Origin of the sequence: Azonexus hydrophilus (assembly GCF_001956855.1) — a bacterium.
In the GTDB taxonomy this organism is placed as follows: domain Bacteria; phylum Pseudomonadota; class Gammaproteobacteria; order Burkholderiales; family Rhodocyclaceae; genus Azonexus; species Azonexus hydrophilus_A.
In genome coordinates this window covers 622,125-734,789 of record NZ_MTHD01000002.1, presented here as the reverse complement: position 1 = coordinate 734,789, position 112,665 = coordinate 622,125, and the positions used below count along the sequence as shown (strand labels likewise).

The window sequence follows — 112,665 nt, the reverse complement described above, 5'->3', positions numbered from 1 at the left end:
CGATCCGACCTCCGTTTCCCTGCCCGGGCAACTGGTCGGCGTCGTCGGGCCGAACGGTTGCGGTAAGTCCAACATCATGGACGCCGTGCGCTGGGTGCTGGGCGAGTCGAAGGCGTCCGAATTGCGCGGCGAGTCGATGATGGACGTCATCTTCAATGGCTCGAGCAACCGCAAGCCGGTGTCGCGCGCCTCGGTCGAACTGATCTTCGAGAACCTGCTCGGCCGGGCGCTTGGTCAGTGGTCGCAGTACACCGAGCTATCGGTCAAGCGGACGCTGACGCGGCAGGGCCAGTCGGACTATTTCATCAACAACCTGAAGGTCCGGCGCAAGGACATCACCGACCTGTTCCTCGGCACCGGGCTGGGGCCGCGCGCTTATGCGATCATCGGCCAGGGCATGATCGCGCGCATCATCGAGGCGCGCCCGGACGACCTGCGCGTCTTCCTCGAAGAAGCAGCCGGCGTCACCCGTTACAAGGAACGGCGCAAGGAAACGCAGGGGCGGCTTGAAGACACCCGGGAAAACCTGCTGCGCGTCGAGGACATCCGCCAGGAACTCGGTCACCAGATGGAGCGGCTGGAGTCGCAGGCCGAGGTGGCGCGGCGCTATCACGCGCTGAACGAGCAACTGGTGCAGCGCCAGCAGTTGCTGTGGCTGTTGAAGAAGCGCGAAGCCGAGGCCGAGCGCCAGCGCCTGGCGCTGGAAGTCGAGCGGGCGACGACCGAACTGGAAGCGCAGAGCGCTGCGTTGCGCGAAACCGAGGCACGAGCCGAGGAAACGCGCGAGGCGCACTTTGCCGCCGGCGACGCGCTGCACAACGCGCAGAGCGAGATGTACGCGGCCAATGCCGAAGTCGCGCGGCTCGAAGCGGAAATCCGTCATCGGCGCGAATCGCGCAGCCAGCTGGAAGCGCGGCTGGTGCAGCTGGAGGACGAACTCGCCCACTGGACGCAAAATGCCGAAAAACTTGCGGTCGACCGCGAGAAATGGGAAGAAACCCAGGAAATCACCCGGCTGCGCGTCGATGAAGCCGAGGAGCGCCTGCACGCGCAGATGAACCTGGCGCCGCAGGTCGAGGAAGATCACGCGCAGGCGCAGGACGAACTGCAGCGCTTGAAGACGCGCACGACCAACGGCGAGCAGAAGCTGGAAGTCGAACTGACCAACAAGGCCCACGCCCAGCGCGCGCTGCAGGCGATCATCCAGCGGCGCGAACGGTTGCGCGACGAAACCTTTGGCGACGCGCCGGACGAGCTGGCGGTGGCCGAGAAGGAAGAAGAACTCGAACTGCTGCGTGAGGAACTGGCCGGCGACCAGGAACACCTGCAGCAATTGCAGGAAGAAATCCCGCAACTCGACAGCAAACGCAAGGCGGTGCAGGGCGAGCTGCAGCGGCTGGAGCGTGAACTGGCCGCCGGTCAGGCGCGCCGGGCTGCGCTCGAACAGATGCAGGCGAAGACGCAAGCGGCCGGCAAGCTGCCGGAATGGCTGCGCCGCCACGACCTGGAGAACGCGCCGCCGTTGTGGCAGCAGATCCATGTCGAAGCCGGCTGGGAAGAGGCGGTCGAAGCGGTGCTGCGCGAGCGCTTGTCGGCAATCGCCTGCGACGATCCGGCCAAGCTCGACGCCTGGCTGCACGACCGGCCGGAAGCGCGGCTGTCGGTGATGCTCGGCAATTCTGCGGTCGACGGGCGGGGGAGCACAAATTCGACTGCAGAAACGCTGCTTGATCGTGTGCGCAGCGATGATCAACGGGTACGCGCCGCGCTCGCCGACTGGCTGGGCAGCGTGCGTACCGCCGAGACGCTGGCGGCGGCGCTGGTGATGCGCGAGGCCTTGCCGCCCGGCGGCGTCATCGTCACCCGCGGCGGCGACCTGCTGACGCGCGGCAGCGTCACCTTCTTTGCTCCGGATCAGGGCGAACACGGCCTGCTCGAACGCCAGCGCGAGATCGAAGCGCTGGCCGAGGGTATCGCGCTGGCCGAGGAACGCAGCGAAAGCCTGCGCGAGCAGGCGGAAATGTTCGACGAGCAGTTCTCCGACAAGCAGGAAGAAATCGACGAAACCCGCCAGTACGTCACCGACCGCCAGCAGCGCGTGCATCACGTCCAGCTCGAAGTGCTGAAGCTGTCGCAGGCGCTGGCCCGCTACAACGAGCAGAAGGAGCGCATCGCCGAGCAGCTGGCCGAACTGGCCGAGGAAGAAGAGGGCGAGCGCGAACGCGAGATGGCGGCCGACGAGCGCATCGAGGAAATCCGCGACGGTCTGGGCCGTATCCGCGTGCTGGTTTCCGGTGCCCAGTCACGGCTCGACGAGTGCGAGCGTGCCGTGCGCGCCGAACGCGAGCGCAACGCCGATCTCGACCGGGCGCTGCGCGAGGCGCAGTTTTCGGCGCGCGAAGCCGAAGGCAAGCTGCAGGACATCTTCGCCCAGCAGGCGCTGGCGCAGCGTGAGCTGACGCGCATCGAACGCGACCGCGCCGCCTGCGCCGAGCAGGTCGAAGCGGCGCCGGCCGACATCATGGAAGAACAGTTGCAGCAGGCGCTGGAAGCCCGGCAGGCGGCGGAAAAGGCGCTGGCCGCCCGGCGCGACGCGCTGGAATCGGCGACCAATGCACTGCGCGGTTTCGAGGAACAGCGCCTGCGCATCGAACAGGGCCTGGAACCCTTGCGCGTGCGCATCGGCGACCTCAAGCTGAAGGAGCAGGCGGCGGCGCTGAGCACCGAGCAGTTTGCCCAGCAATTGCTCGAAGCCGGTGCCGACGAGGCCGCGCTGGCCCCGGAAATCGGCAATGCCAGGCCGGCCAGCCTGCAGGGCGAAATCACCCGGCTCGGCAATGCCATCGCCGAACTCGGTGCGGTCAACATGGCGGCGCTGCAGGAACTGGATACCGCGACCGAGCGCAAGGGCTACCTCGACATGCAGGCGGCCGACCTGAACGAGGCGATGGAAACGCTGGAAAATGCCATCCGCCGCATCGACCGCGAAACCCGCGATCTGCTGAAAAACACCTTTGATACGGTCAACGGCCATTTCGGGCAACTTTTCCCGGAACTGTTCGGTGGCGGTCGCGCCGAACTGGTGATGACCGGTGAGGAAATCCTCGATGCCGGCGTGCAGGTCATCGCCCAGCCGCCGGGCAAGAAGAATTCAACCATTCACCTGCTGTCCGGCGGCGAAAAGGCGCTGACGGCCATTGCGCTGGTATTCTCGATGTTCCAGTTGAATCCGGCGCCGTTCTGCCTGCTCGACGAGGTGGATGCGCCGCTGGACGACTCGAATACCGAGCGTTTTTGCAGTATGGTTAAAAAGATGTCCGGAAATACACAGTTCCTGTTTATTTCCCATAATAAAATCGCGATGGAAATGGCCGAACAACTGGTCGGCGTCACCATGCAGGAATCCGGGGTATCACGCGTGGTGGAAGTGGATATCGAAGAAGCCTTGAAGATGAGGGATGCGTGACTGAACTTCAATACGGACTGATCGGCCTGGGGGGGCTCGCGATTGCGGGCGTCGTGGCTTACAACAAGTGGCAGGAATACCGGCATCGCAAGGTGGCGGAATCCGTGCTGACGCCGCATCACGAGGATGTGCTGCTCAATGGCGTGCCGAGGCCGCCGGCGCCGGCCGCGCCGGAGCGCGAGGAGCGGCTGCAGGAACGGGTCGAACCGGTGTTCGCGTTTGACGAGCCGCCGGCTGCCGAAGTACAGGAATTCACGGCGACGCCTGTATTGGCCGAGGAGCTTGCCGTTGCCGATGTACCGGATGAAGCTGTCGCCTTCGCGCCGGCGCCGGCATTCGTAGCAGAACCCGAGCCGGAACCCGAACCCGAACCGGAGGCTGTTTTCGCCGCGCCAGTCGCGCCGGAAATCCTGCCTCCACCAGTGCCTGCGCCAGCCATGCCCCCCGCCGCCGCCGCAACGACGGTGCGCCAGGAGCCATTGGCCGAACTTCCACCGGATGAGGCGCCGATCGAGTTGCTCGATCCGCGCATCGAATTCATCGTTGCCATGGAACTGGTCGAGCCGGTTTCGTCGCGCCAGATACTGCAATCGCAGCGCGATGTCCTGCATCGTCTGGGCAAGCCGGTGCATTGGGTAGCTTTCAACGAGCGCAAGCGCGAGTGGGAGCGCCTGCGTTTCGACAGCGAGGTGCAGGTGCGCCGGTTGCGTGTCGGCCTGCAACTGGTCAACCGGCTGGGGCCGGTGTCCGACGGCGATCTGGCGATGTTCACCGGCGCCATGCACGCACTGGCCGACGAACTGATGGCGGTGGCCGACATGCCGCCGTCGCGGGTGCTTGACCGGGCGGCGGAAATCGACCGCTTCTGTGCTGCGGTCGACCTCGAAATCGGCCTGAATCTGGTCAGTCGCGGCGTTGCCTTTCCCGGTACCAAGATCCGCGCGCTGGCTGAAGCTGCCGGCATGGTGCTTGGGCTGGACGGCCTGTTCACCCGTTACGACGATGACGGCCGGCCGCAGTTCAGCCTGCAGAATTACGAAAGCACGGCTTTCTCCGCCGACAGCCTGCGTACATTGACGACCCATGGCCTGACCTTCCTGCTCGATGTGCCGCGCGTCGATCACGGCGAGCGGGTGTTCATGCAGATGACCGAACAGGCGAAGCGCTTTGCCGACACCCTGCAGGGCACGCTGGTCGACGACAACCGTCATCCGCTCGGCGAATCCCAGCTTGATCACATCCGTCGTGAATTCATCGGCAAGCCACAGGCGACGATGCAGACTTTCGGTCTGCCGGCCGGTTCGCCGCAAGCCCTGCGACTGTTCTCCTGATGGCAGTTGGCAACAGCGAACGCGCAGCCTGGCTGCGCGCCGAGATCGAACGCCATAACCAGGCGTATTACGTCGACGACGCACCGAGTATTCCGGACGCCGAATACGACGCCCTGTTCCGCGAACTGCAGGCGCTGGAAAATGCGCATCCCGAGCTGTTGACCGCAGATTCGCCGACGCAGCGCGTCGGCGGCAAGCCGCTGGCGCAGTTTGCACCGGTGGTGCACGACGTGGCGATGCTGTCGATCCAGACCGAGACCGATACCGGATCGAGCGGCGCATTGAACTTCGACGCGCGCGTTCGCCGCGAACTGGAGCTGGGCGAGGGCGCGCCACCAATCGAATACGCCGCCGAACTGAAGTTCGATGGCCTGGCGATCAGCCTGCGCTACGAGCACGGCGTGCTGGTGCGCGGTGCGACGCGTGGCGACGGTGCCACCGGCGAGGACGTCACGCAGAACCTGCGCACGCTGCGCCAGATTCCGCTGCGTCTGAGCGGCGCCATGGGTGAAATCCCAGCGCTGCTGGAAGTGCGCGGCGAGGTCTACATGCGCCGCGACGACCTGGAAAAATACAATGCTGCTGCCGCTGCACGCGGCGACAAGACGCTGGTCAATCCACGCAATGCTGCGGCTGGCAGCATCCGCCAGCTGGATTCGGCGATCGCCGCCAGCCGGCCGCTGAAATTCTTCGCCTACGGCATTGGTGCGGTCGACGGCTGGAATCAACCCAAAACCCACGCCGGCATGCTCGACGCGCTGGCCGCCTTCGGTCTGCCGGTCTGCGAGCATCGCGCGGTGGTGCTCGGCGGCGAGGCACTGGCCGGCTTCCACCAGCGCATCGCGGCGCTGCGTGACAGCCTGCCTTTCGACATCGACGGCGTGGTATACAAGGTCAATTCGCTGGATCTGCAGCGGCGCCTCGGCTTTCGCTCGCGCGAGCCGCGCTGGGCGGTGGCGCACAAATATCCGCCGCAGGAAGCGTTGACCGTGGTCGAAGCGATCGACATCCAGGTCGGCCGCACCGGCGCGCTGACGCCGGTGGCGCGGCTGAAGCCGGTATTCGTCGGCGGTGTCACGGTGACCAATGCCACCTTGCACAACGCCGACGAGGTCGCGCGCAAGGGCGGGCTGTGCATCGGCGATACGGTGATTGTCCGCCGCGCTGGTGATGTCATCCCCGAGGTGGTCGGTGTCGTCGCCGAACGCCGGCCGGTCGATGCGCGGCCCTTCGTCATGCCCGACGCCTGCCCGGTCTGCGGCGCGCACACGGTGCGCGAGGAGGGCGAGGCGGCAACCCGTTGCTCCGGCGGTTTCTCGTGCCGCGCCCAGCGCACCCAGGCGATCCTGCATTTCGCCGGGCGCCGGATGATGGATATCGATGGCCTGGGCGACCGCTACATCGAGCGTCTGGTCGAGTTCGAATACGTGCATGGTGTCGCCGACCTTTACCGGCTGACGCTGGACGACCTGCTCGAAATGAAACGACGCGCCGACGAACGCGACGGCACCGTGCCGGAGACCGTCAAGGCCGGGCAGGTGACAACGCGCTGGGCGGAGAACCTGCTCGCCGGCATCGCAGCGAGCAAGACACCGAAGCTAGCCCGTCTGCTGTTCGCACTGGGCATCCGCCATGTCGGCGAAACGACGGCAAAGACGCTGGCCGACTGGCTTGGCAGCATGGAGCGCGTCCGTTGTGCGCCAGAGCCGCTGCTGGCAGTGCTGCCGGATATCGGCGCAACGGTGGCGGCGGCGATTGCCGATTTCTTTGCCGAACAGCGCAATCTCGACGCCGTCGATGCGCTGTTCGCCGCCGGTGTTGCGCCGGTGGACGAACATCCACCGCACCCCGGGCTGGCCGAACGTCTGGCCTGGAGCGAGCTCTACGCGGCGCTCGGCGTCGCCCGCCTGACGCCGGTGCGCGCCCGCCAGCTGGCGGCCGTTGCCGACGGCGCCGCGCTGGCCAATGGCTCGGTCGATGCGGCGACGCTGTCGGGTGCCGGCATGCCCGGCGAGGTCATCGATGCACTGTTTGCCTGGTTGCAGTTGCCGGGCAAGCGTGGCCTGCTGGCAGCGGTGGCGAAGCGCCGTGGTGAATTGCTGGCGGCGTTGCCGCAAACGCCGGCAGGCACCCGGGTTTCGCCGCTGGCCGGCAAGACCTTCGTGCTGACCGGCACGCTGCCGACCCTGAAACGCGATGACGCCAAGGCAATGATCGAAGCGGCCGGCGGCAAGGTTTCAGGTTCGGTATCAAAGAAAACAGATCATGTCGTTGCCGGCGAGGAAGCCGGCTCCAAGCTGGACAAGGCGCGCGAATTGAACGTCAGCGTGCTTGATGAGGCCGGCTTGCTGGCATTGTTGAATCAGGGAGAAAATGAATGAGAAAAGTCAGGAAAGCCGTCTTTCCGGTCGCTGGCATGGGGACCCGTTTCCTGCCGGCAACCAAGGCCAGTCCGAAGGAAATGCTGCCGATCGTCGACAAGCCGTTGATCCAGTATGCCGTCGAGGAAGCGGTGGCGGCCGGGATTACCGACATGATCTTCGTCACCGGCCGTTCCAAACGGGCCATCGAGGACCATTTCGACAAGGCCTACGAACTGGAATCCGAGCTGGAGGCGCGTGGCAAGCACGAGATGCTTGAGTTCGTGCGCAACATGATTCCGCGCGACATCAACTGCATCTACATCCGCCAGCAGGAAGCGCTCGGGCTCGGACACGCGGTGCTGTGCGCCAAGCCGGTGATCGGCGACGAGCCGTTTGCGGTGTTGCTGGCGGACGACCTGCTCGACGGCAGTACGCCGGTGCTGAAGCAGATGACCGATGTCTATGATTACTACCGCTGCTCGGTACTCGGCGTGCAGGATGTGCCGCGTGCCGATACGCGCAGCTATGGCATTGTCGATGCCCGGCGCGTGGCCGACCGGCTGGAGCAGGTGAATGCGATCGTCGAGAAGCCGAAGCCGGAAGATGCGCCGTCCACGCTGGCCGTGGTTGGCCGCTACATCCTGACGCCGCGCATCTTTCATCATCTGGAGAGCGTCAGGCCCGGCTCCGGCGGCGAGATCCAGTTGACCGACGGCATCGCCTCGCTGCTCGATGAGGAACAGGTGCTGGCTTATCGTTACGATGGCGTGCGTTATGACTGCGGCTCGAAACTCGGCTATCTGAAGGCGACGATGGTTTTTGGTCAGCGTCATCCGGAAGTCGGCGCCGAATTCACGGCGTATCTCAATAACAGGGAGGCATGATGGATACACAACAAGCGCGGGCCATGCTGGCCGATGCCGATCTGATTCATTCCGAACAGGCTGTCCAGGCGGCGCTCGACAAGGTTGCCGACGAGATCAGGCAACGCCTGGCGGAAAGCTATCCGCTGGTATTGTGCGTGATGACCGGCGGCGTGGTCTTTTGCGGTCAACTGCTGGCCAAGCTCGATTTTCCGCTCGATTTCGATTACCTGCACGCGACGCGTTACGGGCCGGAAACCCAGGGCGGCAAGATTTCCTGGCGGACGGCGCCGTGGACGCCGGTCAAGGATCGCACGGTGCTGGTCGTCGACGACATTCTCGACGAGGGCGTGACGCTGGCGGCCGTCAAGGAAAGCCTGCTGCGCATGGGCGCCAGCGAGGTGCTGACGGCGGTTTTCGCCGACAAGCTGAATGGCAGGAACAAGCCGCTGGCAGCCGATTTCGTCGGCCTGGCGGTGCCGGATCGTTTCGTCTTCGGTTACGGCATGGATGCCGGCGGCGCCTGGCGCAATCTGCCGGCGATCTACGCGAAAAAGGAAGCTGCGTGAGCGAAGGCTCGGTTGCCGGGTTTCTCGGCTACTGGACGGCAGAGGGTGAAGCCTACGCCCGCGCCGGTGATTACGCGTGGATGGCATCACTGGTGCCGGGCACGCGGGTGCTGGAAATCGGCTGTGGTCCGGGTTTCGGCAGCGAAGCGCTGCTCGCGCGCGGGTTGTCGGTGCTGGTTCTCGATCATCTCGCCGAATGCCTTGAGCTGGCGCGTGGCCGTGCCGCCGCCGCCAGCTTCCTGCAGGCCGACGTCAGTGCGCTGACGGCCGGGCAACTGGCGCAGATCGAGGCATTCGCCCCGGAAACCGTCGTCTGCTGGCTGCTTGGCGCACCAGCCGAAATGACCGGGGCGACGCCGGTCGACGGCGGTCGGGCGGTGGTTGCCTACCGCGAACGCATTCACCGGGCGGTCGCCGAACTGGCGGCCAGCCTGCCGGGCGTGCGCGCCCTGCATCTCGTCGACCGCACGGCGATTCCCTGGCAGGCCAAGGATATTGGTCGCGATACCCTGGTCCGTTATCATCTCGAAAAAACCCTGTCCGGGCTGCCGTTTACCGCAACACGCGGCAACGCGCTGTACCGCAAGCTGGGCGACACCATCGCCAGCGCAGGACAGGTGCATCAATCCCGCCCCGCGCTCAGGCACGTGGTACCAACGCTGGCTTCACTGCTGGCCATCCGGAGTCAATAACATGCTGGCAATCATTGGCGGCAGCGGTCTGACGACCCTGTCCAATCTCGACGTTTCCCATCGCGAAGTTGTCCGTACCCCGTTCGGCGAGCCCTCGGGCGCGCTGGTCTTCGGCCAGATCTGCGGCAAACCGGCAGTCTTCCTGCCGCGCCATGGCTACGGCCACAGCATTCCGCCGCACATGGTCAATTACCGCGCCAACCTGTGGGCGCTGCACCACCACGAAGTCACCGGCATCATTTCCGTGGCTTCGGTCGGCGGCATCCGTGCCGACCTGCAGCCGGGCGACATCGTGCTGCCGGACCAGATCATCGATTACACCTGGGGTCGCAAGTCGACCTTCTTCGACGGCGTCGGCTCGCCGGTGACCCATGTTGATTTCACCGACCCCTACGATGCCGATTTGTCCCGGCGCATAGCCGAGGCGGCCAGCGGTTTGAGCATTCCGGTGAAGATCGGCAGCGTTTATGCCGCCACGCAGGGGCCGCGTCTCGAATCAGCGGCGGAGATCAACCGCCTGGAACGCGACGGCGCCGACATCGTCGGCATGACCGGCATGCCGGAAGCGGTACTGGCGCGCGAACTGGGCGTGCCGTATGCGGCCATCAGCGTCATCGCCAACCATGCGGCAGGGCGTGGCAGCAGCGCCAACGGCATTCATTTTGAAAGCCTGGAGCATGTGCTGCACGAAGCCATGGGCCGTGTCCGCGCCGTCATCGAGCGCGTCGTCGGCTGCCAGGACGCCTGCCTGCCGCTGGGGATGTCGGTCTGAGGCCGCTGGCCTCAGACTTTCATGCGTTCGATCAGGTCGGTTTCCAGGCGGATGCGCTGGTTGGTATCGCGCAGGTCGCCGCCGCTGATCAGGAAAACGTCTTCCGCCCGTTCGCCGAGCGTGGCGATCTTGGCGGTGTGCAGCTCGGCACCGTGTTCGGCCAGTGTCCGGGCGACGGTGTAGAGCAGGCCGGGGCGGTCGGCGGCGGTCAGCGACAGGACGAAGTGTGTGCCTTTCTCGTCGCCGCGGATGCTGACTTCCGGCTTGATCGGGAAGTGCTTGACCTGGCGTGACAAGCGGCCGGCCGACGGCACCTCCGGCGGTAGCTGGTGCTGCAGGCGTTCTTCCAGTTCGTGCTCGATGTAGGCAAGCATTTCGCGGTTGTGGTCGCGCTTTTCCACGTCGAGCAGGATGAAGCTGTCGAGCGCGTAACCGTGTGCGGTGGTGTGGATCTTGGCATCGACGATGCTGTAGCCGGCACGGGCGAAAAAGCCGACCAGCCGGGCAAACAGATCATGTTGGTCCTGCGTGTACACCATCACCTGCAGGCCGACGCCGTCCTGCCACATGCGGGCACGGACGACCGGCTGGTTGTTGTAGATGCGGTAGTGCAGCGAGCGCGTGTGCCAGGCGATTTCCTCGGCCGAGTGGCGCAGGAAATAGACGGTATCGAGCTGCTTCCACAGACGTTCGTGCACGGTGTCGGAAAGCGCGAAGAAGCGCAGCAGGCGCATTGCCTCGGCCTGGCGCTCGGCAATGATGCCATGTGCGACCGGGGCTTCGTCCTGCGCCAGGAAGTGCTGGGTCTGCAGATAAAGGTCGGCCAGCAGCTTGCCTTTCCACTGGTTCCAGACTTTCGGGCTGGTACCGCGGATGTCGGCATGGGTCAGCAGGTAGAGTGCCTGCAGGTGGCGGACGTCGCCGACCAGACCGGCAAATTTGTCGATGACTTCCGGATTGCTCAGGTCTTCCTTCTGGGCAATCTGCGACATGACCAGGTGCTGGCGGACCAGCCACACCACCAGTTCGGTGTCTTCTGCGGTCAACCCGTGGTTTTCGCAAAATTCGCGGGCGTCGGTCATGCCCTTCACCGAGTGGTCGCCACCGCGTCCCTTGGCGATGTCATGGAAGAGGGCGGCAATGTAGAGCAGCCAGGGGCGTTCGAATTCGTTGATGATGCGCGAGCACAGCGGGTACTCGTGAGCGAACTCGCTCATCGTGAACCGGCGCAGGTTGCGCAGCACCTGCAGGATGTGCTGATCGACGGTGTAGACGTGGAACAGGTCGTGCTGCATCTGGCCGACGATGCGGCCGAAGTTCGGCAGGTAGGCGCCGAGGATGTCGAGCTGGTTCATCCGCCGGAATTCATGGACGATGCCGCGCTCGCTCTGCAATAGCTTGAGGAACATTGCCCGGTTGGCCGGATCGGCCCGGAAGGCGTCGTCGATGCGCTCGCGGGCCAGCCACAGCGAACGCAGTGTCGGTGCCGTCATGCCCTGCAATTCGGAGTTTTCCTGCATGATCAGGAAGGCGTCGAGTACCAGTCCGGGTTCACGTTCGAACAGGCTTTCGTCACGCACATCGAGCAGGTTGCCGACGATCTGGAAGTGCTCGTCGAAATCCTGCGGGCGTTGCAGGTTTTCCGGCGCCAGCGCGGCGCCCATGTTCTGCAGGACGATGGTGTTGAGCAGCGTCAGGCCCTTGGCATTGCGGTAATAGGCCTGCATCAGCTGTTCCGAGGCGCGCTTGGACTCGTTGTCGGCATAGCCGTAACGACCGGCCAGGTTGGCCTGGTAGTCGAAGAGCAGGCGGTCTTCGCGGCGGCCGGCAAGGAAGTGCAGGCGGATGCGCAGGTGGCGCAGGAACTCCTCGAAGCGCTTGCCCAGCGAGACGCCTTCTTCCGACATCACGCCGTCAACGCCGAGTTCGTCCCAGGTGTCACCGTAACCGGCGGCCTTGGCGATCCAGAAGATGACCTGCAGGTCGCGCAGGCCGCCCGGCGATTCCTTGATGTTCGGTTCCAGGCTGTAGGGCGTTTCGTTGTAGCGCAGGTAGCGGTCCTGCTGCTCCAGTCGCTTGGCTTCGAAAAAGCCGAGCGGGTCGAGGTTGCCGAACAGCCGCTTGCGGAAGGTGGTGAACAGCTTCTCGCTGCCGGTCAGCAGGCGGGCTTCGAGCAGGGCGGTCTGGACGGTGATGTCGCCGGCAGCCTCGTTCAGGCATTCCGGAATGGTGCGCACGCTGTGGCCGATTTCCAGGCCGATATCCCAGAAGTGTCCGACCAGGCGTTCCAGCTTGGCTTCGGTGGCGGCACTGGCGGCTTGCGGCAGCAGGATCAGCAGATCGATGTCGGAGGATGGGTAGAGTTCGCCACGGCCGTAGCCGCCGACGGCGGCCAGGGCTGCCGAGGCGGGGAAATCGAAGGCATTCCACAGGCGGCAGAGGATGTCGTCGACGTCGGCGCTGCGCTGGCGGAGCAGGGCGTTGGCATCGTTGTCTTCGAGGTAGCGGGCCTGCAGAACGGCCTGGCGGGCCTTGATTTCTGCCCGCAGCGCGGCAACGTCGACGCTCATCAGGCGATCCAGTCCGGCTTCGGCCGGCTGCCCGCCGACAGGGTCATGATCTCGTAGCCGGTTTCGGTGACCAGCAGGGTATGTTCCCACTGTGCCGACAGGCTGCGGTCCTTGGTGACGATGGTCCAGCCGTCGGACATTTCGCGGATCGCCGCCTTGCCGGCGTTGATCATCGGTTCGATGGTGAACATCATGCCGGCTTCCAGCTTGATGCCGGTGCCGGCCTTGCCGTAATGCACGACCTGCGGGTCTTCGTGAAACTTGGCGCCGATGCCGTGGCCGCAGAATTCGCGGACCACCGAGTAACCGTTGTTCTCGGCATGTTTCTGGATGATCGCGCCGATATCGCCGAGATGCGCGCCGGGCTTGACCACCGAGATGCCCAGCCACATGCATTCAAAGGTGATCTGACACAGCCGTTTGGCCTGGATCGAACCTTCGCCGACGATGAACATGCGGCTGGTGTCGCCGTGGTAACCGTCCTTGATCGTCGTGATGTCGAGATTGACGATGTCGCCGTTCTTCAGGACGCGGTCGCTGGGGACGCCGTGGCAGACCTGCTGGTTGATCGAGGTGCAGATCGATTTCGGGTACGGATCGTAGCCGGATGGCGCGTAGTTGAGCGGAGCGGGAATGCAGTTCTGCACATCGACCATGTAGTCGTGGCAGAGCTTGTCGAGTTCCTCGGTGGTGACCCCTGGCTTGACGAAGGGTTCGATATAGTCGAGAACCTCGGCGGCGAGGCGCCCGGCGACGCGCATTTTCTCGATTTCTTCCGGCGTCTTGATCGTGATGCTCATGGCTGTTCTTGGTGCGTTGCGAAATGGGAAGGATAAATGATGCCCCCTGTTTCGCAAAGCCGCAGCGGTCGGTAATGGCATACTGCGCGGGTTTACGGCTGGGAGACTTGGGAATGACGATACTTTTGCTGGGCAAGGATGGGCAGGTCGGTTGGCAGTTGCAGCGCGCGCTGGCGCCGCTCGGTCCGGTGCGGGCCTGCGCTCGCGCCGATTGTGATCTGGCAGATCCGGCGCAGATTCGTTCCCTTGTCGAGACGCTGCGGCCATCGGTGATCGTCAATGCAACCGCCTATACAGCGGTCGACAAGGCGGAATCGGAGCCGGCACTGGCCGCCGCGATCAATACCGAAGCGCCGCGCTTGCTGGCGCTCGCGGCGAAGGATTGCGATGCGCTGCTGGTTCACTATTCGACCGATTACGTCTATGACGGAACCAAGGATGGCGTCTATGTCGAGAGCGATCCAACGGCACCGCAGAGCGTTTATGGCCGGACCAAGCTGGCCGGCGAAGAGGCCATCCGTGCGGTCGGCGGTAAATCGCTGATTTTCCGGACCAGTTGGGTGTTCGGCGAGCATGGCGGCAATTTCGTCAAGACCATCCTGCGCCTGGCGCGGGACAAGGAGGCGCTGAACGTTGTCGCTGATCAGACCGGATCGCCGACGCCGGCGGCATTGATCGCCGACGTGAGCGCCACCGTGCTGGCTTCGCTCGCTTGCGGTCGACGCCTTGGCGCGGGCGAAAACCGCCTGTACCACCTGGCGGCAGCCAATCCGGTCAGCTGGTACGATTTTGCCCGGCGTATCGTCGATCTGGCCCGGTCGCAGGGTGCGGCTTTGCGCCTTGACGCTGCGGCGATCAAGGCCATCACCACTGCCGAATATCCGACGCCGGCGCGGCGTCCGGCCAATTCGCGGCTGGACTGCAGTCGTCTGGAAGCGGATTTCGACCTGCTGATGCCGGACTGGCAACCTTATCTCGAGCGTATGCTGCAGGTCTGCCTGCCCCGCTAGCGGGCTTTCCCTGTCGTGTTTTCGGGCTTTTTACCCGGCGATTTTGCTGCTATAATCGTCGGGTTTTTCTCGGTCCAACAAGCCGTAAAAAACGGCGGTGTGCACAGTGCATGTCGTCAAATCCACACATCCGCCGATTAAGGGTGTTCGTCAAAATCAAATAACGACGGGCGTTTGCGGCGGGTGGAGGTTCAACCCTTAAGGAGTTTTATCATGTCCGTTACCATGCGCGAAATGCTGGAGGCTGGTGTCCACTTCGGTCACCAGACCCGTTTCTGGTCCCCCAAGATGGCCCCGTACATCTTCGGTGCCCGCAACAAGATTCACATCGTCAACCTCGAAAAGACCCTGGCCAAGTACAACGAAGCCATGGCTTTCGTGAAGAAGCTGTCGGCCAACCGCGGCAACATCCTGTTCGTCGGCACCAAGCGTCAGGCCCGCGAAATCATCGCCGAAGAAGCAGCACGTGCCGGCGCAGCCTGCGTCGACCAGCGCTGGCTGGGCGGCATGCTGACCAACTTCAAGACGGTCCGCACCTCGATCAAGCGCCTGAAGGACATGGAACTGGCTGTTGAAGCCGGCGATCTGGAGCGCATGTCCAAGAAGGAAGCGCTGACCTTCCGTCGCGAACTGGAAAAGCTGCAGAAGTCCATCGGCGGCATCAAGGATATGGCCGGCCTGCCGGACGCCATCTTCGTCGTTGACGTCGGTTACCACAAGATCGCCATCACCGAAGCCGAAAAGCTCGGTATTCCGGTCATCGGCGTGGTCGATACCAACCACTCGCCGGACGGCGTTGCTTACGTCATTCCGGGTAACGACGACTCTTCCCGCGCCATTCAGCTGTACGCCCGTGGCGTGGCCGATGCCATCCTCGAAGGCCGCAGCCAGGTCCTGCAGGAAATCGTTGCCGCCGGCGGTGATGATGAGTTCGTCGAAGTCGAAGAAGCAGCTGAATAAGTAATGCTGTAATGGCGGAGCCTCAGGCTCCGCCTGTCTTAAAGCTCAGGAGATAGAAACATGGCGGCAATTACCGCAGGTATGGTTGCAGAGCTGCGCGGCAAGACCGACGCACCGATGATGGAATGCAAGAAGGCCCTGACCGAAGCCGATGGCGACATGGCCAAGGCCGAGGAAATCCTTCGCGTCAAGCTGGGCAACAAGGCCTCCAAGGCAGCTGCCCGCATTGCAGCAGAAGGCATCGTTGCCGTCAGCATCACTGCTGATGGCAAGGTTGGTGCAATCATCGAAGTCAACAGCGAAACCGATTTCGTTGCCAAGAACGATGACTTCATCGCGCTGACCAATGGTTGCGCCGCACTGGTGGCTGCCAGCAATCCGGCCGACGTCGCTGCGCTGTCCGCGCTGCCGATGGGCGAAGGTACGGTGGAATCCACTCGTGCCGCGCTGGTGGGCAAGATCGGTGAAAACATGACGATCCGCCGCTTCGTCCGTTGCGAAGCCAAGGGCCGGATGGTTTCCTACATCCACGGCGGCGCCAAGGTTGGCGTGCTGCTTGATCTGGTTGGTGGCGACGAGCAACTGGGCAAGGATCTGGCGATGCACATCGCTGCTTCCAAGCCGAAGTCGCTGGATGCCTCTGGCGTTTCCGCCGAACTGCTCGACACCGAGCGTCGTGTCGCCATCGAAAAGGCCCGCGAAGCTGGCAAGCCGGAAGCGATGCTGGAAAAGATCGCCGAAGGTACCGTGCAGAAGTATCTGAAGGACGTGACCCTGATGGGCCAGGTCTTCGTCAAGGCCGAAGACGGCAAGCAGACGATCGAACAGCTGCTGAAGGCCAAGGGCGCTTCGGTGGCCAGCTTCACGCTGTTCATGGTCGGTGAAGGCATCGAGAAGAAGGTTGACGATTTCGCTGCCGAAGTCGCTGCCCAGGCTGCTGCCGCTGCTGCCAAGAAGTAATTGAAAGGAACGCCGATGACCACCCCCAAGTACAAGCGCATCCTGCTGAAACTCTCCGGCGAGGCCCTGATGGGGTCCGATGCCTACGGCATCAACCCGCAGGTCATTGCGGGGATTTGCGGCGAGATCAAGGCGGTTGCCGACCTGGGTGTGGAAATCGGCGTCGTGATCGGCGGTGGCAACATCTTCCGTGGGATGGCCGGTACGGCTACCGGGATGGATCGCGCCACTGCAGATTACATGGGCATGCTGGCCACGGTGATGAACGCCATGGCGCTGTCCGACGCAATGCGTCAATGTGGTCTGAATGCCCGGGTGCAGTCGGCCCTGAATATCGAACAGGTGGTCGAGCCCTATATCCGCGGCAAGGCCATTCGTTACCTGGAAGAAGGCAAGGTGGTCATTTTCGGTGCTGGCACCGGCAACCCCTTCTTTACCACCGATACCGCTGCAGCCCTGCGCGGCTCGGAAATTGGCGCGGAAATCGTGCTGAAGGCGACCAAGGTCGACGGTATCTACACGGCCGATCCGAAAAAGGATCCGGCGGCGACCCGTTACGACCGGATCAGCTTCAACGATGCGATTTCGCAAAATCTCGCGGTCATGGATGCCACGGCATTCGCCTTGTGCCGCGACCAGAAACTGCCGATCAACGTGTTCTCCATCTTCAAGGCCGGTGCGCTGAAGCGCGTGGTCTGTGGCGAGGATGAGGGCACGCTGGTCTATTGCTGAGGGAGAGACGGATGATTGCCGAACTCAAGAAGACCGCTGAAGCGAAGATGGTGAAAACGCTGGAGTCGTTGAAGAACGACCTCCTGAAAATCCGTACCGGCCGCGCCCATGTCGGCCTGCTCGATCACGTGCAGGTGGATTACTACGGTTCGCCGGTGCCGGTGAACCAGGTCGCCAACATCACCCTGGTCGACGCCCGGACGCTGGGTGTCCAGCCGTGGGAAAAGAACATGGTGCAGAAGGTCGAGAAGGCCATCCGCGATTCCGATCTCGGTCTCAATCCGGCGACCCAGGGCGATCTGATCCGCGTGCCGATGCCGGCGCTGACGGAAGAACGCCGCAAGGAAATGAACAAGGTCGTCAAGAACGAAGGCGAGGGCGCCAAGGTGGCGATCCGCAACCTGCGTCGCGACGCCAACACCCATCTGAAGGATGCGCTGAAGAAGGGCGAAATCCCTGAAGACGACGAGCGTCGCGCCCAGGATGACGTGCAGAAGCTCACCGATAAATTCATCGCCGAAGTCGACAAGATGCTCGCCGCCAAAGAGGCCGAGCTGATGCAGATCTGAGCCGTTCCGGCTGCATGGCGATATTTTCCAGTTCGACGCGGGATGTTCCGCAGGTTGCAGCCGTTCCCCGGCACGTTGCGGTCATCATGGATGGCAACGGGCGCTGGGCGAAGAAGCGGTTCTTGCCGCGCGTGGCCGGCCACGTCAAGGGCGTCGAACTGGTTCGCGAAATGGTTCGCTCCTGCCTGGAGCGTGGCGTTCAGTATCTGACGCTGTTTGCATTTTCTTCGGAAAACTGGCGTCGACCGCAAGAAGAAGTGACCTTGCTGATGCAGCTCTTCGTCAAGGCACTTGAGCAGGAGGTCGAGAAGCTTGACCGCAATGGCGTCCGCCTGCGCATCATCGGCGATCTATCGCGTTTCGAGCCACGTCTTCAGGCGCTGATTCGCAAGGCCGAAGAGCGCACCGCCGGCAATACCCGCCTTGATCTCACCATCGCTGCCAATTACGGCGGTCGCTGGGACATCATGCAGGCGGTGAACCGGATGACCGAAGCCATGCCGGAAAAAGCCGGGCAATGGGAAGAGGCCGACATGGAACCGCATCTGTCCATGCATTTCGCACCGGAGCCGGATCTTTTCATCCGTACTGGCGGCGAGGAGCGGATCAGCAACTTCCTGCTCTGGCAGCTGGCCTATACTGAATTCTTTTTCACGCCCACGCTGTGGCCTGATTTCGATGCCGCCGAGTTCGACAAGGCGATTCTTTCCTACCAGCAACGCGAACGCCGTTTCGGGCGGACCAGCGAACAATTGACGGGTAAAGCCGATGCTTAAGACGCGCGTCATCACGGCGCTGGCCATGATGGCGGTCCTGCTGCCCAGCCTGTTCTGGTTGCCGCAGTCGGCGTGGGCCTTACTGATCGCTGCCTTCATCGGCGTCGGTGCCTGGGAGTGGGGCGCCTTGCTCGGCTGGAGCAATGGCCGGCGCGTGCTGCTGGGTATGGTCACCGCCGTTGCCTGTGCGCTGCTCTCGCTGCTCGATCCCGCCGCCATCGGCGCAGCAGGTTTTCAGCCGGCGCAAACCTGGGTTTTCGTGTTTTACGGCTTGTCGACCGCATTCTGGTTGCTGCTGATTCCGTTCTGGCTGAAGGCCAGGTGGGCGGTTCGCGGCTTGCCGGGGCTGTTGGTCGGCGCGGTCGTGCTGCTGCCGACCTGGCTGGCCATGGTCCAGTTGCGGGCGATTGGGCCAGGCGTGCTGTTGGCTGTCTTTGCCATCGTCTGGATGGCTGACATCGCCGCCTATTTCGCCGGCCGCCGTTTCGGCAAGCGCAAGCTGGCGCCCAGCATCAGCCCGGGCAAGACCTGGGAGGGGGCTTATGGTGCAACAGTCGGCGTGCTGGTTTATGGGTTGCTGATCGGTCACTACTTTCTTGCCGGTCAGGTCGCGCTGCCGCTGTGGATTGTCGCGCTGCTGATTGTCACGGCGGTGAGCATCATCGGTGACCTGTTCGAATCGCTGCTCAAGCGCAAGGCCGGCATCAAGGACAGCAGCAATGTGCTGCCTGGACACGGCGGCGTTCTCGATCGCATCGACAGCCTGACCTCGACCCTGCCGGTCGTTGCCATGGTCTGGCTGCTTTTCATCCAGCGCGCATGACGCAACAAAACATCACCGTTCTCGGTTCCACCGGTTCCATCGGCGTTAGCACGCTTGACGTCATCCGCCGTCATCCCGACCGTTACCAGGCCTTTGCGCTGTGCGCGCACAGTCAGGTGGACAAGCTGTTCGAGCAGTGCCTCGAGTTCCGGCCGCGCTTCGCCGTGCTGCGCGATGCGCCGCTGGCCGCCGAACTGGCCGCACGTTGCCGGCAGGCCGGACTGGCAACGGAAGTGCGCCATGGCGTCGAAGCGCTGGTCGAATTGTCGGCCTTGCCGGAAGTCGACGCCGTGATGGCGGCGATTGTCGGTGCCGCTGGCCTGGAGCCGACGCTGGCTGCGGCTCGCGCCGGCAAGCGGGTGATGCTGGCGAACAAGGAAGTGCTGGTGATGGCCGGCGAACTGTTCATGCACGCGGTGCGCGAACACGGCGCGACGCTGCTGCCGGTCGATAGCGAACACAACGCGATTTTCCAGGCGCTGCCGGCGGATTTCGCGCGCGGCCTGGCGGCCTGCGGTGTCGAGAAAATCCTGCTGACCGCTTCCGGCGGTCCGTTCCGCAATACCGCACTGGCCGACCTGCAGCAGGTCACGCCCGATCAGGCCTGCGCCCACCCCAACTGGGTCATGGGGCGCAAGATCTCGGTCGATTCGGCAACGATGATGAACAAGGGCCTCGAAGTCATCGAGGCGCGCTGGCTGTTCGATGCCGCGCCGGAGATGATCCAGGTTGTCGTCCATCCGCAGAGCGTGATCCATTCGGCCGTCCAGTACGCCGATGGTTCGGTGCTGGCGCAATTGGGCAACCCGGACATGCGTACGCCGATCGCCTATGCGATGGCCTGGCCCGAACGCATCGCCGCCGGTGTCGAACCGCTCGATCTGTTCCGTATTGGCCGCCTCGATTTCTTTCCCCCGGATTTTGTCCGTTTCCGCTGCCTGCAACTGGCCTACGATGTCTTGCGCGAAGGCGGTACGGCGCCGGCCATCCTCAATGCCGCCAATGAAATCGCAGTCGCCGCATTTCTGGAGGGGCGTTTGTCCTTCCTCGGTATTCCGCGGCTCAACGAAGCCGTGCTGGCCGCCTTGCCGGCTGCGCCCGAGGGCAGCCTGGCCGACGTGCTCGGCGCCGATGCCGAAGCCCGTCGTCTTGCCACAGCGATGATCGCCGACGGACGCATCGGATGACCGACCTGCCGTTCTACCTGGCCGCCTTTGCGCTGGTCCTCGGCGTCCTGATTGTCTTTCATGAACTTGGCCACTATCTGGCGGCGCGCTGGTGCGGTGTCAAGGTTCTGCGCTTCTCGGTCGGTTTCGGCAATGTCATCTGGCAGCGGCGTCTCGGTCGCGATCAAACCGAATGGGCGGTCAGCCTGTTTCCGCTCGGAGGCTATGTAAAGATGCTCGACGAGCGTGAAGGCGATGTGCCACCGGAGGATGCGCACCGGGCCTTCAACCGGCAGTCGGTCGGCAAGCGCAGCCTGATCGTTGCCGCCGGTCCGCTGGCCAATTTCCTGCTCGCCATCCTGCTTTACTGGGCCATCTTCATCTACGGCAGCCAGGAACTGCTGCCCATCGTCGGCCAGCCCCCCACCGGGTCGCCTGCTGCCATGGCCAGCCTGCAGTCAGGCGAACAGGTGCGCCGTATCGACGGGCAGCCGGTCGCTACCTGGAACGATCTGCGCTGGCAGGTTCTGCAGAAGGCAGCTGGTCAGGAAAGTACCGAACTGGAAGTAATCAATGCGCAAGGTGACATCGCCGTCCGGCGTCTGTACCTCGCCGCTGCTGGCGAGGAGGGTTGGGAAGGCGACGCGCTGGAACGTCTCGGCCTGCGTTTCTATCGTCCGGACCTGCCTGCCGTCATCGGCAAGCTGGTTGCCGGTGGGCCGGGCGAGCTGGCCGGTTTGCAGGCGGGCGATCATGTGCTGGCGATCGACGGCAAGAAGATCGACAGCTGGCATGAGCTGGTCGTGATCATACGCGAGGCCGGTGGTCGCAGCCTGCATTTCGATGTCGAGCGTGATGGCCGGAATTTTGCGGTCGACATCGTTCCCGACGAGATTTCCGAGCGCGGTCAGCGCATCGGGCGGATTGGCGTTGCCGTCGCTGAAACAGCGGAAACCCGACGCGAACTGCGGACCTTCGTCAGCTATGGTTTTTTCGAGGCCGGCGGCAAGGCGCTGGAGGAAACCTGGGACAAGTCGGTATTCAGCCTGGTCATGCTGGGCAAGATGCTGACCGGCGAAGTGTCCTGGAAAAATCTTTCCGGTCCGGTGACGATTGCCGACTACGCGGGGCAATCGGCGAAGCTCGGAATCGATTACTATGTCAAGTTCATGGCGCTGGTCAGTATCAGCCTCGGGGTGCTGAACCTCCTGCCCATCCCGGTGCTGGATGGTGGGCATTTGATGTATCATATGATTGAAGTCGTCAGGCGAAAGCCCCTCTCAGAGCGGGCCATGGCAATCGGGCAGCAGTTGGGTCTGGCCATTTTGTTCACCTTGATGGCTTTCGCATTTTTTAACGACTTGAATCGCCTGTTTGGCGGCTAACGATGAAAAAATCCCTGTTGCCAGCCCTGATTGCCGGTCTTTTCTCCTTGCCTGTGATGGCTTTCCAGCCATTCACCGTCAAGGACATCCGCGTCGAGGGCATACAGCGCACCGAAGCCGGTACCGTATTCAGTTATTTGCCTGTCAAGGTTGGCGACACCCTGAACGACGAAAAGGCGGCCCAGGCCATCAAGACGCTGTTCGCGACGGGGTTTTTCAAGGATGTGCGCATCGACGTCGAAGGGGACGTCATGGTTGTCATGCTGCAAGAGCGGCCGGCCATTTCTGCGCTCAATTTTGTCGGGCTCAAGGAGTTCGACAAGGATGTGATCATCAAGGCGCTGAAGGAAACCGGTATCGCTACCGGCCGCATCTTCGACCGCTCCCTGCTGGACAAGGCAGAGCAGGAACTCAAGCGTCAGTATCTGTCGCGCGGCAAGTATGCGGCGCAGATCACCACGACCGTGACGCCGCTCGAGCGCAATCGGGTGGGCATCAATTTCAATATTGTCGAAGGCGATGCCGCCAAGATCCGTCAGATCAACATCGTCGGTGCCAAAAGCTTCAAGGAGAAGGATCTCCAGGGGCTGTTCGAGTTGACGACGCCGGGTTGGCTGACCTGGTATACGAAGAATGACCAGTATTCACGGCAGAAGCTGTCGGCTGACCTGGAAAAACTGAAGTCCTATTATCTCGACAAAGGTTTCCTCGAGTTCAACGTCGAATCCACCCAGGTCTCGATTTCACCGGACAAGCAGGATGTGTTCATCACTGTCAACGTGACCGAAGGCGAGCGCTACAAGGTGGCTTCGGTCAAGCTGGCCGGCGATTTCACGATCCCGGAAGGTGAATTGAAAAAACTGGTGACGGTACGTCCCGGTGACGTGTTCTCCCGGGAACGTCTGAATGCATCGACCAAGGCGATCAGCGATCGTCTCGGAACGGAAGGCTATGCCTTCGCCAACGTCAATGCAGCACCGGAAATCAACCGGGAAAAGCGTCTGGTTGATTTCACCATCTTCATTGATCCGGGCAAGCGTGTTTACGTCCGTCGGGTCAATGTGACCGGCAATACCAAGACCCGCGACGAAGTCGTGCGTCGGGAAATTCGCCAGATGGAAAGTGGCTGGTACGACGCTGCCAAGGTGACTGCTTCGAAGGAGCGTGTCGACCGCCTCGGTTTCTTCTCCGAAGTGACGGTTGAAACGCCCCCGGTTGCTGGCACCTCGGATCAGCTTGATGTCAATGTCAACGTTACTGAAAAGCCGACCGGCAACCTGATGCTGGGTGTCGGTACCTCGAGTACGGACAAGTTGATTCTCTCCGGCTCGATTTCGCAGAACAATTTCATGGGTAGCGGCAACAACGTCTCGATCCAGGTCAATTCCGCGAAGTCCAACCGGACCTATGCTTTTTCCTACACCAATCCGTATTTCACGCCCGATGGCGTCAGCCAGGGTTTCGATGTGTATCACCGGACCACGGATACGGATTCGACCGATATCGGCGACTACAAGTCGGAATCAACCGGTGGCGGTATCCGCTTCGGTTTCCCGATCAGCGAGACCCAGTCCTATTCAGTCGGTCTGGCGGTGGATACCACCTCGATCACGACTTACGAAAACAGCCCGACGTATTACAAGCGCTACGTCAACGAGTTCGGTAAAACCAATGTTTCCCTGCCGGCATCGCTGACCTGGGTCAGTGACACCAAGAACAGCTACTACTTTCCGACCTCGGGTACCTACCAGCGTGCCGGCATTGAAGTCGGTCTGCCCGGTGTCGATCTGACCTATTACCGTGCCAACTATCAATTGCAGCACTTCCTGCCCATTTCCAAGCGCTTCACCCTGATGCTCAATGGTGAAATCGGTATTGCCAATGGACTGAGCGGCAAGAAACTGCCGTTTTTCAAGAATTATTATGCGGGTGGCGTGAATTCGGTCCGCGGCTACAAGTCGAACACTCTCGGAACACTGGGAACACTGGAAGGCGAAGATCGTCTTGGCGGCAATCGGAAGATTGTCGGCAACGCCGAACTGCTGTGGAGCTTGCCTGGTTTTGAAAGCTCTGCGCGCATGGGCCTGTTCTTCGATGCCGGTCAGGTCTATGCATCGGGAGACAGTCTGGATTTCGGTGAAATTCGTTATTCGACCGGTGTCACCGCTTCATGGCTGTCGCCGATCGGACCGCTCAAGTTCAGTGTCGGCATGCCATTAAACAAGAAGGACCAGGATGAATCGGAAGCCTTCCAGTTCCAGATGGGTACCACTTTTTGATCAGGAGTCTCATGTTGAAAGCTAAATCCCTTGTCCTCGCTTCGTGCTTGTCCGCCCTGTGCATCACCGGGCTCGGTGCGGCCGAACTGAAGGTTGGTTATGTCGATACGCAGCGTATCTTCCGTGATGCACCGGCTGCCCAGAAGGCTGCAAAAAAGCTGGAAAGCGAGTTTTCCCGGCGCGATCAGGAATTGCAGCGCATGGCCAAGCAACTGCAGGGACTGCAGGAAGCCCTGGAAAAGAATTCGGTGACCATGGCCGAGTCCGAGCGCCGCAATCGCGAAAAGGAATTCGGTGATCTGTCGCGTGAATTCCAGCGTCGCCAGCGCGAGTTCCGTGAAGACCTGAACCTGCGCCAGAATGAAGAGAACGCAGCGGTCATCGAGAAAGCCAACCGCGCCATCAAGCAGATCGCCGAGTCCGACAAGTACGACCTGATCCTGCAGGATGTCGTCTGGGTGAGTCCACGTCTGGACATCACCGAGCGCGTCATCAAGGCCTTGTCCGACGGCAAGTGATGGTGGCGTCGGAAGCGCTATCCTTCACGCTCTCCGAAATCGCCGCCCGTTTGGGCGGCGATGTACTTGGGGACGGGGAAATTCGCATTTCCCGGGTGTCGACCCTGGCTGCGGCTGGCGAAGGTGACATCACCTTCCTTGCCAACCGCAAGTATCGCGCCCAGTTGCAGACTACCCGGGCGGCGGCTGTCGTGCTGGCGCCGGACGCGGCGGATGCCTTCGCCGGTGCGCGTATCGTCACGGCCAATCCCTATGCCTACTATGCGCGTGTGGCGACCCTGCTGAATCCACTGAACGTCGGTTTTTCCGGGGTTCATGCCAGTGCGGTCGTCGATTCTCCGGTGCCGGACAGCGTTGCCATCGCTCCGCATGTCTGCATCGGGCGCAACGTCGTGCTGGGCGACGATGTCGTCATTCACGCCGGCTGCGTGATCGGTGACGGGGCGCAGATCGGTGCCGGCAGCATCCTCTATCCGAACGTCACCATCTACCATGGTTGCGTGCTGGGCGAGCGGGTGATCATTCATTCCGGCACGGTCATCGGTGCCGACGGCTTCGGTTTCGCACCGGAAGGCAAGGCCTGGATCAAGATTCCGCAGATCGGTGTCGTGCGCATTGGCGACGACGTCGAAATCGGGGCCAATACCACGGTCGACCGCGGTGCGCTGGAAGATACAGTGATTGGCGAAGGGTGCAAGATCGACAATCTGGTGCAGATCGCCCACAACTGCCGGATCGGCCCGTACAGCGTGCTCGCTGGCTGCACCGGCGTGGCTGGCAGCGTGACGATGGGCGAGCACTGCATCGTCGGCGGGGCAGGCATGATTACCGGTCACCTGTCGCTGGCCGCCGGCACGACGATTTCCGCGGGCTCGCTGGTGATGAAGAGCATCACCGAGGCCGGACGTTATACCGGGGTGTTCCCGCTCGACACGCACGAGGACTGGGTACGCAATGCAGCCCATATCCGTCGTCTGTCGAAGCTGGCAGATCGTGTTTCAGAGCTTGAGAAACAACTTAAAGAAAATAATACAAGGGATTGATAAAAATGGATATTCACGAGATTCTTGAACACTTGCCGCATCGCTATCCGTTCCTGCTGGTCGACCGTGTGGTCGAGATCATCCCGGGTACGTCCATCCATGCTTACAAGAACGTGACGATCAACGAGCCGTTCTTTGTCGGTCACTTCCCGCATCATCCGGTGATGCCCGGCGTCCTGATCATGGAAGCCCTGGCGCAGGCCGCAGGCATCCTGTCGTTCAAGACCATGGAAGAAAAGCCGTCGCCGGATACCGTCTTCTATTTTGCCGGGATCGACGAAGCGCGCTTCAAGCGGCCGGTGATGCCGGGTGACCAGCTGCATCTGCACGTCGAAATCGAACGCCAGATGCGTGGTATCTGGAAGTACAAGGCGGAAGCACGGGTCGACGGCCAACTGGCCGCCTCGGCGAAGCTGATGTGTGCCAAGCGGGACCTGTAAGATGATTCATCCGACAGCCATCGTCGATCCTGGCGCAAAGATCGGCGCCAACGTTGAGATCGGTGCCTATTCGATCATCGGTCCGCATGTCGAGATCGGCGACAACACTGTCGTCGGTCCGCATGTGGTGATTTCCGGCCATACGCGCATCGGTCGCGACAACCATATCTTCCAGTTCTGTTCGCTGGGCGAGGTACCGCAGGACAAGAAATACGCCGGCGAACCGACCCGCCTGGAGATCGGTGACCGCAACACGATCCGCGAGTTCTGCACCTTCAATCTCGGTACCGTCCAGGATGTCGGCGTGACCCGCATCGGTGACGACAACTGGATCATGGCCTACGTGCATATCGCGCACGACTGCCAGGTCGGCAACAAGTGCACCTTCGCCAACAATTCCCAGCTGGCCGGTCATGTGGTCGTCGAGGACTGGGCGATTCTCGGCGGTTTCACCGGCGTGCATCAGTTCTGCCGCATCGGTGCGCACGTGATGACCGCTGTCAGCACCGTCATCCTGCAGGACGTGCCGCCTTACCTGATGGCTGCCGGCAATACCGCCCAGCCTTACGGCATCAACGTCGAAGGCCTGAAGCGTCGCGGCTTCACTGCCGATTCGATCACCTCGCTGAAGCGCGCCTACCGGACCCTGTACAAGTCCGGCCTGCTGCTCGAGGAGGCCAAAGCCAAACTGGCCGACGACGCGAAGACCCAGCCGGACGTCCAGCGCTTTGTCGATTTCCTCGAAGTCTCCAAACGGGGCATCATTCGCTGACATGAGCACGGTCGTCCGTATTGCGATGGTGGCGGGCGAGGCCTCCGGCGATCTGCTGGGCGGTCACCTGATTGCCGCCCTGAAGAAGGAATTGCCGGATGCGGTCTTCTACGGCATTGGTGGTCCGCGCATGCAGGGGCAGGGGATGGATTGCTGGTGGCCGATGGGGAAACTCTCGGTCATGGGCTACTGGGATGCGCTCAAGCATTACCGCGAAATCTCCGGTATCCGCCGGCAACTGAAAAAACGCCTGCTTGATCTGCGCCCGGATATCTTCATCGGCATCGATGCGCCGGATTTCAACCTCGGTCTGGAAACCAGCCTGAAGGCTGCCGGCGTGCCGACGGTACATTACGTCAGCCCGTCGATCTGGGCCTGGCGGGGGGGCAGGATCAAGAAGATCGGCCGCGCCGTCAAGCGCGTGCTGGCGCTGTTCCCGATGGAGCCACCGCTCTACGAGAAAGAGCGCATTCCGGTGACCTATGTCGGGCATCCGCTGGCCGACATCATTCCGCTCGAAACGAATCGCCAGGAAGTGCGTGAAAAGCTCGCGCTGCCCCGCGACTATCCGATCTTCGCCATGCTGCCCGGCAGTCGTCGCGGCGAGCTGGAAAGCATGGCGGATACCTTCGTCCAGACGGCGAAGATCATCCGCGAGCGTTTCCTGCCCGATGCGGTGTTCGTCGTGCCGCTGGCGACGCGCGAAACCCGGCTGCAGTTCGAGGCGGCGATCTATCGCCAGCACGCGGCCGACATTCCCTTCCGTCTGCTCTTTGGTCATGCCCAGTCCGCCGTCGGTGCATCCGACGTGGCGCTGATCGCCAGCGGCACGGCGACGCTGGAAGCGGCCCTGATCAAGCGGCCGATGGTCATCACTTACAAGATCGCGAAATTCTCGTATCGACTGATGAAGCGCATGGCCTATCTGCCTTACGTCGGTTTGCCCAACGTCCTGTGTGGACGGTTCGTCGTGCCGGAAATCCTGCAGGACGATGCAACGCCGGAGAATCTGGCCGAGGCGCTGGTCAAGCTGTACGAAGACAAGGACAACGCGAAGGCGATCGAACAGGCGTTCACCGAGCTGCACCTGCAGTTGCGCCAGAATACGGCCGAGAAGGCCGCGCGGGCGGTCATCGAATGCCTGCGCTGATCGTCCCCGACGGCCTGGTCTGCGGTGTCGACGAAGCCGGGCGCGGGCCGCTGGCCGGTCCGGTGGTGGCGGCAGCGGTGATCCTCGATCCGGCACGGCCGATTGCCGGCCTCAACGACTCGAAGAAGCTGTCGGAGAAAAAGCGCGATGCGCTGGCCGTTGAAATCCGGGAAAAGGCCCTGGCCTGGTGTGTGGCCGAAGCCAGCGTCGAGGAGATCGACCGGCTGAACATCCTGCATGCGACGATGCTGGCCATGCAGCGCGCCGTTGCCGGGCTGGCGATCCGGCCGGAGCTGGCAATGATCGACGGCAACCGCTGTCCGCCGCTCGAAGTGCCGGCCGAGGCCGTGGTCCAGGGCGACGGCAAGATCGCTTCGATCGCCGCCGCGTCGATCCTGGCCAAGACAGTACGCGACGCCGGCATGCTGGTGCTGCACGAACTTTATCCGCACTATGGTTTCGACCGGCACATGGGCTACCCGACGGCAGCCCACTGCGCCGCGCTGGTCGAGCACGGCGCCTCGCCGGTGCATCGGCGCAGCTTCGGGCCGGTTGCCCGGCAATTGTCGCTGCTGTGAAGCTGATCCAGTCCCGCGACAACGCCTTTTTCAAGCAATTGAAGCGGCTGGCCGAATCCGGCCGCGAACGGCGCAAGAGCGGCCAGACGCTGCTTGATGGCCTGCATCTGGTCGAGGCCTGGGAGGCGCAGCGCGGGCCGGTGAGCAGCCTGATCGTCAGCGAATCGGCGCTGGCCGGCGGCGAAATCCAGGCCTGGCTTGGTGAGCGTGAGTGCACCGTCATCAGCGCGGCGCTGATGCGCGAACTCGGGCTGGTTGATACGCCCAGCGGCCTGCTGGCGGTGGTCGATACGCCGCAGGCAAATGTTGCGGTCGACCGGGAAAAAGATGCAGTTTTGCTCGACGGCGTGCAGGACCCGGGTAATCTCGGCAGCCTGCTGCGCAGCGCCGCCGCCGCCGGCGTCCGTCAGGTCCTGCTGTCGCCCGGCTGCGCTGCGGCGTGGTCGCCGAAGGTGTTGCGCGCCGGCCAGGGCGCCCATTTCGTCCTCGACATCCACGAAGAAGCCGACTTGGGCGCATTCATCGCAAGCTATGCCGGAACGACGGCAGTCACCTGTCTGGACGGTGCGACGTCACTCTATGCGGCCGGATGGCAGGGCCCGCTGGCCTGGGTTTTCGGCTCGGAAGGGCTGGGCGTGCGGCGAGAACTGATCGACGCGGCCCAACTGAAGATCCGCATTCCGATGCCGGGTGCGGTCGAGTCGCTGAATGTCGGTGCGGCAGCGGCGGTCTGCCTGTTCGAGATGGTCCGGCGCCGGCAAGCCTGAAGCGGCTTGCCCGCTCAGCGCAGATTCAGTTCCTGCAGGATGGTGGCCGAGATTTCCTCGATCGACTTGGTCGATGAGTCGAGCCAGCGGATGCCCTCGCGACGCATCATCTTTTCCGCCTCGGCGATTTCATAGCGGCAGTTGGCCAGCGATGCGTAGTTGCTGGCAGCGCGGCGTTCTTCACGGATCTGCGCCAGTCGTTCCGGCTGGATGGTCAGGCCGAACAGCTTGGGGCGATGTTTTTCCAGCGTTCCCGGCAGGCGACCGCGATCGAAATCTTCCGGGATCAGCGGGAAATTCGCCGCCTTCAGGCCGAACTGCATGGCCAGGTAAAGCGAGGTCGGCGTCTTGCCGCAGCGCGATACCGCCACCAGGATGACGTCGGCTTCCTCCAGCCCGCGATCGGTGATGCCGTCGTCGTGCGCCAGCGTGTAGTTGATCGCCTCGATCCGGTTCTTGTAGTCCGAACTGTCGGCGGTGCCGTGCGAGCGGCCGACGGTATGGCTCGATTTCAGGCCGAGTTCGTTTTCCAGCGGGGCGAGGAAAGTTTCGAAATACGACATGGAGAAGGCGTCAGCCTGATGCACGATCCCGGCCAGTTCGGCATCGATCAGCGTGGTGAACACGATGGGACGCATGCCGTCGGCTTCGCCCTGGGCGTTGATGCGGGCAACGGCATCCTGCGCCTTGTCGATGCTGTCGAGGAAGGGAATGCGTATCTGCCGGAACTCCACCTTCTCGAACTGGGTGAGCAGGCTGTGGCCGAGGGCCTCGACGGTCAGGCCGGTGCCATCGGAGATGAAGAAGACTGTGCGTTTGATCGGTGTAGGCATGGGGCGTGATTCTAACCGCTGTTGCGCAGTCCGGAAGCGATGCCGTTGATCGTCAGGTGGATGCCGCGGGCCACGCGCTCGTCGGTGTCACCGGCACGATGGCGTTTGAGCAGTTCGACCTGCAGGTGGTTGAGCGGGTCCATGTAGGGCGCGCGCAGTTGCAGCGAGCGCTTGAGCATCGGGTTGTCGCCGAGGAAATCATCCTGCTGCAGGATGGCCAGCAGGTGCTTGCGGGTCAGTTCCCATTCGCCGACGATGCGCGCGAAGATGCTTTCGCGCAGGTCGGCATCGACGACCAGTTCGGCATAGCGCGAGGCGATGGCGAGGTCGGTCTTGGCCAGCACCATGTCCATGTTCGACAGCAGGCTCTTGAAGAAAGGCCAGGACTTGAGCATCCGGCGCAGCATGTTCAGGCCTTCCGGTTGTTCGCCGAGATAGCTGTCGACGGCACTGCCGAAGCCATACCAGCCGGGCAGCATCAGGCGGCACTGGGCCCACGAGAAAACCCAGGGAATGGCCCGCAGGTCTTCGATGCGCTCGGAGGCCTTGCGCGAGGCCGGGCGGCTGCCGATGTTCAGCTGGGCGATTTCCGAGACGACGGTCGATTGCCGGAAATAGGTGGTGAATCCGGGCGTTTCATAGACCAGGCCGCGATAGGCGGTGAACGCGCGCTGCGATAGCTGGTCCATGACCGCGTGGAACTGGCCGGCCGGTTCGAGCTGGTTTTCGTGGTCGGTCAGGCTGGCTTCCAGCGTCGCGGCGAGCAGCACTTCGAGATTGCGCCGGCCGTTGTCCGGGTTGCCGTATTTGGTCGAGATGACTTCGCCCTGTTCGGTCAGCCGGATCTGGCCGGAAACGGCACCGGCCGGCTGGGCCAGGATGGCGTGATAGGACGGGCCGCCACCACGGCCGACCGAGCCGCCGCGACCGTGGAACAGGCGCAGGCGGACGCCGTGTTCGCGGAACACGCCGGTCAGCTCGATCTCGGCCTTGTACAGTTCCCAGCCCGAGGTCAGGAAACCGCCATCCTTGTTGGAATCGGAATAGCCGAGCATGACTTCGTGCTCGTTACCACGGCCGGCGACCAGCTGGCGATAGACCGGCAGCGCGAAGACGCCGGCCATCGTTGCCGCGCTCTTCTGCAAGTCCTCGATGGTTTCGAACAGCGGGATGATATTGACGTCGAGTTGCGGCGTAGCGCCCGGGCGCAGCAGACCGGATTCCTTGAGCAGCAGCGCCAGTTCGAGCAGGTCGGAAACACCGTCGGTTTTCGAGATGATGCAGTTGGGCAGCGCGGCGGTACCGTATTTTTCGCGCAATTCGCGGGCGGCGAAGAAGATCGCCAGCTCGCCCTGCGTTTCCTCTTCGTAGGTCAGCCACGGTGAATACAGCGGGCGCGGTGTGGACAATTCTTCGGTCAACAGCCGGATTCGGGCGTTTTCCGTCAGCGTTTCGTAGTCCGGGCAACGGCCGGCGGCAGCGAGCAGGGCGGCGACGCTGCGGGCATGGACTTCGGAATTCTGGCGCAGGTCGATCGGTGCCAGGTGGAAGCCGAAGACCTGGACGGCACGCAGCAGCCGGCGCAAGCGACCGCCGGCCAGACTGGCGCCGCCGTTGAGCTTCAGCGAGTTGGCCAGGATTTTCAGGTCGGCGCGCAGTTCGGCCGGCGTCGCGTAGGGTTCGGCATGGCCGATTTCGTGGCGGACAGGTTCGACGTGATCGAGTTGCCGGGCCGTTGCGGCGACACGCGCATAGATGCCGGACAGCGCGCGGCGATAGGGTTCGTCGATGCGCTGCGGCGACTGGTCGGGCGAGCGCTCGGCCATCGCCCGCAGTTCTGGTGTGACGTCGACGAGCAGTTCGGACAGCGGCAGTTCGGCGCCCAGTTCGTGGACTTCGTCGAGGTAGTGGTTGAGCGTCGCCGCCGATTGCAGGCGCAGCGCTTCGCGCAGGATTTCGGCGGTGACGAAGGGGTTGCCGTCGCGGTCGCCGCCGATCCAGCTGCCGACGCGGAAGAACGGCGGCAGCGCCCAGATCGTCTTCGGGTAGCGCTTCTGCAGTTGCTGGGTGGCCTGGATGTAGAGGCGCGGCAGTTCGGTGAAGAAGGTTTCGCGGAAATAGCTGATGCCGTTCTTGACCTCGTCGAGCACCTTCAGGCGCACCGGGCGCAGCATCCGTGACTGCCACAGCGTCAGGATGGCGTTGGCCAGCCCGAGATCGTTCTCGGCTTCTTCTTCCGGCGTCATCTGCAGGCGCTCGCGGCGGTCGAGCAGGGCGGCGATGTCGCGGTGATTGCGGATCAGGCTCTGGCGCTGGACTTCGGTCGGGTGCGCGGTGAGTACCGGGGCGACCAGCGCGTGGGCGAAGAAGTCGGCGATGGCTTCCGGCGAGACTTTTGCGGTCGACAGCGTATCGAGGGCAAAAACCAGGCTGCCTTCACGCGGCGGCGAACCGGCCAGATCATGGGCACGACGCCGGCGGATGTGATGCTCGTCCTCGGCGATGTTGGCCAGTTGCAGGAAATACGAGAAGGCGCGGACCACGGCTTGCGTCGTGTCGCGCGGCAGCGGATCGAGCAGCGCGGCGAGTTCGTCGCGGCTCGCCGGGTCGCCGTCGCGGGCGAAGCGGATGGCCGTCTGCCGCACGTTTTCGACGATGTCGAAGACGGCTTCGCCCTCCTGGTCGCGCACGGTGTCGCCGAGCAGGCGGCCGAGCAGGCGGATGTCGTTGCGCAGCGGTTCGTCCTTGCTGCTGTCGAGAGCGGAATCGGTCATGAGTTGTCCAGGCGGGAGAATTTCCGGAGATTGTAGCGAGTCGTGCGCTCGCCAGTCAGCAAGGGTTTTCCAGCGGTCGACTGCATTTTTCCAGCAAATAGGCGATCGACTGGTAGTTGATCCCGGTTTCGGCGCTGAGGCCGATCTCGCAGGTGCGGTTGGTCGACACGCCGCAGGCGCAAGCGGCCGGCAGTTCGTTGTGGATCTTGCGCAGCGCATGCTGGTTCAGCTCGGGCACGACAAAACCGCGGTCACCGGCAAAGCCGCAGCAGGTGACACTGGCCGGCTCGACGATTTCGTCGGCGCAGGCCCGGAGCAGCGTGCGCAGCTTGGCGTCGGCGCCGTTCTTGCGCACCGAGCAATTGACATGCAGCGCCACCGGGCCGGCTTGCTTGCGGATCATCAGCCGCGGCAGCAGTGCATCGACGGCGAACTCGTGAAAGTCGTAAAGCTTCAAGCGGCCGGCCAGGTGCTGCTGCATCCGGGCCGAGCAGGTGCTGGCGTCCATGATCACCGGGTAGCGGCCATTTTCCGAAGCCGCCATCAGCGCGGCTTCCAGCGTCCGCGACATGCCTTCGGCTTCCTCGGTCATGCCCTTGCTCGCCAGCATCTGGCCGCAGCACAGGCTGTCGAAACCGGCCGGCAGGATGGGCGCGTAACCGGCGCGGCGCAGCAGTTCTACGATGACATCGCCCAGTTGCGCGTCGCCGGCGTTTGATGGCCCGAAGATGCGGCCGCCGCAGGTCGGGAAATAGACCACCGGATCGCCGCTGCCGGTACGCGCTGCCGGCGCCTTGCCGGCGTGCGGCATCGGCGATTTCCAGGCGCCGCCGGAAAGGCGGCCGAGCAGGCGGTCGCCGACGACGGCGGCAACGGCGTGGCCGGCGCTCAGGCCCAGGCGCGAGACGGTGGCCAGCGTGCCGAAATTGCGGCCAGTCCAGGCGTTGACCGCACGCGCGCTGTCGCCGAGCCGACGGCCGCGCAGTCGCCGGGTCAGGTCGCCGGTGTCGATGCCGACCGGGCAAGCCGTCGAGCACAGGCCGCAACCGGCGCAGGTGTCGAGCCCCATGTAGGCGTAATCTTCGCCGATGCTGCCGGCCGGCTCGCCGGCGGCAGCTCGGCGCGACAATTCGCGGACGCTGACGATGCGCTGACGCGGCGACAGCGTCAGCCGGTGCGACGGGCACAGCGGTTCGCAGAAGCCGCATTCGATGCAGCGATCGACGATGTCCTCGGCGGCCGGCATCGGCTTCAGGTTTTCCAGGTGGGCGTGCGGATTGTCGTTGAGGATGACCCCCGGGTTGAGCAGGTTTTCCGGATCGAACAAAGCCTTGATCCGGCGCATCAGGTCGGTGGCATCCTTGCCCCATTCCATTTCGACGAATGGCGCCATGTTGCGCCCGGTGCCGTGCTCCGCCTTCAGCGAGCCGTCGTACTTGCCGACCACCAGCTGGCAGACGTCGTCCATGAAGCGGGCGTAGCGGTCGACCTCGGCCGGATCGCCGAAATCCTGGGTGAACACGAAGTGCAGGTTGCCCTCCAGCGCGTGACCGAAAATGATCGCCTCGTGATAGCCGTGATGGCGCAGCAGCGCCTGCAGGTCGAGCGTGGCGTCGGCCAGCGACTCGATCGGGAAGGCGACGTCCTCGATCAGCACCGTCGTGCCGGTGCGCCGCATTGCGCCAACCGACGGGAAGGTGCCCTTGCGTACCTTCCAGTACATGTCGCAGGTCGCCGGATCGGTCGAGAAGGCCATCGGCTCGACCGTGGCAATGCCGTCCATGGCGCCATGGACGGCGGCAATCTTTTCCTGCAGCAGGTCGGCGCTGGCAGCGCGGACCTCGATCAGCAGCGCCGCCGCGTCCTCGCCCAGCGCGCGCATGATTGCCGGCAGCACCGGCTTGTTCTCGACCGAGTGCAGGGCAGGGCGGTCGAGCAGCTCGACCGCTGCCACCGGTTGCGGCTTCAGCCGGATCACCGCTTCGCAGGCGGTACGGATGTCCGGGAAGAAAACCAGCGCCGACGCCTTGTACGGGTCTTCGACGACGGTCTGGTAAGTGATCCGGGAAATGAAACCGAGCGTGCCTTCGGAACCGATCATCAGGTGGGCGAGGATGTCGAACGGATCCTCGTAATCGACCAGCGCATTCAGGCTGTAGCCGGTGGTGTTCTTGATCTTGAACTTGTGCCGGATGCGTTCGGCCAGCCGCGTGTTGTCGCGGGTGTTGCGACCCAGCCGCTCCAGTTCGCCGAGCAGTACCGCATGCGACAGCGAGAAGGCGTCGCGGCTGCGCGCATCTTCAGTGTCGAGCACGGTACCGTCGGCCAGCATCACACGCATGCCGGCCAGCGTCCGGTAGCTGTTCTGCGCCGTCCCGCAGCACATGCCGGACGCGTTGTTGGCGGCAATGCCACCGATCCGAGCCGCGCCGATCGACGCCGGATCAGGACCGATCTTGCGCCCATGCGGCGCCAGCCGCCGATTCACCTCACCACCCACCATCCCCGGCCCAACGGTGACCTTGCCGGCATCGGCACTGATCTCGCAAGTGGCGAAACCTTCACCGATCAGCGCCAGCACACCATCACTGATCGCCTGCCCGGACAGGCTGGTGCCGGCAGCACGGAAGGTAACCGGACGCTGGTTCTGCCGTGCTGCGGTCAACACCGTTTTCAGGTCATTTTCCGTTTCGACGATGGTGATGACCTCCGGTATCAGGCGGTAGAAGCTGGCGTCGGTGCCGTAGGCGAGGAGGCGCAGTTCATCGGTGATGACCTGGTTTTCGGGGAGGTGTTGGCGGAGGTGGTGGATGAGTTGGCTCATGGTTTTGGCTTGGTGTCGTCTCGGATTTATGTGGTGGTTTTTTTATTGGCTTGGGGTTCCGCGCTTGAGGCGCGTCTCACTTTCTTTTGCTTCGCCAAAAGAAAGTAAGCAAAGAAAAGGCGACCCTGGGTCGGCGCCGGCTGCGCCGGCTGCGCCGGTTCCCTGCGCTACTCGAAACGCCGGGCGGCTGCGGAACTCGGGGCTGCGCCCCTCAAACAGTCCTCGCCGAAAGCCCCCGGCGTTCCTGCGTTGCTCGGCACCTCTCAAGGGGCCCGGAAAGGCGTCCAAGCTCAAACAGCGGGAGCGATTTTTGGCTGTTTTGCGCGGTCGACCGCAATATTCATGAAAAAAGACTGGCGCTAGTGCCCGGACGCATTTGGGGTCCCCATGTGAAGCGCCGAGCAACGGAGCTGCTGGCGGAAAAAGGGCGAGGACTGTCTGAGGCCCGCAGGGCCGAGTTCCGCAGCCCCCGCCAGCAGCGAGTAGCGCAGGGCAGTCGGCAACGCCGACCGCGTAACCTGGGGTCGCCTTTTCTTTGGCTACTTTCTTTTGGCGAAGCAAAAGAAAGTATGCCCGCGCCTCAAGCGCGGAACCCCCAGGTTCAGAAAGCGAACCAGGCATCACCCACGTTCCCGAAGCATATCCCTCAACCGCTTCCCCGCCGGCCGCAACGGCACCCGAACCGAAGTCCAAGCCCCTTGCCGCGCCGGCAGCAATCCACCAAACCGACTCCCCAGCCAGGTCGCCATCCGGTACAGCAATGGCGAGCGATAAACCATCGCCCAGCCCCGCCAAATCCCTGAAATCAACGGCGAATACCCCGCTCCCTGTCCCCGCATCACCGGATCAGCATGCGGTGCGGTAAACGCCTCTTCGCGCAGCCGCATCAGCAGTTCCGGAATCGGAATCTTCACCGGGCAGACCTCGCCGCAGGCGCCACAGAGCGACGACGCGGTGGCCATGGAAGAGGTCGCTTCGAGACCCAGCATGTGCGGCGAGACGATCTTGCCGATCGGGCCGGGGTAGGTGGTGCCGTAGGCGTGGCCGCCGATGCGGGTGTAGACCGGGCAGTGGTTCATGCAGGCGCCACAGCGGATGCATTGCAGGGTCTTGCGCAGCTGTTCGTCGGCGTAGGCCTGGCTGCGGCCGTTGTCGAGCAGGACCAGGTGGACTTCCTCGGGGCCGTCCTTCTCGCCGGGTTTTCTTGGCGAGGAGATCATGTTGAAGTAGGTCGAGATGTTCTGGCCGGTGGCCGAGCGGGTCAGCAGCGACAGCAGGGGCGGCACGTGTTCGAGCTTTTCGACGATCTTCTCGATGCCGGTGATGGCGATGTGGATCGGCGGCGCCGTCGTACACATGCGGCCGTTGCCTTCGTTTTCGACCAGGCACAGCGTACCGGTTTCGGCGACGGCGAAATTGACGCCGGACAGTCCGATGTCGGCCTCCAGGAATTTCTGCCGCAGCACGTTGCGGCCGATCTGGATCAGCGCGTCGACGTTGTCGGTGTAATCGACGCCTTCGACCTTGTCGGCGAACAGGCGGGCGATTTCCTCCTTGGTCTTGTGGATCGCCGGCATGATGATGTGCGACGGCTTTTCGTTGGCCAGCTGGACGATGTATTCGCCCATGTCGGACTCCAGCGCGCCGACGCCGGCGGCTTCGGCGGCGTGGTTGAGCTCGATTTCCTCGCTGACCATCGACTTGCCCTTGACCATCAGCTTCGCCGAATGGCGCTGGCAGATGCCGAGGATGATGGCGTTGGCTTCGTCCGGCGTTTCTGCCCAATGCACCTTGACGCCGTTGCGGGTGAGGTTGGCTTCAAGGCGTTCGAGCAGCTCGGGCAGTTTGGCCAGGTTGTACTGGCGGATGGCTTCGCCCAGCGAGCGCAGGCTTTGCAGTTCCTCGTCGTCGGGGAATTGCGCGGCGCGCTTGCTCATCAGGAAATCCATCGCGCCACGGAAGCTCTGGCGCAGGAAGGGATTGTCGACGACCGCCTTGGAGCGGGCGCGGAAGCCTTCGCTTGGCTTGAAATGGATGGGCTGGGCGTTCATTGTTCGCCCTCCAGCAACAGTACGATCAGTTCTTTCGGACCGTGCGCGCCGTAGGCCAGCGTCTGCTGGATGTCGGCGGTCTTCGACGGGCCGGAAATCAGCAGCGAGTTGGTCGGCAGGCCGTCCTGCCAGCCTTCGGCGGTCATCGCTTCGTAGAAGGTGTTGTAGATCTTCGTTGCGTCGAGCAGCACGACATGCACCGGCGGTACCAGCGACATCAGGCGGGGTTCCAGTGCATCCGGCCACAGGATCAGCGTGCCGGTTTCGGCAATGGCGGCGCGGGCGGCCGTCAGGCTGGCCGGCGTGGCGTTGAACATCTCGCTCTTCCAGGCTTCGATGGCCATGTCGTAGACGCTGCACTCGACGCCGCGCGGCGGCAGTTCGTCGAGTGCGACCTCGCCGTGCGGCGTGCCTTCGGCGACCAGCAACTTGCCGATGCCACGGGCCTTGAGTACCTGGTGCAGTGTCGCCGTCCAGTTGTCACGGGCGACCGAATACACCTCGGCATGGGCAAGTTCGATGAAATGACGGAAACGGGCGGCCTTTTCGGTGCCGGATTCAACGGGGCGATGGCCGGCGAACCAGCTGGCGACATCGGGCAGGGCAGGTACGGTCGACGGCGCGCCGTGGCGCAATTTGCCGAGAATGCGATCGCGGGCGCTCATTTGCTGGTCCTCCGCAGGAGAAAGCTGGCGATGTGTTCGCCGGGCAGGCTTGGTGTCTTCCGGCCTTCCTGTGCATCCTTCCAGGCCGCGTGGCCGAGGATGTTCATCAGGCAGCCGCAGTCGGCGCTGACGACGCGCTCGGCGCCGGTTGCCTTCAAGGCCTTGACCTTGTCTTCGACCATCGCGCCGGAAATTTCCGGTTGCTTGATCGAGAAGGTGCCGCCGAAACCGCAGCATTCGGATTCATGATCCTGCTGCGCCACGTTGACGTTCTTCAGGTCGCCGAGCAGTTGGCGCCCGGTCAGATGCACGCCCATTTCGCGGCGGGCCGAGCAGGAGGTGTGAAGCACGACGGTGCAGTCGCTGCCGCAGTCTTCCGGCTTGAAGTTGAGCACGTCGACGAGGAACTGTGTCAGTTCATAGACGCGCGCCGACAGCTTTTCCGCCTGCGCCTTGCGTACCGGGTCGGCGGCGAACAGCGTCGGGTAATGGTGCTTCATCATGCCGGCGCAGGAGCCGGACGGGACGACGACTGGCCAGTCTTGCGGAAACAGCGTCAACTGATGCGCCGCGACCTTGCGCGCTGCATCAGGAAAACCGCTGGTATAGGCCGGTTGACCGCAGCAGGTCTGTTCTTCCGGGAAGTGCACGCGGATGCCCTGGCGTTCGAGCAGGGTGATGGCGTCCATGCCGGCGCCGGGGTAAAACTGGTCGACGACGCAGGTGGCAAAGAAATAAACGTCGGCCGGGCGCGGCGGTGGCGTATGCGCAGGAATCATCTTGTCTCCAGTCTGGATTTTTTCATTGGATCATTGGTAAGACCAATAATTCTCAAGGCAGAAATTTACGTTAAAACCTGTACTTGGTCAATGCAGCTAGGGAAATCCCCAAGCTTGCGCTTTCGCGTTTCGCTGTTTAGAATTGCCTGGTCTTACCAATCAATGTGGTCATACCAATGCCAAACAAGGTTCAGGTTCCGCGTATTTCAGACGCCGTTGCTTCGACGCTGGAGCGGCGCATTCTCGAAGGCTCGTTGAAGCCGGGCGATCGCCTGCCGCCGGAGCGCGAGCTGGCGCTGGAGTTTGGCGTGTCCCGACCGAGCCTGCGTGAAGCGATCCAGAAACTGGCGTCGAAAGGTATGGTTCAGAGTCGCCAGGGTGGCGGCACCTATGTGACCGCCGTGCTCGAAGCAAGTTTCTTCGATCCCTGGCAGGAAATGATGGGCAGCTACCCGAACCTGCGCGAGGACATGCTGGAGTTTCGCCGCATGATCGAAGGCCAGGCTGCCGAATGGGCAGCCGAACGCGCCACCGATGCCGACCTGCAGCGGCTCGATCAGGCCTTCCAGGTGCTGCAGGCTTCTTTCCAGGTGGACGATACGGAAAAACGTTCGGCCGCCGACATCGCGTTTCACCAGGCCATCAGCGACGCGTCGCACAACGTGCTGGTGGGCCATCTTTCTGCGGCGCTGCTGCGCCTGATGCACGACAACATCCGTCTCAATCTCGGTGAACTGAAGAGCGTGCCGGCTGCCGGCAAGTTGCTGATGAGTCAGCACGCCGCCATCCATGCAGCCATCACCGAGAAGAAGCCGCAGGCAGCACGCTCTGCGGCCGAGACCCATATCGATTTCGTGCGCGAAACGCTGGCCCAGACGCTGCGTTCCGTTGCCCGCCGCGAGACGGCCGAGCGTCGCCTGAATACTGATTTCTCAACCTCCTGATTTTTTCAAATTCCACCCCGAAAGGACAAAGCAATGGAAGCCCTGGTAATCCCCTTCGAAAAACTGCGCATGACCGACGTCGACCAGGTCGGCGGCAAGAACTCCTCGCTCGGCGAAATGATCAGCCAGCTCGCCGACACCGGCGTGCGCGTGCCGGGCGGCTTCGCCACGACGGCGCATGCCTACCGCGTCTTCCTGGCGCAATCCGGACTGGATGCCAAGATCAACGCCGTCCTCGATTCGCTCGACGTCGATGACGTCAACGCACTGGTCAAGGCCGGTGCCGAGATCCGCCAGTGGATCATCGACACGCCGTTCCCGATGGACCTGACCATTGCTGTCACCGAGCAGTATCAGCGTCTGGTCGCCGATTCCACCGCCGACATGTCCTTCGCCGTGCGTTCTTCCGCCACCGCCGAAGATCTGCCGGACGCTTCCTTCGCTGGCCAGCAGGAAACCTTCCTGAACATCGTCGGCCTGGAAAACATCATGCACGCGATCAAGGAAGTGTTCGCGTCGCTGTACAACGACCGCGCGATTTCCTACCGCGTGCACAAGGGCTTCGTGCACGCCGACGTCGCGCTGTCCGCTGGTATCCAGCGCATGGTCCGCTCGGACAAGGGCGCTGCCGGCGTGATGTTCACGCTCGACACCGAATCCGGCTTCCGCGACGCCGTCTTCGTCACCTCCAGCTACGGCCTGGGCGAAACGGTGGTGCAGGGCGCCGTCAATCCGGACGAGTTCTACGTGCACAAGCCGATGCTCGAACTGGGCAAGAAGGCCGTGATCCGCCGCAACCTCGGCTCGAAGATGATCAAGATGACCTTCGCCGCCGAGAAGGTCGCCGGCAAGTCCACGATCACCGAAGAAGTTGAAGAAAGCCTGCGCCACCAGTTCTCGATCAATGACGAAGAAGTCATGGAACTGGCCCGCTACGCCCAGATCATCGAAAAGCACTACGGTCGTCCGATGGACATCGAGTGGGGCAAGGACGGCGTCGACGGCAAGCTCTACATTCTCCAGGCCCGCCCGGAAACCGTGCAGTCGCAGGCTTCTGCCGGCAAGCAGGAAAAGTTCAAGCTGAAGTCCTTCTCCAAGGTGCTCGCCTCCGGCCGCGCCATCGGCCAGAAGATCGGCGTCGGTCCGGTCCGCGTCGTCAAGGACCCGAAGGAAATGGACCAGGTCAAGCCGGGCGACGTGCTCGTTGCCGACATGACCGACCCGAACTGGGAACCGGTGATGAAGCGCGCTTCGGCCATCGTTACCAACCGTGGCGGCCGTACCTGCCACGCCGCGATCATCGCCCGCGAACTGGGCATCCCGGCCATCGTTGGCTGCGGTGACGCGACCGAGACGCTGAACGAAGGCGAAGTGGTGACGGTTTCCTGCACCGAAGGTGATACCGGCCACGTCTATCGCGGCAGCCTCGACTTCGAAATCACCACCCGCGACATCTCGGCCATGCCGGACGTCCCGGTCAAGGTCATGATGAACGTCGGCAACCCGGAACTGGCCTTCGAATTCGCCCAACTGCCGAACGCCGGTGTCGGTCTGGCACGCGTCGAGTTCATCATCAACAACGTCATCGGCATCCACCCGAAGGCCATCCTCGATGTCGAACGTCTGCCGGCTTCGAAGCGCGAGGAAATCAAGCGCCGCGCCCGTGGCTACGCCAGCCCGAAGGACTTCTTCGTCGAGAAGCTGGTTGAAGGCGTGTCCACCATCGCCGCCGCCTTCTGGCCGAACCCGGTGATCGTCCGCCTGTCCGACTTCAAGTCCAACGAATACCGCAAGCTGCTCGGCGGCGACCTGTACGAGCCGGAAGAAGAAAACCCGATGCTCGGCTTCCGCGGTGCCTCGCGTTACGTCGCCCAGTCCTTCCGCGACTGTTTCGAGATGGAATGCCGCGCGATGAAGCGCGTGCGTGAAGAAATGGGCCTGACCAACGTGCAGTTGATGGTCCCGTTCGTCCGCACCGTCGGCGAAGGCCAGGCCGTTGTCGACCTGCTGGCTGAACACGGCCTGAAGCAGGGCGAGCACGACCTGAAGCTGATCATGATGTGCGAAATCCCGTCCAACGCACTGCTGGCCGACGATTTCCTGAAGATCTTCGACGGCTTCTCGATCGGCTCCAACGACTTGACCCAGCTCACCCTCGGCCTCGACCGCGACTCCGGTCTGGTCGCCAACCTCTTCGACGAACGCGACCCGGCCGTCAAGATGCTGCTGGCGATGGCCATCTCCGCCGCCAACAAGGCCGGCAAGTACATCGGCATCTGCGGCCAGGGCCCGTCGGACCACCCGGATCTGGCCGAATGGCTGATGGATCAGGGCATCTCGTCGATCTCGCTGAATCCGGATACCGTGGTTGATACCTGGACGCGTCTGGCGACGCACAAAAAGGGCTGATTTTTACGGTCGACCGTGAAATTGCAGTAAAAACCAGAAAGGCCGGGAGCGATCCCGGCCTTTTTTTCGTACAAGCTGACGGTGTCAGGTCAGCTCAATGCCAATAAAAATTCAAATTATTGGGTTAGCGTCTCGGATCAGCTAGTGTGCAGCCTGCCTGAGCGTAGCCAGCAGCGCCGCAGCAGCGGCGAACAGGCCGCCGAAGATGCGGTTGAGCAAGCGCTGTTGCCCGGGTTCGCGCAGCAGGCGCAGGACGCGGGCGGCGAGGCCGGTGTAGCCGGCCATCACGATCAGGTCGACGCCGACCATGGTGATCGTCATCGTCAGGTATTGCGCCAGCAGCGGCCGGGTCGCGTCGAGGAATTGCGGCAGGACGGCGAGGATGAAGACAATGGCCTTGGGGTTGCTGGCATTGACGATGAAGCCGCGCAGGACCAGGGCGCCGGGGTGGCCGCGACGCTTGTCGACCGCTTCGGCGTGCAGGTCGCTGGGTGCTGCGGTCCACTGTTTCCAGCCGAGATAAAGCAGGTAGAGTACGCCGAACCATTTGATCAGCGCGAAGGCCAGTTCCGAGCGCGCGAGGATGGCGCCAACGCCGGCGGCGACGATGGCGATCTGCAGGATCAGCGCCAGTTGCAGGCCGATGGCGTTCCAGAAGCCGCGGCGGAAACCAAAACTGAGGCCGGACGACATCGAGGCAACGGCACCGGCGCCGGGCGACAGGCTGATGACCCAGCAGGCGATGAAGAAGGCGAACCAGGTTTCGAGAGACATGAGTGAGGCTTTTGGAATCCGTGCGCAATGTCTGCGAGGATAGGCGGCAAATCCGAGCCTGTCGAGGAATTTGGTGCCTCGGCGGGCATCGAATGAATTCGGGAGATTGTTGTGTGCCGAGTAGTGGGAGGTTAGGCGTTAAGCTCTCGCCGTTTGCCAAGTTTCTGTCGGCAGCGCGGATAGTTCTGACACCCCCAGAAATCAGATCTTCCATTTGTTCCTTGCCTGGCAACCATCTTGATGCCGCAACTCGGGCAGGTTGGGGTTGCGTAATCACCATCGATTGCGAAGGCCAGCAGGCTTTCGCGCTCCGGCGCCGGGAGACGCTGGATCATCATCAACAGCATGTTGCCGTCGATCAGTGTGATGCGATTGGCTTGGGCAACTGCCTTGGCTTCGTCTGAGTACGAGCCGCTGGTCATGAAAAAGGCCTTGGCGATCTTCTCGTGGGTCATCACACCCAGCAATTCGCGGATGGGTTTCACGCCAACGTAACGCTCACCCCAGGCCTTGCATTGCACGATGGAAGTCGGGCGACCGGAATCATCTTGATAGAGGCGGATGTCGATGCCGCCATCCGGGCCAAGGTCGGTCGTGTCGCTACGAATGCCTTTCTTCTCGTAGAACTGCTGGCAAACGTCCTCGAAGCGTTTCCATTCCAGATCGCGGATGACGTCCAGGGTCCATTCGGTGGGTTTGGGCTTTGTCGCGCTGGGTGTTGTCTGGCTATCACTCAGGAGCTTGTCGAGAATGTCTGGGCGGGTATTGTGATCTGCTGGTTTTTCGCTGGCTGGCGCCGAATATGCCGGTTCCTGCCGGAGTTTCTGCCTGGGGGCGCTGGTTCTGGTCGCCGGTTCGGTCGCTGGTGATTTTCCTTGGGAGAATTTTCCCTTGATGAAGACAATGGCTGCGATGAGGAAAAAAGCGCCGGAGAACAGCCAGGCAAGACTGGAAGCGGCTGCAGCCATGGGCTGCATGAACATGTTGCCACCTGCAATGGCCGGGAAAACGCCCTTGAGAAACACTAGAACAGCAAAGCCAAGTCCGACGCTGAATTGCCAGGGGAGATCGAGCAAGTCCTCGATTACTGACGTTCTCCGATTTCCTCGTCTTCTACGCGCCATCCCCGCCCCCGTGTGTTTTGAATCCGATTGTACAAGACAGAGGAGGGGAAATGACTTGGTGATATGCTCCCGGGCTGATCTGTTTCGTTCGCTCTCGATATGACTACCCATCTTGATCGTCTTCTGTTCGCCCAAGGCGGCCAGTGCTTTTTTTGTCGCAAGCAGCTTCCCAAAGCAGAGGCATCAGTAGAACACCTGGTGGCCAGCGCCAACGGTGGTACTAACGACGACGGCAACTGTGTTGCCTGCTGCAAGTCGCTAAACAACCTGTTGGGTTCCAGGTCGATCAAGGAGAAGATGCAGATTGTCCTCAATCAGCGGGGTAATTTTCAGTGTCCAGGTAGCGGTGGCATTGAACCCTCCGTACCACCCAGTTCGCCCCCTGCCGCAACTTCAGTGGCAGCCAAGGCCACACCTGCGGTGGGCAGTGGTAGTGCGGCATCTCTTGATCTCGTACTTGCTGATCTGAAGAAACGGGGGGCTTCGCGGCCTCGCAAAGTGTCGACGCTTACGAGCACCATCAAGGCGCTGCTGAAACAGCAGCAGAAACCCAATTCTGACGTTGAAGTCGCAAACCTGATTGCAGAACTGCAAAAGCGGGGGAAGGTGGTCGTTACTGATTCCAAGGTTGGCTACAAGCTGGGATAGTGCGGCCGTCTGGTTATCGGCCGAAGCAGTCATTGCCAAGCGTGGTTACCTAAGCCTAGTCTGCACCCCAAAGCTGCCAACGGTCTATGGAATCCGGGGCAATTCAGTATCGTTACAGCAATTCGCCTACTTGCTTCAGGTAATGCGTCAATGCAGATAGAATAAAATAAATCTACAGGAGCAAGCGTAATGGCATTTTCTGGTGCAGAATTAAGAGGGCTTGGCGACGTACTCTCCGGGTACAGCTTTGTTATTCCTGATTATCAGCGTGGTTACGCCTGGAGCGAGGCTCAGTGGAAAGCACTCTGGCAAGACATGGAAAACATTGCGCAAACCAATGCCCAACAACACTTCACGGGAATGATGCTGCTGCGTCCGTGCAAGGCCAGCACAGAAGCCAATTGCGTTGAGGTGATCGACGGCCAACAGCGTCTGATTACGGTAATGATCCTTGCCAACGCACTTCGTCAACGATTGGGCAAGCCTTTCGAGTCCTATGATCTGACCTTCAATAAGAACACGGATTTACAGAATTTTTTCGACTTCTATGCGCTGAATAACAGTGCTATCGCAACCCGTCTGGCTCTTGAACCGTCAAGCTACGCCCTCAATATTCGAGATGCAGCAAAGTATTTTGAGGAGTGCGCGAGCAGATTGTCCGAGGCGCAAGCCGGGAATCTATTAAAAATTCTTCTCGAAAATTTCCGGCTCTTTATCCTGGAGGTCTCGAATGGGTTTGATATCCACGTAGCATTCGAGACTCTCAATAATCGTGGCCGCCGCCTGTCGCAAATGGAGTTGCTCAAAAATCGTCTGATTTACCTCACCACGGCCCTGAAGGGGGATGCGGCAGTTACCGCGAACCTGAGACTTGAGATACACGAGGCTTGGAAAGGTATTTATGGCTGCTTGGGCAGAAGCCCTAAGACCCAAAATCATGACGATGAATTTTTGCTAGCGCACGCAACAGCCTATTTCAAGAGAAAGCGGGAAGCGGAATGGCTGGAGAAGACTCTCTTTGAAAACACATTTGCCGTAGGCAATGGCGACCTTTCGCTAGATCTCATACGCGACTATGTCAAAAGCCTTGAACATGGCGCAGCTTGGTGGTCTCACATCCATGCCCCAAGCCGGATGCCTAAGATTCACCAGAAGTGGCTTGAGCGAATCGCACATGCTGGCTTTGCGTACTTTAAGCCATTGCTTCTCTCTGCCTACATGCGAGCTTCGACAGGTTTGAGGGAAGCCGTAGTAAACCCGAATAATCACGAGAACGACTTGGCAAGTGTCGTCGACCTTCTCGAGCAGGTGGAACGCTTCATCGTTATCGTCTTACGACTCCTCGGTAACCGCGGGAGTCTTGGCAAGGCAGATATGGATGGGGCTGCCTATTCGCTCTTAGAGCATGGACGTGACGGTTTTTTCTCTGAGAGAAATGGGATCAATAAGCTAGAAACCTCTGAGGCCATTCATCTGGTGGCAGGTTTCGTAAAAGCGTGGGTCGATAACACTGAGTACGAGGACGGATCATTTACTGACAGCCGTTTTCCTTGGTCTGGCATCTTTTCGGAAGAGGATGTCCTTAGAGCCGTAGAACGTCGATTCCGGGAAAATGAAGGCTATTACAAGTGGGATTTCGCACGATTGGCCATGTACGAGTACGAGGAAAGTTTCCACAAGAATGGGAACAATCCCGTCAAGCTTGGTTGGAATGACTTCTCCTTCGACGAGACCGTTGAGCATATCTATCCTCGGGACCCTGCCGGTAAGGGGAAAGCATACTGGGACAAGCATTTCGAGATTGATGGCCGGTCTAACCGTAACCGCAGGCTAAGTAAAGCGCTTCAGAATTCCGTCGGCAACCTACTCTTTCTGTCCAGAAGTGCCAATTCGTCAGCATCGAACGAAGCCTATACGCTGATTGAAAAGGGTGCTGAAGTAGGCAAGCGAGGTAAGTTCAGCAACGCAAGCTATTCAGCGACAGAGGTTGCTCAAACCTTTGAGCACTGGAACGCGCTGACTATCGGCATCCGCGGCGTGGCGATCCTAAAGTTCATTGAGAGAAGGTGGAACATCAATCTCTCTAATACACCGGACGACCTATCCTCCTACCTCACCTTGTGTTTTGGAGCAGAGTCGTCACCGATCGCAGACGGAAAGGCAGGCAAAAAAATCCCGCGCAACAAGCTTGTGGAAAGCTTGAAACAACTTCCTGCCGCAAAATCCGGCCCGAAAATAAAACAGCCTGATCTGACAGCAGTTTAGAGACCACACCTCCTTGAATGAAGGACTACAACGCTGACACGGTACATTGGCCTGAGTGTGGCAGGGTTGATGGATGACCTCTATTCCTTTTCCGTAAATCGACCATTGCGGCCGTTGACGCTTGCTAGTTCCTTCAGCCGGTGGCTTTGCTGACCTTTGGGTCACAACGACGGGGAACGGCTAATGATTTGCTGGCGGCGGCGGAGGAGGGACCTCAATGCCGCCCCGAAGGATGCGCTGAGGTTTTGAAATCTCAGCGTTAATGTAGGCTTGAAGGTCTGCGAAATGGTATAGCGCCGCCCACAACCTTGCCTCCCAAGCGTTGGGCCCGTGGTCTACTTCGATTAGCTGATGTCGCTTGAGGACCAAATCTTTCAGGATCGGTTCGGAAATACCGTTTGGAAAGTCGCGGCGAAGCTCGGCAACAAACGTTCCCACAATTGACCCTGCTTCGGATTGATACGTGCTCTCCAGAGCGAGTTTCTCGACATGCCGTTGGCCAACTTCCGCAAGCTTTGTGACGGACGGTGTCGGTGGAGCCCCTGCTGGCGGAGCGCAGTAGAACGAAAGAGTTAGTCGACCCGCCTCGATCTTCGCTTGGCAGTGCAGAATGACTGCAGTCGGGTCCGGATAAAAGTAGGGGTGAACGTACAGAAGATGTATGTCGTCCTTATTCTCCAACTTCGTCGTATTGCAATTCCCGCAGACGTACACGAGATTGATTGGAAGTACCGAAAACTCCGGATACCAGTGCTGTGGAAGGTAATGATCCCAAGTTGATGGCGGCCTCACCATGCAATAGGGGCAGACCGTCAGATTCAACGCGGACTGCTGCCGTAAATTGGTCAGAAGGCCATCTTTTAGCTTTCCCAGAGGGATTGTGTTCGAGTCGTAACAGGACCGTAATGCCGTCTTGTCGTCATCGGGCCAAGGAGTGGTCACTACGCCAGACAGGCTCAATAGTTGCTGCTGGTAGACGGTTGCTCTTGCCAAGACCGTTGGGTTAAGTTGACTGAGCGCATTTCTGGTCGCCAAGTGCTTTACCTTCGCAATATCCTCGAATGTTCCCTTGAACTCAATTTTTGGCGGCGCTTGAAATCTCATGTATTTCTCCGCGCTAAGGCCTCTTTCCGGGACGCCAAATAGATTTGCGCGCTTAATCCCAAACGACCGTCAAAAAGCGACTCAACCTTTTCGACGTCAAAATTGTGTCTTTCAAGCAATTTGTCCAGAGAGTTTCTGAAGTCTCGATCGGATTCAGTACTCAGAAATACTTGGCGCGTAATATCAGAAAGATTTTCTCCGAAGAGCTCATTCTTGAGACCTATTACCGAAGGCAGAAATCTATCTCTAAGTACAATGTGAACGCACGAACTTGGCAACTGCTGTATGACAATTGGAGAGTGTGTGGCTATGATCGCGAACGAGTCATAGTGTTCCAAGATGTCAAATAACGATGCAAGCATCGTCGTCAGAAGTTGAGGATGAAGGTGGAGCTCGGGCTCGTCAAAGAGAATAAGCGTGCGCGGTTCAATCTTCGCCATGCTGTGCAAGATCGCATTCAGTGCGATCCTTTGGCCTGCACTCAGTCGGTCATAGAGTGTTCGGTGCTTCTCTGGATCAAAGATAAATGAGCGCAAATCCTCGACCTTGATGATTTGCCCAAGCACATCAGCGAGGATGTTCTTTTTAGTTTCATCGAGTTCCTCCTTTATGATTCGACGGATGTTCTCGAGCAAATCGTCTTCACTAAGCAATCGACCGCGCTGGCTCCTAAGACCGCAGTAGCTATATCTGAACTCGTCACCTTGTCGGACCGTAGGACGTTCAAATTCATCAAACGCGCTGAAGGAAATGGCGACAACATTATATATGGACGGAACAGGAGACAGCGTCCCTTCCGTTTCCAGAGTTGAAGTTCCTTCTTTCTGGCTCTTCTTCGAGAAGCGGCTCATCAACATCGCTATGCGAGCCATGATTTGGGTTTTTCCAACGCCATTTTGGCCGACCATGGCATGCACTCTGTGAGGGAGGCCGTCTTTCGGACGAAAGTCGAAATGGAATTTGTGGGGACTCTGAGCTTTCGGCAACGAAGCTTCGACGACAAAATCGCTGACTAGGTTTGTAGTAATACCAAAGAGCTTGCCGGCCTCATCCAACGCGACTCTTGCGGAGTGACTGCGAAGCAGGGATACCTTAAAACAGTCGTCATCCTGAAATTCGGTGCGGATAGCACTGTCTGTCGCCGCATCATTCATGGATCGCAAAAAATCGAGAGCCAACTCTTGTTCAGGGAATTCCGCAAGGCGATTGTAATAGTCCATCTCGCAACCAAGTGAACACACGTATGGTGCAAGACTTGGAATTCGGATGGGGCCAACGAGATTCGGCGAGAATGTGCTTTCGTTTTTCTTCTGGCCCTTACTCATTATCTTTACCTCACCAAGGGTGAAAATTTCACCTTTACTGGTATCTGAGCAAATGTAGGCCACGAATGTCGTGTAGTAGTCGTAGTCGTTCCAGTTGTCCCATTGAAGAACAATGTAAGGTTGGGTTTGATCGGCGACAGCAGGAAATGAAGCCTTCCTCTGCTTGAGATAAACGTCCATGTAATTCCTTTTCGGGCAAATCTCGCTGAGTTTACGGTCGATAAAATTGGACAATCATACCCGGAGCGCATGGATGGATGTATGCCACGAGCCATCCGATCAGTTATCGCTCGGCCAGATTTGGTCCGGAGGAGAGGCTGCATTCATTTCATCTAGCGCGCCATGCACGGTGTTGAAGGAATTCAGCCCTACGTCGAATTACCATGGCGACATCATGACTTCGTCGACGGAGCCGTCAGTGTGTCGCCGGCTTCATCAGACCCCGAACTAAGCTTGGGCTATCCCACTGGCAAAGTTGACATTGTTTGAAAAAATAAAATATTATCTGACAAACGGAGGTCAAGCCATGAGCGATGGACCACATAGAAGCTTGCCGCTGCGAAAGGCTTGGAAGGAACTGGCCAAGCGCGGAGATCAGGGCACTTATGACGCTGAGCAAGTTGCGGAAGCTGCAGCGGGCGCGCTTGCCAGCGACTTCAAGAACGAGATCAAGTGGCCATTAGTCGATGCGTTGAAGTCCATCTTCACTGGCCGCGACAACTCTTTGGGGCTCCCTGAAATCGCTCTACAAGAACTTGAGGAGGCGAAGTCCTTGGCCGCTGGCTCGGTCTTTGGAACGAACGCAGTCGCGTGGAGCATTGAGCTCATTAACGAAGGTAGATTTGGTTTGGATGCATTTCATGAAGCGATTGGCCTTGCAGCCAAGATGCGTGGTTTCGCAAACGTACGGCAAGTTGAAGAGCATTACCTTCGGGAGTCAAACCAACGGCGGGCGGATCACGTAAGCGCACGACTCTCTGGCGCAATTTCCAACTTCTCAGATGGCAGATTGGGCGCAATGCTTGTATCTCCTGAAGTTGCTGGAGCCCGTCGGCCCAAGAAAAAGACTCATCTGGACGAAGGAGTGCGCTTGTGACGAGCCCATTACCTCTCAAGGAGCTTGCGGTAGATGTGGTCGAAGCTGGTGCGCGTCGCCGCAAAGGTATGGTGCCCTGCCGACTTGGGCAAAACATCGATTTTGACCTTGAAGCTCTTGAATCCTACTCGTCGATCAAATGGCAAACGACGGTGTACGACGCCCTTGTCGTGGCTGCAGTAGTGGAGTTCTGTGATCGCAGTCTTGCCCGCAGTGCCATGAACTGGGGGCGGAAATTCTTGGTGCATATTCCTGTTCATGATCCTGATAAATGGTCAGAGAAAACGGTGACCCGGGCGCTAGTGGAGGCATTGAACCTACTGACCGGGGACGACTGGCACTTCGAATTCCGCGCTAGGAAGGCGTCGGCAGAATGTCCTCCGCAGGATCGTATGAGGTTTCCCTCCAATGCAGAAGCGGTCCTCGCCTATAGCGATGGAATGGACTCGTGTGCGGTTGCCGGGCTTGAGAGCAACCGCCTTGGCCGCCGATTGGTGCGCGTGAGAGTAGGTAGCAAGCAGCACGACGTCTCAAAAAAGGACCGTCTCCGGATCCCTTTCACCGCCCTCCCGTATTCCGTCAAACTTGACAATGGCAGGAATGCTGAAAACAGCGCTCGGAGCCGGGGTTTCAAGTTTAGTGTGGTATCCACGATGGCGGCCTATTTGATTGATGCTCCATCGGTCATCGTTCCCGAGAGCGGACAGGGAGCACTGGCACCTGTCTTTCTTCCCGTCGGGCAGGGCTATGAGGACTATCGGAGTTACCCGGGTTTTACTGCATTGATGGCACGCTTCTTCAATGCCTTGCTCGGATACCAGATTCAATATCGATTTCCGCGCCTGTGGATGACCAAGGGTGAGACCCTTCGCGAGTTCGTCGATGTCTGCGGCAGTGAAGCGCGCTGGGCAACGACCAGATCGTGCTGGCAACAATCGCGGCAGGTGGCCGTCTCGGGCGAAAGGCGTCAATGCGGAGTATGTGCAGCTTGCATGCTCCGTCGTCTTAGTGTTCATGCTGCTGGCTTGAACGAACCGCCCGAGACCTATGTATGGGAATCACTGAAGGCCGCCACCTGGGAGAGTGGGGCGGCAAAAGACTTCGCCAGCTTCACGCTGGCCTTGCGTGAGTATTCCATTGCAGGGGTGCTTCACTTTGAACACTTCGCTTCGCTTCGTGAATCCGTGCAGTATGAGCTGATCAAACGACGAAGGACGAACGAGCTGGCGCGCTCCCTGTCAGAACCGCCGGCAGCCGTGGCGCAGAACCTCGACAGGCTCTTGCAGCAGCACGCCATTGAATGGTCTGTATTCACGAACGACCTTGGATCGAGGTCGTTCGTGAGGCAATGGATAGATGACGCATTATGACCAAGCCAAACTATGAATTGAGTCCAGTAGAGCTGGGCGAAAGATTGAAGATTGCGCGGGAGACCGCCAACATTACCCAAGACGCTGCAGCCAAGGCAGCCGGTGTCGCTCGTACGACGCTTGTCTCCATTGAGAAGGGACAACGTATCGCCAGGCTCGATGAAATCCAAGCGCTGAGCCGTTTCTACGGTGTATCCGCCAATTCCTTGCTGCGCCGAGAGGCGGTTCATGTTGATCTGGTCCCTCGCTTCCGGTCACTTCCGGATACTGGCGGCGCAGGCATTGAGCAGGCTGCGCGGGTGCTAAATGATCTTGTCCGGGTCGAAGTAGAGCTTGAAAATATTCTGGGTATTCACAAGTCATATAACTATCCCGCAGAAAAAACCATTCTGCCTGGCGACGTCCGCAAGCAAGCGGAACAAGATGCGCATAGCTTACGGAATTGGCTAGGGATCGGAGAAGGGCCTATTCAAAACTTGTTTGCCCTCCTCGAACTACAGCTTGGCGTGCGGGTCTATGCCCGGAAGTTGGACGCCAAGGTCTCTGGGCTATTCGCCTACGATGAAGCGGTTGGCGCTTGCATCCTTATCAATGCAGGCCATCGAGAGGAACGTCGGACCTTGACTGGCGCTCATGAACTTGGCCACTTCATTGCAACGCGACGCCGGCCAGAGATCTATCAAGACGAGAAGCACGAAAACTCTCGTGAGGAGCGCTATGCAAATGCCTTTGCAAGTGCGTTTCTTATGCCGGCTCGCGCAGTCATGGAGAAGTTCAAGGAGCTGACCATTGGCTCAACCCATTTGACGCGCAGACATATCATTTTGCTGGCTCACTTCTTTGGTGTATCCCGCCAAGCAACGGTCCTACGGCTTGAAGAACTTGGCCTGACGAAGAAAGGCTCCTGGGATTGGTTCATGGACAATGGGGGCATCACTGATGAACAAGTTCGCCAGGTAATTGGCCCCGCGGCATACGGGCCAATTCCCACAGAGGAAGCACAATCGTCACGACTGTTTCTGTTAGCGATCGAGGCCTGGAAGAAGGATCTCATCAGCGAGGGGCAGATGTCGGAAATGCTGAAGCTTGATCGTGAAAAGGTCCGCGAATTGCTCGATGAGGCCGAAGAGGACGAAACTGATGACCTTTTCAAGCTGCCTCACTAATCAGGACAAGGTGATTGTCCTTGATGCCAGTGTCGTCATTAATTTGCTGGCGACGGGAAATGCGAGTGCAATTCTGCAAGCGTTGAAGGCTGACCTTGTCGTAACCGGCAATGTCATGCGCGAGATCGATCAAGGCGCAGCAAACGGCCGCTCAGAATCCAAACATCTGGCCGAATTGATCGATTCTCGAGTGTTGCGGATGGAAGAGCTTGCCGGCCCGTCACTTGAGCACTTCTTTGACATGGTCTCTGGCCATACGTCCGAATCACTGGGTGATGGTGAAGCTGCAACCCTCGCGTTTGCTTATAGCAATGGATGCTCTGCCGCAATTGATGAGAAGAAGGCAACAAGGATCGCCGGTGGGCGTTTTGAAGCGATGAAACTCGTCACAACCGTAGACATTCTTGCCTATGAGCACGTGCAGGCGTTACTAGGGCATGAATCGCTAGCCAACGCAACGCTTAAAGCACTACAAGGCGCGAGAATGCAAGTTAGGCCGCATCAATTCAACTGGGTGGCTCAGTTGATTGGTGAGAGCAATTTGGCCAGCTGTCGAAGCTTAAGAAGGCATTTGCAGAGTAATCAAGAACATCTGGCTCCTTTGGCAATCTCCGATGCGGTAGCCGACGGATACTAAATTGCTGAAAATTTCATTGTCATTGCAAATGATAAGTCGGCGCTATAGACCGGACGTCTTTTATTGTATTAGCGATGTCGGGAATGGCCGAGAAGTCGCCGTTCGAGACGAGGTCTGCCTCACGCTGCTCAGGTGTACAAGCATGCTTTGGAACGCTATAGACGAAAAAAAGGCCAGAACCCTTGTGTTTGCTAGGTTTTCTGGCCTTCTTTGAACTGCTTTGGAACTGTCTATGGTGCTCTGGGCGAGACTCGAACTCGCACACCTTGCGGCACTACCCCCTCAAGATAGCGTGTCTACCAATTTCACCACCAGAGCATTTGTCCATTTGACCGGACCAGGAGAAACGAGGTGTTTTTCCTGTATTTCGTCGTTGGTGCCCAGAAAGGGACTCGAACCCCCACGGTGTTACCCGCTAGTACCTGAAACTAGTGCGTCTACCAATTCCGCCACCTGGGCAGGCGTCGAGAGGCGCGGATTCTAATGCCTGGCTCGTGACTTGCCAAGCATTTTTTGCAATTTCAACGCAGTGGCAGGGGCCGGGTTTCGCCCTGGCGAGGGAGCCAGAAACGGCTTTCCGGCAATTGCCGCCTTTCAAGCGCTGCTGCGACGTCGCGCGGTGGCTGGTCGAAGTTTTCCTGCGACATCGCGAAACTGCCCCAGTGCACGCCGATGGCGTTGCCGGCGTCGGTGTCTTCCATGATCTGGACGGCTTCGTCCGGGTTGTTGTGTTGCGGTCGCATGAAATCACGCGGTTCGTAGGCGCCGATCGGTACCGCCAGCAGATCGACCGGCCCGAGCCGGCGGCGGATTTCCTTGAAGTCGGGCGAGTAGCCGGTGTCGCCGGTGTACAAAAATGTGCTTTTTTTGCGGTCGACCGTGAAATTCAGGAAAAAACCGCCCCACAGCGTCGCGTTGGCGTCGAACAGGGTGCGCTTGCTCCAGTGCTGGGCCGGAGTGAAGTGAATGACCAGGCCGTCGAGGTCGATGTGCTGCCACCAGTCGAGTTCGCTGACGCCGCCGATGCCGAGATCGTCGAACCAGGCCTTGACGCCCAGCGGCACGATGAATTGCGGTGTGTCGCCGCGCGCCAGCAGGGCGGTGAGTGTCGGTTGATCGAGATGGTCGTAGTGGTTGTGCGAGATCAGTACCAGATCGATGCGCGGCAGTTCGGCGACGGTCAGCGGCGGCGGCACCTTGCGGCTGGCTGACAGCCATGGCGACGGGCCGGCGAAATTGGCGAGGTTGGGGTCGATCAGGATGTTGCGGCCACCGGCTTGCAACAGCAGCGTCGAGTGGCCGAGCCAGGTCAGGCGCGGCGGGCCGGCCGGGTCGTCGAGTTGCGCCCGGTCGACCGGGGCCAGCCAGCGCTGGGCGAAGGCCGCGTAGCCGCCCTCGGGTTCGCTGACCGGGCGGAAATCGCCGCGCCAGCGCCGGACCAGCACTTCGTACCAGGGCACGCCACCGATGCGGGCGGCCGGGTCGTTATTGACGAAGCCGTCCGGCCGGTGATGCGCCTTGGCCGGGTCGAAGTGCACATTGGTTGTGCTGCAGCCGGCGACAACGAGTGCCGCCAGCAGCGGCGCGGCGAATCGGGCAAGCGGCATGGGTTCAGAGACCGTTGCCGCGGACCATGTTCATGATCTGCGTGGCGTCCAGCGTCTGGGCGCGTTGCTGGATCTGCGGCAGGTACTGGCTCTGCATCTGCTTGGCCGGGCCGAGCAGGCCCTGGAAACTTTCCTGCAGCAGTTGCGTGCTCATCTGGCGGCCGCCGGCGTAATAGCGCTTGGCGACCTGGCCGAGGGCATAGGTGCTGGCAAACGAGAAGGCCATGCCGGTCGCGGCGCGGCCGAGATTGCCGACGGTCTTGCCGGCCATCTTGCCGAGCAGGCCGCCGAGCAGCTTGCGGCCGAACTGTTCGAGGTACTGCGAGGTCAGGCCGACGCCGACGGTGGCGAGGAATTCCCGGATGTGGCCCTGGTCGAGTTCGACGCCGTAGGCCTTGCCGATGCGATAAACCATCTTCACCTGCAGCGGGATGATCGCCACCGAAGCCCAGGATTGCGGCAGCAGCTCAAGCGCGCCGTTGAGGATCGAGTAATTGAGGATGGATTTGTCGAGTTCGGCTTCATTGACCGAGGGCTGGGCAGCGACCGGCGCTGCCGTGGCAACAGCGGCGACAGCAGGTGCCGCAGCGGCGGCTGCCAGCGTGTCGGCCTGGACAGCGAAGGCGGTGCTCTCGGCATCGCCGTCGAGTCCGAGGCGGGTTTTCAGGTCGGCGAGGAAGCGTTGTTCGGCGGCGGTTTGCACGCCGTCTGCATCGCAGACACAGACGGCCATTTCATAGGCGAACTGGCGCTGGCCAAGCTCAGCCAGCGCCGGCACGGCGTTGTCCAGCGTCACGCGTTTGAACAGCACATCCTGATACAGCCGGGGCAGTTCGGGCGCATCGCCGCCCATCGATTCGGCAAAGCGGCGGATGTGTTCGCGTTCGCGGTCGTCGTTGCTGCCATCGGCAAAGGCGGCGAACAGGCTGATGGTGAGAATGGCGTTTTCCGGGGTCATGGTTCTGGCTCTGCAGGTTGGGATCGCGCCATTGTGCCGACGGCCCCCGTTTTTTTACAGGGGCTTGGTGTAACGATGTGTTGCAGCGATCAGCGGACGAAGCTGTCCGGCATCTGCACGGCGACGATTTCACCGCGGGCGGTGGCGATACCTTCGGCGTAGACGGTGGCTTCGACGATGACCTTGCGGCCGCGGATTTCCTTGACCTTGCCGCGGATCTCCAGCTCGGGGCCAAGCGGCGTCGGTTTCAGGTAATCGACGTGCAGCGAGCCGGTGACGAAGCGGAAGGGCGGTTCGCTGTCCATCGGCCGGTTTTCGGCGCGGTACATCGCGGCGGCGGCAGTGCCGGTGCCGTGACAGTCGATCAGCGAGGCGAGCAGGCCGCCATAGACGAAGCCGGGGATGGCCGTGTGTTCCGGGCGCGGCGTGTAGCGGGTGACCGTCTCGTCACCTTCCCAGTGCGTCCGGATCTGGTGACCGTGTTCGTTGAGCCGGCCGCAGCCGTAGCAGTGGGCGACATTGTCGGGGTAGAAATCCTGGAAGGCGGACATGCGGTTCTCCGGTTTGGTTGATCAGCGAACGATGATAGAGCCCTGCCGGCTGGCGGGCGATTGCGCTGCCGGACAGCTTCCGTGCAAATCCCGCCAACCCTTGATTGCCAGCGGTTCTTGATGGATATCAATCATTTTTCCCGAGGGCCACCGATATAATCCGCGCACTGTTTCGGGGGTTGGATTCATGAAGAAAATCAGTGGCTTGTTGTTGATTGCGGCATTCCTTTCCGGTCCGGCCGGGGCGGCCGACATCGATGTCGAAAAGGCAAAGGAAATCTACGGACCCTGTGCCGCCTGTCACGGCCAGTTCGGTGCCGGCGGCAAGCGGGGCGAATACCCGCGCATTGCCGGCCAGCACGCTCGCTACACCTACGAGCAACTGAAGAACTTCCAGAGCCAGCATCGTCTCAACCTGCCGATGTTCCCCTATACCAAGGAGCGGGAACTGCCGGACGAAGACATGAAACTGGTTGCCGAATGGCTGGCAACCGTCGAACTGCCGACGCAGATGCCGACCTTCAAGGGCGACGAGGATGCGCTGACCCGGCTGAACATGGTCGAGAAGGTGATGATCGTGCCGCGTGCCGAGGGTGACATCGAGGCTGGCGGCAAGGTGTACCAGGAGCATTGCGGTGGCTGCCACGGTCGCCAGGGCAAGGGCCGCGGCCTGTTCCCGATGCTGGCCGGCCAATACACCAGCTACCTGCAGAAGCAGATCGATGCCTACCTGCGCGCCGAGCGGCCGCACGAGGAGGAAGTGGTACAAGATGGCATTCTTTACCAGCTTAAGCCGGATGACATCCGCAATATCCTGGCCTATCTGACGACGCTGCAGAATACCGACTGAGGCCCTTTCCACCAGCTTCTCCGGCACCCGGGGGGACTGACGCCGGTGACCATCTCGGGCACAATGCCGGCTGAGGAGGAAAGGACCATGACAAACGACAGCCTGGTCGGCAGACTGCGTTCATTGATTGCCCCGGACGAACGCCGTTCGGCGCTGACCGCCAAGGGACTGGAGCGCCTGCGGGCGCAGTTGCGCGAATGTGCGGCCGGGCAGGGCGGTGAGGTCTCGGCAAGGACGCGCGCCGCGCGTCTGGCGGAAACCTATCTGGGGCTTGACGATGCCGGGCGCCAGCAATTCCTCAAACTGATCGCGCTGGAGTTCGGCCCCGATCCGGCGAAAGTGGCCGCTGCGCACGCCGATTACCAGGCGGCCGTCGGTACGCCGGGACAGTGGAAGGCGGAAGCGGCGCTGCGCACCGCGATGCGCTCGACGCGCATCCGCATCATGACCCAGTTCAACGCGATCCCGCAGGGCGTCAAGTTCCTGGTCGATCTGCGCGCCGATCTGCTGCGCTACCTGGCAGACGACCGCGAACTGGCAGTGCTCGACCGGGAACTGGAATCGCGGCTGAATGCCTGGTTCGATGTCGGCTTCCTCGAATTGCAGCGGCTGACCTGGAATTCGCCAGCAGCGCTGCTGGAAAAACTGATCGAATACGAGGCGGTGCATGCCATCCAGTCATGGACCGACCTGAAGAATCGCCTCGATTCCGACCGCCGGCTCTACGCCTTCTTTCATCCGCGCATGCCGGCCGAACCACTGATTTTCGTCGAGGTGGCGCTGACCGACCATCTGGCCGGCAACGTCCAGGAACTACTCGACGTGCATGCGCCATTGTTCGACCATCGCAAGGCCGACACGGCCATCTTCTATTCCATTTCCAGCACCCAGGTCGGGCTGCGCGGCGTATCTTTCGGCAGCTTCCTGCTGAAACGGGTGATCGACGACCTGAAACGGGATTTTCCCAAGCTCGACAAGTTCGCCACGCTGTCGCCGATTCCGGCGCTGGCCAGCTGGCTGCGCCACAATCCGCAGGCGCTCGGTGAAGCGGGCATCGATTTTTCGCTGGCCCAGCTGGCGAGCGGCGAATGGGCAAACGACCGCGAAATCGCCCGCCAGTTGCGCGATCCGCTGACCCGCCTGGCCGCCCGTTATCTGACTTCTGCCAAACGCGGCGGGCAGGAAGACGGGCCACCCTACGATCCGGTCTCGCGTTTCCATCTTGGCAACGGCGCGCGCATCGAGCATCTGAATTATCTTGCCGACACCTCGGCCAAGGGGTTCGCCCAATCATTCGGGCTGATGGTCAATTACCGCTACCAGCTGGAAGACCTGGAGGGCAACCTGGAAGCCTTTGCCAGCAGTGGCCGCATTGCCATGTCCTCGGCGATCCGTCGCCTGGCGCGTGTGCAGTAAGCACCAGTGCGGAAACGATCGAGGCCGGACAGGCCGGCCTCGATCAGCGCAAGGTGGCGTACTTCAGACGCGCAGCAGTGCCTTGACCAGACGTTCCGACAACTGGTCTTCGGTGAATTGCGGTTCGTTGGGCGGGTAGAGCGAGTTTTCCTCGATTTCGAACCCGTGTTCCTGGGCCAGTGCGCGCAGTTCCTTGATCTTCAGGCAGGCACGTAGCTGTTCGCCGAGCGCGGAATCGGTTCTGGCTTTATCGGAAAAGGCCTTGATGGGGACGATCGACATCGGTAGTTCTCCTGGTCAACGTTGTTGTAAAAGGGATGGAGGGAGTTCAGGCGGGGTAATCGATGATCTGCGGTTCGTCGCTGCCGTCGTCGATTTCGGCACGGGCCAGGCGGCCGTCCGGGTGATAGCTGTAGCAGTGGCGGAACTCTGTCTCGCCGTAGACGATCTTTTCACAGCAGCACAGTTGTCCGGCGTTGTCGTAGGTGGCGCGGAAATAGGTGTTGCGGTTGCCCATGTCGGCGGCTGCCAGTTCGCCGACGAGCTTGAGGGGTAGCTTGACACCGCTGTAGCTGGTGAAATGGCGGCAGTTTTCAGTGGGCGCTGACATGTTGGTCTCGCTGAGTGTTGGATGAGTCGGGAGCGTGTGGCGGGCTTGTCGTGTTGACGACAGGAAACCCGCGTTTTTCCGGCGTTGCAGGCGGTAAAGCAATTCCGGGGCCAAATCGTGGCGCCCGGGTGCGCAATGTTTTCAGGAGGTAGCGTGAAGCAGGAACATGTGACCCGTCACAGTCTTTTCGAGGACGCCCAGGCGCTGCTGGTGGCGCCGATGTTTGTCGCCTTTGCGGTGATGCTTTTCCAGCATGCCGGCTTGTTGACCGGCGGTACGGTCGGCTTGGCCTTTCTGGTTCACTACGTTTACCAGTGGCCGATGGCCTGGGTGCTGTTCCTGGTGAACCTGCCGTTCTACATCTTTGCCTGGCGGGCGATGGGGATGGTGTTCACCGTCAAGACCTTCTTCTGCGTCGGTCTGCTGGCGATCTATACCGCGGTATTGCCCGAGGTGATTGTCCTGCAGTCGGTGGACCGGTTGTTCGCCGCCGTCATGGGCGGTTTTCTGGTCGGTGTCGGCTTGCTGATGATCATCCGGCACAAGGCCAGTCTAGGTGGTCTCGGCGTGCTGGCGCTGTATCTGCAGAACACCCGCGGCTGGCCGGCGGGCAAGGTGCAGATGGTGGCCGATGTATTGATCCTGGCTGCCGGCCTGTACATCCGCGATCCACTGACGGTCGGCTTGTCGATTGTCGGCGCGTTCGCGCTCAATCTGGTGCTGGCGGCCAACCACAAGGCTGGTCGCTACATGGGGACGTGAACGGCCGGGATGCCCCGGCCGTGGGTGTCAGGCCGTCAGCCGTCCGGAGGCGGCGCTGACGGTGGTGATGGCGTGACGCATCTTGCCGGCCAGACCGGCCAGTGCCCGGGCAATGCGTGCGCCGGTGCTGCGCTCGAAGCGCACGCGGGCGTCGCCGCCGATGCTTTCGATGACGATGCGGCCGGTGCTGCGAATCCGGTGGGTTTCACCCGAAGCCAGCACGATGTCGCCGGCTTCGCCGGTAATCGTCATCCACAACACGCCCTTGGTGCAGCGCACGGCAATGCCTGGCGCATCCGACAGCCGCAGCGGGCAGTGTTCCCGCAAATAAAGCTCACCATCACCCAGATCGATTTTCATGTGCGTCTCCTTTCATGTCGCATGCACAGTTTAGGGGCGCAGCAAAGAATGATACAGTCACACAAAAACAAAATTGTGATCATTACAGTTCGTTGTGCTGGTGACTGTACTGGTTGGTTTGAATGACAACTGTATTGGTGCCTCATGTCCGCAGAACCGCTTCGTTACGAAAAACTGGCCGGTGAACTGGCCGGCCTGATCGCCGGTGGCGTCCTCAACCAGGGCGAACGCCTGCCGTCGGTCCGACGCCTGGCGCAGGAGCGCCGGTTGTCCGTGTCCACCGTGGTGCAGGCCATGCGTCAGCTGGAAGAGCGCGGTCTGGTCGAAGCCCGGCCGCAATCCGGCTACTTCGTCCGGCCGGCGCAGATGCAGCGCAGCGAACCGCAGGCCCGGTCAACGCCGGATTCGCCGATGCCGGTGGATATCTCCGAGCGTCTGGTGCATGTCCTGGAGGCCGGCGCGCGTCCTGGCGTGGCACCGCTGTCAGCGGCCCTGCCGGCCAACGAACTGCTGCCGATCGCTGCCTTGCACCGGCTCTATGCCGGCGTTGCGCGGCGTCATCCGCACCTGCTGGAATCCGGCAGCCACGTGCATATGGATCAGCCGGCGCTGGTTCGGCAACTGGTACGTCGCTCGCTGGCCTGGGGCGGGCCGTTGCCGGCCGAGGAATTCATCATCGTCAATTCCTGCACCGAAGCGCTCAATCTCTGCCTGCGCGCCGTCACCCGGCCGGGCGACACGGTGGCGGTGGAATCGCCGGCCTATTACCTGATGCTGCAGTTACTGGAGACGCTCGGCCTGAAGGCGCTGGAGATTCCCTGCGATCCACGTACCGGCATGTCGGTCGAGGCGCTTGAGTTGGCGACACGCAACGGTGGCGTCGCCGCCTGTCTGCTTGTTGCCAACGGCAGCAACCCGCTGGGCAGCCTGATGCCGGACGACAAAAAACGCCGTCTGGCGACGTTGACCGCAGCACGCGGCATTCCAGTGATCGAGGACGACATCTACGGCGATCTCCATCTCGGCAACGACCGGCCATGGCCGGTGAAGGCCTTCGACAAGACCGGCAACGTGATGCTGTGTTCGTCCTTCTCCAAATGCCTGTCGCCATCGCTGCGCATCGGCTTCGTTGCAGCTGGCCGACATCGGCGGGCGGTGGCGCTGCAAAAGACGATTACCAGCGGCGGTACCAATCCGCTGACCCAGATGGTGCTCGCCGAATATCTTGAATCCGGTGCCGTCGACCGCCATCTGCGGCAATTGCGCCGGTGCTACCGGCTGCAGGTGGAAGCGATGCAGGCCGCAGTCTCGCGCTACTTTCCGGCGGCCACGCGGATTGCCCAGCCGCAGGCTGGCTATGTGCTGTGGATCGAACTGCCGGAACATATCGATACCACGCAACTGCACGCCAAGGCGCTGCGCGAGCGGCTGTCCTACGTGCCCGGGGAGCTGTTCTCGCCGAGTGGCATGTACCGCAATTGCCTGCGTCTGAACTGCGGCAACCCGCATACGCCGGAGATCGACGATGCCATACGCCGTCTGGGATTGATATTTGGTGGCGGTGAAGCGGTAGCGGAAGCGGGCAGGGGATGAGCAACTACGGTATGATTGCCCCTTTTTGGGCAAGCTTCGCCTTGCCATTCTGAACGCATTCGAAGGATTTTCTGTTCATGTTCGACGCAATCCGCAACAACAAGAAGATCGTCCAGGTATTCCTGGTGCTGATCGCGCTTCCTTTTGCCTTCTTCGGCCTCGAGTCCTACGTCAGCAGTGACGGCGTCGGCGCCGATGTCGCCAAGGTCGGGGAGATCAAGATTTCCCAGCAGGAGTTCCAGCAGAGCATGCGCGAACAGCAGGAGCGCCTGCGTAGCCAGCTGGGGCAGGTCGATCCGAAAATGCTCGACAACCCGGAATTCCGCAAGGCCATCCTTGACGATCTGATCGACCAGCGCCTGCTCGCCATGGAAGCCGGCAAGCGCCGCCTGTTCGCCAATGACGAGACGGTACGGCGCACGATTGGTGCGATCGAAGCCTTCCAGCAGGATGGCCAGTTTTCGAACGAACGCTACGAAGCGCTGCTGCGTGCCCAGGGCATGTCGCCGGCCGGTTTCGAGGCGCAGGTGCGTCAGGATCTGACCCTGCAGCAACTGGCAGGAACCATCGGCCAGACCGGCATGCTGTCGCGGACCGTCAGCGAGCGCATCCTGGCCCTGCAGACCGAGCAGCGTGAAGTCCAGGAAATCCGCCTGCCGCTTGAGGATTACCTCGGCAAGGTCAAGCTGGCCGACGATGCTGCACGCAAGTTCTACGATGAAAACAGCAAGCAGTTCGAAACGCCGGATCAGGCCCGTGCCGAATTCATCGTGCTGTCGCTCGACCGCATGGATGCCAAGGTCAGCGATGAAGAGATCAAGTCCTGGTACGACGGCCACAAGGAACGCTACCAGCAGCCGGAAGAGCGTCGGGCCAGCCATATCCTGATTGCCTCGGAAAGCGTCGGCAAGGACAAGGCAAAAGCGAAGGCCGAGGAACTCCTGCAGGAAATCCGCAAGAAGCCGGCCGCGTTCGGCGACCTCGCCAAAAAACACTCCGATGATCCGGGTTCGGCAGCGCAGGCCGGCGACCTCGGTTTCTTCGGTCGCGGCATGATGGTCAAACCCTTCGAGGATGCGGCCTTCACCATGAAGGAAGGCGATATCTCCGAGGTTGTCGAGTCGGATTTCGGCTTCCACATCATCAAGCTGGTGGCCGTCCGTGCTGCCAAGGAAAAGCCGCTAGCCGAAGTGCGCGGCGATATCGAAGCCGAACTGAAGACTTCCGCTGCCGCCCGCAAGTTTGCCGAAGCGGCAGAAGCCTTCAGCAACATGGTGTATGAACAGTCCGACAGCCTGCAACCGGCCGCCGAGCAGTTCAAGCTGAAGATCGAGCAGAGTGGCTGGCTGGGGCGTCAGGCAAATCCGGCCAATGGCCCGCTGGCCAACGCCAAGTTGCTGGAAGCCCTGTTCTCGGATGATTCGGTCAAGAACAAGCGCAATACCGAGGCCGTCGAAATCGCCCCGAACACACTGGTCTCGGCCCGTATTGTCGAATACAAGCCGGCTGCACTGCAGCCTTTCGAAGGGCTGAAGCCGACCATCGAGAAACTGCTGGTCAGCCAGGAAGCCATGAAGCTGGCCAAGGCTGATGGCGAAGCTCGCCTGGCCGCGCTCAAGGGTGGCGACGACAAGCTTTCCTGGGGCAGCGCCAAGCGCGTTTCCCGCATGGATGCACGCCTGTTGCCGCCGCCGGCGGTGCAACCGGTATTTCGTATGGACACCGCCAAATTGCCGTCCTACGCAGGTATCGAACTGGCTGGTGCCGGCTACGCCCTGTACCGTCTGAACAAGGTGGAAGCCGGCGAGAAGCTTGATGACGTCCGTCGCCAGGGACTGATCGGCCAGTTGCGCACCCTGGCCGCCCAGGAAGAAGTGCAGTTGTATCTGAATGCCTTGCGTGGCCGCTACAAGGTGGAGATCAACGACAAGGCCCTGAACGGCAGCGAACGCTGAAAGTGATCCCGTCATTGCGAGCGCAGCGCGGCAATCCAGCGCCTTGACCAAGCAGGCTTCTGGGTGACAGCGGAACGACAGCAAGAAAGCGGGGGAACCACCCCCGCTTTTTTTCGCCCTCAGTCGTGGCTCAGGGCTTCGTAGCCATCATTGACCGACAGGAAGACCTGACCCGATAGTTCGTTCCACAGGGGCGTGCCGGTCAGGCGATCCTGCACCGGCCCCTTGACCTCGGCCAGATGCAGGCGGATGTGGCGGCCGGCGAGTTCCCGGTTGAGGTCGCTGAGGACTTCCATGGCCGTTGTGTCGACGCGATTGACGGCGCTCATGATGAGGACCACATCGCGGGTGTCGCCGGCTTTTTCCAGTTCGCCGGCCAGGCGGGATTCGACGGCGTCGAGGTTGCCGAAGAACAGGCTTTCGTCGATGCGCAGGAAAATCACGCCGGGAATGGTCTCGACCTCGTAGCGTTCGACATTGCGGAAATGCTCGCTGTGCGGAATGCGCCCGATGACGGCGATGTGCGGGGTGCTGGTGCGATAGACCAGGGTCGCCAGCGAGAACAGGATGCCGAGTCCGATACCGGCTTCCAGGCCGAGCAGGAAGACACCGCTGGCCGTGCCCAGCGCCGCGATACCGTCGGCCCGGTCGTAATCCCAGGCCTGGCGCAGGGCACGCAGGTCGATCATGCTGATGGCGGCGACGATGATGCTGGCGGCCAGCACGGCCAGCGGCAGGCGGGCGAACAGGGGCGCAGCGCCGGCCACGATGGCGAGCATGGCAAGGGCCGAGATGATGCTGGCCAGCGGCGTTTGTGCCCCGGCAGCGACGTTGACCGCAGAACGCGAGACGCCGCCACCGACCGGCATGCCGCCATAGAAGGCGGAGACCACGTTGGCGCTGCCCAGGCCGACCAGTTCGGCGTTGGCGTCGATGCGCTCGCGCCGCCGGATGGCCAGCGCCTGGGCCATCGATATGTTCTGCACCATGCCGATCAGCGCCATCAGCAGGATCGGCAGGGCCAGCAACTTGAGTTCGGCAAACGCCGGCAGGAACAGGTTCAGGCCGGGCAGGCCTTCGACGATGCTGCCGACCACGGCCACGCCGTGTCGATGATCCAGGTTCCAGCCAATGACGGCGGCGGTGCCGGCGAGCACCACGAACAGCGGCACCAGGCGGACAATCATTGCGGTCGACGCGGGTTTCAGGCCAATTTTGCCCAGCAGTCCGGTCAGCCCGAGGCGAGAAAAGGCGAGCACGGCGATGGCGGTCAGGCCGATCAGCGTGCCGGCATCGATCCGGCCCTGGGTGAAAAGTGCGCTGATGACATGCCAGGCATCGCTGCCGGCAGGCGTCATGCCGAACAGGTATTTCAGCTGACTGAAGACGATCAGCACCGCCGAACCGGAAATGAAGCCGGCGATGACCGGCCGGCTCAGCAACTGGGCCAGGAAACCCAGGCGCAGCAGGCCGCAGGCGAGCAGCAGCAGTCCGGAACCGAGCGCCAGTGTTGCGGCCAGCACAAGGTATTCAGGCGAGCCGGGCGCGGCGATCGGGGCCAGCATTGAATACGTCATGATCGAGGTGATCGCCACCGGGCCGACCGCCTGGACCATGCTGCTGCCGAACAGCGCGTAGGCGATGACTGGGAAGATCGAGACGTACAGCCCGATCTGCGGCGGCAGGCCGGCGAGCAGGGCGTAGGCGAGGCTCTGCGGAATGACCAGGATGGTGACGATGACCCCGGCCAGCACATCGCTGCCCAGGTGCTGGCGCGGATAGGGTGAGGCCCAGTGGGGCAGCAGGCGCATCAGGCAATCCTTTCGCCAAAGAAAAACGCCGACCGGGAAGAGCCGGGTCGGCGTTTTTTGCTGTTTTTGCGGGTCGACCGCAAAATTTCGATCAGGCCGGCAGCGGGTCGGCGTTGCCGAGGGCGACGGTGTTCATGCCGCCATCGACATAGGTGATTTCGCCGGTGATGCCGCTGGCCAGGTCGGACAGCATGAAGGCGGCGACATTGCCGACTTCATCGATGGTCACGTTGCGACGCAGCGGTGCATTGTGCGAGTTGTAGGCCAGCAGCTTGCCGAAGTTGCCGATGCCGGAGGCCGCCAGGGTCTTGATCGGGCCAGCGGAAATGGCGTTGGCGCGGATGCCTTCAGGGCCGAGGCAGAATGCCAGGTAGCGCGTGGCGGCTTCCAGGCTGGCCTTGGCCAGGCCCATGGTGTTGTAGTTCGGCATCGTGCGTTCGGCGCCGAGGTAGGACAGTGCCAGCGCCGCACTCTTGCGCCCCTGCATCATCGGCCGTGCAGCCTTGACCAGTGCCGGGTAGCTGTACGACGAAATTTCGTGGGCGATGCGGAAGGCGTCGCGGGTGATGCCGTCGAGGAAATCGCCCTCGATGGCTTCGGTCGGTGCATAGGCGATCGAATGGACCAGGCCGTCGAGGCCGTCCCAGCGCTTGCCGAGTTCGACGAAGAGGTTGGTGATCTGTTCATCGCTGCTGACATCGACCGGAATGGTGATGTCGCTGCCGAATTCGGCGGCGAATTTCTTGATGCGGTCTTCGAAACGCTCGTTCTGATAGGTGAAGGCCAGCTGCGCGCCTTCGCGGTGGCAGGCCTTGGCAATGCCGTAGGCGATGGAATGCTTGGACAGCAGACCGGTGATCAGAATCTTCTTGTCGGCGAGAAAGCCCATGTGTTGTTCTCCCTAGGGGGTTTAGCCGCGAGATTATAAACCGAGAATGGCCGATTCGCCGCGTCGAATCGGCCGCGAATCGCCATTGCCCGGCAGGGCGCTACATGTTCGGGTAAGTCGGCCCCTCGCCACCTTGCGGCACGACCCAGTTGATGTTCTGTGTCGGGTCCTTTATGTCACAGGTCTTGCAATGCACACAGTTCTGCGCATTGATCTGCAGCCGGGCATTGCGGCCATCCTCGTCGCGCAGGATCTCGTAGACACCGGCCGGGCAGTAGCGCTGCTCCGGTGCGTCGTAGGTTGCCAGGTTGACCGTGATGGCTACTGCGGGGTCCTTGAGTTGCAGGTGGCAGGGCTGGTCTTCCTCGTGATTGGTTGCCGACAGGAAAACCGAGGACAGACGGTCAAAAGTGATGACGCCGTCGGGTTTCGGGTAGGCAATCGGCGCAAATTCGGCCGCCGGTCTGAGCTTGGCATGGTCCGGCGTCGTGTGGCGCAGCGTCCATGGGGCCTTGCCGCGCAGCAGCAGCTGGTCGATGCCGAACATCAGCGAGCCCAGCCACAGACCTTTGCTCATCCACGGCTTGAAATTGCGGGCGCGGTGCAGTTCCTCGTACAGCCAGCTCTGGCGGAAGGCTTCCGGATAGGCGACCAGTTCGTCGCGCTGGCGACTGCCGCTCAGTGCTTCGAAACAGGCTTCGGCCGCCAGTGCTCCGGTCTTGATCGCGCAGTGCGAGCCCTTGATGCGGGCGGCGTTGAGGAAGCCGGCATCGTCGCCGACCAGCACGCCACCGGGGAAAGTGGTTTTCGGTAGCGACTGCAGGCCGCCGGCGGTCAGCGCCCGGGCGCCGTAGGCAATGCGCTTGCCGCCTTCGAGGAATTTGCGAATTTCCGGGTGCGTCTTGAAGCGCTGGAATTCCTCGTAGGGCGACAGGTGCGGATTTTCGTAGCCGAGGCCGACGACGAAGCCGATGGCGATCTGGTTGTTTTCCAGGTGGTAGAGGAAACCGCCGCCGTAGGTATCGGGCTGCATCGGCCAGCCGCCGCTGTGGATGACCAGGCCGGTCTGGTGCTTGGACGGGTCGATTTCCCAGAGTTCCTTGAGGCCGATGCCGTAGGTTTGCGGATCGGCATCCTTGTTCAGGTCGAAATGCGCGATCAACTGTTTGCCGAGGTGGCCGCGGCAGCCTTCGGCGAAGAAGCTGTATTTGCCGTGCAGTTCCATGCCGGGCTGAAAGTTCGGGCCTTCCGAACCATCGTGCAGGCGGCCCATGTCGCCGGTGGCGACACCCTTGACCGCGCCGTTCTCGTCGAACAGCACTTCGCTGCCGGCAAAACCGGGGTAAATCTCGACACCGAGCGCTTCCGCCTGCTCGCCGAGCCAGCGACAGACGTTGCCGAGCGAGATGACGTAATTGCCCTCGTTGTGGAAACAGCCGGGGAGCAGGGCGTTCGGTACCTGCGTCGCACCGGTTTCCGACAGGATCAGGAAGCGATCCTCGCTGACCGGCGCGTTGAGCGGGGCGCCGTCGGCTTTCCAGTTGGGCAGCAGTTCATCGAGCGCACGCGGGTCGATGACGGCGCCGGACAGGATGTGGGCGCCGATCTCGGCACCTTTCTCGATCAGGCAGACGGAAATGTCGCTGCCGTGTTCCGTTGCCAGTTGTTTCAGGCGGATTGCCGAGGCGAGTCCGGCCGGTCCTCCACCGACCACGACCACGTCGAATTCCATGGCTTCGCGTTCCATGATGTCTCCTTGATTATTGTGAGCTTATTTTCAATACGGTACAGTATGGAAAAACTTTCATCAACCCTTTTTCAAACGATCGTTTCATGGACCACCGCAAAAAGCTCATCCACACTACAAACATGCCCATCCGCTGGGGTGACATGGATGCCTACGGGCACGTCAACAACACCGTCTATTTCCGTTACATGGAGCAGGCGCGGGTCGAATGGATCGAGGACATGAAGGTCCAGGTCCGGCCGGGCGGCGACGGGCCGGTGATCGTCAATGCCAGCTGTACCTTCCTGATGCCGATGAACTATCCGGGAACGGTTGAAGTGCGGACTTATGTCGGTGCGGTGGGGCGCTCCAGTTGCCAGACCTATGTCGACATGCTGATCGACGGCACGCTGTACGCCGAGGGCGCGGCCAAGGTGGTGTGGATGAATACGCAGACCGGGAAATCGGTACCGCTGCCGGATCACGTGCGGGCATTGCTCGAAGCGGAGTAAACTCGGCGCCCATCAAAAGCGCATGCGGAACGGCCATGGATAAGCGGAAAGTCTGGGAAAAACTGTTGTCGAGCGAGCGCCTGGGCGCCGGCAAGGCGCCGGGCACGGCCGAGCGTACGGCTTTCCAGCAGGATTACGACCGTATCGTGTTCACCTCGGCCTTTCGCCGGCTGAAGGACAAGACGCAGGTCTTCCCGCTGTCCAAGAGCGATTACATCCGGACCCGCCTGACACACAGCCTGGAGGCCAGTTGCGTCGGTCGTTCGCTCGGCGCCGTGGTCGGCCGCGAGATCATCGCCCGGCACGGACTGAAGGATGTCGAATCGGGCGATTTCGGCGCCATCGTCGCTGCTGCCTGTCTGGCGCACGATATCGGCAATCCGCCGTTCGGCCACGCCGGTGAGGATGCGATCCGCGAATGGTTCCGCATTTCCGGCCTGCTCGAACGCCATGATTTCACGCCGGCACAGAAGGCGGATTTCGAGAAATACGAGGGTAACGCGCAGGGCTTCCGCATCGTCTCGCGCTTGCAGAGCCCGGCCAACCCGGGCGGGCTGCAACTGACCAGCGCGGTATTGGCGACCTTCACGAAATATCCGCGGCCTTCTGCGGTCGACAGTGAATTACCGGGAAAAAGCGGCAAGAAATTCGGCTTCTTCCAGCAGGACATGGACAACTTCCGCCGCGTCGCCCGTTCGACCGGTCTGGTCGAGCGCATCCCCGACACCGCCTGGCGCCGGCACCCGCTGGCTTTTCTGGTCGAAGTGGCGGACGACACCTGTTACCTGATCGTCGATCTGGAAGATGCGGCGCGCCTGGGTTTCGTCCCGTACAAGGATGCCGAATGCCTGCTCGCCGATCTGGCCGGCAATACCATCAACGGCGGTCGCCTGGATCGCCTGCACGATCCCAAGGAAAGGCTGGAATACCTGCGCGCCAAGGCCATCGGCCGGCTGCTGGAGAATGCAGCCGGCGTTTTCCTGGAAAACGAGGATGCCATTCTTGACGGCAGTTTCGACGAAGAACTGCTTGATCAGTCGCCGGTCGGCGTGCCGCTGCAGGCCGTGCTGAAGATTGCCAAGGAAACCATCTACACCGCACGGCCGGCGCTGGAAATCGAAACCGCCGGTTTCGAGGTGCTTGGCGCCTTGCTGGCGCTGTTTGCCAATACTGTGGAAGCGGCCGCCGACGTCCCCGGAACGCGCATGACAACCCGCGAGCGCATGCTGCTGAAGCTGCTGCCGGTCCAGTTTCTCGGCCATGGCGGCACGCCCGATGCTGATCCCTACGTGCGTTTGCTGCAGGTGGCCGATTTCGTCGCCGGCATGACCGATTCCTACGCGGTCGACATGTACCGCAAGCTCAAGGGCTACGCGCTGCCGACCTGATCAGTCGAAGATGGCGATGAATTCTGCCCGGGCCTTGGCCAGCTCGGCATGTGCGGCGGGATCGCTGAGGCGCTCGCTGGTCCGGTAGAAACGGTCGAAAGCAGCGAGCACCGCCGCCTTGTTCACCCGTTCACGACCGGCCGCCTTGTTTCCCGGTGCCGGCTGATCAAGCGGCGTGAGCACGGCGTAGCGGGGAATGACCTGCTGCCCGCCCTGGTCCGACGAGGCGGTGAGCGGGCCGGTCTTGACGAAGATTTTTCCGTCGTACTCGAAACGGTCGCCGATGGCGAGATGCTGGAGTTTCATGTGGGGTCCTGTTGCGGTCGACGGCGGATATTAGCCGATTTTCCGGCTGGAAAAAACGCGGATCGCTTATTGTTTTTGGTACTATTTGATGAATTGGTCAATTCAAGGAACTGGCATGTTTGGTAACAAATACCGGCAGCAGGTCGCCGAACTCGAAGCGAGCCTGGCCGAATGCCGTGCTGTTCAGACAGCCCTGGGGCAGTCGATGGCCGTCATCGAGTTGACGCCCGACGGCATCGTCATCGACGCCAACGAAAATTTCTGCCGGACGATGGGCTACGCGCTGGCCGAACTCAAGGGGCAGCATCACCGTACGCTGTGCGATCCGGCGTACGCGGCCAAACCTGAATACGCAGCTTTCTGGGCAGCCCTGCGGCGCGGCGATTTCTCGCGTGGGACGATCAGCCGGCGCCACCGCGACGGCCGCGAAATCTGGCTGGAGGCGACCTACAACCCGGTCCGCGACGCCGCCGGACAGGTGATCAAGGTGATCAAGTTTGCCACCGATGTCAGCGAACAGGTGATTGAGGCGGCGAGCCAGCGGGCGATGGTCGATGCAATCGAGCGCTCGATGGCAGTCATCGAGTTCCGCACCGACGGCACTATCCTGCGCGCCAACGAAAATTTCTGCCGTACCATGGGCTATTCGGCGGCCGAAGTTGTCGGCCGACACCACCGCATTTTCTGCGCAGACAGCCTAGCGCGCAGTCCGGAATACGCCCAGTTCTGGGCTCGTCTGGCGCGTGGCGAATTCTGCGCCGGACAGTACGCCCGGCTGGATCGCCAGCAGCGCGAAATCTGGCTGGAAGCGAGCTACAACCCGGTATTCGGGCCGGATGGTCAGGTCGTCAAGGTGGTCAAGTTCGCTACCGATGTCAGCGAACGCGTCCGTCGTAATCTCGCCGAGCGTGAAGGCGCCGAGACTGCCTACCAGGTGGCGCTGGAAACGCGGGAAATCTCGCAGTCCGGCGAAGGCATCATTCTCAATACTGTCGCCAAGATGCAGCGCATTGCAGGCATTGTCGACGAATCGGCAACGCTGGTGGCCGTACTCGGCGAGCAGACTGTGAGCATTTCGTCGATCGTAGATACGATCCGCGAGATCGCCGACCAGACCAATCTGCTGGCGCTCAACGCGGCGATCGAGGCGGCGCGTGCCGGCGAATCCGGGCGTGGTTTCGCGGTGGTCGCCGACGAGGTACGCAAGCTGGCCGAACGCACTGGCAAGTCGACCGGCGAAATCGCGACGATGATCCGCACCATTCAGCAGGAAGCAGGTTCGGTCAGCACCAGCATGAACAACGGTCTGGCTGAGGTGCGCGCTGGCGTTGAATTGGCCAATAATGCCGGTGAAGCGATCAAGCTGATGCGAGATGGGGCGACGCGGGTGGTTGATGTCGTTCAGGCGTTTTCGAACACGATTCACGATTGATTGACGGCAGGCTTGCTTATTTCTGGTAACTGTACAAAAATACAGTCATCAGAAATTGCCGGAGCCCGGCCATGAAGCTCACCCCGCGTCAGCAAGAAATTCTCGATTTCATCAGGAACACCGTCGAGGTACTCGGTGCGCCGCCGACCCGCGCGGAAATCGCCACCGCCTTCGGCTTTGCCTCGGCCAATGCCGCCGAGGACCACCTCAAGGCACTGGCCAAGAAGGGCGCGATCAACCTTGAACCCGGCTCGGCGCGCGGCATCCGTCTGGTCGAACAACTCGGTCTGCCGCTGATCGGCAGCGTCGCCGCCGGTTCGCCCATCCTCGCCGTCGAGAACGTGCAGGGGCGCTACAACTTCGACGCCGGCCTGTTCAATCCGCGCGCCGATTTCCTGCTCAAGGTGCGCGGCCTGTCGATGATCGACGCCGGCATCTTCGACGGTGACCTGATCGCCGTGCATAAAACGAATCAGGCGCGCGATGGCGAGATTGTTGTTGCCCGCATTGATGAGGAAGTCACCGTCAAGCGCCTGGAACGCGGCAAGAACCAGATCCGCCTGATCGCCGAGAACCCGGATTTCGAGCCCATCGTGATAAACCCGGGCGAAGTCGAATTCGCCATCGAGGGTGTTGCTGTCGGCCTGATCCGCGGAGCCATTTCGAAACTCTCATGAGCGCGCAGCCGTCGCCGGTAAATTTGGCGGCGGTCCTGGCGCGCGGCGACATCTGGCGCGGCGACGCCTTGCCCGGCCTGCCGGCCGGCACCATTGCCAGCGGCCATGCCGAACTCGACGCCGAACTGCCGGGTGGCGGCTGGCCGCGCGGAAATCTCACCGAAATCCTGGTAGACCGCAGCGGCGTCGGCGAAATCAGTCTGCTGCTGCCGGCGCTGGCCCGCTTGTCGGGTGAGGGCGGTCTGCTGGCACTGGTGGCGCCGCCCTGGCTGCCGCATGCGCCGGCCTGGGCCGCAGCCGGCGTGGCGCCGGAGCGCCTGCTGGTGATCCAGCCCGGCAAACAGGGCGCCTGGTGTGTCGAACAATTGCTCAGATGCGGTGGCTTTGCCGGCCTGCTCGCCTGGCCGGACGCTGGCATCGATGCGCGGGCATTGCGCCGCCTGCAGGTGGCGGCTGAGGGGCAATCGGTTTTTGCCGTTTTGTGGCGGTCGACCGCAGATGCCGCCACGCCGTCGCCGGCACCGCTGCGTCTGACCCTGACCGCCGGCGCCGACCGGTTGGCGTTGCGCATCCTGAAGCGGCGCGGCCGGCCGGCATCGCGCCTGTTGCAGATCGACATTCCCCGACCGGGAAGGAACAAGCGTGTTGTGGCTGGCCCTGCATTTTCCCCTGCTGACGCTGGAAGCCCTGCCGCTGCGGCAGTCGCCTAGCGCGGTTACAGCACGCGGGCGCATCCTGACCGCCGACCCGGTAGCCGCCGAAGCCGGCGTTTTGCCCGGGCAGAAGCTGTCGACCGCGCTCGGCCTGTTGCCCGGCTTGCGCGTCTGCGAGCGCGATCCGGCGCGCGAAGTCCGGGCGCTCGCCGATCTCGCCTGCTGGGCCGGGCGCTTCACGCCGACCGTCAGCCTAGCGCCGCCGGCCGGGCTGTTGCTCGAAATTGGCGGCTGTCGACGCTTGTTCGGCGGCATCGAAGCCATCGTCGCGGCCGTGCTCGACGGCTGCCGGGCACAAGGCTGGAGCGCCGACTGGGCAGTCGCGCCGACGCCGCTCGGCGCCCGCTGGCTGGCCCGCGCCGGCGCTGCCTGCACGGTCGAAACGATAGCCGCGTTGCACCCGGCGCTCGCCGCCTTGCCGTGCACCGTGCCCGACTGGCCGGCCGAAATTGCCGCCCGGCTTGACTCCTTCGGCCTGCGCCATCTCGGCGAGCTGATCGCGCAACCGGCCGCCACTCTGCGCCGGCGCATCGGCAACGGCCCGGTCGACGACCTGCTGCGCGCCCGTGGCGAAATTCCCGATCCGCAGCGGGCCTTTATCTTCCCCGAACGCTTCGCCGCCGGGCTGGAACTGCCGTCGCGCGTCGAATTCGCCGAAGGCCTGGCCTTCGCCGCGCAGCGCCTGTTCGCCGCACTGGCCGGCTGGCTGCAGGTCCGCCAGTCGCTGCTGCGCGCTTGCACGCTGCACCTGACCCACGACGACGGCTCGACCAGCGCACTGTCGCTGCGTTTCGGCGAAGCCTGCGCCGACGAAGGGCGGTTCATGCGCCTGTTGCGCGAACACCTCGGCCGCCTGCAACTGGCAGCGCCGGTCGAGACGCTGCGTCTGACCGCCGACGAAGTCATTGCCCGTCCTGGCGCCAGCGCCGGCCTGTTCGACCAGGCGGCAAGCGGCGAGGGGGCAGCCGCCTGCATCGAACGCCTGCGCGCCCGGCTCGGTGACGACGCCGTGCGCAGCCTGGCGCTGCACGCCGACCACCGCCCGGAATGCGCCACGCGGGCCGGCGATCCGGCGAGCATTTTTGTTGAAAACCCCACGTTGACCGCAACATTTGCTGCGCCGCGTCCACTCTGGCTGCTGCCGACGCCGCAGCCGCTGGCCGAACGCGCCGACGGCCCGCACTGGCACGGCCCGCTGCAACTCGTCACCCGCGGCGAGCGGCTGGAAAGTGGCTGGTGGGACAGCGGTGAAACGGGGGCAAGCGGCGACATCCGCCGTGACTACTTCGTCGCCCGCAATGCCCAGGGGCAGTGGACCTGGATTTTTCGTGATGCACAGGGCTGGTATGTGCACGGGGTGTTCGCCTGAATGGCGCAAGCTTCCATTGCCAGGGAGGGCATGTCCGGAATTTTGTATAAACGGGGTTTGGGTTAAAGGTTAAAGCCGAGTTCTAAAAAGATAATGGCTGCACAATCAGGCGGTGGCGGTTGTGCTTTAGCGGGAATCGGCCATCAGGAGATATATCTAACAAATTCCAGCGACCAGCTAAAAGCGGTAAGTCATCCCCAGCCGGAAAGTATGGTTGGTCAGATCTACTCGGTTGTTCGTGGTGTAGGCTGCAAAACCTGGATTGCCACTCGCATTGTTTTTCTTGATGGATCCGAGATTGGCATATAGATACTCTGTCTTGAGACTCCATTGCTTAGATAATGCGTACTCAATCCCCCCGCCGACTACCCAGCCGACTAACCATCGACTATCTGACAATCCCTCAGAGTAGTAAGCGACGTTAAGTTGAGTAAATTTCTGGAAAACCTTTGCACGTGTGTATGTAAGACCTCCAGTGACATAAAGCAGCAAATCTCCCGAGCCTGATTCCGGTACATAAGCAATACGGGGGCGAAGACTGATGGATAGGTCGGTCTCTACTTGTTGTTCCAGTCGGTACTGGCTGCCGGATGTGGGTACGGTAGCGGTAACAGAGGAGCTATCGCGCTGGCCAAGCTGGCTAAGATCCAGCTCAATGCCTACGAGAGTGCGACCATACCTTTGCTGATATCCAGCATGAACGCCGCCCGTTAGGTCGGAGGACTTGAGTTTTCGACTGCTTCTCCAAAAGTTGCCATCAGCAATGTCGGCGGCAGTTGGGCCAAGAAAACTTCCTGATGGGTCGAATTTCATCTTGGCGGTGCTGGCCGAAGCGCCGAGATTTAGGCCTGCATAGTAACCATCCCAATAATCAAGCTCTGCTGCAATGCCTGTTTTGCCAATTAGCAATGTGGATACGACTACGGCGAACCCAACGAATCGAGTTAATGACGTCATTTGCTCTTGCTCCAATTATTCAGACACTTAGCTAGGTTTTGCGCCGAAGAAGGACAATTTCCCCAGTGTAAGATCAAACGGCTGCATCTTCAACATGCAGCGTACCTGGGGAACGGCCAGAGGAGGGGGCTGCCTTTAATGGCTGTAACCGCTGTTTTGCTGCCGGTGACTCATTTGCACGCTCCGCTGTTCCCAGAGTCTAGGGTAAGATAGCTGTATATAAACACAGTTGCCTTGCCCTGAACACGCCCCTCACCAAACCTCCCGCGCTCCCCGATTACGCCGAGCTGCACTGTCTCTCCAACTTCAGTTTCCTGCGCGGTGCCTCGCATCCGGAGGAACTGGCGGCGCAGGCGGCGGGGTTGGGGTATGCGGCGTTGGCGTTGACCGACGAGTGTTCGCTGGCTGGCGTGGTGCGCGTGCATCAGGCGTTTCGGGCGCTGGAAAAATCGCCGCGCTTGCTGATCGGTAGCGAGATGCGCACGGTCGACGGGCTGAAGCTGGTGTTTCTGGCGCAGAACCGGGAGGGTTACGGGAATCTGTCGGCCTTGATCACGCTGGCGCGGCGGCGGGCGGAGAAGGGTGCTTACAGCTTGCAGCGCCACGATTTCAATGCGGTTTCACCGAGTGGTGCGGTGCCGGATTGCCTGGTGCTGTGGGTGCCGGGTGCGGTGCCGTCGGTTGAGGATGGGCGCTGGCTGGCCGGGTGTTTTCCCGGGCGTTTGTGGATCGCCGTCGAGCTGCATGCCGGGCCGGATGATGCGGCGCGGCTGGCGGAATTGCGGGCGCTCGGCGCGGCTTGTGGGTTGCCGCTGGTGGCGGCGGGCGATGTGCACATGCACGTGCGGGCACGGCGGCCGGTGCAGGATGTGCTGACCGCGCTGCGCCTGAAGACCTCGGTGTTCGAGGCAGGCCACGCGCTGTTCCCGAACGGCGAGCGCCACCTGCGCTCGCGCCTGCGGCTGGCGCGGCTCTATTCGCCCGAGCTGCTGGCCGAAACGCTGCGCATCGCGGCCTTGTGCACGTTTTCGCTCGACGAGTTGCGCTACGAATATCCGGAGGAAATCGTCCCCGCCGGCCACACGCCGACCTCGTGGCTGCGCCACGAGACCGAGGCTGGGCTGTGCCGACGCTACCCGGCGGGCGTGCCGGACGCGGTGCGCGAACGTATAGAGCACGAACTGGCGCTGATCGCCGAGCTGAACTACGAACCCTATTTCCTGACCGTCTACGACATCGTCTGTTTCGCCCGCGGCGCCGGCATCCTCTGCCAAGGGCGCGGCTCGGCGGCGAATTCGACGGTGTGTTTCGCGCTCGGCGTCACCGAGGTCGACCCGGCGCGCTCGGCGATGCTGTTCGAGCGCTTCGTCTCCAAGGAGCGCGGCGAGCCGCCGGATATCGACGTCGATTTCGAGCACGAGCGGCGCGACGAGGTCATCGCCTACATCTACGAAAAGTACGGTCGCGAGCGCACGGCGCTGGCCGCCGCCGTCATCACCTACCGGACCAAGGGCGCGCTGCGCGACGCCGGCCGCGCGCTCGGTTTCGACATCGCCCGCATCGACGCGCTGACCGCCTCGCTCGCCTGGTGGGACAAGCGCGAGCAGATGCCGGAACGCTTTGCCGAGCAGGGGCTGGACCCGGCGTCGCCGCGCGTCGCCAAGTGGCTGTGGCTGGCCGAGCAACTGCGCGGCTTTCCCCGCCACCTGACCCAGCACGTCGGCGGCTTCGTCATGTCGCGCGGGCCGCTGGCGCGGCTGGTGCCGGTCGAGAACACGGCGATGGCCGAGCGCACGGTGATCCAGTGGGACAAGGACGACCTCGACGCGGTCGGCCTGATGAAGGTCGATGTGCTGGCGCTCGGCATGCTGTCGGCGCTGCGCCGGATGCTGGCAATTATTGGCGAATCTTGCGGTCGACCGCAGAATTTGAGTGAAATCCCCGAAGGCGACGCGGCGACCTACGACATGCTCTGCCGCGCCGACAGCATGGGTGTCTTCCAGGTCGAGTCGCGGGCGCAGATGAGCATGCTGCCGCGCCTGAGGCCGCGCAACTACTACGACCTGGTGATCGAGGTGTCGCTGGTGCGCCCCGGGCCGATTCAGGGCGACATGGTTCATCCCTACCTGAAGCGGCGCCAGGGCAAGGAGCGCATCGAGCGCATCACGCCGGCGATCGACGCGGTGCTGGCGCGCACCTGCGGCGTGCCGATCTTTCAGGAACAGGTGATGCAACTGGCCATCGTTGCCGCCGGCTTCACGCCCGGCGAGGCCGACGAACTGCGGCGGGCGATGGCTGCCTGGCGCCGTAAAGGCAATCTTGCCCGTTATCAGGACAAGCTGCGCGCCGGCATGGCCGGGAACGGCGTGCCGGCCGCCTTCGTCGAGCGCATCGTCGCGCAGATCCAGGGCTTCGGCGAGTACGGCTTCCCCGAATCGCACGCCGCCAGCTTTGCGCTGCTGGTCTATGCCTCGGCCTGGGTCAAGTGCCATTACCCGGCGGCTTTTTTATGCGGGCTGTTGAACAGTCAGCCGATGGGCTTCTACTCGCCGTCAATGCTGATTCAGGATGCGCGCCGCCACGCTGTCACCGTGCTGCCTGCCGATGTCACGTCCAGCGACTGGGACAGCCGGATCGAGGAGAGGGGTGACAAGCGCGGCGCGGTGCGCCTCGGTCTGCGCGAGATCAAGGGCCTGCGCCGTGAAATTGCCTTGAATATTGCGGTCGACCGTAAAAAACGACCTTTTTCCGATATCGCCGACCTCGCCGCGCGCTGCGCCCTGGGCAAGCGCGAGCTCGACCTGCTCGCCGCTGCCGACGCCTTGCGCAGTCTCGCCGGCCATCGCCGGCAGGCGGCCTGGCAGGTTGCCGACAGCGGCCGGCGGGCAGTCCAGGGCGATCTCTTCGCCGGCCTGCCGGCACCGGAAGCGGCGGCCGAGCTGGTGGAGCCGACGCTGGCTGACAACCTCGTTGCCGATTACCGCCAACTCGGCCACAGCCTGCGCCCGCACCCGCTGACCTTGTTGCGCGCACAGTTGGCGGCGCGCCGCTTTCTCACTGCCCGCGAACTGCAACAATGCGGCGACCGGGCGCTGGTCCGCGTCGCCGGCATCGTCACCGGCCGCCAGCGGCCGGGCACCGCGACTGGCATCGTCTTCGTCACGCTGGAGGACGAAACCGGTTGGACCAACGTCGTCGTCAGGCCGGCGCTGGTCGAGAAACAGCGGCGCGAACTGCTCGCCGCACCGCTGCTCGGCGTCTATGGGCAACTGCAATGCGCCGATGGCGTTGTCCATCTGGTTGCCCAGCGGCTGGTCGATCTGTCCGCTTGGCTGGGGCGGCTGGAAACCTCAAGCCGGGATTTTCACTAGGCGCCGGGGCGGCGCAGCAGCAGGTGATTGACGATGACGGCCGCACTTCCAGCACCTCGACGGCACAGTGCAGGGTATCGCCCGGACGCACCGGCGCCAGCCAGCGCAGTTCGTCGATGCCGGGTGAGCCCATGCTCGATTCGGCCAGCATGCCGCTCTGGATGAACAACCGGAAGCACAGCGCCAGTGACTGGAAACCGCTGGCGATCAGGCCTCCGTAGGGCGAGCGTTCGGCAGCGCCGGTGTCGAGATGAAAGGGCTGCGGGTCATAGCGCCAGGCGAAGTCGATGATCTCCGCTTCGGTCAGGGTGATCCCGCCGGTGCAAAAGCGTTGGCCGGGCGTGAAATCGTCCAGGAATCGGGCGTCCATGTCTCGTCTCGATGAAGGAACCATTGTCGATGATAGCCAATCACAAGGTTGGAGCGACAGGAGAAAATTGCGCTAAGCTGAAAAAACGCGCAGGACAAATCCAAACCGGACGGGAGTTGTCGTGATGCTTGAAGCTGTTGGAAATCACCTTGCTGCCATGGCCTGGCCACTGGCCATCGCGCTTGCCTGGCTGAGCGGAGAAGCTGTCAGTCGCTGGCTGTCACTGCCACGCGTCTGTGGCTATGCGCTGGCCGGTTTTGCGCTGGCATCCGGCCAGATCGGCCTGTTGCCGAACCCGGCCGGGACGTCGATGGCGCTGCTGGCCGATTTTGCCATTGCACTGGTGCTCTTCGAACTCGGTCAGCGCATCAACCTGAACTGGCTACGGCACAACCGCTGGCTGGCCGTGACCAGCCTGGTCGAGGCTTTCGGCACCTTCATCGCAGTCCTGCTGGTGGCCCGGGCCTTCGGGCTGGCACACCTGCCGGCGCTGTTGCTGGCGGCGCTGGCGATGTCCTCGTCGCCGGTGGCGGCCCTGCGTGTTGCCAACGAGCTTCGCTGCTCAGGTCAGGTCACCGAGCGCATGCTGCACCTGTCGGCCTTCAATTGCGTGTTTGCCGTGCTTGTGTTCAAGGCCGTTGCCGGCTACTGGGTGCTGACCAGTGCCGGCGGCCTGTTCCCGGCCTTGTGGAACAGTCTGGTCGTGGTCGGCGTATCGGCCGGCATCGGCGCGATGTTCGGCGTTGCCGTGCCGACCCTGCTGCGCTGCCAGCATCGCGGCGGCGGCGATGCAACGGTGATTTTCGCCATCGCCACGCTGCTGCTGGTAACGCTGACGCACTCGTTGCAGTTCTCGCCGATGCTGGCGGCGCTGGTCTTCGGCCTGGTCGTCCGCTACCGGCGTATCGTGTTTTCCGGTGCCGATCGCGGCTTCGGCGCGCTCGGCAGCCTGATGACCATCCTGCTTTTCGTCTTCGCGGCGGCGACGCTGTCGTGGCCGCAGGTCGCCCAGGGGGCAGGGCTGGCGCTGGTGGTATTGCTGGTTCGGGCATTGACCAAGATTGGTGCCACCGTCGCCTTTGCCCGACTGTCCGGCATCAGTTGGCGCAAAGGCGCGCTGACCGGGCTGGCGCTGATGCCGATGTCGGTGTTCACCATCCTGCTGATCGAGCAGACCCGCCATCTCGGTATCGATGTCTTCAGCCAGGTCGCCGGCCTTGGCCTCATGGTGTTGTTGCTCGAACTGCTCGGCCCGGTGGCGACGCAGCGAGCGCTGATCCTGGCCGGCGAGGCCGGGCGCGAGGAAGGAGGCTGAGCATGCCGCTGGGAACTTTCAAGGCGGGCAAGCCGCTGACGATGGGGGTCGAGCTTGAGTTGCAACTGGTCGACCTCACCGATTTCGACCTCACGGCGGCTGCCGCCGACATGCTGTTCCTGCTGGGCAAGAAACCTTTTCCGGGCGATGTGAAGCCGGAGATCACCGAGAGCATGATCGAGATTGCGACCGACGTGCATACCAACTACAACGAAATGCTCGCCCAGCTGGGACAGATGCGTGATGCCCTGGTTGATGCCGGCAACCGCCTCAATGTCGGTGTCTGCGGCGGCGGGGCCCATCCGTTCCAGCGCTGGTCGGAACAGCGCATTTTCGACCAACCGCGCTTCCGGGAACTGTCCGCGCTATATGGTTACCTGGCCAAGCAATTCACGGTTTTCGGCCAGCATGTCCATATAGGCTGTGCCAGTGCCGACGAAGGGCTTTACCTGCTGCATGCGCTCAATCGCTATCTGCCGCATTTCATCGCGCTGTCGGCGTCGTCGCCCTTTTTGCAGGGGGTCGATACGCAGTTCGATTCAGCGCGCCTGAATTCGATCTTCGCTTTTCCGTTGTCCGGCCGGGCGCCATTTTTGCTGCGCTGGGATGATTTTGCCGATGGCTATTTCGCCAAGATGGAAAAAACCGGCGTCGTCAAAAGCATGAAGGATTTCTACTGGGATATCCGGCCAAAACCGGAGTACGGCACCATCGAATTGCGGGTCTGCGATACACCGCTGACGGTCGAGCGGGCGGCGGCGCTGGCAGCCTATCTTCAGGCGCTGTGCATGATGTTGCTGGAGGACCGGGAAGAGCCGCACGAGGACGATTACCTGGTTTACAACTACAACCGTTTCCAGGCCTGCCGTTTCGGGCTCGACGGGACGCTGGTGCATCCGCGCAGCAGCGACAGCCTGCCATTGCGCGAAGATGTGCTGGCCACGCTGCAGCGGATCGAGCCTTGTGCGGCACGGCTCGGTAGCGAACGGGCGCTGGTTGAACTGCGCCAGGTAGCAACGACCGGAAATCATGCCGGTGAATTGCGATGCTGGCATGCGGCGACCGGTGGCCACCAGGGCATGATCGATGCCGCTGTCCGCAGTTTTCGTGCAGGAGGTCAATGATGTTTCGCCGACGCCCCCTCCGGATCGGGCTATCCGCCCGCATCCATCACCCGCAGGCCGATAGCCGGGGAATTCATACCAAGACCTTGCAGGTCCTCGAGCAGTCGATTGCCCAGTGGGTCCAGTCGCGCGACGTAATGCTGCTGATGGTGCCGTCGGTACTGCAGGATGGCGTTCTGATGCGCAGCAGCATCCGTCTGCGCGATTACGCCGAATATCTGGATGGTCTGGTCCTGCAGGGCGGCGCCGATGTCAGTCCGCGCGCCTATGGCGAAACGCCGCTACGCCCGGAATGGGCCGGCGATCCGGTGCGCGACGCCTATGAACTCGAACTGCTGCACGAGTTCATGGAAGTCGGCAAGCCAGTGCTCGGCATTTGCCGTGGCATGCAATTGATCAATGTCGCGCTTGGCGGGTCGCTCTACCAGGATCTGCCGACCCAGCGCCCCGGCGAGGTCGCGCATGAGCACAGTGACTATGACCGCCACCTGCACGCCATCCAGTTTACCGAGGGCGGCGATTTTTCCCGCTGGTTTGGCGGACTGGCGGGCGGGAACGTGGTCTCGATTCATCACCAGGGACTGGACCGCCTGGGCCATGACGTGATCGTCGAAGCGACGGCGGGTGATGGCGTTGTCGAAGCGCTGAAATGGAAAGGGCGCAGTTTTGTCTGCGGGGTGCAGTGGCATCCGGAATTTCACCATCACGGCAACCAGGTGCTGCTTGACTGCGCACCGCTACTCGACGCCTTTCTTGCCGCAGCACGGCATTAGGCTGCCGGTGATGCTTGCAGTGCCTGTTCGATGGCTGCGACGAGGATCGCCGGGTCCTCAGCGCCGGGCACCATGATCCGCCGGTCGACGATGAAGGTCGGTACGGCACGCACGCCCCAGGTCCGTGATTCGCGTTCCATGGTGCGCACCAGTTCGCTATCGCTGTCACTGGCCAGGTAATTGGCGATGTCGCCGCGCGGGTAACCGCATTCTTCAGCGATATTGGCGAGGACTGCCGGATCGCCGAGATGTTCGCCCAACTGGAACTGGCCGACGAACAGGCGCTCGACCAGCGGCCGCGCATCGCCTTGCTGCTGTGCCCGGTGGATCAGACGGTGAGCGTGCAGGGTATTGGCACGCAGGCGGATGTCTTCGAAACGGTAGTCGATGCCGTAAGGCGTGCCGGCGTCACGCACGCGCTGGAACAAGGCTTCGACGGCAGCTTCGCTGCCGAATTTGTTGATCAGGAAGGGCAGGTAGGGTTCTCCTTCCAGCGGCGTATCCGGATTGAGGAAAAAGGGGCGCCAGCGCTGGCTGATTTCCAGATCGGGGTGTTTTTGTCCGAGCATTGCCATGGCGATGTCGAGCCGGCGCAGGCCGATGAAGCACCAGGGGCAGACAAGGTCGGAAACGATTTCCAGCGTTAATTGGCGCGGCGGGTTGTTCGGCATGGTCGGCAGCCTGGAGTGGATGGATGCGGCAAGCGTAGCGCAATTTGCGCCGGGCGCGACTGTCATTTATGGCGGTAGTGTCTGTCATAAATGACAGCAGCGACGGGTTTTGTCGCTGAATCATTCACCTGCCCAGCACCGGGCCGGCTGCCGCCTTGCTTCTGCTGCAGCGCTTTCATGCCTTTTCTTCCGGATATGGCAGCACCGCTACGCCAGCCATCGGCTCGGGCATGCTTATTGCCGTTGCATATCCGTACTCGTCCCAGTAATGCTCATCGAATCACAATGGAGAACGGTCATGGCGTGGAATTTACTCTTTACATCCGACATCGGTTTGCTCAGCCTGTTCACAATCCTGTTCATGATTGTCATGGCCATCTATATCGCCCGTTATGCGGCCAAACAGGTCAACAAGGAAGAGGTCAAGCCGGTGACGGGGCCGAAGCAGGGCGTTCATTGACGCTGCTGCCGGCAGTTGCTTCACCGCATGGTGTCGGTGAAGCAACTGCTCAGGTCGTCAGCAGGTAATCCGGCAAGCTGGGTTGCGGGAAATCGGTGCAGGCTGCTTCGGCTTCCATTTCTCCGGCAGTGCAGCGCAGCGGGACAACCCCGGCCCACACCGGAATATCGAGATCGCAGGCGTCATCCTCGACGCCCCAGTTGCGGATTTTCGCCGCAGCTTCATCCAGTCTCAGACGCAGCACGGCCGTGCCGGCCAGTTCAGCGTCATTCGGCGGACGTACCAGCGCCGAGCGTCCCGGGCTGACATGTTCGACAAAGGCGGCGAGCGCGGTTTTCTTCTCTTCCGGCGCGTCGACCGCAACAAAGCGCCCGTAAATCACGACCGAGCGAAAATTCATCGAATGGTGAAAGGCCGAGCGCGCCAGTACCAGTCCGTCGACGTGGGCGATACAGACCGAGCAGTCGCTGTCGAGCAATGTCCGGGTCAGGCGCGAGTTGTTGGCGCCGTGAATGTACAACGCGTTGCCGACCCGCCAGCAGGCAGTCGGCAGGCAATGTACGCTGTCGCCCTGGTTGAAGGCAATCTGACAGATCAGCGCGGTATCGACGATGGCGGCAACAGTCGCGGTGTCGTAGTGGCCGCGTTGCGGCTTGCGCCGGATCCGGGTGCGCGGGCTGGGGGCTTCGTGTTCCATGTGTTCTCCTTGAAAGTCCGGCCAGCATAAGGCGGTTGTGGCACCATTCATGGAGCCACAATCAATGCCACGGATGGAGCCAGATGGCCCTCGAACTTGTCCTTGCCGAACTCCGCTCGCCGCCGGCGCCGGGTGAAGCGCGTCAGCAGCGCCTGTACCGCGTGCTCAAGCAGGCGATGCTCGAAGGTCGCCTGCACGCCGGCCTGCGTCTGCCGGCCAGCCGTCAGCTCGCGATCGATTGCGGCATGTCCCGCAACGGCGTGCTTTATGCCTACCAGCAACTGCTCGCCGAAGGCTTTCTCGCCGCTGATCGTGGCGGTACGCGGGTCGCTGCCTTGCCGCAACGGAGCGAGCAGCCGGCCGGGGTGGCGCGGGCCGGCATCCTGTCGCGCCGCGCCGGAACGTTGATCGCCACGCAGCGCGGCGAAACTGCCCTGCCGTTCGCACCGGGCGTGCCCGATCTCAACGCCTTTCCGTGGCCGGTCTGGGCGCGCATGCTGCAGGATGCCTGGCGCGAGGTCGGCGCGCGTCATCTGGCGTATGCGGCGGCCGGTGGTGAACCGGCATTGCGCATTGCGGTTGCAGCTTTCCTGGCGGCCCGGCGGGGCGTCGCCTGTACGCCGGAACAGGTGTTCATCGTCCCCGGTGGCAACGTCGCACTTGATGCCTGCGCACGTCTGCTGGCCGATCCCGGTGATGTCGTCTGGCTCGAAGACCCGGGCTATCCGGCAGCACGTAACGCAATGCTGGCAGCCGGCCTGCGCGCCGTGCCGGTCGCCGTCGACGACGAAGGCATGGTTGCGGACGACGCCTTGTGGCGGACGCAGTCGCCGCGCCTGATCTTCCTGACGCCATCACACCAGTATCCCGGCGGCAGTGTACTCAGTCTGGAGCGGCGGCTGGCTTTGCTCAACCGGCTCGAAGCCGGCGGCAACTGGCTGATCGAGGACGATTACGACAGCGAATTCAATCACGCCCGGCCCGGCGCGCGGCCTTTGCCGGCGATCCAGGGGCTGCGCCCGGAGGCGCCGGTGATTTACCTCGGTACTTTCAGCAAGCTGCTTTATCCCGGGCTGCGCATCGCCTATCTGGTCGTGCCGCGCTGGGCCGTCAGCAGTTTCGGCCAGGCCTTGTCCGAGCTGTACCGGGGCGGTCAGGCAGTCGAGCAGCGCGCGCTGGCACGGATGCTCGACAGCGGCCGGATTACCCGCCACCTGCGGACGATGGCGCCGATCTATCGCGAGCGGCAGCAGATCCTGCGTAGCGCGTTGCAGGAATCTTTTGGCGAGGTCCGGATTGCCGGCGGCCAGGCCGGCCTGCACCTGACGCTGCATCTGCCCGACGCGCCGCCGGATACGGATATTGTTGCCGCCGCAGCCAGGCTGGGCGTCAGTGCGCGGGCGCTCAGCCGCTACTTTGCCGGGCGTGGCGGCGACAACGGCCTGGTCCTCGGCTACGGCATGGCCGATGCGGTGATGATTCCCGAACTGGTCCGCCGGCTGGCGCTGGCAACGGAGCAGGCTGCCATGGCATGAGCTTTGCAGTGATCGTGGCTGAATCATCGAACAAAAGGAGCCGCCGTGTTCATACAGCCTGCCAGCCTCTGGTCTGCCGCCGTTTCAGCCATTTCATCGCGGACTGCCGCCCCGCGCACCGAGAGTGCAGCGGCGGCAAGCATTGCAGCGTCGGCAAATCTTGCCGATCGGTCAAGCATTTCCCAGTCCGCCCGCGACTTGCTGGCAGCCGAGACGACGGCGGCGGCAAGCCCGGTATCGTCTAGCGTGGTTTTCGATACCAACCAGGGCGCGGTGACGCTGGATATCGACGCGTATTTCCAGCCGCCGGCCGGCGGTTTCACCGAATTGCCACCGTTGATGATGCCGTCGGCGAGCAACATCAAGGCGCTGACCGATCATGTTTCCGCCCGCATGCCGGATTTTCTGGCACGTAACGGCATTCCCGAGGCGCCCGCCAGCGTCAGCTATGACCGTTACGGTGAACTCCAGTTGCCGGCGGATTATCCGTATGCTCAGGAGTTCAAGGCGGCGCTGGCCGACGATCCGGCGCTGGCCAGAAGCATGCAGACGGCGGCAGCCTTGTCGTCGGTCCATGTCGAAATGCAGAAGAGTATTCCCTTCCACGAGGAATACAGCGCGGCTTCGTCCGCTGCCGACGCCGCCAAGGTCGTCGCCAAGTACGCCTGGCTGTTTGCCGACAATCGTCCATCGGCTAGCATCACCCTCAATTTTTCTGCTGACGGCAAGTTGACCGTGAGTGCCGACGGCGAGGCGATTTCCTGGCCGGCTGCCTGACGGTGATGGCAGAATGCTCGGGTGATGAACCGAAGACGATTCTTTCTTTCCCTGGCTGCGCTTTCCTTTGCCGGTACTTCGTGCGCTTCAGCCGGTGATACGGCGTTGCGGGGCGCGCATTTGCGTTCCCGCTGGCGCGAACTGGAGCAGCAGGGTGGCGGGCGGCTTGGTGTGCATCTCCTGGATACGGCAACCGGGGCTGAATACGGTTACCGCCAGGACGAACGTTTCATGCTGCTCAGTTCCTTCAAGCAGCTGGCCAGCGCGCTGGTATTGCAGCGGGTAGACACTGGGCGGGAGGCGCTGGATCGACGCATCGTCTATGACCGTTCGGTGTTGCTGCCCTGGTCGCCGGTGACCGAGCAGCATGCCGACGGGCAGGGGATGACGCTGGCCGCGCTGTGCGAAGCGGCGATCACCACCAGCGACAACGCAGCGGCAAACCTGATCCTGGCGAGTTATGGCGGGCCGGCAGCGCTGACTGCCTGGCTGCGCCAGTTGGGCGACGGGGTGACGCGCCTCGATCGCAACGAGCCTGAACTCAACACGAAACATTCGCAGGGTGAACTGGATACGACATCGCCGCGGGCAATGACGCAGACGATGCAAAAACTGCTGCTCGGCGATGTGCTGTCGCCCGCGTCGCGAACGATCCTGCAACGCTGGTTGCTGGCCAATACCACCGGTGGCCGGCGTCTGAAGGCCGGCTTGCCGACCGACTGGCGTATTGGCGACAAGACCGGCACCAACAGAAGCGATGCTAACGATGTCGGTATTGTCTGGCCGGCAGGCGGCAAGCCCTTGCTGGTGTCAGCTTATCTCGCCGACAGCACGGCCGCACCGGCGGCACGCGAGGCCTGTCTGGCAGGGGTTGGACGGCTGCTTGTCGATATTGCCGGAAATAGCTGACAAATTCAGTCGAGTATTCTAGAATTCACCCCCTTTCAATAGGGAGATAGCACCCCATGTTCCGGCACTTGCGTGAGGATATCCGCGCGGTCTTCGACCGCGACCCGGCGGCTCGCTCGTTCTGGGAGGTGCTGACCTGTTACCCGGGTATTCACGCACTGATCCTGCATCGCCTGGCCCATTGGCTGTGGGGGCATCGCCTGCGCTGGCTGGCGCGATTTACCGCGCACCTGTCGCGCTTCCTGACCGGTATCGAGATTCATCCCGGTGCGACCATCGGCCGGCGGTTCTTCATCGATCACGGCATGGGTGTGGTGATCGGCGAAACGGCCGAGATCAAGGACGATGTCACGCTGTATCACGGCGTCACGCTGGGCGGCACCTCGTGGAACAAGGGCAAGCGCCATCCGACGCTGGAAAACGGGGTGGTGATTGGTGCCGGCGCCAAGGTGCTTGGCCCGATCATCATCGCTGCCGGTGCCAAGGTGGGGTCCAATGCGGTTGTCACCAAGCCCTTGCCGGCAGGCGCAACCGCCGTTGGCAATCCGGCCCGCATTCTCGATCCGCAGAGCCGCGAACGCGAGCAGCAGGCCGAGAAACTCGGCTTCTCAGCCTATGCCGTCGGTCGCGATCAGGATGATCCGCTGGCCCAAGCCATTCATGGCCTGCTCGACCACGCCGCCGAAACCGACCGGCGTCTGGCTTCGCTGCTAAAGGAACTGGAAGCGCAAGGCGTGAAGTGCGATAACGAAGTCCAGCCCACCGACGATTTCGACCCGAAATACCTGAGCAAAATAGTTGACTGATTTTGTCTGGTTTATGTATAGTTGACCGCAATACTGGGTTATTAATCGGGAGTCCGAAATGCGTTTGACCACCAAGGGACGTTTTGCCGTAACAGCGATGATGGATCTTGCCCTGCGCGGCGAGGACGGGCCGGTTGCACTGGCCGGCGTTGCCGAGCGGCAGAGTATTTCACTATCTTATCTTGAGCAGTTGTTCGGCAAGTTGCGCCGCTACAAACTGGTCGATTCCGTGCGCGGCCCTGGCGGCGGCTACCGGATTGCCCGGCCGCTGGAGCGGGTGACCGTGGCCGACATCATCCGCGCCGTCGATGAACATCTCGACGCGACGCAGTGTGGTGGCCAGGAAAACTGTCAGGACGAACATCGTTGCATGACGCACGACCTGTGGTCGACGCTGAATGCGAAAATGTTCGAATATCTTGCCTCCGTCACGCTGGCCGATCTGGTCGGGCGGGAGAAGGCCAAGGTGGCGGTTCGCGGCGAGGCGGTGATTGCCGGCCCGCTCGGCCCGCATCCACGTCGTGTGATCCGCGAGAAGGCTGCGGCGCTCGCCTGAGACCGACCATGTTCCAGCCTGTCTATCTCGACCACAACGCCACGACGCCGCTAGATCCGGCGGTGAGGGCGGCGATGCTGCCCTGGCTTGACGGCTTGTGCGGCAACGCGTCGAGCCGGCACGAGTACGGACGGCGGGCGCGTCAGGCGATCGACGAAGCGCGGCAGAAGCTTGCCGCAGCGCTCGGTGCGCATCCGACCGAGGTGGTGTTCACCAGCGGCGGCAGCGAAGCCAACAACCTGTTCGTCAAGGGTGCGGCGGCCGGCATGAAGCCGGGGCTGATTGCCGTCAGCGCCATCGAACACCCCTGCGTGCTCAAGCCGGCGGCGCAACTGGCGCGGCAGGGCTGGACGCTGCAGGAAATTGCGGTCGACGGCGCCGGCAGGGTAAAAACCGATGCTTACGCCGAGCTGCTGCTGAGCCGGCCGGCGCTGGTTTCGGTGATGCTGGCCAACAACGAAACCGGCGTCATCCAGGATGTCGCCGCGCTGGCTACTGCCGCGCGATCAACCGGCGCCTGGTTCCATAGCGACGTGGTGCAGGCTTTCGGCAAGCTGCCGGTGGATTTCCGGCTGCTCAATGCGGCCGGTGTGCATGCCGTGACGGTGTCGGCGCACAAGATCAACGGGCCGAAGGGCGCGGCGGCACTGGTGCTCGACAAGCGCGTCGAACTGCAGCCGCTGGTTGCCGGTGGCGGCCACGAGCGCGGTTTGCGCTCGGGCACGGAAAACGTGCCGGCCATCGTCGGATTCGGCGTGGCAGCGGAACTTGCGGCACAACGTGTTGCCGAACTCCCGCAACAGATGCAGATTTTGAAAAACCGCCTGGAAAGCGGGTTGACCGCAATCGGCGCCCGGATTTTTGCGGTCGACGCGGCGCGTTTGCCAAATACCAGTTACTTCGCATTTCCCAATATCGATGGCGAAACCCTGGTCGGCAAGCTGGATCGCGAAGGTTTTGCCGTTGCCAGCGGTGCCGCGTGTTCCAGCGCCAACCCGGAACCGTCGCATGTATTGCGGGCGATGGGTGTGGCCCCGGAAATCGCCCGTGGCGCGGTGCGGGTCAGTCTTGGCACCGGCAACAGCGAAACGGATATCGAACAATTCATCAATGCCTTGCAGGCTACGGTCGGACGCCTGCAGGGACTGACGGCAATCGCCGTCTGAACAACCCGACGGACCTAGCGAGAATGACGATGAAACTCCCCATCTACCTGGATTACTCGGCAACCACTCCGGTCGACCCGCGCGTCGCCGAAAAAATGATTCCGTACCTGTGCGAGCACTTCGGCAATCCGGCGTCGCGTTCGCACAGCTTCGGCTGGGTCGCCGATGCTGCCGTTGAAGAAGCGCGCGAGCAGGTCGCGGCGCTGGTCGGTGCCGACCCCAAGGAAATCGTCTGGACCTCTGGCGCCACCGAATCGAACAATCTCGCCATCAAGGGCGCGGCCAATTTCTACGCCGGCACCAAGGGCAAGCACATCATCACCGTCAAGACCGAGCACAAGGCCGTGCTTGACACCGTGCGCGAACTCGAACGCCAGGGTTTTGAAGCCACTTACCTTGATGTCAGGGAAGACGGCCTGCTTGATCTGGAAGTGTTCAAGGCGGCGATCCGCCCGGACACCGTGCTCGCTTCGGTGATGTACGTCAATAACGAAGTCGGCGTGATCCAGCCGATCGCCGAACTGGGCGAAATCTGCCGCGAGAAGGGTGTCGTTTTCCACGTCGATGCCGCGCAGGCGACCGGCAAGGTCGATATCGACCTGGGCAAGCTGAAGGTCGACCTGATGAGCTTCTCGGCGCACAAGACCTACGGTCCGAAGGGCATCGGCGCCTTGTACGTGCGCCGCAAGCCGCGTGTCCGTCTGGAAGCGCAGATGCATGGCGGTGGTCACGAGCGCGGTTTCCGCTCCGGCACACTGGCCACGCATCAGATCGTCGGCATGGGTGAAGCCTTCCGGATTGCGCGCGAGGAAATGCATGAAGAAAACAAAAAAATCAAAGCATTGCGCGATAAACTTCTGAAAGGACTTCAAGATATTGAAGCGACTTTCGTCAATGGTGACCTGACCCAGCGCATCCCGCACAACCTGAACATCAGCTTCGCTTATGTCGAAGGTGAATCGATGATCATGGCGATCAAGGATCTGGCTGTTTCCTCCGGCTCGGCCTGCACCTCGGCCAGCCTGGAACCCTCCTATGTGCTGCGCGCACTGGGCCGTGACGACGAACTGGCGCACAGTTCGATCCGTTTCAGCATCGGCCGGTTCACGACCGAGGAAGAAATCGACTATGCAGTCAAGTTGTTGCACGCGAAAGTTGGCAAGTTGCGTGACCTTTCGCCGCTGTGGGACATGTACAAGGAAGGTATCGACCTGAGTACTGTCCAATGGGCTGCCCACTAAGAGAATTCAAGGAGAATCAACATGAGCTATAGCGTAAAAGTCATTGATCACTATGAGAATCCGCGTAACGTCGGTGCCTTTGGCAAGGAAGACGACGGCGTCGGAACCGGCATGGTCGGCGCGCCGGCCTGCGGCGATGTGATGAAGCTGCAGATCAAGGTCAACAAGGCCGGCGTCATCGAGGATGCCAAGTTCAAGACCTACGGCTGCGGTTCGGCCATCGCCTCGTCTTCGCTGGTGACCGAATGGGTCAAGGGCAAGACGGTCGACCAGGCGCTCGAAATCAAAAACACCGAGATCGCCGAAGAACTGGCGCTGCCACCGGTTAAAATTCACTGCTCGATCCTGGCCGAGGATGCCATCAAGGCAGCCGTGGCGGATTACAAGAAAAAGCACGGAGAATAAGCATGGGCGTTACCTTGAGCGACTCGGCGGCAAAGCACGTCGCCAATTTCCTGACCAAGCGCGGCAAGGGCATCGGCCTGCGCCTCGGCGTACGGACTTCCGGCTGTTCCGGCATGGCCTACAAGCTGGAATTCGTCGACGAGGTGAATGAGGACGATGTGATATTCGAGCAGAATGGCGTCAAGGTGATTGTCGACGCCAAGAGCATGCCTTACCTCGAAGGGATGGAGCTGGACTTTGCCCGGGAGGGTTTGAACGAAGGTTTCAAGTTCAATAACCCCAACGTCAAGGATCAGTGCGGCTGCGGCGAATCCTTCAACGTTTGATGGATCTGAGCGCCGATTTCTTCTCCCTGTTCGAACTGCCGTGTTCGTTCCGGCTCAGCCTGTCTGAGCTGGACTCGCGCTATCGTGACGTGCAGGCGCAGGTGCATCCGGACCGTTTTGCCAATGCTCCGGATGCCGAGCGGCGTTTGTCGATGCAGTGGGCGACACGGGCCAACGAGGCTTACCTGACGCTGAAGAAACCGTTGGAGCGGGCGCGCTATCTGCTCGAACTGGCCGGGCACGATCTGCAGGCCGAGAGCAATACCGCGATGCCGGCCGATTTCCTGATGGAACAGATGGAATGGCGCGAGGCAGTCATGGAGGCGCGCGCCGGCGGCGACCATCACGAACTCGAACATCTTTACCAACGGCTGCGCGGCGAGATGGACGGGCGTTACGCGGAAGTCGGACAACTGCTGGATGACGCTCAGGATTACGCACTGGCCACCGATCGTGTGCGCCGGCTGATGTTCCTGGAAAAACTGTTGCACGAAATCGACGACGCGCTGGCGTCGCTGGAAGAATAAAAAATGGCCCTGTTTCAAATCGCCGAGCCCGGTGAATCCGCCGCGCCGCACGAACACAAGCTGGCAATCGGCATCGACCTCGGCACCACCAATTCGCTGGTCGCCACCGTGCGCAGCGGTATCGCCATCTGCCTGAGCGACGAGAGCGGCCGTCCGCTGCTGCCGTCGGTGGTGCATTACAACGCCGACGGGACAACCGAAGTCGGTCACGAGGCGCAGAAGAACCAGGCGGTCGACCCGAAGAACACCATTGTTTCCGTCAAGCGCTTCATGGGGCGGGGCAAGCAGGACATTGCCCATGTCGAATCGATGCCTTACGACTTCGTCGAGGCGCCGGGCATGGTCAAGCTGAAGACGCAGGCCGGCATCAAGAGCCCGGTCGAAGTTTCGTCCGAAGTGCTGAAGACGCTGAAGGAGCGGGCCGAAGTTGCGCTCGGTGGCGAATTGGTGGGCGCGGTGATTACCGTGCCGGCCTATTTCGACGACGCGCAGCGCCAGGCGACCAAGGATGCGGCCCGGCTGGCCGGTCTCAATGTGCTGCGCCTGCTGAACGAGCCGACCGCAGCGGCCATCGCTTACGGGCTGGACAATGCGGCGGAGGGCGTTTATGCCGTCTATGACCTCGGCGGCGGCACCTTCGATATTTCGATCCTGAAGCTGACCAAGGGCGTGTTTGAAGTCATGTCCACCGGCGGCGATTCGGCGCTGGGCGGTGACGACTTTGATCATCGCATCTTCTGCTGGGTGATCGAGGCCGGCAAACTGCAGCCGCTGTCGCCGCAGGATGCGCGATTGCTGATGATGCGTTGCCGCGAAGCCAAGGAATACCTGAGCAAGAATCCGGAAGCACCGATCACCGTGCGCCTGTCGTCCGGTGAGATGGTCGACCTGAAACTCGATGTCGCCACCTTCGGCGAGATTACCCGGACGCTGGTGTCGAAGACGCTGCAGCCGGTCAAGAAAGCCTTGCGCGACGCCGGCCTGCGCGCCGACGAAATCAAGGGCGTGGTCATGGTCGGCGGCGCCACGCGGATGCCGCAGATTCAGAAGGCGGTCGGCGACTTCTTCCGTCAGGAACCGCTGACCAATCTCGATCCGGACAAGGTCGTCGCGCTCGGCGCCGCGACCCAGGCCAATCTGCTGGCCGGCAACAAGACCGGCAAGGACGACTGGCTGCTGCTCGACGTCATTCCGTTGTCGCTCGGCCTGGAGACCATGGGCGGGCTGACCGAGAAGGTCATTCCGCGCAATTCGACGATCCCGACCGCGCGCGCCCAGGAATTCACCACCTTCAAGGACGGCCAGACGGCGATGGCCATTCACGTCGTCCAGGGCGAACGCGAAATGATCACCGACTGCCGCTCGCTGGCCCGTTTCGAGCTGCGCGGCATTCCGCCGATGGTCGCCGGCGCGGCGCGCATCCGCGTAACCTTCCAGGTCGACGCCGACGGCCTGTTGTCGGTCACTGCCCGCGAGCAGACCACCGGCGTCGAGTCGAGCATCACCGTCAAGCCGTCCTACGGCCTGTCCGACGACGAAATCGCCGGCATGCTCAAGGCCTCGATGGAGCACGCCAAGGACGACGCAATGGCGCGCGCCTTGCGCGAAGCGCAGGTCGAGGCCGAGCGCATGATCGAGGCGACCGAAGCGGCGCTGGCGGAAGACGCCCATCTGCTCAACGAAGCTGAAATCACCAAAATCACCGCGACGATCGCCAAGCTGAAGGCCCTGGCGCAGGGCGACAACCGCCGCCAGATCAATATCGCGATGGACGACCTTGGTTTCGAAACCCAGGAATTCGCCCATCGCCGCATGGACCAGAGCATCAAGAAAGTGCTGTCCGGCCGCAAGGTCGACGACATCCGCATGGGAGAAGAACAATGACGCAAATCATCGTGTTGCCGCATGTCGAGCTGTGCCCGGATGGCGCAGTGATCGAGGCGGAAGAGGGCAAGTCGATCTGCGAGACCCTGCTGGCCAACGAAATCGAACTCGATCACGCCTGCGAGATGTCGTGCGCCTGCACCACCTGTCACGTCATCGTGCGCGAGGGCTTCGCTTCGCTTGAAGCCGCCGAGGATGTCGAGGAAGACCTGCTGGACAAGGCCTGGGGCCTGGAGCCGAATTCCCGCCTGGGTTGCCAGGCAATCGTGCGGTCGACCCCGCTGGTGGTCGAAATTCCGAAGTACAGCATCAACATGGCGAAGGAGGGACATCGCAAATGAAATGGACCGACATCAACGACATCGCCATCGAACTGAGCGATGCGCGCCCGGACACCGACCCGCTGAAGGTCAATTTCGTCGACCTGCGCAACTGGGTCATGGCGCTGCCGGATTTCGACGATGATCCCAATCGCTGCGGCGAAAAGATCCTCGAAGCCATCCAGCAGGCCTGGATCGACGAAGTCGCCTGATCAGGCGTCGAGCGGCGCCGGACGGTTACTACCGCGCAGCTGCTCGCTCATGCTTTCCACCGACAGCAGCACCAGCATCGGCAGGCCGCTGCCCGGCGGCGTCTTGACCACCGAGGCAAGCACCGAGGCGACGCCGACGTAGATGTTCGACAGGTCGTCGATATCGTCGTTCGGGACTTCCATGACCTCGCCCAGACGATCGACCAGGATGCCGAAATTGACGCCGTTTTCCCCGCGCACGACAACCACCTGACGGCATGCAGTCGTTTGTCCGGGTGGAGCCTCCAGGCCGAGCGCGGCGTGCAGGTTGTAGATCGGCAAGGTCTCGTTGCGATAGATCAGCGCGCCATAAACCTGTTTCGGCGCATTGGGCAGGCAGGCGGCGCCGGTGAGCTCGATGGCTTCCAGCACCGAGGTGACCGGCAGCCCCAGCCAGTGGGCGCCGAGGTGGAAGGTGGCAATCTCGCGGACCGGCGTGTCGCTGGCGATTGCCGGACGATGCATGGCAACCTCGCCCTCGGGATCGGCCGAGCGGGCGTTGGCGTCATAGGCGCCGAGCGGAATGAAGACCAGCGCGCTGACTTCGTTGCGGTATTCGTCGTCGCGGCCCTTGAATTCGCGGTAGCCGGACGACGGACTGGCGCCGACGGCCATCACCTGGCCGTCCAGCGCAATCAGGCGGGCATGTCCATCGGCCGCCGGCTTCAGCAGTTCCGCCGGCAAGGTAAGTTGCTGGCCGGGCAGGAAGGAACCGCCGCTGGCGGCAATGACCTTCGCTTCACCATCGACGAACAGCGCAAAACTGCCGGCGACCGGCTCGCCCGACGCTTCGCGCGGTAGCGCGTCGTAGAGCATGGTGGAAAACTGCGGCGCGCTGTCGAAAACGATGGCGATGCCGCCGACAACCTGCGCATCGTTTGGCGCGCGCACCGCCGCCAGATAGACGTAGGTCGGGCGGCCGCCGTAGAGCGGGCTGGGGACGAAGCTGGACACTGCATAGGACTGGCTGTCGCGCAGACCCAGGCAGTCATCGACCCAGGGTTCGGCCAGCGGCTGGCCGACCAGGCTCGCGTGGTCCGGGTTCGACACGGCCAGCACCTTGCCTGCGGTATCGAACAACAGGATGTTGTCGTACACCGTGTACAGGCTGTTGATGTAAGTGATGACCTTTTCCAGGTTGGCCCGGCGATCCCTGGCGGTGCCATTGGCCAGCAGGCTGCGGATGGTCGAGTCGAGCGCCCACCAGCGACAGTCGTTGGCCCGCTCGTAGAGGTTGCGGTCCATGATGTCGATCGCCAGCGCCGCGAAGAAGTGGCTGTCGGCGAGCAGCGAGGAGAGTACCGTCGATTGCAGGTTGCCGATCGAACGCGAGAAAACTTCGCGCATGCTCATGCCGACGCGGCTGATCTCGCGCAGCAAAATCTTCGAAAAAGCACTGTTGACCGCAGCAGAAGCAACGCCCTGGCGCACCGTGCCGTTCCAGACGGCGCGGCTGAGATCGCGCTGGATCGCTTCAGCCTTGTGCGGGATCGCCCGCAGCGGTTCGGAGAAGGCGCGGCCGCCGGACATCACCGAGGCGAGCAGGGCGGGTTCCGAGATGTCGAGCGGATCGTCGTCGTGAATATCGAAAGCCTGGGCCACTGGCATCATCACCAGGCCGCGCCAGCCAGGCCCCATGTAAGCCTGGTAACCCTTGGTGTCGCTGGCAAAGACGAGATAGCTGCGGCCGGCGAAGCGCAGCCGCTGCAGGCTGCCGGATTCGACCCGGAGTTCCGCGCCGACCGGAACCTGCCAGGGATCGCTGCTGCTGATAACCAGCCCGGCCGCGTCGAGCAGGACCATCACGCCGGGGTCGTCCGGCTGGGTCAGACCGCGGAAGATGCGCTGCATTTCGTCGGCGAAACGGAAGCACAGCGCCAGCACGCCCAGCGTTTCACCGCGTTCGGACTTGATCCGGTAAGCGTAGATCAGCGAGCGCGACTGTTCCGGGAACAGCCCGGAATGAACATAGGCCTCGACGTAGGGCGCCGTCGTGGACACCGCCTCACGCACCCAGCTGTCGTGAATGACGGCAACTTGCTTGTCGGGCATCAGGCGGGTGAGGATGCGGCCGTTGCAATCAAGCAGCACGACATCCTCATACACCGAATATTTGCGCACATATTCCTTGAAGCGCTGCTGCAGCGCCCAGGGCTCGCCGGGTTCTGCGGCGAACTGGCGGATGACCTCGTCGGTACTGAGAAAACCGATGTCGGCGGTGCGCTCGAACAGATTGCGCACCAGGATGTCGATGACCACCTGCGAACGCGCCTTCATTTCCTGTTCGCGCTTGGCCAGCGTCTGTTCGGCGAGATTGTTCAGGAGCTCGCCGGTCAGGCTGGCGAAGGCTTCGCGGGTCTGGCCAATTTCCGCCGTCGTGCCGGAAAGCTGGCCGAGCAGGTTGAGGTTGTCCCAGACGGCCTGCAGCGACTGCAGCATTTCCCGGTATTCCTCAATCAGCGGCATGTGCGGCAGCAACTGGCGCACGTTGTCCTTGACTTCGATTCCCTTGTATTTCGCCACACCACACTCCTGGTTACTGCTTGATGTGAAAGATGAAGCAAGTCACATGCCCATTGATTTTTTGCGGTCGACGGGCATTTTTCGCTGATTTTGCCCTGACATTGTGACGACATCAGGTCTCCTTTCGGTGCCTGGGCACCTTGCTGGTGCAATCCTGCGGACGCCAGCGCCCAGTCGTGGGAAAATGCGGCTGATGAATTCCCCATGTTCCGCCACCCCGGCCGTCACCTGCGACCGCTGCGATGCCTGTTGCTGCCAGCTTGAGGTCATGCTGATCTGCGACCGCGACGTGCCGGCGCGCTTTGTCGCCGACGATCGCTGGGGCGGGCAGGTGATGCGCCGGCTCGACGACGGTTGGTGCGCGGCACTCGACCGTGACAGCATGCGTTGCACCATCTACGAGCGCCGACCGGACATCTGCCGCGATTTTGCCATGGGCGACAGCGACTGCGTCGCCGTGCGCACCCTGTATTACACCCCGCCCGCACGACAGGAGCAGCCATGACTTACGAAGAACACCTCGACGAGGTGACCACGCTGATCACCGAAAAATACGATGTTGCCGACCAGGCAGCGATCAAGATGGTGATGCGCGCCCAGGCCGACGATTTTTTCAGCGGCCATGACGACAATCCGGCGATCTGTACGCTGGACCGCGCCCATCTCGACGCCAAAGCCGTCTACAAGAAGTACAAGTAAACATGCGCTCGACCCGTGCCACCGCCGCCGTTGCCCGGCTCAACCAGCGCAGCGCAGGTCGGCATTACCTGATGGTGATGACCGGCGCCGGCCTGTTCCAGTTGCGCGAACGTATCGACGGCACCGACCGCGACCTGTCGGATGCGCTCCCGCTCGACGATTTCGTCCGCCTGGTCGATGCCACCGGACCGCAGCCGGTGCGCCGCATGAGCAAAAGCGACGAGGCCTTCGCCCGACAACTGGCGCGAAGAAAAAACACGGATGGCGATGACTGACGAAGACCGCTTGTACCGGCTCGGCCGCTTCCTGCGCGATCTCGGGCGGGCCCTGCATCTCAGCGGTGCACCGGCACACGAACTGGAGCGCCGCCTCAACGAAACCGGCTTGAAGCTTGGTGTGCGCGTTGAGGGTTTCGCCGTGCTCACCTTCCTGGCGCTGACGCTCGTCGATGCCGACGGCAAGCGGCGGGTCGAAATGCTGCGCCTGCCGCCCTACGATTACAACATGGCCCGACTGATCGAGCTGGAAGCGCTGTGCCGGGAAATCGACGGCAGCGAACGGCTGGCTGCCTACGAACAGCGCCTGGCGGCGGCGATGGCTACGCCGGCCCCGTGGTCTGGCCTGGCCTTTGTCGCCCTGGGCTTTCTGCTGTCCGCTTCGGTGGCCTTGCTGCTGCGCGGCGGCTGGATGGAAATGCTCTGCGGCGGCCTGATCGGCATGGGCTTCGTCGCCGGTGTACTCGGTTGCGCCCGTATTCCCCGGCTCGGCCCGGCGGTGCCGGTCATCCTGTGTACGCTGGCGGCAATGCTGGCGCAGGCGCTGGCCTGGATATTCCCGCAGCAAAGTCCCTTCGTCTCGGCGGTGGCCGGCGTCGTCTTCCTGCTGCCCGGTTTCATGCTCACCGTCGCCATGTCCGAACTGGCGACCCAGAACTACCTGGCCGGCAGCGGCCGGCTGACCGGCGCCTTCCTGCAGCTGTTCCTGATGGGCGCAGGCCTGGCCATCGGCACCAAGATCGGCCAGACGCTGTACCCGGTCGAAACCCTGGGCGTCGTCACCAGCATGCCGGCCTGGGTGATCTGGCCGGCGGTGGCGGTACTCGGCGTCTCGCTGCTCGGCGTGCTGCAGGCGCCGTGGTCGGCGGTGCTGGTGTCGGCCGGCGGCTGCCTGCTGGCCTGGGCCGTGTATTCCGTGGTTGGCACCGGCATGGGCAATGTCGTCGGCGCTTTCTGTGCCGCTTTTGCCGTCGCTGCCGCCGGGCACCTGTACCAGTTCGTCAGCAGCCGGCCCTCGGTACTGGTGCAGATTCCCGGCTTGATCACGCTGGTACCGGGCAGCATGGGCTTCCGTGGCCTGCATGCGCTGATGGCGCAGGACAGCGCCGCCGGCATCGCCTTGATCACCGAAATGCTGCTGACCGGCGCCGTCCTGGCAGTCGGCCTGCTGCTCGCCGACAACCTGATGCCGCTGATCTTCCAGCGCAAGTCTACGGCCACGGAAACTGCCGGCGCTTAACGCTCGAAAAGGCTGAGGAGGGCGTCCAGGCCGCCGAAATTGATCGCCACGTCAGCCTTGGCGCGTGTCGCCGGTTTGGCGTGAAAGGCCACCGACAGGCCGGCCTCGGCCATCATCATCAGGTCGTTGGCGCCATCGCCGACGGCGATCACCTGATCCTTGCGCAGGCCCAGTTCGTCGCGCAGACGGCCAAGATGGTGCGCCTTGGCGGCGGCATCGACGATGTCACCGACGACCCGGCCAGTCAGCTTGCCACCGGAAATTTCCAATTCGTTCGAGGTGGCAAAGTCAAAACCCAGCTCGATGCGCAGGCGTTCGGTGAAATAGGTGAAGCCACCGGACAGGATGGCCGTGCGCAGCCCGGCGTTCTGGCAGGCCTCCAGCAGTTCGCGGGCGCCGTCGGAAAGCAGCAGACGCTCACCGAACACCCGCGCCAGCACCCGCGCATCCAGCCCGGCCATCAGCGCCAGCCGGCGGCGCAGGCTTTCGCGGTAATCGATCTCGCCGCGCATCGCAGCTTCGGTCACTTCCGAAACCTCGGCCTTCTTGCCGGCGAAATCGGCCAGTTCGTCGATGCACTCGATGGTGATCAGCGTCGAATCCATGTCGAAACAGATCAGGCCGAAGTCGGACAGCTTCCTGTTGCGGTCGACAAAGGCCCAGTCGAGTTTTTCCGCTTCAATCAGCGGAATCAGTGCGTCGAATTCTGCGGTACGTTGCGCGTCGTGCAGGCGAACCACCTGCGGCGGCAAGGGTTCTGCGGTCGACGCGCCGGTGGCGGTCAGAATGCGGTCCAGCAGAAAAGTCGGCAGGGCGCCGCCCTGAATGATGAGATTCATCAGTTCAGGCGTTCCGGCAACACATCACGCAGCATCACCGCTGCATCGCGCAGCATCTTCTCGGTGGTGTCCCAGCCGACGCAGCCGTCGGTGACCGAGCAGCCGTACTTGAGTTGCGAGAGGTCGGCGGGGATGGGCTGGTTGCCGGGTTCGATGTTCGATTCGATCATCACGCCGAGGATGGACTTGTTGCCGGCGCGGATCTGGTTGACCACGTCGGCCATCACCAGCGGTTGCAGCTCCGGCTTCTTCGAGCTGTTGGCGTGCGAGCAATCGACGACGATGTTGGTCGGCAGCTTGGCCTTGACCATCGCCGCTTCGGCGACGGCGACCGAGACGGTGTCGTAGTTGGGGCCTTTGTCGCCGCCGCGCAGCACGACGTGGCCGTGCGGGTTGCCGGTGGTGCGGACGATGGCAACGCGGCCTTCGTTGTTGAGGCCGAGGAAGGAGTGCGGGTTGGAGGCCGACAGGATGGCGTTGGTAGCCACCGTCAGGTCGCCGCTGGTGGCGTTCTTGAAGCCGACCGGCGTGGACAGGCCGGATGACATTTCGCGGTGGGTCTGCGATTCGGTGGTGCGGGCGCCGATGGCGGTCCAGGTGATCAGGTCGCCGTAGTATTGCGGGCCGTAGGGGTCGAGCGCTTCGGTGCCGGCGGGCAGGCCGAGTTCATTGACCTGGCGCAGGAAGTCGCGGGCCTTTTCCATGCCGACGTTGACCTGGAAGGAGTCGTCCATGAACGGGTCGTTGATGTAGCCCTTCCAGCCGACGGTGGTGCGCGGCTTCTCGAAATAGACGCGCATGATGATCTGCAGCGTGTCGCCGACTTCATCAGCCAGTGCCTTCAGGCGGCGGGCGTAGTCCATGCCGGCGACCGGGTCGTGGATCGAGCAGGGGCCGACGACGACGAACAGGCGGTGATCCTTGCGGTCGAGGATGTTGCGCAGCAGTTCGCGACCTTCGCTGACGGTGGCCTCGGCTGTTGCGGTCAACGGCAGTTTCTGGTGGATTTCCGCCGGGGTCGGCATGGCGTCGAAGGCGGAAACGTTGATGTTTTCGAGAATTTGGGTCATTTGGTCAGCTCGCGAATCATGTCCTTGACTGCCGCAACCTTGTCGTTCAGGGTCGGGCAGTGGCGCAAAAGGGAAATTTTATCCTGTCCCGCCAGCTTATAGCTGCGGTTTTTCTGAATCAAATTGATGATCCTGATCGGCTCGATAGGCGGATTTTTGCTGAATTCCGGGCTGAACTGGATGGTCACCTGATCGTTGGTGGCGTCGAGCTTGGCGATCAGCAGCGGCTTGACCAAGAGGCGCAGGCGGTGCGTGGCGAGCAGTGACTGGGCCTGCAGCGGCAGTTCGCCGAAACGGTCGATCAGTTCTTCCTGCAGCGCGTCGATGTCCTCGGCGCTGTCGCAGTTGGCCAGGCGCTTGTACAGCGTCAGGCGTTCGTGCACGTCGGGGCAGTAGGCGTCGGGCAACAGCGCCGGGGTGCGCAGGTTGATTTCGCCGCTGACGCCGATCGGCTGCGTCAGGTCGGCGGTTTCCAGGACCTTGCCCTGTTTCAGGTGGGCGACGGCGCGGTTGAGCATGTCGGCGTACATGGTGAAGCCGACTTCCTGCATCTCGCCAGACTGGTTGTCGCCGAGCACTTCGCCGGCGCCGCGGATCTCCAGGTCGTGCATCGCCAGGAAAAAGCCGGAACCCAGTTCTTCCATGGCCTGGATGGCTTCGAGGCGCATTTTCGCCTGCTTGGTCAGCGCCTTTTCGTCCTGCACCAGCAGGTAAGCGTAGGCCTGGTGGTGCGAACGACCGACGCGGCCGCGCAGCTGGTGGAGCTGGGCGAGGCCGAATTTCTCCGAGCGGTTGATCAGGATGGTGTTGGCGTGCGGGTTGTCGATACCGGTTTCGATGATCGTCGTGCACAGCAGCACATTGGCGCGCTGGCCGGTGAAGTCGCGCATGACGCGTTCCAGCTCGCGCTCGTTCATCTGGCCGTGGCCGATGACGATGCGCGCTTCCGGCACCAGTTTCTCCAGCTTTTCGCGCATGTTGTCGATGGTGTCGACTTCGTTGTGCAGGAAATACACCTGGCCGCCGCGCTTCAATTCGCGCAGCACGGCTTCGCGGATGATGCCGTCGGAGAAGCGGGAAACGAAGGTCTTGATGGCGAGACGCTTCTGCGGTGCCGTGGCTATGACCGAGAAGTCGCGCAGACCTTCCATCGACAGCGCCAGCGTGCGCGGGATCGGCGTTGCGGTGAGCGTCAGCACATCGACTTCGGCGCGCATCGCTTTCAGCGTTTCCTTCTGGCGCACGCCGAAACGGTGTTCCTCGTCGATGATGACCAGGCCCAGTTGCTTGAAGCGGACGTCCTTGCCGATCAGCTTGTGCGTGCCGATGATGATGTCGATCTTGCCCTCGGCCAGTTCCTGCAGCGCCTGAGTCGTTTCCTTGGCGGTCTTGAAGCGGGAGATTTCGGCGACTTTCACCGGCCAGTCGGCAAAGCGGTCGACGAAGGTCTGGTAGTGCTGTTCGCAGAGCAGCGTGGTCGGGCACAGTACGGCCACCTGCTTGCCACCAGCCACCGCGCAGAAGGCAGCGCGCAGCGCGACCTCGGTCTTGCCGAAGCCGACGTCGCCGCAGACCAGGCGGTCCATCGGCTTGCCTGATTTCATGTCGGTGATGACAGCGGCGATGGCCTGCGCCTGGTCGTTGGTTTCTTCAAAGCCGAAGCCGTCGGCGAAGGCTTCGTAGTCGCTTTCCTTGAAGTCGAAGGCGTGGCCTTGGCGGGCGGCGCGAGCGGCGTACAGCGCCAGTAGTTCGGCGGCGGTGTCGCGCGCCTGCTCGGCGGCCTTGCGCTTGGCCTTTTCCCACTGGCCGGAGCCGAGCGTGTGCAGCGGCGCCGCTTCCGGGTCGGCGCCGGAATAGCGCGAGATGACGTGCAGTTGCGCCACCGGCACGAACAGCTTGGCGTCGTTGGCGTAGTGCAGTTCGAGGAATTCCTGCTCGCCGAGGCCGAGGTCCATCCGCACCAGGCCGCGATAACGGCCGATGCCGTGGCTTTCATGGACGACCGGGTCGCCGACCTTGAGTTCGGTCAGGTCCTTCAGCCAGTTGTCGAAGCTGGCCTTCTTCTGCGATTCGCGGCGGGTACGCCGGGGCGTGCCGGCGAACAATTCGGTTTCGGTGATGAAAGCCACGGCGTCGAGCGCGAAGCCGCTTTGCAATGGGCCGATGCCGAGCGCCAGTTGGTCGCCACCCGCGATGAAGGCGGCGAGGTCGCCACAGGCGGCAGGTTTCAGGCCGTGCTCGACGAACATTGCGGCCAGCGTTTCGCGCCGACCGGCGGTTTCGGCAACCAGCAGCACGCGCCCGGCATAGGCGGCGAGATGGTTCTTCAGCGCGCCGAGCGGATCGTCACTTCTGCGGTCGACGGCGACATTCGGCAATTTTCCGGCGCCGGCATTTTTCGCATCCAGCGCCAGTCGACCGTAGGATTTGGCGGCGATGAAGAAGGCTTCGTCGGTCAGGAACAGTTCTTCCGGCGCCAGCAACGGCCGCGCCTTGTCGCCCTGCAGCAGCTTGTAGCGCGAGCGGGTGTCGTTCCAGAAGGCGGTGATCGCGGCTGGCGCATCGCCGTGGGTGACGAACAGCGCGTCCTGCGGCAGGTAGTCGAACAGCGTCGCCATGCCGTCGAAGAACAGCGGCAGGTAGTACTCGATGCCGGCGCTGGCGATGCCGGTCGAGATGTCCTTGTAGATGCCGGATTTGGCCGGGTCGCCGTCGAAACGCTCGCGGAAGGCCTGGCGGAAATGGGTGCGACCCTTGTCGTCCATCGGGAACTCGCGTGCCGGCAGCAGGCGGACTTCCGGCACCGGGTAGACGGTGCGCTGGGTATCGACGTCGAAGGTCTTGATGCTCTCGATCTCGTCGTCGAACAGATCGAGCCGGTAGGGCAGTTGCGAGCCCATCGGGAACAGGTCGATCAGGCCGCCACGGATCGAGTATTCGCCGGGCGACACCACTTGCGTGACATGGGCGTAACCGGCCAGCGTGACCTGGGCGCGGAATTTCTCGGCATCGAGCGTCTGCCCCTTCTTGAACTCGAAGGTGTAGGCAGCCATGAATTCCGGCGGCGCCAAGCGGTTGACCGCAGTTGCCGCCGGCACCAGCAGGATCTGCACTTCGCCCTGCAGCGCTGCCCACAGCGTCGCCAGTCGCTCGGAAACAAGGTCCTGGTGCGGCGAAAAATGGTCGTAGGGCAGGGTTTCCCAGTCTGGCAGCAAGCGTACCTTGAGTTCGGGCGCGAACCACGGGATTTCTTCGAGCAGACGCTGTGCATCGGCAGCGCTGGCGGTGACGACAACGAAGGTACGGCCGGGATTGCCGGTCGCCAGTTCGGCCAGCGTCAGCGCATCAGCGGAACCGGCATGGGCCGGTAGATCAACGCGCAGGCCAGGCTTGGGCAGGGCGGGAAGGGACAGCAGGGGCTTGGAGGCGGGCACGGGGGGAGTGGACAACGGCAGGGGCTGCGATTATAGCCGCTTGGCGCCGGCCGGCCCGCTGGTGCCCCCTATTTGATCAGCCCGATCTCGCGTGCGGTCAGCTCACCGATCATCGTCTGCAGCAGGCTGGCCGGGATGTCGGCACGTTGCTCGGTAACCGGAATCCGTCCGCCCATGATCTCGGCGCTGCGTTGCGGCAACAGCGGCGATTTGTCCGGTTCGGCATAGCCATGCGGATGGATCGGCTGCGAATTCGTCAGATCGTACTTGTCGCTGGCGCCGAAGGTATGCAGCAACTCGTGGGCAATCACGACGTTGTTCTGGCGATGCTGACGACGGCTGGAAAACGCATGGATCAGTCCGAGCTGGCCTTTGCTCAGGCCGGTGGAGTGCGGCAATTCCGCGTTGCGTTCCGGATCGTGATAGAGCACGAATAGCCTGACCTGCGGCTTGGGCCCGGCGATGGCGTCGTGCTGCGTCGCCCACCAGCGCAGTTTCAGACTCCACAGCATGTTGTCGAGCGCGCTGCCTCCTGGCACGGGCAATGGCGGCTGCTCGCGCAGCACTGGCGCAACGCGGACGACAACGGGTTGCAGCACGCTCTTGCCGTAGCGCCGGCTTTCCTGCTCGATCCACTGGCCGATGTCCTCGAAGCTGTCGTTTTCCAGCGTGGCGAGATAGGCTGCGGTCGCTGGCGAGTTGTCGGCTGCGATCGGATAGAGCGCGACATGGACTGTGTGCTCCCAGGCGCTGAGGCTGGTCGTGGCGCGCCAGGCAGCAAGTCCGACGGTGGCCAGCACGAACAAAAGAAACAGGATGCGGAATTTTCGGAACAATGTCGTGTCCTAGCAACAATTGGGGGGTGCGCAGATTGGCGATGTCATTATATTATTGCCGCCTCATGCCGTGAAAGCGCTCATTCCGGGTCATCTGATGTCCTTGTTCAAAGAAAAACGTGCAGGTCGGGAACGTCGTACCGGGGAGGAACGCCCCGGGAAGATGCCGGTCGAACGCCGCGCAGCCGAGCGCCGGCAAGTTGCCCTGATGGAAATTTCCTTTATCGAGTGGGCGACCCAGTTTGCCAGTTACAAGAAACAGGCGGGTAGTGGCGTCAAGTAAGCTCACCCGTCATTCCTGACGAGCGTCCGGCGTGCCGGGCGAACCATGCCGACACGCGTTCACCCTGATCCTCGCCCGCTTGCAGCAGGTGCATTTCGGTCAGGCAGTTGAAATGGCTTTGCGCCCGCTGCCACGATGCCTGCGCGCCCTGATCATCCTTGTCGTACAGCATCAGCAGCGGTGCCACCAGCATTTCCAGGGCCTGCAGGCCGGCTCTATCCACCAGCCCGCCATGCCCGGCGACGGCGTTGACCTGGGTGTCGCGCAGCGCGGCAACGCGGATCGCCGCCGGGGTAACTTCGCCGCTAGCGTGTATCGCCAGCGGCAGGGCCTGCATGTCGCCATCGCGGCGGATCAGGTCGAGCATGTCGGTCATCCGGCGTGCGAGGCGCGAGACGTCCTGCGTGGCATCGACGAAATGCCGTTCCCGCTCGCTGATCAGTTCCATGCCGAGCACGGCGTGGCCGCGGTTGAACAGATTGGTCGCCAGTGGGTCGTCGACCGCAAAAGGCAATACCCTGGCGAGCAGGACGAGGCTGCGCGGGTTGTCGGGCAGGGCCAGGTGGCCGAGCAGGGTGCCATGCGAGGTCTGGATGTTCAGGTGTCGGTTCATGGGCTGAGACGAACGGGAATGCGCCGGGCGCCGAAGGCCTTGCCGTCGTGCCCGAGCTGGGCGCCGAAGCGGCCGGCAATGCTGGTTCGGCAATGCGGGCAGCGCCCCTGCGCGTCGACATCGTAGCGCCGGATTTCGTACCAGTCGCGGACGATCAGCGCGGCGTGACAACCGGGGCAATACGTCGTGCCGCCCTCGCTATCGTGGACATTGCCGGTATAGACATGGTTCAGGCCGGCATCGCGGGCGATGCGCCGGGCCTGCGTCAGCGTCGCCGGCGGCGTGGACGGGATGTCGCCAAGCTTCCAGTCGGGGTGGAAGGCGGTGAAATGCAGCGGCACGTCCGGACCGAGTTCGCGGGCAATCCAGCCGGACAACGCAGCGATCTCGTCGGCACTGTCGTTCCTGCCGGGGATCAGCAGCGTGGTGATTTCCAGCCAGCAATCGGTATCGTGGTGGAGATGGCTCAACGTGTCGAGCACCGGCTGCAGGTGGGCGCCGCACAGGCTGCGGTAGAAGTCGTCGGTGAAGGCCTTGAGGTCGACGTTGGCGGCGTCCATGACGGCGAAGAATTCGCGCGCCGGCTCGGCATGGATGTAGCCGGCGGTGACGGCGACATTGCGGATGCCTTGCTCGCGGCAGGCCAGTGCGGTATCGATGGCGTACTCGGCAAAGATCACAGGGTCGTTGTAGGTATAGGCGACGGCATCGGCACCGTGGCGCCTGGCGGCGTCGGCGATCATCGCCGGGGTGGCTTCGTCCATCAGGCGATCCATGTCCTTCGAGCGCGAGATGTCCCAGTTCTGGCAGAACTTGCAGGCGAGGTTGCAGCCGGCGGTGCCGAAAGACAGCACGCTGCTGCCTGGGTAGAAATGATTGAGCGGCTTCTTCTCGATCGGATCGATGCAGAAACCGGAGGAGCGGCCGTAGGTGGTCAGTTGCATCGCCCCGTCGTGCATCTGGCGGACGAAGCAGGCGCCGCGCTGGCCTTCGTGCAACTGGCAGTCGCGCGGGCACAGGTCGCACTGGATGCGCCCGTCGGCCAGCGGGTGCCACCAGCGGGCGGGATACAGGTTCGTTGCGGTCAACGGGGGGATTCTTGCCATTTTTGCACCGTGTAGCGCCATAGCCGGAGTTCCGGCGACCAGTAAGCAGCCGGCAGGCCGGCCTTCTGTTTCAGGCGGGCGAGGAAGACGGCCGGCTCCGGCAGTTGTTCCCAGACTTGCGGCAGGAAAGTGGCCCGGCGTCCGCCAACGGCCAGGATCAGGCCGTCCACCTGTGGCCGCAAGCGGGTCAGCGCGTCGGCTTCGTCGGTGACGAACAGCGGTTCGGCCGGGGACAGCAGGGAAACCTCGACCCGTGTGCGCGCCAGTTCGTCGCGGGTCAGCGGCGGGAAGCGCGGGTCGCGAAAAGCGGCAGCGCGAGCGTTGGCGCGTATGTCGTCGATCAAGGGCCGGTGCGCCTCCAGGCTGCCGATGCAGCCGCGCAGTTCGCCGGCTTGCGTCAGCGTGACGAAGGTCGCGGCATTCTCGTGCAGCGCCGGCAGGTCGGGCGTTGCTGGCCCGGCCTCGCCCAGTGCTTCGCCTATGCTCCGACGCGCCAGTTGGAGCAGGACCTGACCCAGTTCATCCATGATCGCTTACGTGAAACGCGAAGGCAGCGTAGCCGACGACACGCTGGCGATCGCCGGCGGTGTCGCCGGAATTGCACAGGTCGAGCAAGGTCGGGCGCAGGCCGTGCCGTTGCGCGGCGAGTAACAGACCGTTGACCGGGAAGGCACCGCAGGCTTGCTCCGGGCGGATGTCGGTGCACAGGTCGAGGATGTGGCTGCAGGTGTCGCGGTCGACCTGCTGCGCGGCGGCATAAGTCAGGAAATGCGACAGGTCGGAACTGACGACGATCAGGGTTTCCGGGCCGCCCCACAGGCGTTCGAGCACTTCGGCGACGGCTTCCGGCGGAGCGTTGCCGACGGCCAGCGGCAGCAGGGCGAAATCGTCGAGCGCGCGCTGCAGGAAGGGCAGGTGCACTTCCAGCGAATGTTCCTGCGCGTGTGCTGCTGCGCTGACGCCGACCTGCGGCAATTGCTCGATCAGCGCCCGTGCCGCCGCATCCAGGCGCACCTTGCCCAGCGGTGTGGCGAATGCTTCGCAATCGGGCAAGGCCAGACCGCGCACGGCAACCCGATGGGTCGGGCCGAGCAGCACGACGCGGCGAATCGTCGCCCGCCACGGCGCCAGCGCGGCGTAGGCGCGGGCGGCGGTCGGGCCGGAATAGACATAGCCGGCATGCGGCACGATCAGCGCCTTGGGTTGTTGCAGGGCTGGCGCCGGGGCCGCGGCCGCGGCCAGCAGTTGATCGACCGTTGTCTGCAGTTGGGCAGGGTCGGCCGGATAAAACATGCCGGCGACAGCGGGCGGGCGGATCGGTGTCATGGCCGTCTCAGACCAGCCACAGCCCGACACCCATGCCGCCACCGATGGCCAGCAGGCCGGGCAGGGCGTGGCGGGCCAGGGTCTTGCCGCCGATGCTGACGACCAGACCGATCTTGAACACCAGGTTGGCGACCAGCGCCAGCGTCACGGCGATGACCGCATCGGCCTGCAGCACGCGTTCCAGGTTGAACATGCGCAGCGTCGACAGCACGCTGGCATCGGCGTCGGTCAGGCCGGAAATCACGGCGACGATGAACAGGCCGCTGTTGCCGGCGATATCCTGCAGCCAGGCGGCAGCGAGCAGCACGACGGCGTAGATGGCACCAAACGACAGTGCGGTCTTCAGTTCGGTCGGATTTTTCACTTCCGGCATCGGCAGTTCGCCAGCGTCGTTGAGTATCTTCCAGCCGTACAGCGACATGATCACGCCGGGCACGATGCCGCAGGCAAAGACGATGGCGATCGGCGTGATCAGGGTGGGCGCAACCAGGCTGGCGATGATGCCGAGCCGGATCATGACCATGACGTTGGCAATCAGGATGACGATCGCCGACATGCGCACCAGATGGCCGTGTTCGGCGGCGTGGCGGGAAAACATCATGGTTGTTGCGGTCGACGACGCCAGACCGCCAAAAATGCCGAGCAGCGCGGCGCCGTGGCGGGCGCCGATGATGCGCAGCGCAAGGTAGCCGGCCAGTGCCAGCCCGGAAATCAGCACCACCATCCACCACACCTGGCGCGGATTGATCGCGTCGTACGGACCGAAACTGGTGTTCGGCAGGATCGGCAGGATGACCAGCGACAGCACGGCGAACTGCAGGATGGAATTGAGATCCTTCGGCGTCGTCCGCTCGCTGAACTGTTTCAGCTCGGCCTTGAAATAGAGCAGCACCGTCGTGGTGATCGCCAGCATCACCGCCAGCGTCGCGTAGCCCAGCCAGACCGCCGCGCCCAGGCCGTAGGTGACGATGATCGCCGCCTCCGACGTGAAGCCGCGATATTGTTCCTCTTGTTGCGTGGAAAAGTTGGATGCCACCATCGACGCGGCCAGCACGACCAGTCCGACCGCCAGCAGCCACGGGCTGCCGCTTTTCTCGCCGAGCATGGCGAACAGGCAGCCGAGCATCGACACCAGCGAGAAGGTGCGCAGGCCGGCAGCGGCGTCCGGACGCCGTTCGCGCTCCATACCGATGAGCAGCCCGATGCCGAGTGCCGTGGCAAAGGCCTCTACCGGCGCAGCCAGTTCTGGGGCGACGAAACTCATGCCTTTCCTCTCTTTTGCGTGTTCTTCGTTAAAATTAAGCCATGCCCAGACATTACGCAATCGTTCCCGCTGCCGGCAGCGGTTCCCGCTTCGGCGCGGAGAAGCCGAAACAGTACCTCGACCTGCTCGGTCGGCCGCTGATTTTTCACACTTTGGCGGCGTTGACCGCACATCCCGCCATCGAACGCGTGTGGGTGGTGCTGGCGCCGGACGACCCCTGGTGGCCGCGCTACGACTGGTCCGAACTCGGCCCCAAGCTGGAAACCGTGCGCTGCGGTGGTGCCACCCGCGCCGAGAGCGTCGGCAACGGCTTGCAGGCAGCAGCAATGGCGGCGGCCGACGATGACTGGATCCTGGTGCACGACGCGGCGCGCCCCTGTCTTAGCCGGCAGATGCTCGACGCACTGTGCGACGAACTGGCCGATGACCCGGTCGGCGGCATCCTCGCGGTGCCGGTCGCCGATACCTTGAAGCGCGCAGATGAAGCCCAGCGCGTCGCCGCCACCGAGCCGCGCGACGGCCTGTGGCAGGCGCAGACGCCGCAGATGTTCCGCTACGGTCGACTGGTAGAAGCGTTGAAAAACCACAATGCCGTCACCGACGAAGCCGGCGCCATCGAGGCGCTGGGGTTGAAGCCGAAACTGGTACGCGGCGATTCGACCAACCTGAAAGTCACTTTTCCGGCCGACCTGGCGCTGGCCGCGATGATCCTGAGAGGCCGCAAATGAATATCCGAGTCGGGCAGGGCTACGACGTCCACAAACTGGTCGAAGGCCGCAAGCTGATCCTCGGCGGCGTCGAGATCGACCATCCGACCGGGCTGCTCGGGCATTCCGATGCCGACGCGCTGCTGCACGCGATTACCGATGCGTTGCTCGGCGCCGTCGCGCTCGGCGACATCGGCCGCCATTTCCCCGATACCGACCCGCGTTACGCCGGAGCCGACAGTCGAGTGCTGCTGCGCGCTGCCGTCGCGCTACTGGCTGAAAAGGGCTGGCGACCGGTCAACGTTGATGCCACGCTGATCGCCCAGAAACCCAAGCTCGCGCCGCACGCGCCGGCGATGGTCGCCAATGTTGCCGCCGATCT

Annotated in this window: 102 protein-coding genes, 2 tRNA genes and 3 pseudogenes (2 of these 107 running past the window's edge); 69 read left to right on the top strand and 38 right to left on the bottom strand. The window is 62.3% G+C overall.

All coding sequences use genetic code 11. The annotated features are described in order from the left end of the window. The 7 genes in view from smc to BJN45_RS08060 are tightly spaced (at most 1 nt apart) and all read left to right on the top strand, a layout consistent with a single transcriptional unit that may run on beyond the window. Positions 1-3,466, top strand: the 3' portion of a protein-coding gene (gene smc / locus BJN45_RS08090) for a chromosome segregation protein SMC (RefSeq protein ID WP_076093805.1). Its footprint begins 44 nt before the window's first position; the window shows 3,466 of its 3,510 coding nt (coding positions 45-3,510); the start codon falls outside the window, past its left edge; the stop codon is at positions 3,464-3,466. After that, complete coding sequence (locus BJN45_RS08085; RefSeq protein WP_076093802.1) at positions 3,463-4,797, top strand: cell division protein ZipA C-terminal FtsZ-binding domain-containing protein; 1,335 nt, start codon at positions 3,463-3,465, stop codon at positions 4,795-4,797. Before smc ends, BJN45_RS08085 begins: the two co-directional genes overlap by 4 nt. Continuing rightward, a complete protein-coding gene (gene ligA, locus BJN45_RS08080; protein WP_076093800.1) occupies positions 4,797-7,178 on the top strand; it encodes an NAD-dependent DNA ligase LigA in 2,382 nt (793 codons plus the stop codon). The genes BJN45_RS08085 and ligA overlap by 1 nt, the downstream gene beginning before the upstream one ends. Continuing rightward, positions 7,175-8,044, top strand: coding sequence for a UTP--glucose-1-phosphate uridylyltransferase GalU (gene galU, locus BJN45_RS08075; protein WP_076093798.1), 870 nt, complete (start codon positions 7,175-7,177; stop codon positions 8,042-8,044). Before ligA ends, galU begins: the two co-directional genes overlap by 4 nt. Beyond that, a complete protein-coding gene (locus tag BJN45_RS08070; protein WP_205750556.1) occupies positions 8,044-8,592 on the top strand; it encodes a hypoxanthine-guanine phosphoribosyltransferase in 549 nt (182 codons plus the stop codon). The genes galU and BJN45_RS08070 overlap by 1 nt, the downstream gene beginning before the upstream one ends. Then, positions 8,589-9,284, top strand: a complete 696-nt coding sequence (locus BJN45_RS08065) for a class I SAM-dependent methyltransferase (RefSeq protein WP_076093794.1) — start codon at positions 8,589-8,591, stop codon at positions 9,282-9,284. The genes BJN45_RS08070 and BJN45_RS08065 overlap by 4 nt, the downstream gene beginning before the upstream one ends. A 1-nt stretch (position 9,285) precedes the next feature. Then, positions 9,286-10,056 (top strand): S-methyl-5'-thioinosine phosphorylase, encoded by a 771-nt coding sequence (locus BJN45_RS08060; RefSeq protein ID WP_076093791.1) that lies wholly within the window; start codon positions 9,286-9,288, stop codon positions 10,054-10,056. A gap of 11 nt (positions 10,057-10,067) precedes the next feature. Here BJN45_RS08060 and BJN45_RS08055 read toward each other — a convergent pair whose 3' ends face one another. Together BJN45_RS08055 and map are read right to left on the bottom strand one after the other, a co-directional pair. Next, positions 10,068-12,626, bottom strand: a complete 2,559-nt coding sequence (locus tag BJN45_RS08055) for a [protein-PII] uridylyltransferase (RefSeq protein WP_076093788.1) — start codon at positions 12,624-12,626, stop codon at positions 10,068-10,070. Next, a complete protein-coding gene (gene map, locus BJN45_RS08050; RefSeq protein WP_076093786.1) occupies positions 12,626-13,426 on the bottom strand; it encodes a type I methionyl aminopeptidase in 801 nt (266 codons plus the stop codon). Before map ends, BJN45_RS08055 begins: the two co-directional genes overlap by 1 nt. 113 nt (positions 13,427-13,539) lie before the next feature. Here map and rfbD point away from each other — a divergent pair, with 113 nt between their 5' ends. The 17 genes from rfbD (at position 13,540) to BJN45_RS07965 (ending at position 29,354) form a co-directional block, all read left to right on the top strand. Next, positions 13,540-14,436 carry a dTDP-4-dehydrorhamnose reductase gene (gene rfbD / locus BJN45_RS08045; RefSeq protein WP_076093784.1) on the top strand — a complete coding sequence of 299 codons (897 nt, stop codon included), beginning with the start codon at positions 13,540-13,542 and terminating at the stop codon, positions 14,434-14,436. A 213-nt stretch (positions 14,437-14,649) separates the two neighbouring features. Then, positions 14,650-15,396, top strand: a complete 747-nt coding sequence (gene rpsB, locus BJN45_RS08040; protein WP_076093782.1) for a 30S ribosomal protein S2 — start codon at positions 14,650-14,652, stop codon at positions 15,394-15,396. Between the two features lie 60 nt (positions 15,397-15,456). Beyond that, on the top strand, positions 15,457-16,356 hold the full coding sequence (gene tsf, locus BJN45_RS08035; protein ID WP_076093780.1) for a translation elongation factor Ts: 900 nt from the start codon (positions 15,457-15,459) through the stop codon (positions 16,354-16,356). Between the two features lie 15 nt (positions 16,357-16,371). Continuing rightward, positions 16,372-17,088 carry a UMP kinase gene (gene pyrH, locus BJN45_RS08030; RefSeq protein WP_076093777.1) on the top strand — a complete coding sequence of 239 codons (717 nt, stop codon included), beginning with the start codon at positions 16,372-16,374 and terminating at the stop codon, positions 17,086-17,088. Between the two features lie 11 nt (positions 17,089-17,099). Continuing rightward, positions 17,100-17,657, top strand: a complete 558-nt coding sequence (frr, locus tag BJN45_RS08025; RefSeq protein ID WP_076093775.1) for a ribosome recycling factor — start codon at positions 17,100-17,102, stop codon at positions 17,655-17,657. Positions 17,658-17,671: 14 nt separating this feature from the next. Next, positions 17,672-18,433 (top strand): polyprenyl diphosphate synthase, encoded by a 762-nt coding sequence (gene uppS / locus BJN45_RS08020; RefSeq protein ID WP_076093773.1) that lies wholly within the window; start codon positions 17,672-17,674, stop codon positions 18,431-18,433. After that, positions 18,426-19,256: a phosphatidate cytidylyltransferase gene (locus tag BJN45_RS08015; protein ID WP_076093771.1), complete on the top strand. Its 831-nt coding sequence runs from the start codon at positions 18,426-18,428 to the stop codon at positions 19,254-19,256. Before uppS ends, BJN45_RS08015 begins: the two co-directional genes overlap by 8 nt. After that, entirely contained in the window at positions 19,253-20,443 is a 1,191-nt protein-coding gene (ispC, locus tag BJN45_RS08010) for a 1-deoxy-D-xylulose-5-phosphate reductoisomerase (RefSeq protein ID WP_076093768.1), read from the top strand. Before BJN45_RS08015 ends, ispC begins: the two co-directional genes overlap by 4 nt. Then, complete coding sequence (rseP, locus tag BJN45_RS08005; protein WP_076093766.1) at positions 20,440-21,807, top strand: RIP metalloprotease RseP; 1,368 nt, start codon at positions 20,440-20,442, stop codon at positions 21,805-21,807. The genes ispC and rseP overlap by 4 nt, the downstream gene beginning before the upstream one ends. A 2-nt stretch (positions 21,808-21,809) precedes the next feature. Next, entirely contained in the window at positions 21,810-24,086 is a 2,277-nt protein-coding gene (gene bamA / locus BJN45_RS08000) for an outer membrane protein assembly factor BamA (RefSeq protein ID WP_076093763.1), read from the top strand. A gap of 11 nt (positions 24,087-24,097) precedes the next feature. Continuing rightward, entirely contained in the window at positions 24,098-24,604 is a 507-nt protein-coding gene (locus tag BJN45_RS07995) for an OmpH family outer membrane protein (protein ID WP_076093761.1), read from the top strand. Beyond that, the gene (gene lpxD / locus BJN45_RS07990; RefSeq protein WP_076093758.1) at positions 24,604-25,647 is read left to right on the top strand and encodes a UDP-3-O-(3-hydroxymyristoyl)glucosamine N-acyltransferase; all 1,044 of its coding nucleotides are present in this window, start codon (positions 24,604-24,606) and stop codon (positions 25,645-25,647) included. Before BJN45_RS07995 ends, lpxD begins: the two co-directional genes overlap by 1 nt. A gap of 5 nt (positions 25,648-25,652) precedes the next feature. Then, positions 25,653-26,087 carry a 3-hydroxyacyl-ACP dehydratase FabZ gene (fabZ, locus tag BJN45_RS07985; RefSeq protein ID WP_076093756.1) on the top strand — a complete coding sequence of 145 codons (435 nt, stop codon included), beginning with the start codon at positions 25,653-25,655 and terminating at the stop codon, positions 26,085-26,087. Between the two features lies 1 nt (position 26,088). After that, the gene (gene lpxA, locus BJN45_RS07980) at positions 26,089-26,859 is read left to right on the top strand and encodes an acyl-ACP--UDP-N-acetylglucosamine O-acyltransferase (protein ID WP_076093754.1); all 771 of its coding nucleotides are present in this window, start codon (positions 26,089-26,091) and stop codon (positions 26,857-26,859) included. Position 26,860: 1 nt separating this feature from the next. Further along, positions 26,861-28,009 carry a lipid-A-disaccharide synthase gene (lpxB, locus tag BJN45_RS07975; RefSeq protein WP_076093751.1) on the top strand — a complete coding sequence of 383 codons (1,149 nt, stop codon included), beginning with the start codon at positions 26,861-26,863 and terminating at the stop codon, positions 28,007-28,009. Then, positions 27,997-28,587 (top strand): ribonuclease HII, encoded by a 591-nt coding sequence (gene rnhB / locus BJN45_RS07970; RefSeq protein ID WP_076093748.1) that lies wholly within the window; start codon positions 27,997-27,999, stop codon positions 28,585-28,587. The genes lpxB and rnhB overlap by 13 nt, the downstream gene beginning before the upstream one ends. Beyond that, positions 28,584-29,354, top strand: a complete 771-nt coding sequence (locus BJN45_RS07965) for a TrmH family RNA methyltransferase (protein ID WP_076093745.1) — start codon at positions 28,584-28,586, stop codon at positions 29,352-29,354. The genes rnhB and BJN45_RS07965 overlap by 4 nt, the downstream gene beginning before the upstream one ends. A gap of 14 nt (positions 29,355-29,368) precedes the next feature. Here the strand turns inward: BJN45_RS07965 and ppsR are convergent, their stop codons facing one another. From ppsR to BJN45_RS07935, 6 genes are all read right to left on the bottom strand, one after another. Beyond that, a complete protein-coding gene (gene ppsR / locus BJN45_RS07960; protein WP_076093743.1) occupies positions 29,369-30,187 on the bottom strand; it encodes a posphoenolpyruvate synthetase regulatory kinase/phosphorylase PpsR in 819 nt (272 codons plus the stop codon). Between the two features lie 11 nt (positions 30,188-30,198). After that, entirely contained in the window at positions 30,199-32,961 is a 2,763-nt protein-coding gene (ppc, locus tag BJN45_RS07955) for a phosphoenolpyruvate carboxylase (protein ID WP_076093741.1), read from the bottom strand. Positions 32,962-33,016: 55 nt separating this feature from the next. Beyond that, positions 33,017-35,785, bottom strand: coding sequence for an FAD-binding and (Fe-S)-binding domain-containing protein (locus BJN45_RS07950; protein ID WP_076093739.1), 2,769 nt, complete (start codon positions 35,783-35,785; stop codon positions 33,017-33,019). Positions 35,786-36,405: 620 nt separating this feature from the next. Continuing rightward, on the bottom strand, positions 36,406-37,836 hold the full coding sequence (locus BJN45_RS07945; RefSeq protein WP_076093737.1) for a LutB/LldF family L-lactate oxidation iron-sulfur protein: 1,431 nt from the start codon (positions 37,834-37,836) through the stop codon (positions 36,406-36,408). Then, the gene (locus BJN45_RS07940; RefSeq protein ID WP_076093735.1) at positions 37,833-38,501 is read right to left on the bottom strand and encodes a LutC/YkgG family protein; all 669 of its coding nucleotides are present in this window, start codon (positions 38,499-38,501) and stop codon (positions 37,833-37,835) included. The genes BJN45_RS07945 and BJN45_RS07940 overlap by 4 nt, the downstream gene beginning before the upstream one ends. Next, complete coding sequence (locus BJN45_RS07935; RefSeq protein ID WP_076093733.1) at positions 38,498-39,280, bottom strand: (Fe-S)-binding protein; 783 nt, start codon at positions 39,278-39,280, stop codon at positions 38,498-38,500. Before BJN45_RS07935 ends, BJN45_RS07940 begins: the two co-directional genes overlap by 4 nt. Positions 39,281-39,456: 176 nt before the next feature. Between BJN45_RS07935 and BJN45_RS07930 the strand changes: the two genes are divergently transcribed. Beyond that, the gene (locus BJN45_RS07930; RefSeq protein ID WP_076093731.1) at positions 39,457-40,224 is read left to right on the top strand and encodes a GntR family transcriptional regulator; all 768 of its coding nucleotides are present in this window, start codon (positions 39,457-39,459) and stop codon (positions 40,222-40,224) included. A 33-nt stretch (positions 40,225-40,257) separates the two neighbouring features. Further along, the gene (gene ppsA, locus BJN45_RS07925) at positions 40,258-42,633 is read left to right on the top strand and encodes a phosphoenolpyruvate synthase (RefSeq protein WP_076093729.1); all 2,376 of its coding nucleotides are present in this window, start codon (positions 40,258-40,260) and stop codon (positions 42,631-42,633) included. A gap of 141 nt (positions 42,634-42,774) precedes the next feature. Here ppsA and BJN45_RS07920 read toward each other — a convergent pair whose 3' ends face one another. Beyond that, positions 42,775-43,407: a LysE family transporter gene (locus BJN45_RS07920; protein WP_076093727.1), complete on the bottom strand. Its 633-nt coding sequence runs from the start codon at positions 43,405-43,407 to the stop codon at positions 42,775-42,777. A gap of 131 nt (positions 43,408-43,538) precedes the next feature. After that, on the bottom strand, positions 43,539-44,483 hold the full coding sequence (locus BJN45_RS07915) for a restriction endonuclease (RefSeq protein WP_170873050.1): 945 nt from the start codon (positions 44,481-44,483) through the stop codon (positions 43,539-43,541). 147 nt (positions 44,484-44,630) lie between these two features. Here BJN45_RS07915 and BJN45_RS07910 point away from each other — a divergent pair, with 147 nt between their 5' ends. Together BJN45_RS07910 and BJN45_RS07905 are read left to right on the top strand one after the other, a co-directional pair. Then, positions 44,631-45,179 (top strand): HNH endonuclease, encoded by a 549-nt coding sequence (locus BJN45_RS07910; protein WP_076093724.1) that lies wholly within the window; start codon positions 44,631-44,633, stop codon positions 45,177-45,179. Positions 45,180-45,368: 189 nt separating this feature from the next. Then, positions 45,369-47,444: a DUF262 domain-containing protein gene (locus tag BJN45_RS07905; protein ID WP_076093722.1), complete on the top strand. Its 2,076-nt coding sequence runs from the start codon at positions 45,369-45,371 to the stop codon at positions 47,442-47,444. Between the two features lie 180 nt (positions 47,445-47,624). On the opposite strand, the gene BJN45_RS07900 is transcribed toward BJN45_RS07905, so the two are convergent. Together BJN45_RS07900 and BJN45_RS07895 are read right to left on the bottom strand one after the other, a co-directional pair. Beyond that, complete coding sequence (locus BJN45_RS07900) at positions 47,625-48,548, bottom strand: hypothetical protein (RefSeq protein WP_076093720.1); 924 nt, start codon at positions 48,546-48,548, stop codon at positions 47,625-47,627. Further along, entirely contained in the window at positions 48,545-50,053 is a 1,509-nt protein-coding gene (locus tag BJN45_RS07895; protein ID WP_076093718.1) for an AAA family ATPase, read from the bottom strand. Before BJN45_RS07895 ends, BJN45_RS07900 begins: the two co-directional genes overlap by 4 nt. 346 nt (positions 50,054-50,399) lie before the next feature. Here BJN45_RS07895 and BJN45_RS07890 point away from each other — a divergent pair, with 346 nt between their 5' ends. From BJN45_RS07890 to BJN45_RS07875, 4 genes are read left to right on the top strand one after another with little or no spacing between them, the layout of a single operon-like run. Continuing rightward, positions 50,400-50,969 (top strand): hypothetical protein, encoded by a 570-nt coding sequence (locus tag BJN45_RS07890; RefSeq protein ID WP_076093715.1) that lies wholly within the window; start codon positions 50,400-50,402, stop codon positions 50,967-50,969. Further along, the gene (locus BJN45_RS07885; RefSeq protein ID WP_076093713.1) at positions 50,966-52,339 is read left to right on the top strand and encodes a 7-cyano-7-deazaguanine synthase; all 1,374 of its coding nucleotides are present in this window, start codon (positions 50,966-50,968) and stop codon (positions 52,337-52,339) included. Before BJN45_RS07890 ends, BJN45_RS07885 begins: the two co-directional genes overlap by 4 nt. Further along, a complete protein-coding gene (locus tag BJN45_RS07880; protein ID WP_076093712.1) occupies positions 52,336-53,505 on the top strand; it encodes an XRE family transcriptional regulator in 1,170 nt (389 codons plus the stop codon). The genes BJN45_RS07885 and BJN45_RS07880 overlap by 4 nt, the downstream gene beginning before the upstream one ends. Beyond that, positions 53,480-54,142, top strand: coding sequence for a hypothetical protein (locus BJN45_RS07875; RefSeq protein WP_076093709.1), 663 nt, complete (start codon positions 53,480-53,482; stop codon positions 54,140-54,142). Before BJN45_RS07880 ends, BJN45_RS07875 begins: the two co-directional genes overlap by 26 nt. 233 nt (positions 54,143-54,375) lie before the next feature. On the opposite strand, the gene BJN45_RS07870 is transcribed toward BJN45_RS07875, so the two are convergent. From BJN45_RS07870 to BJN45_RS07850, 5 genes are all read right to left on the bottom strand, one after another. Then, positions 54,376-54,460 (bottom strand) — tRNA-Leu (locus BJN45_RS07870). 56 nt (positions 54,461-54,516) lie between these two features. Then, a tRNA-Leu gene (locus tag BJN45_RS07865) sits at positions 54,517-54,601 on the bottom strand. 62 nt (positions 54,602-54,663) lie between these two features. Then, positions 54,664-55,749, bottom strand: a complete 1,086-nt coding sequence (locus BJN45_RS07860; protein ID WP_083651029.1) for an MBL fold metallo-hydrolase — start codon at positions 55,747-55,749, stop codon at positions 54,664-54,666. Between the two features lie 4 nt (positions 55,750-55,753). Next, entirely contained in the window at positions 55,754-56,707 is a 954-nt protein-coding gene (locus tag BJN45_RS07855; RefSeq protein ID WP_076093707.1) for a YcjF family protein, read from the bottom strand. An 89-nt stretch (positions 56,708-56,796) separates the two neighbouring features. Continuing rightward, the gene (locus BJN45_RS07850) at positions 56,797-57,258 is read right to left on the bottom strand and encodes a PaaI family thioesterase (RefSeq protein ID WP_076093705.1); all 462 of its coding nucleotides are present in this window, start codon (positions 57,256-57,258) and stop codon (positions 56,797-56,799) included. A 187-nt stretch (positions 57,259-57,445) separates the two neighbouring features. On the opposite strand from BJN45_RS07850, the gene BJN45_RS07845 reads away from it, so the two are divergent. Together BJN45_RS07845 and BJN45_RS07840 are read left to right on the top strand one after the other, a co-directional pair. Further along, positions 57,446-58,108: a c-type cytochrome gene (locus BJN45_RS07845; RefSeq protein WP_076093703.1), complete on the top strand. Its 663-nt coding sequence runs from the start codon at positions 57,446-57,448 to the stop codon at positions 58,106-58,108. Between the two features lie 87 nt (positions 58,109-58,195). Then, positions 58,196-59,524, top strand: coding sequence for a malonyl-CoA decarboxylase (locus BJN45_RS07840; RefSeq protein ID WP_076093702.1), 1,329 nt, complete (start codon positions 58,196-58,198; stop codon positions 59,522-59,524). Between the two features lie 63 nt (positions 59,525-59,587). On the opposite strand, the gene BJN45_RS07835 is transcribed toward BJN45_RS07840, so the two are convergent. After that, on the bottom strand, positions 59,588-59,806 hold the full coding sequence (locus BJN45_RS07835; RefSeq protein WP_076093700.1) for a Nif11-like leader peptide family natural product precursor: 219 nt from the start codon (positions 59,804-59,806) through the stop codon (positions 59,588-59,590). Between the two features lie 46 nt (positions 59,807-59,852). Continuing rightward, positions 59,853-60,134: a DUF6156 family protein gene (locus BJN45_RS07830; protein ID WP_076093698.1), complete on the bottom strand. Its 282-nt coding sequence runs from the start codon at positions 60,132-60,134 to the stop codon at positions 59,853-59,855. Between the two features lie 153 nt (positions 60,135-60,287). Between BJN45_RS07830 and BJN45_RS07825 the strand changes: the two genes are divergently transcribed. Further along, complete coding sequence (locus tag BJN45_RS07825; protein WP_240494520.1) at positions 60,288-60,896, top strand: YitT family protein; 609 nt, start codon at positions 60,288-60,290, stop codon at positions 60,894-60,896. Positions 60,897-60,923: 27 nt separating this feature from the next. Here BJN45_RS07825 and BJN45_RS07820 read toward each other — a convergent pair whose 3' ends face one another. Next, positions 60,924-61,256 (bottom strand): DUF2917 domain-containing protein, encoded by a 333-nt coding sequence (locus BJN45_RS07820; protein WP_076093694.1) that lies wholly within the window; start codon positions 61,254-61,256, stop codon positions 60,924-60,926. A gap of 144 nt (positions 61,257-61,400) precedes the next feature. Here BJN45_RS07820 and BJN45_RS07815 point away from each other — a divergent pair, with 144 nt between their 5' ends. Both BJN45_RS07815 and BJN45_RS07810 read left to right on the top strand, forming a co-directional pair. Beyond that, positions 61,401-62,849, top strand: a complete 1,449-nt coding sequence (locus tag BJN45_RS07815; protein WP_076093692.1) for a PLP-dependent aminotransferase family protein — start codon at positions 61,401-61,403, stop codon at positions 62,847-62,849. A 77-nt stretch (positions 62,850-62,926) separates the two neighbouring features. Further along, complete coding sequence (locus tag BJN45_RS07810) at positions 62,927-64,804, top strand: SurA N-terminal domain-containing protein (protein ID WP_076093690.1); 1,878 nt, start codon at positions 62,927-62,929, stop codon at positions 64,802-64,804. Between the two features lie 119 nt (positions 64,805-64,923). On the opposite strand, the gene BJN45_RS07805 is transcribed toward BJN45_RS07810, so the two are convergent. The 3 genes from BJN45_RS07805 to BJN45_RS07795 form a co-directional block, all read right to left on the bottom strand. Continuing rightward, a complete protein-coding gene (locus tag BJN45_RS07805; protein WP_076093688.1) occupies positions 64,924-66,615 on the bottom strand; it encodes a SulP family inorganic anion transporter in 1,692 nt (563 codons plus the stop codon). 91 nt (positions 66,616-66,706) lie between these two features. After that, entirely contained in the window at positions 66,707-67,504 is a 798-nt protein-coding gene (gene fabI / locus BJN45_RS07800) for an enoyl-ACP reductase FabI (protein ID WP_076093686.1), read from the bottom strand. A gap of 100 nt (positions 67,505-67,604) precedes the next feature. After that, positions 67,605-69,251 carry an electron transfer flavoprotein-ubiquinone oxidoreductase gene (locus BJN45_RS07795; protein ID WP_076093684.1) on the bottom strand — a complete coding sequence of 549 codons (1,647 nt, stop codon included), beginning with the start codon at positions 69,249-69,251 and terminating at the stop codon, positions 67,605-67,607. Positions 69,252-69,337: 86 nt separating this feature from the next. Here BJN45_RS07795 and BJN45_RS07790 point away from each other — a divergent pair, with 86 nt between their 5' ends. Both BJN45_RS07790 and dgt read left to right on the top strand, forming a co-directional pair. Further along, positions 69,338-69,742, top strand: a complete 405-nt coding sequence (locus BJN45_RS07790; RefSeq protein ID WP_076093682.1) for an acyl-CoA thioesterase — start codon at positions 69,338-69,340, stop codon at positions 69,740-69,742. A 35-nt stretch (positions 69,743-69,777) separates the two neighbouring features. Continuing rightward, entirely contained in the window at positions 69,778-71,130 is a 1,353-nt protein-coding gene (gene dgt / locus BJN45_RS07785) for a dGTP triphosphohydrolase (RefSeq protein WP_076093680.1), read from the top strand. Here dgt and BJN45_RS07780 read toward each other — a convergent pair whose 3' ends face one another. Further along, positions 71,131-71,436, bottom strand: coding sequence for a hypothetical protein (locus BJN45_RS07780; RefSeq protein WP_076093678.1), 306 nt, complete (start codon positions 71,434-71,436; stop codon positions 71,131-71,133). It abuts the gene before it with no gap. 88 nt (positions 71,437-71,524) lie between these two features. Between BJN45_RS07780 and BJN45_RS18265 the strand changes: the two are divergent. From BJN45_RS18265 to BJN45_RS07760, 5 genes and pseudogenes are all read left to right on the top strand, one after another. Beyond that, positions 71,525-72,319: pseudogene (locus BJN45_RS18265) on the top strand (PAS domain-containing protein); the annotation flags it as partial. 51 nt (positions 72,320-72,370) lie between these two features. Next, positions 72,371-72,859: pseudogene (locus BJN45_RS18260) on the top strand (methyl-accepting chemotaxis protein); the annotation flags it as partial. A gap of 80 nt (positions 72,860-72,939) precedes the next feature. Beyond that, positions 72,940-73,545: a transcriptional repressor LexA gene (gene lexA, locus BJN45_RS07770; protein WP_076093674.1), complete on the top strand. Its 606-nt coding sequence runs from the start codon at positions 72,940-72,942 to the stop codon at positions 73,543-73,545. Then, on the top strand, positions 73,542-74,255 hold the full coding sequence (imuA, locus tag BJN45_RS07765; protein ID WP_076093672.1) for a translesion DNA synthesis-associated protein ImuA: 714 nt from the start codon (positions 73,542-73,544) through the stop codon (positions 74,253-74,255). The genes lexA and imuA overlap by 4 nt, the downstream gene beginning before the upstream one ends. Continuing rightward, entirely contained in the window at positions 74,188-75,627 is a 1,440-nt protein-coding gene (locus BJN45_RS07760) for a Y-family DNA polymerase (RefSeq protein ID WP_076093670.1), read from the top strand. Before imuA ends, BJN45_RS07760 begins: the two co-directional genes overlap by 68 nt. Before the next feature lie 177 nt (positions 75,628-75,804). On the opposite strand, the gene BJN45_RS07755 is transcribed toward BJN45_RS07760, so the two are convergent. Further along, on the bottom strand, positions 75,805-76,584 hold the full coding sequence (locus BJN45_RS07755; protein WP_076093668.1) for an outer membrane protein: 780 nt from the start codon (positions 76,582-76,584) through the stop codon (positions 75,805-75,807). 239 nt (positions 76,585-76,823) lie between these two features. On the opposite strand from BJN45_RS07755, the gene BJN45_RS07750 reads away from it, so the two are divergent. Continuing rightward, positions 76,824-79,955, top strand: a complete 3,132-nt coding sequence (locus tag BJN45_RS07750) for an error-prone DNA polymerase (RefSeq protein ID WP_076093666.1) — start codon at positions 76,824-76,826, stop codon at positions 79,953-79,955. A gap of 97 nt (positions 79,956-80,052) precedes the next feature. Here the strand turns inward: BJN45_RS07750 and BJN45_RS07745 are convergent. Beyond that, positions 80,053-80,325 (bottom strand): annotated as a pseudogene (locus tag BJN45_RS07745) (MaoC/PaaZ C-terminal domain-containing protein); the annotation flags it as partial. A 124-nt stretch (positions 80,326-80,449) separates the two neighbouring features. On the opposite strand from BJN45_RS07745, the gene BJN45_RS07740 reads away from it, so the two are divergent. The 3 genes from BJN45_RS07740 to BJN45_RS07730 are packed head-to-tail and all read left to right on the top strand — an operon-like array spanning position 80,450 to position 83,537. Then, on the top strand, positions 80,450-81,640 hold the full coding sequence (locus tag BJN45_RS07740) for a cation:proton antiporter (protein WP_076093664.1): 1,191 nt from the start codon (positions 80,450-80,452) through the stop codon (positions 81,638-81,640). 2 nt (positions 81,641-81,642) lie between these two features. Further along, positions 81,643-82,764, top strand: a complete 1,122-nt coding sequence (locus BJN45_RS07735; RefSeq protein WP_076093662.1) for a YbdK family carboxylate-amine ligase — start codon at positions 81,643-81,645, stop codon at positions 82,762-82,764. Then, positions 82,761-83,537, top strand: a complete 777-nt coding sequence (locus tag BJN45_RS07730) for a gamma-glutamyl-gamma-aminobutyrate hydrolase family protein (RefSeq protein WP_240494519.1) — start codon at positions 82,761-82,763, stop codon at positions 83,535-83,537. The genes BJN45_RS07735 and BJN45_RS07730 overlap by 4 nt, the downstream gene beginning before the upstream one ends. Here BJN45_RS07730 and BJN45_RS07725 read toward each other — a convergent pair. Next, positions 83,534-84,208: a DsbA family oxidoreductase gene (locus tag BJN45_RS07725; RefSeq protein WP_076093660.1), complete on the bottom strand. Its 675-nt coding sequence runs from the start codon at positions 84,206-84,208 to the stop codon at positions 83,534-83,536. The two genes, BJN45_RS07730 and BJN45_RS07725, sit on opposite strands and share 4 nt — an antisense overlap. A gap of 298 nt (positions 84,209-84,506) precedes the next feature. Between BJN45_RS07725 and BJN45_RS07720 the strand changes: the two genes are divergently transcribed. Beyond that, on the top strand, positions 84,507-84,668 hold the full coding sequence (locus tag BJN45_RS07720) for a DUF3149 domain-containing protein (RefSeq protein ID WP_076094226.1): 162 nt from the start codon (positions 84,507-84,509) through the stop codon (positions 84,666-84,668). A gap of 49 nt (positions 84,669-84,717) precedes the next feature. Here the strand turns inward: BJN45_RS07720 and BJN45_RS07715 are convergent, their stop codons facing one another. Continuing rightward, positions 84,718-85,365, bottom strand: a complete 648-nt coding sequence (locus BJN45_RS07715; protein WP_076093658.1) for a pyridoxamine 5'-phosphate oxidase family protein — start codon at positions 85,363-85,365, stop codon at positions 84,718-84,720. A gap of 83 nt (positions 85,366-85,448) precedes the next feature. Between BJN45_RS07715 and BJN45_RS07710 the strand changes: the two genes are divergently transcribed. The 13 genes from BJN45_RS07710 to iscX are packed head-to-tail and all read left to right on the top strand — an operon-like array spanning position 85,449 to position 96,029. Continuing rightward, a complete protein-coding gene (locus BJN45_RS07710) occupies positions 85,449-86,900 on the top strand; it encodes a PLP-dependent aminotransferase family protein (protein ID WP_076093656.1) in 1,452 nt (483 codons plus the stop codon). A gap of 45 nt (positions 86,901-86,945) precedes the next feature. Further along, on the top strand, positions 86,946-87,677 hold the full coding sequence (locus BJN45_RS07705) for a hypothetical protein (protein WP_139326316.1): 732 nt from the start codon (positions 86,946-86,948) through the stop codon (positions 87,675-87,677). Positions 87,678-87,701: 24 nt separating this feature from the next. Then, positions 87,702-88,586 (top strand): class A beta-lactamase, encoded by an 885-nt coding sequence (bla, locus tag BJN45_RS07700; RefSeq protein WP_076093654.1) that lies wholly within the window; start codon positions 87,702-87,704, stop codon positions 88,584-88,586. 56 nt (positions 88,587-88,642) lie between these two features. Further along, positions 88,643-89,392 carry a serine O-acetyltransferase gene (cysE, locus tag BJN45_RS07695; protein WP_076093652.1) on the top strand — a complete coding sequence of 250 codons (750 nt, stop codon included), beginning with the start codon at positions 88,643-88,645 and terminating at the stop codon, positions 89,390-89,392. A 58-nt stretch (positions 89,393-89,450) separates the two neighbouring features. Continuing rightward, positions 89,451-89,948: an Rrf2 family transcriptional regulator gene (locus tag BJN45_RS07690; RefSeq protein ID WP_076093650.1), complete on the top strand. Its 498-nt coding sequence runs from the start codon at positions 89,451-89,453 to the stop codon at positions 89,946-89,948. 8 nt (positions 89,949-89,956) lie between these two features. Next, positions 89,957-91,114, top strand: a complete 1,158-nt coding sequence (locus BJN45_RS07685) for a cysteine desulfurase family protein (protein WP_076093648.1) — start codon at positions 89,957-89,959, stop codon at positions 91,112-91,114. A 29-nt stretch (positions 91,115-91,143) separates the two neighbouring features. Continuing rightward, entirely contained in the window at positions 91,144-92,355 is a 1,212-nt protein-coding gene (locus tag BJN45_RS07680; RefSeq protein ID WP_076094220.1) for an IscS subfamily cysteine desulfurase, read from the top strand. A 21-nt stretch (positions 92,356-92,376) separates the two neighbouring features. Further along, on the top strand, positions 92,377-92,760 hold the full coding sequence (iscU, locus tag BJN45_RS07675) for a Fe-S cluster assembly scaffold IscU (RefSeq protein WP_076093646.1): 384 nt from the start codon (positions 92,377-92,379) through the stop codon (positions 92,758-92,760). 2 nt (positions 92,761-92,762) lie between these two features. Continuing rightward, positions 92,763-93,086: an iron-sulfur cluster assembly protein IscA gene (gene iscA, locus BJN45_RS07670; protein ID WP_076093644.1), complete on the top strand. Its 324-nt coding sequence runs from the start codon at positions 92,763-92,765 to the stop codon at positions 93,084-93,086. Beyond that, positions 93,086-93,613: a Fe-S protein assembly co-chaperone HscB gene (gene hscB / locus BJN45_RS07665; RefSeq protein ID WP_076093642.1), complete on the top strand. Its 528-nt coding sequence runs from the start codon at positions 93,086-93,088 to the stop codon at positions 93,611-93,613. Before iscA ends, hscB begins: the two co-directional genes overlap by 1 nt. A 3-nt stretch (positions 93,614-93,616) precedes the next feature. Then, positions 93,617-95,497 (top strand): Fe-S protein assembly chaperone HscA, encoded by a 1,881-nt coding sequence (hscA, locus tag BJN45_RS07660; protein ID WP_076093641.1) that lies wholly within the window; start codon positions 93,617-93,619, stop codon positions 95,495-95,497. Further along, entirely contained in the window at positions 95,494-95,838 is a 345-nt protein-coding gene (gene fdx / locus BJN45_RS07655) for an ISC system 2Fe-2S type ferredoxin (protein ID WP_076093637.1), read from the top strand. The genes hscA and fdx overlap by 4 nt, the downstream gene beginning before the upstream one ends. Next, positions 95,835-96,029 (top strand): Fe-S cluster assembly protein IscX, encoded by a 195-nt coding sequence (iscX, locus tag BJN45_RS07650; RefSeq protein ID WP_076093635.1) that lies wholly within the window; start codon positions 95,835-95,837, stop codon positions 96,027-96,029. The genes fdx and iscX overlap by 4 nt, the downstream gene beginning before the upstream one ends. Here iscX and BJN45_RS07645 read toward each other — a convergent pair whose 3' ends face one another. Further along, on the bottom strand, positions 96,030-98,591 hold the full coding sequence (locus tag BJN45_RS07645) for a chemotaxis protein CheW (RefSeq protein WP_076093633.1): 2,562 nt from the start codon (positions 98,589-98,591) through the stop codon (positions 96,030-96,032). It lies immediately after the preceding gene. A gap of 193 nt (positions 98,592-98,784) precedes the next feature. Here BJN45_RS07645 and BJN45_RS07640 point away from each other — a divergent pair, with 193 nt between their 5' ends. The 4 genes from BJN45_RS07640 to BJN45_RS07625 are packed head-to-tail and all read left to right on the top strand — an operon-like array spanning position 98,785 to position 100,805. Next, on the top strand, positions 98,785-99,096 hold the full coding sequence (locus BJN45_RS07640) for a YkgJ family cysteine cluster protein (RefSeq protein WP_240494518.1): 312 nt from the start codon (positions 98,785-98,787) through the stop codon (positions 99,094-99,096). Beyond that, on the top strand, positions 99,093-99,290 hold the full coding sequence (locus BJN45_RS07635; RefSeq protein WP_028995549.1) for a hypothetical protein: 198 nt from the start codon (positions 99,093-99,095) through the stop codon (positions 99,288-99,290). The genes BJN45_RS07640 and BJN45_RS07635 overlap by 4 nt, the downstream gene beginning before the upstream one ends. 2 nt (positions 99,291-99,292) lie before the next feature. Next, a complete protein-coding gene (locus BJN45_RS07630; protein ID WP_076093629.1) occupies positions 99,293-99,565 on the top strand; it encodes a hypothetical protein in 273 nt (90 codons plus the stop codon). Continuing rightward, the gene (locus BJN45_RS07625) at positions 99,552-100,805 is read left to right on the top strand and encodes a threonine/serine exporter family protein (RefSeq protein WP_076093627.1); all 1,254 of its coding nucleotides are present in this window, start codon (positions 99,552-99,554) and stop codon (positions 100,803-100,805) included. Before BJN45_RS07630 ends, BJN45_RS07625 begins: the two co-directional genes overlap by 14 nt. Here BJN45_RS07625 and serB read toward each other — a convergent pair. The 4 genes from serB to BJN45_RS07605 are packed head-to-tail and all read right to left on the bottom strand — an operon-like array spanning position 100,802 to position 106,984. Then, the gene (serB, locus tag BJN45_RS07620; RefSeq protein WP_076093625.1) at positions 100,802-101,644 is read right to left on the bottom strand and encodes a phosphoserine phosphatase SerB; all 843 of its coding nucleotides are present in this window, start codon (positions 101,642-101,644) and stop codon (positions 100,802-100,804) included. The two genes, BJN45_RS07625 and serB, sit on opposite strands and share 4 nt — an antisense overlap. Then, complete coding sequence (locus BJN45_RS07615) at positions 101,644-102,714, bottom strand: 3-deoxy-7-phosphoheptulonate synthase (RefSeq protein ID WP_076093622.1); 1,071 nt, start codon at positions 102,712-102,714, stop codon at positions 101,644-101,646. The genes serB and BJN45_RS07615 overlap by 1 nt, the downstream gene beginning before the upstream one ends. Beyond that, on the bottom strand, positions 102,711-106,169 hold the full coding sequence (mfd, locus tag BJN45_RS07610) for a transcription-repair coupling factor (RefSeq protein WP_430793419.1): 3,459 nt from the start codon (positions 106,167-106,169) through the stop codon (positions 102,711-102,713). Before mfd ends, BJN45_RS07615 begins: the two co-directional genes overlap by 4 nt. 47 nt (positions 106,170-106,216) lie before the next feature. Then, positions 106,217-106,984: a hypothetical protein gene (locus tag BJN45_RS07605; RefSeq protein ID WP_076093618.1), complete on the bottom strand. Its 768-nt coding sequence runs from the start codon at positions 106,982-106,984 to the stop codon at positions 106,217-106,219. Positions 106,985-107,081: 97 nt separating this feature from the next. Here BJN45_RS07605 and BJN45_RS07600 point away from each other — a divergent pair, with 97 nt between their 5' ends. Next, positions 107,082-107,267 (top strand): hypothetical protein, encoded by a 186-nt coding sequence (locus BJN45_RS07600; RefSeq protein WP_139326315.1) that lies wholly within the window; start codon positions 107,082-107,084, stop codon positions 107,265-107,267. Here the strand turns inward: BJN45_RS07600 and BJN45_RS07595 are convergent. From BJN45_RS07595 to BJN45_RS07575, 5 genes are read right to left on the bottom strand one after another with little or no spacing between them, the layout of a single operon-like run. Further along, positions 107,260-107,880, bottom strand: a complete 621-nt coding sequence (locus tag BJN45_RS07595) for a hypothetical protein (protein WP_076093614.1) — start codon at positions 107,878-107,880, stop codon at positions 107,260-107,262. The genes BJN45_RS07600 and BJN45_RS07595 overlap by 8 nt on opposite strands. After that, positions 107,877-108,986: an AmmeMemoRadiSam system radical SAM enzyme gene (gene amrS, locus BJN45_RS07590; RefSeq protein ID WP_076093612.1), complete on the bottom strand. Its 1,110-nt coding sequence runs from the start codon at positions 108,984-108,986 to the stop codon at positions 107,877-107,879. The genes BJN45_RS07595 and amrS overlap by 4 nt, the downstream gene beginning before the upstream one ends. After that, complete coding sequence (amrA, locus tag BJN45_RS07585; RefSeq protein WP_076093610.1) at positions 108,965-109,513, bottom strand: AmmeMemoRadiSam system protein A; 549 nt, start codon at positions 109,511-109,513, stop codon at positions 108,965-108,967. Before amrA ends, amrS begins: the two co-directional genes overlap by 22 nt. Next, positions 109,506-110,312: an AmmeMemoRadiSam system protein B gene (gene amrB / locus BJN45_RS07580; protein WP_076093607.1), complete on the bottom strand. Its 807-nt coding sequence runs from the start codon at positions 110,310-110,312 to the stop codon at positions 109,506-109,508. The genes amrA and amrB overlap by 8 nt, the downstream gene beginning before the upstream one ends. Positions 110,313-110,319: 7 nt before the next feature. Beyond that, on the bottom strand, positions 110,320-111,576 hold the full coding sequence (locus BJN45_RS07575) for an MgtC/SapB family protein (protein ID WP_076093605.1): 1,257 nt from the start codon (positions 111,574-111,576) through the stop codon (positions 110,320-110,322). A gap of 41 nt (positions 111,577-111,617) precedes the next feature. On the opposite strand from BJN45_RS07575, the gene ispD reads away from it, so the two are divergent. Together ispD and ispF are read left to right on the top strand one after the other, a co-directional pair. Next, on the top strand, positions 111,618-112,304 hold the full coding sequence (ispD, locus tag BJN45_RS07570) for a 2-C-methyl-D-erythritol 4-phosphate cytidylyltransferase (protein ID WP_076093603.1): 687 nt from the start codon (positions 111,618-111,620) through the stop codon (positions 112,302-112,304). Then, a protein-coding gene (ispF, locus tag BJN45_RS07565) for a 2-C-methyl-D-erythritol 2,4-cyclodiphosphate synthase (RefSeq protein ID WP_076093601.1) crosses the window boundary here: on the top strand, positions 112,301-112,665 show its 5' portion. The gene runs 118 nt beyond the window's last position; only the first 365 of its 483 coding nucleotides appear in the window; it begins with the start codon at positions 112,301-112,303; the stop codon falls past the right edge of the window. Before ispD ends, ispF begins: the two co-directional genes overlap by 4 nt.

Excerpts from the sequence above, each read along its gene's own strand:
- ligA (WP_076093800.1), top strand. The coding sequence starts at position 4,797 with ATGGCAGTTGGCAACAGCGAACGCGCAGCCTGGCTGCGCGCCGAGATC.
- galU (WP_076093798.1), top strand. The coding sequence starts at position 7,175 with ATGAGAAAAGTCAGGAAAGCCGTCTTTCCGGTCGCTGGCATGGGGACC.
- BJN45_RS08070 (WP_205750556.1), top strand. The coding sequence starts at position 8,044 with ATGGATACACAACAAGCGCGGGCCATGCTGGCCGATGCCGATCTGATT.
- BJN45_RS08060 (WP_076093791.1), top strand. The coding sequence starts at position 9,286 with ATGCTGGCAATCATTGGCGGCAGCGGTCTGACGACCCTGTCCAATCTC.
- BJN45_RS08055 (WP_076093788.1), bottom strand. The coding sequence starts at position 12,626 with ATGAGCGTCGACGTTGCCGCGCTGCGGGCAGAAATCAAGGCCCGCCAG.
- map (WP_076093786.1), bottom strand. The coding sequence starts at position 13,426 with ATGAGCATCACGATCAAGACGCCGGAAGAAATCGAGAAAATGCGCGTC.
- rfbD (WP_076093784.1), top strand. The coding sequence starts at position 13,540 with ATGACGATACTTTTGCTGGGCAAGGATGGGCAGGTCGGTTGGCAGTTG.
- rpsB (WP_076093782.1), top strand. The coding sequence starts at position 14,650 with ATGTCCGTTACCATGCGCGAAATGCTGGAGGCTGGTGTCCACTTCGGT.
- tsf (WP_076093780.1), top strand. The coding sequence starts at position 15,457 with ATGGCGGCAATTACCGCAGGTATGGTTGCAGAGCTGCGCGGCAAGACC.
- pyrH (WP_076093777.1), top strand. The coding sequence starts at position 16,372 with ATGACCACCCCCAAGTACAAGCGCATCCTGCTGAAACTCTCCGGCGAG.
- frr (WP_076093775.1), top strand. The coding sequence starts at position 17,100 with ATGATTGCCGAACTCAAGAAGACCGCTGAAGCGAAGATGGTGAAAACG.
- uppS (WP_076093773.1), top strand. The coding sequence starts at position 17,672 with ATGGCGATATTTTCCAGTTCGACGCGGGATGTTCCGCAGGTTGCAGCC.
- BJN45_RS08015 (WP_076093771.1), top strand. The coding sequence starts at position 18,426 with ATGCTTAAGACGCGCGTCATCACGGCGCTGGCCATGATGGCGGTCCTG.
- ispC (WP_076093768.1), top strand. The coding sequence starts at position 19,253 with ATGACGCAACAAAACATCACCGTTCTCGGTTCCACCGGTTCCATCGGC.
- rseP (WP_076093766.1), top strand. The coding sequence starts at position 20,440 with ATGACCGACCTGCCGTTCTACCTGGCCGCCTTTGCGCTGGTCCTCGGC.
- bamA (WP_076093763.1), top strand. The coding sequence starts at position 21,810 with ATGAAAAAATCCCTGTTGCCAGCCCTGATTGCCGGTCTTTTCTCCTTG.
- BJN45_RS07995 (WP_076093761.1), top strand. The coding sequence starts at position 24,098 with ATGTTGAAAGCTAAATCCCTTGTCCTCGCTTCGTGCTTGTCCGCCCTG.
- lpxD (WP_076093758.1), top strand. The coding sequence starts at position 24,604 with ATGGTGGCGTCGGAAGCGCTATCCTTCACGCTCTCCGAAATCGCCGCC.
- fabZ (WP_076093756.1), top strand. The coding sequence starts at position 25,653 with ATGGATATTCACGAGATTCTTGAACACTTGCCGCATCGCTATCCGTTC.
- lpxA (WP_076093754.1), top strand. The coding sequence starts at position 26,089 with ATGATTCATCCGACAGCCATCGTCGATCCTGGCGCAAAGATCGGCGCC.
- lpxB (WP_076093751.1), top strand. The coding sequence starts at position 26,861 with ATGAGCACGGTCGTCCGTATTGCGATGGTGGCGGGCGAGGCCTCCGGC.
- rnhB (WP_076093748.1), top strand. The coding sequence starts at position 27,997 with ATGCCTGCGCTGATCGTCCCCGACGGCCTGGTCTGCGGTGTCGACGAA.
- ppsR (WP_076093743.1), bottom strand. The coding sequence starts at position 30,187 with ATGCCTACACCGATCAAACGCACAGTCTTCTTCATCTCCGATGGCACC.
- ppc (WP_076093741.1), bottom strand. The coding sequence starts at position 32,961 with ATGACCGATTCCGCTCTCGACAGCAGCAAGGACGAACCGCTGCGCAAC.
- BJN45_RS07950 (WP_076093739.1), bottom strand. The coding sequence starts at position 35,785 with ATGAGCCAACTCATCCACCACCTCCGCCAACACCTCCCCGAAAACCAG.
- BJN45_RS07945 (WP_076093737.1), bottom strand. The coding sequence starts at position 37,836 with ATGAACGCCCAGCCCATCCATTTCAAGCCAAGCGAAGGCTTCCGCGCC.
- BJN45_RS07940 (WP_076093735.1), bottom strand. The coding sequence starts at position 38,501 with ATGAGCGCCCGCGATCGCATTCTCGGCAAATTGCGCCACGGCGCGCCG.
- BJN45_RS07935 (WP_076093733.1), bottom strand. The coding sequence starts at position 39,280 with ATGATTCCTGCGCATACGCCACCGCCGCGCCCGGCCGACGTTTATTTC.
- BJN45_RS07930 (WP_076093731.1), top strand. The coding sequence starts at position 39,457 with ATGCCAAACAAGGTTCAGGTTCCGCGTATTTCAGACGCCGTTGCTTCG.
- ppsA (WP_076093729.1), top strand. The coding sequence starts at position 40,258 with ATGGAAGCCCTGGTAATCCCCTTCGAAAAACTGCGCATGACCGACGTC.
- BJN45_RS07920 (WP_076093727.1), bottom strand. The coding sequence starts at position 43,407 with ATGTCTCTCGAAACCTGGTTCGCCTTCTTCATCGCCTGCTGGGTCATC.
- BJN45_RS07910 (WP_076093724.1), top strand. The coding sequence starts at position 44,631 with ATGACTACCCATCTTGATCGTCTTCTGTTCGCCCAAGGCGGCCAGTGC.
- BJN45_RS07905 (WP_076093722.1), top strand. The coding sequence starts at position 45,369 with ATGGCATTTTCTGGTGCAGAATTAAGAGGGCTTGGCGACGTACTCTCC.
- BJN45_RS07900 (WP_076093720.1), bottom strand. The coding sequence starts at position 48,548 with ATGAGATTTCAAGCGCCGCCAAAAATTGAGTTCAAGGGAACATTCGAG.
- BJN45_RS07895 (WP_076093718.1), bottom strand. The coding sequence starts at position 50,053 with ATGGACGTTTATCTCAAGCAGAGGAAGGCTTCATTTCCTGCTGTCGCC.
- BJN45_RS07890 (WP_076093715.1), top strand. The coding sequence starts at position 50,400 with ATGAGCGATGGACCACATAGAAGCTTGCCGCTGCGAAAGGCTTGGAAG.
- BJN45_RS07880 (WP_076093712.1), top strand. The coding sequence starts at position 52,336 with ATGACCAAGCCAAACTATGAATTGAGTCCAGTAGAGCTGGGCGAAAGA.
- BJN45_RS07875 (WP_076093709.1), top strand. The coding sequence starts at position 53,480 with ATGACCTTTTCAAGCTGCCTCACTAATCAGGACAAGGTGATTGTCCTT.
- BJN45_RS07860 (WP_083651029.1), bottom strand. The coding sequence starts at position 55,749 with ATGCCGCTTGCCCGATTCGCCGCGCCGCTGCTGGCGGCACTCGTTGTC.
- BJN45_RS07855 (WP_076093707.1), bottom strand. The coding sequence starts at position 56,707 with ATGACCCCGGAAAACGCCATTCTCACCATCAGCCTGTTCGCCGCCTTT.
- BJN45_RS07850 (WP_076093705.1), bottom strand. The coding sequence starts at position 57,258 with ATGTCCGCCTTCCAGGATTTCTACCCCGACAATGTCGCCCACTGCTAC.
- BJN45_RS07845 (WP_076093703.1), top strand. The coding sequence starts at position 57,446 with ATGAAGAAAATCAGTGGCTTGTTGTTGATTGCGGCATTCCTTTCCGGT.
- BJN45_RS07840 (WP_076093702.1), top strand. The coding sequence starts at position 58,196 with ATGACAAACGACAGCCTGGTCGGCAGACTGCGTTCATTGATTGCCCCG.
- BJN45_RS07835 (WP_076093700.1), bottom strand. The coding sequence starts at position 59,806 with ATGTCGATCGTCCCCATCAAGGCCTTTTCCGATAAAGCCAGAACCGAT.
- BJN45_RS07830 (WP_076093698.1), bottom strand. The coding sequence starts at position 60,134 with ATGTCAGCGCCCACTGAAAACTGCCGCCATTTCACCAGCTACAGCGGT.
- BJN45_RS07820 (WP_076093694.1), bottom strand. The coding sequence starts at position 61,256 with ATGAAAATCGATCTGGGTGATGGTGAGCTTTATTTGCGGGAACACTGC.
- BJN45_RS07815 (WP_076093692.1), top strand. The coding sequence starts at position 61,401 with ATGTCCGCAGAACCGCTTCGTTACGAAAAACTGGCCGGTGAACTGGCC.
- BJN45_RS07810 (WP_076093690.1), top strand. The coding sequence starts at position 62,927 with ATGTTCGACGCAATCCGCAACAACAAGAAGATCGTCCAGGTATTCCTG.
- BJN45_RS07805 (WP_076093688.1), bottom strand. The coding sequence starts at position 66,615 with ATGCGCCTGCTGCCCCACTGGGCCTCACCCTATCCGCGCCAGCACCTG.
- fabI (WP_076093686.1), bottom strand. The coding sequence starts at position 67,504 with ATGGGCTTTCTCGCCGACAAGAAGATTCTGATCACCGGTCTGCTGTCC.
- BJN45_RS07795 (WP_076093684.1), bottom strand. The coding sequence starts at position 69,251 with ATGGAACGCGAAGCCATGGAATTCGACGTGGTCGTGGTCGGTGGAGGA.
- BJN45_RS07790 (WP_076093682.1), top strand. The coding sequence starts at position 69,338 with ATGGACCACCGCAAAAAGCTCATCCACACTACAAACATGCCCATCCGC.
- dgt (WP_076093680.1), top strand. The coding sequence starts at position 69,778 with ATGGATAAGCGGAAAGTCTGGGAAAAACTGTTGTCGAGCGAGCGCCTG.
- BJN45_RS07780 (WP_076093678.1), bottom strand. The coding sequence starts at position 71,436 with ATGAAACTCCAGCATCTCGCCATCGGCGACCGTTTCGAGTACGACGGA.
- lexA (WP_076093674.1), top strand. The coding sequence starts at position 72,940 with ATGAAGCTCACCCCGCGTCAGCAAGAAATTCTCGATTTCATCAGGAAC.
- imuA (WP_076093672.1), top strand. The coding sequence starts at position 73,542 with ATGAGCGCGCAGCCGTCGCCGGTAAATTTGGCGGCGGTCCTGGCGCGC.
- BJN45_RS07755 (WP_076093668.1), bottom strand. The coding sequence starts at position 76,584 with ATGACGTCATTAACTCGATTCGTTGGGTTCGCCGTAGTCGTATCCACA.
- BJN45_RS07740 (WP_076093664.1), top strand. The coding sequence starts at position 80,450 with ATGCTTGAAGCTGTTGGAAATCACCTTGCTGCCATGGCCTGGCCACTG.
- BJN45_RS07735 (WP_076093662.1), top strand. The coding sequence starts at position 81,643 with ATGCCGCTGGGAACTTTCAAGGCGGGCAAGCCGCTGACGATGGGGGTC.
- BJN45_RS07730 (WP_240494519.1), top strand. The coding sequence starts at position 82,761 with ATGATGTTTCGCCGACGCCCCCTCCGGATCGGGCTATCCGCCCGCATC.
- BJN45_RS07725 (WP_076093660.1), bottom strand. The coding sequence starts at position 84,208 with ATGCCGAACAACCCGCCGCGCCAATTAACGCTGGAAATCGTTTCCGAC.
- BJN45_RS07720 (WP_076094226.1), top strand. The coding sequence starts at position 84,507 with ATGGCGTGGAATTTACTCTTTACATCCGACATCGGTTTGCTCAGCCTG.
- BJN45_RS07715 (WP_076093658.1), bottom strand. The coding sequence starts at position 85,365 with ATGGAACACGAAGCCCCCAGCCCGCGCACCCGGATCCGGCGCAAGCCG.
- BJN45_RS07710 (WP_076093656.1), top strand. The coding sequence starts at position 85,449 with ATGGCCCTCGAACTTGTCCTTGCCGAACTCCGCTCGCCGCCGGCGCCG.
- bla (WP_076093654.1), top strand. The coding sequence starts at position 87,702 with ATGAACCGAAGACGATTCTTTCTTTCCCTGGCTGCGCTTTCCTTTGCC.
- cysE (WP_076093652.1), top strand. The coding sequence starts at position 88,643 with ATGTTCCGGCACTTGCGTGAGGATATCCGCGCGGTCTTCGACCGCGAC.
- BJN45_RS07690 (WP_076093650.1), top strand. The coding sequence starts at position 89,451 with ATGCGTTTGACCACCAAGGGACGTTTTGCCGTAACAGCGATGATGGAT.
- BJN45_RS07685 (WP_076093648.1), top strand. The coding sequence starts at position 89,957 with ATGTTCCAGCCTGTCTATCTCGACCACAACGCCACGACGCCGCTAGAT.
- BJN45_RS07680 (WP_076094220.1), top strand. The coding sequence starts at position 91,144 with ATGAAACTCCCCATCTACCTGGATTACTCGGCAACCACTCCGGTCGAC.
- iscU (WP_076093646.1), top strand. The coding sequence starts at position 92,377 with ATGAGCTATAGCGTAAAAGTCATTGATCACTATGAGAATCCGCGTAAC.
- iscA (WP_076093644.1), top strand. The coding sequence starts at position 92,763 with ATGGGCGTTACCTTGAGCGACTCGGCGGCAAAGCACGTCGCCAATTTC.
- hscB (WP_076093642.1), top strand. The coding sequence starts at position 93,086 with ATGGATCTGAGCGCCGATTTCTTCTCCCTGTTCGAACTGCCGTGTTCG.
- hscA (WP_076093641.1), top strand. The coding sequence starts at position 93,617 with ATGGCCCTGTTTCAAATCGCCGAGCCCGGTGAATCCGCCGCGCCGCAC.
- fdx (WP_076093637.1), top strand. The coding sequence starts at position 95,494 with ATGACGCAAATCATCGTGTTGCCGCATGTCGAGCTGTGCCCGGATGGC.
- iscX (WP_076093635.1), top strand. The coding sequence starts at position 95,835 with ATGAAATGGACCGACATCAACGACATCGCCATCGAACTGAGCGATGCG.
- BJN45_RS07640 (WP_240494518.1), top strand. The coding sequence starts at position 98,785 with ATGAATTCCCCATGTTCCGCCACCCCGGCCGTCACCTGCGACCGCTGC.
- BJN45_RS07635 (WP_028995549.1), top strand. The coding sequence starts at position 99,093 with ATGACTTACGAAGAACACCTCGACGAGGTGACCACGCTGATCACCGAA.
- BJN45_RS07630 (WP_076093629.1), top strand. The coding sequence starts at position 99,293 with ATGCGCTCGACCCGTGCCACCGCCGCCGTTGCCCGGCTCAACCAGCGC.
- BJN45_RS07625 (WP_076093627.1), top strand. The coding sequence starts at position 99,552 with ATGGCGATGACTGACGAAGACCGCTTGTACCGGCTCGGCCGCTTCCTG.
- serB (WP_076093625.1), bottom strand. The coding sequence starts at position 101,644 with ATGAATCTCATCATTCAGGGCGGCGCCCTGCCGACTTTTCTGCTGGAC.
- BJN45_RS07615 (WP_076093622.1), bottom strand. The coding sequence starts at position 102,714 with ATGACCCAAATTCTCGAAAACATCAACGTTTCCGCCTTCGACGCCATG.
- BJN45_RS07600 (WP_139326315.1), top strand. The coding sequence starts at position 107,082 with ATGTCCTTGTTCAAAGAAAAACGTGCAGGTCGGGAACGTCGTACCGGG.
- BJN45_RS07595 (WP_076093614.1), bottom strand. The coding sequence starts at position 107,880 with ATGAACCGACACCTGAACATCCAGACCTCGCATGGCACCCTGCTCGGC.
- amrS (WP_076093612.1), bottom strand. The coding sequence starts at position 108,986 with ATGGCAAGAATCCCCCCGTTGACCGCAACGAACCTGTATCCCGCCCGC.
- amrA (WP_076093610.1), bottom strand. The coding sequence starts at position 109,513 with ATGGATGAACTGGGTCAGGTCCTGCTCCAACTGGCGCGTCGGAGCATA.
- amrB (WP_076093607.1), bottom strand. The coding sequence starts at position 110,312 with ATGACACCGATCCGCCCGCCCGCTGTCGCCGGCATGTTTTATCCGGCC.
- BJN45_RS07575 (WP_076093605.1), bottom strand. The coding sequence starts at position 111,576 with ATGAGTTTCGTCGCCCCAGAACTGGCTGCGCCGGTAGAGGCCTTTGCC.
- ispD (WP_076093603.1), top strand. The coding sequence starts at position 111,618 with ATGCCCAGACATTACGCAATCGTTCCCGCTGCCGGCAGCGGTTCCCGC.